Raw genomic sequence first — 109,233 nt, forward strand, 5'->3', positions numbered from 1 at the left:
TTGACGTTGAAATCAAGGGCCCAGGTCCTGGTCGTGAGTCTTCGGTGCGCGCATTGGGCGCACTGGGCATCCGTATCACATCGATCTCCGATGTGACACCGGTGCCACACAACGGCTGCCGCCCTCAAAAGCGCCGTCGTATCTAATCTCTCTAAGCCCACCGCCGCCTGTGAACGCGCAAGCGCCTCAGGCGGCTCCCGCAATGGTTTGCGGTAGATGACACAAAGGAAGCTCAAGTGGCACGTTACCTCGGCCCCAAGGCCAAACTCTCCCGCCGTGAAGGCACTGACCTGTTCCTGAAGAGCGCACGCCGCTCGATCGCTGACAAGTCCAAGTTCGACTCCAAGCCTGGTCAGCACGGCCGCACCTCGGGTGCCCGCACTTCTGACTACGGTCTGCAACTGCGTGAAAAGCAGAAGGTCAAGCGCATGTACGGCGTGCTGGAAAAGCAATTCCGCCGTTACTTCGAAGCCGCCGAAGGCAAGAAGGGCAACACTGGCGCCAATCTGCTGTTCCTGTTGGAATCTCGTCTCGACAACGTCGTGTACCGCATGGGTTTCGGCTCCACTCGCGCTGAAGCGCGTCAGCTGGTGTCGCACAAGGCGATCACCGTGAACGGCAAGTCCGTGAACATTGCTTCGTACCTCGTGAAGACGGGTGACGTGGTGGCTGTGCGTGAAAAGTCCAAGAAGCAAAATCGCGTGGTGGAAGCCCTGCAACTGGCAGCTCAAGTGGGCATGCCCGCATGGGTGGAAGTGAATGCCGAGAAGGCAGAAGGCATCTTCAAGAAGGTGCCAGACCGTGATGAGTTTGGCGCCGACATCAACGAATCGCTGATCGTTGAGTTGTACTCGCGCTAATCGGTCGAGTACGTAATTCAAGAAAACCGTCCCTGAACCGCGAGGCATCGCGGTTTAGGCGCTTCACCAGCCTTACCGGTGTAACGAGCTGGGGGTATTGAGAGGAAGTCTGAATGCAAACCAATTTGCTGAAACCCAAGGCGATCAATGTCGAGCAGCTTGGCCACAACCGTGCCAAGGTCGCACTGGAGCCGTTCGAGCGTGGGTACGGCCACACGCTGGGCAACGCCATTCGGCGCGTCCTGCTCTCGTCCATGGTGGGTTACGCAGCGACGGAAGTCACCATTGCAGGCGTTCTGCACGAGTATTCGTCTATTGACGGTGTTCAAGAGGATGTGGTCAATATCCTGCTGAACCTCAAGGGTGTGGTGTTCAAGCTCCATAACCGTGATGAAGTGACGTTGAGCCTGCGCAAAGATGGCGAAGGTGTGGTCACTGCCCGTGACATACAGACCCCTCACGACGTGGAAATCGTCAACCCTGATCACGTGATCGCCAACCTGTCTGCTGGCGGGAAGCTGGACATGCAGATCAAGGTAGAGAAGGGTCGCGGCTATGTGCCCGGCAATCTGCGCCGCTATGCCGACGAATCGACCAAGTCGATTGGCCGCATCGTGCTGGACGCGTCGTTCTCCCCCGTGAAGCGTGTGAGCTACACCGTGGAAAGCGCCCGTGTGGAGCAGCGTACCGACTTGGACAAGCTGGTGGTCGAGATCGAGACCAACGGCGCGATCACTGCCGAAGATGCCGTGCGGGCATCTGCCAAGATCCTGGTGGAACAGCTGGCGGTATTCGCGCAGCTGGAAGGCGGCGAGCTGGCTGCGTTCGACGCACCCGCAGGCCCACGTGGCAATGCGACGTTCGATCCGATCCTGCTGCGGCCTGTGGACGAGCTGGAACTGACCGTGCGTTCTGCCAACTGCCTGAAGGCCGAGAACATCTATTACATCGGTGATCTGATTCAGCGCACCGAGAATGAGCTGCTCAAGACGCCTAACCTCGGCCGCAAGTCGCTGAACGAAATCAAGGAAGTGCTGGCATCGCGTGGCCTCACCTTGGGCATGAAGCTTGAGAACTGGCCGCCAGCAGGTCTGGACAAGCGTTAAGCCAAAGCTATAATCGAAGGCTGCCCAAATTTTGGGCGCCCGGTTTGATGTCCCCCGCAAGGGGGACTTTTCGTTCCCTCCGGGGAACAGTGCCTCGGACAGTACCTGATACGGCTGCCTGATTTAATTACATAGACAGTAGAAAGAAAGCACCATGCGCCACGGACACGGCCTTCGCAAACTCAACCGCACCAGCTCGCACCGCCTCGCGATGCTGCAGAACATGATGAACTCGCTCATCGAGCACGAAGTCATCAAGACCACCGTCCCCAAGGCCAAGGAACTGCGCCGCGTGATCGAGCCCATGATCACCTTGGCCAAGGAAGATTCTGTCGCCAACCGCCGCCTGGCATTCAACCGTCTGCGTGACCGTGACAGCGTGACCAAGCTGTTCAACGACCTGGGCCCGCGTTTCAAGGTGCGTCCTGGCGGTTACACCCGCATTCTGAAGATGGGCTTCCGCGTGGGCGACAATGCGCCTATGGCCCTGGTCGAATTGGTCGATCGTGCTGCAGAAACCGAAAATAATTCGGCAGCAGCTGAATAATAGGGTATAATTTATTTCTTACCGCGCGATGGAGCAGTCTGGTAGCTCGTTGGGCTCATAACCCAAAGGTCGGAGGTTCAAATCCTTCTCGCGCAACCAAAACATAGCAAGCATTGCTAAAACAAAACGCCCACTCCACAGTGGGCGTTTTTGTTTGTGCTCTCACTCGTTGCTTGTGCTCCTCCATGAGGGCGCGAGTTGGCGTGTTGATGACAACTTGTTCCTCCTGCGCAGAGCGCCATCGCGCTCCTACCGGCTCAGTGAGCGAACAGATCTGCCTTGGCGGCCTTGGTGATGGCCACCACACAGGGGTGCGTAATGCGCCTTTCAATGGAGATCGCAAAGAATTCCTCCACCAAGTCTGAGGAGCGGCCGATAACCTCCACGCCAAACTGAGCAGTGGTCTCCTCTTCCAGCACGGAGGGGGATGTGAAGATGCCTCGGCCTTCCCGCCCAAACGCATTCATCAACGCGCTGTCGTCAAACTCGCCGACGAGACGGGGTTGCAGGTGGTTCTTGTTCAGCCAGTGGTCGAGTTGCTGGCGAACGGACGACATAGGGCCTTGGATGAGCATGGGCGCGCCATGCAGGCACTGGGGGAACGGCCCCTCCAACTGCGCCCGCAGGGCGGGAGCGCACAGAAAACTCATGCTGCTGGTGCCCAGTGGGTGGTTGAAGGCTTTGACGCCGATCTTGTTGGAAACAGGCTCGTCTGCCAGCACCAGGTCCAGCCGGTGCAGGCTCAACTGCGCAATCAATTCGGGGAACTTGCCCTCATGGCAGGTCATGTGCACGCGCTGGGGCATGCCCAGTGCGGGCTCCAGCAGGTGGTAGGCCACCGACTTGGCTATCGAGTCGGCCACCCCCACGCGGAATTCCAGCGGCTTCTCTTGTCCACGCGCCAGCCGGATGGATTTTTCCAGCTCGTCGCCCAGCGCGAAGATCTGTTCGGCATACCCCAGGGCCACACGCCCCTCACTGGTCAGCTCCAGTCCCCGTCCCCTTTTCCGGAACAGGTCGTGGCCCAGCCATTCTTCCAGCTGCTTGATCTGGCCGGACAGTGTTTGCGGAGTGGTGTTGAGCTGCTCACCGGCCCGCATCACACCGCCAGCCTTGGCAACCGTCCAGAAGTAGCGCAGGTGCTTGAAGTTCATACTGCCCAAATGCTTCGCATAAATCGAAGAATAAAACTTAATAAAACGAATATACGCGAAGTATGAAATTCTCTACATTGACGTTTGGCAGCTTCCGTGGCGATCTGCGCTGCGGCCTGGAGCTGCCTGTGTTCACAAGGAGTAGCAACGATGCGTATCACGACCCGAGGACAGCTGGCGGTGTCCGCCATGACCGACCTGGCCCTGCGCCAGAAGATGCGGCCCGTGCCTTTGTCCACCATCAGCGCACGGCAGGGGATTTCTCTGTCTTACCTTGAACAGCTGTTCAGCGCACTGCGCCGCGCCGGCTTGGTAGACAGTACCCGAGGGCCCGGTGGCGGCTATACCCTGGCGCGGCAAGCGGAGCAGGTATCGGTGGCTGAAATCATCCTGGCGGTAGAAAACCTCAAGACCGACGAACTGCAGAACCTGGGGCCCAGTCAGGCCGCCCAGGTCAAATCCATGACGGGAGAACTGTGGACCAGCTTCAACTCCCGGGTGATGGAGTACCTGCAGTCGGTGACGCTTCAGGACCTCGTCACCCAGGCGCTGGAGCAGGGCACAGTCGTGGAGGAGAAGGCTCCTGCTGCGCGGGCCAAGCTGCCGCTGGCACCTAAGCCCCGCCCTTTGATGGCGCGGGTCAACGTGCCCAACTCGGTGTTTGCCCTGGGGACCATGCCGATCCTGCAGCGTCGCTGAAGCGGCCGCCATATGGCGCTGCGGGGCGCTGTGAACGGCGCCACGCACGCGAGGGCCATGGCCAGCGGCTCCTGGCGCGGGCTACAGCTGGTGCGCCAGCTGCTTGATTCCCCGGATCAGCATCTCCACCGAGATCGCGACCAGGATCAGGCCCATCAGGCGTTCAAACGCCATCACCACGCGTTCGCCCACCAGGCGCTGGATGCGTTCGGCCAGCAGCAACACCACGGCACACACGGCCATGGTGACGCACAGTGCGCCCACCCATTCCCATCGCCGCTCCGGGGCCTGGGCCACCAGCAGCATCACCGTGGCCAGCGCCGAAGGGCCTGCCAGCGCGGGGATGGCCAGCGGCACGATCAGCGGCTCGCCCGGTAGATCCGCCTGTGGTCCGTCCGCCGACGGAAAGATCATGCGCAGTGCGATCAGAAACAACACCACGGCACCGGCAATCTGCAGCGACAAGTCGCTCAAATTCATGACCCGCAGGAACTCCGCTCCGAAGAACAGGAACACCAGCAGCAGTGCAAACGCAATCAGCACCTCCCGCAGAATCACACGCGCCCGGCGCTCGGGCGCCACGCCCCGCAGGGCATTGGCAAAGATGGGGATGTTGCCCAGCGGATCGGTGATCAGCAGGAGCAGGATGGTGGCCGACGCGAAGGTGTAGCTCACGTTGCGTACACCGCGTCCAGCGAGCGAAAGCCCTTGATCTCAATCGGGTTGCCGCTGGGGTCGTGGAAGAACATCGTCCACTGCTCGCCGGGTTGGCCTTCAAAACGCACCTGCGGCTCCAGCACGAAGGCGGTGCCAGCGGCCTTCAACCGCGCGGCCAGTGCATGCCAGTCGGGCAACTCCAGGATGGCGCCGAAGTGCGGCATGGGCACCAGATGGTCTCCCACGTGCCCGGTGCGGGCGCTGGCAAACGGCGTGCCCAGATGCAACGAGATCTGGTGACCGAAGAAGTCGAAGTCCACCCAGGTGTCGGTGCTTCGACCCTCCAGGCAGCCCAGCACGCCGCCGTAAAAGCGCCGGGCGGCATCCAGGTCGGTGACGTGAAAGGCGAGGTGAAAGAGGCTGCGCATCCCGCAGAGGATAGCAGCCAGTGCCACGCCTTGGCGTGGCCTGCAGGCTGGTCAGGCGACCGACGGATCGGCGGCCATGTTGTCAAACTTCTTGAAGTACTGGCGCGCCATGGCCACCAGCTGGGCGTCTGTCGGGTGGTCTGCGGCCACCGAGTCCACCACCACGCCGGCCACGGCCGCATGGTGTTTGGCGGCCCAGTCGCGGAACTGGTTGCGCACCAGGCCCGGGCCGGCCAGCAGCACCTCGCGGGTGTGGGTCAGTGTCTGGGCGATATCGGCAAAAAACGGCGCGAGGTCGTCGGCCTTGCCCTGGTGCTTGTGGTGGCTGCGGGACTTGATGCGCTGGGCTTCCGCGTGTTCGCGATCGAACATCACCACATGGGCTTCGGATTGGTCCATCCAGACAACGGCGTGAAAAGTGCTCATGAATCGGCTTTCTTAAAGGAGTGACAAAAAACGGGAAAGAAGTAGCCTAAGTGCGTGCGTTCGCTCATGCCGCCCGCCGGTGTTGCTCGGCCTTTTCCTGGCAATGCACACAGCGTGCGGCCTCGGGCGTGGCGTGCAGGCGGGCGGCGGTGATGTGGGTGCCGCAATCCGTGCACTCGCCGTAGGTGCCGGCTTCGATGCGGGCCAGGGCGGCCTCGACAGCCGCCAGGTGTGCGGTTTCGCGTTCGTCCAGGGCAAATTCCAGCTCGCGTTCGGTGGCAACCTGGGCACGCGGGTCTTCCGGTTGTCCGAAGTGGTCGGCGGCGGCCTCGGCGCGGCCGATGACACCACCGCGCTGCGCGGCCAGCTGGGCCAGCAACTCGGATTGCTGGGCCAGTAACTGCTGGCGGAAAGGTGCGGCTTGGGTCTTGTCCATGCGGGGTCTCCTCGGGGTGATCGGATACCTGCATGGTGCGCCTGTGCGCGGCGCGCTGGGTTGACCAAGGTCAAGGGATGGCGTGCGGTGTCCCCACCCTGGTGACACCGCTGCGTGGCGGGCTCAGCGCTTGGGCGGGCGCGCCAGCATCTCGGCGGTGTTGGTCTTGCGGTCCGCGTTCACGCGCTGCACATGGGGGCGTTCGGCCATGCGGGCGAGGTAGTCGCGCACAGGCAGGTCGGCCAGGTAGTCCTTGCCGTAGATGATCTTGGTGGCGGAGCTGACCAGCGGCAGGTGAACCACGGCCGCGCAGTCGGCCATCGTGAAGGTGTCGCCGCCCACGTAGGGGCTGAACTTTGCCAACTGGCCGAAGGCGGCAATGTTCTTCTGCAGCTGTGTGCCCACCTTTTCCTTGGCGGTGTCGCTCACGGTGCCGCCAAAGAACGCCTGCGGATACAGGTTGCGTGCCACCAGCTCCAGGTGCAACTCCAGAAAGGTGATCAGCTCGCGCACCTTGGCGGCCTGGAAGGGGTCGGCCGGGATCAGCGGGTGATCGGGGTGGGCGGCTTCGATGTAGTCGGCGATCACCGCCGACTCACACAGCGCTCCCTGCGGCGTGCGCAGGTAGGGCACCTTGCCCAGCGGGCTGGCGCTGCGATCGGTCTCGCCCACCCAGGCCAGTTCTTCGGTGAACGGCAGGCCCTTTTCGAGCAGCGCAAGCTTGACCTTGTTGTAGTAGTTGCTGGCCGAAAAGCCGCAGAGTGTGAGCATGGTGTGTCTCCGATGTGTTGTAGGGGCAAACGCACATCCTAGGCCCGCACCTGGTGCGGGGCGGTCACGCAGATGACCCGTGCACTGGCTGGCGTGGACTGCGCACCTACAATGGCGCTTCCATGTCGTTGCCGTCCCTCCAAACCATCCGCAGCCTTCGCTGGCTCGCCCGCTGTGTGCTGGCGTGGTTTGTGTTGTCGATCGGCGTGGCCGTGGCGTCGCCGCTGGTGCACCCGCAGGCCATGGAGCTGATCTGCTCGGGCTCGGGCGCGATCAAGGTGCTGGTCAAGACCGACGACGGCGCCAAGGAACTGTCCAGCCACACGCTGGACTGCCCGTTGTGTGCGCACGTGGGTGCTCCACCTCCCGCGTCCCAGGCCCAGCTGCCTGTGGTTCACCCCCTGGCGCATGCCCTGCGCCCCATCCCTGCCGCGCACATTGCAGCGCGCACTGCCGCGCCGCTGCCGCCGCGCGGGCCCCCATCACTCTCCTGAAATTGCTATTGATTCGATAGCTGCTCGCGCATGATTCACATGCGCTTGCGGCCTATTTGGTTTGATTTTCAGGAGTTTCCATGCGCAAAAGCCGCATGGCGCTGGCCGTGGCCAGTGCCTTTCCCGTCGTCCTTGGCATCGCGTCCGCCGGGGCTTCATCCGCATTCGCCCAGACCGCTGACAGCACCAGCACCACCAGCCATGCCCCGGTCAAGGAACTGGGCGTGGTCACCATCACCGGCGGCCAGCCCACCTCGCTGCCCACGCAGATCCCCACCACCATCGAGGGCGTGACGCGTGAGCAGATCGAGCATGCGATCAACGCCACCGACAGCGAAGACGCCCTCAAGTACCTGCCTAGTCTGCTGGTGCGCAAGCGCTATATCGGCGACTACAACCACGCAGTGCTGTCCACCCGCGCCTCGGGCACGGGCAACCCGGCGCGGTCCATGGTGTTTGCCGATGGCATTTTGCTGAGCAACTACCTGGGCAACGGCCCCACCAACGCGCCGCGCTGGATGCTGGTCACGCCGGAAGAAATTGAGCGCGTGGACGTGCTTTACGGCCCGTTTTCGGCCGCCTACGCAGGCAACTCGGTGGGCGCGGTGGTGGACTACGTCACGCGCATGCCGACAAAGTTCGAGGCGCACGGGCAGGTCAGCTATCAGCACCAGCCCTTTGACCTGTACAGCACCAACGGCACCTATGGGGGCAAGCAGGTGAGCGCCTCGGTGGGCAACAGAAATGGCGACTGGTCGTGGTTCCTGAACTTCAACAAGACCGACAGCGAAGGCCAGCCGCTCACCTTCCCCACGCGCCTCGTGTCTGCGGGGACCGTGGGCAATGCGGGCACGCCGGTGACGGGCGCAGTGCTGGGCAACAACCGCAGCAACCAGCCCTGGTACCTGCTGGGCACGGCCACCCAGTACCACACGCAGCAAGACCACATCAAGGCCAAGATCGCCTATGACTTTTCGCCCACCGTGCGCGCCGCCTACACCTTCGGCTGGTGGCACAACGCATCCGAGGGGCGCCCCACCAGCTACCTGCGCGACGCCAACGGCAATGCGGTCTACAGCGGCACGGTCAACATCAATGGCCGCTCGTTTGCGCTCGCGCCTACGGACTTCAATGTGTCCAACGAAGACCTCACCCATTTCATGCACGGCCTGTCGGTCAAGAGCCGCACGCAGGGCGTGTTTGACTGGGAGGTGGCCGCCAGCCTCTACGACTACCAGACCGACACCCTGCGCGCGGCCACCGTGGCGCTGCCTGCCGCGCTGAACGGCGGGGCTGGGCGCATCGTCAACAGCAAGGGCACGGGCTGGAACACGCTGGCCGCCAAGGGCACCTGGCGGCCCGATGGGCTGCAGGGCACGCACATCGTGGACTTTGGCCTGCAGCGCGACAGCTACCAACTGCGCACTATCGAAAACGCTACGACGAACTGGATCAGCGGTGATGCCGGCGCCCGCAGCCAGGCCTTCAACGGCGACACGCAGCTCATTGGCCTGTGGGCGCAAGACACCTGGAAGATCGCGCCACGGTGGAAGGCCGTGCTGGGCGCCCGCGCCGAGCGCTGGAGCGCCAGCAATGGCCAGACCGGCAACGCCACCACCACGCTGAGCCACCCCGAGCGCAACGAGACCTATGTGTCGCCCAAGGCTGCCGTGGCCTGGCAGGCCAGCGACCTGTGGGTGCTCAAGGCCTCCACTGGCCGCGCCGTGCGCATGCCCACCGTGGCCGAGCTGTACCAGGGCGGCGTCAGCGGCAGTGGCACGCTCATCAACAACGACCCCCACCTGAAACCCGAGAAGAGCTGGACCACCGAGCTGACCGCCGAGCGGGACATGGGCAATGGCCTGCTGCGCCTGACAGCCTTTTTTGAGCGCACGAAGGACGCGCTGTACTCGCAAACCAATGTGCTCGTCACACCCAACGTGACCAACGTGCAGAACGTGGATGCCATCCGTACCAAGGGCATTGAGCTGTCGTACCAGGCCGCCAACGTCTTTGTGCGCGGGCTGGAGCTGGGCAGCAGCCTGACCTGGACGGATTCCAAGATCACGCGCAACGACAAGTTCCCGGCCAGCGTCGGCCAATGGCAGCCCCGCATCCCCGAGTGGCGCGCCACTGCCGTGGCCACCTACCGGCCCGATGACAAGTGGTCGTACACCCTGGGCGCGCGCTACAGCGGCAAGCAGTACAGCACGCTTGACAACAGTGACCCCAACGGCTTTGCCTACCAGGGCGCGAGCCGCTACTTCACCACCGATGTGCGCGTGCGCTACCAGATCACCAAAGCGGTCAGCGCCGCCGTGGGCATCGACAACCTCAACAACTACCAGTTCTGGAACTTCCACCCCTACCCGCAGCGCAGCTACATGGCCGAGCTGAAGGTAAGCCTCTGAAAGGACAATATCCCATGTCTCTGAATACTATGAAAAAGATAGCTGCTGCCGCATGTTTGACTAGCGCTACAGCCCTGTTTGGCACTGCATCTGCCCATGTGGTGCTCGAATACCAGGTGGCCCCGGCCGGCGCCAGCTACAAGGCCGCGTTCAAGGTCGGCCACGGCTGCGGCGCGTCGCCCACGCGGCAGGTCGTGGTGGACATCCCCGCAGGCATGCGCGGTGCACGCCCCATGCCCAAGCCGGGCTGGACGCTGGAGGTGCAGCGCGACAAGCTGGCCCAGCCCTACACCAGCCACGGCCGCAGCATCACAGAAGACGTGGTGCGCATCACCTGGACGGCCAAGACGCCGGACGACATGTTGCAGAGCGCGCACTACGACGAGTTTGTGCTGGTGGCCCAGGCGCCGGAGCAGGCGGGCACCGTGTACTGGCCGGTGCGCCAGGTCTGCACCGAGGGCCGCAACGATTGGACCGAGGTGCCCAAGGCAGGCCAGCAGCTGTCGGACCTGAAGTCCCCTGCCGCAGCGCTGGAGATTCTGCCCACCGGTGGCGCCGCTGCCCACAATCATTGACAGTCGGGCCCAGAGCCTGTTGCCGCTTCCCTTTTTCCTCTCGCAAACCGAAAGACATTCACCATGAAAAAACTGCTTCACACCGCTGCCGTCTTTGCCGCACTGCTGAGTGCCCCTGCATGGGCCCAGACCGCCGCCGTCAAGGTCGAAGGCGCCTGGGCGCGTGCCAGCGTGCAGGGCCAGAAGGCCACGGGCGCATTCATGCGCCTGACCGCCAAGGACGGTGCTCGCCTGGTACGTGCCGAGTCGCCCGCTGCCGGCCTTGCCGAGGTTCACGAGATGAAGATGGAAGGCGACATCATGAAGATGCGTGCGGTGCCTACGCTGGATCTGCCCGCAGGCAAGACGGTGGAACTCAAGCCCGGGGGCTACCACATCATGCTGCTGGACCTGAAGGCACCCCTGGCCAAGGACAGCGCGGTGCCCATCACCCTGGTGTTCCAGGACGCCAAGGGCGTGGAAAGCAAGCTCAACCTCACGCTGCCCGTGGGCACGGCTGCACCCGGTGGCGCCACGGCGGGCAGCATGATGGATGGGCATAAACACTGAGGTGAGAGCCGCCGCAGCGCCTTCGCGGGCGCAACGCATTGGAGTAAGCTGTGACTCCTCAGAACCTTCAGCAGGTTCTCACGACCCACCTCTTGCGGAGCGGCCATGAGCGACACATCCAACTTCGGTTTCGGCAAATTCGTCCCCGGTTTTGACTTTCTGCAAAGCCTTGCCAAGGGGGCGTCCAGCAGCATTCCGCAGTTGCCCAACCTCAGCAATTGGGTGGCGCCCACCATCAGCGTCGAAGAGCTGGAAAAGCGCATCGACGAGCTCAAGGCCGTGCAGTTCTGGCTGGAGCAGAACTCGCGCGCGCTGGCCGCCACCATTCAGGCGCTGGAGGTGCAGAAGATGACCCTGGCCACGCTCAAGGGCATGAACTTCAGCATGGGCGACGTGGCCAACGCCTTCAAGCTCAAGACCGCCGACACGGTGATGAGCGGCGTGCAAAAAGCCGCTGACACGGTGACCGGCGCTGCCGAGGCCGTGGCGGGAGCTGCCGCCCGCGTGACAGGTCGCGCCAGCGCTGCCGACGAGCCCGAGGAGGAGCCCGCTGACACCGAGCCCGCCCCCCAACCCGCCAAAGGCAAAGCCAAGGGCAAGACAGCGGCGGCCGCCGAGCCTGCCGTGGTGGACCCGATGCAGTGGTGGGGCGCGCTCACGAGCCAGTTCCAGCAGATTGCCACCAACGCCATGAAGGACGCGGCCAAGCAGACTGCCATCGACACCACCAAAAACATGGCCACCGGCCTGGCCAAGGAAGCCCTCAAGACGGCGACCGGCATGGCCAGCCAGTTTGCCGCCAAGGGCATGCAGACCATGCAGGGCGGCGCCAAGCGCGCCGCCGCGTCATCAGCGGGCACTGCCAAGAAGGCCGCTGCCGCCAAGAAACCCGCAGCCCGCAAAACCACCACGAAACCCGCCGCTAAAAAGGCCGGCAGCACCCGCAGCCCTGCGGCACGCAAGCGAGCGGGCTGACGCCAAAGCGGGCCGGTGTGGCAGCCCGCAGATGGCGCGGCACTGCCCCACCCCCGCCCAGGCCTGGAGACCATCACCATGAAACTCTTCCCCACCGGCCATGCCACCCACCCGCAGTGGCGCATGGCCGCTGCGCTGGTACTGGCGCAGTTGCGCGCCCAGATGGCATTGCCTGACTACGCGTCGGCGCCCACCCTGGGCCTGCTGTACATCACCGACCACTATGCCAACGAGGCCCAGGCGCTGCTCGACTACCTGAGCAGCGAACTGCCCGAGGTGACCGACTGGAGCGGTACCGTGGGCGTGGGCGTGTCGGCCAACAATGCCGAGTACTTTGACGAGCCCGCTCTGTCGGTCATGCTGCTCGATGTGCCGGCCGACCAGTACCGCGTGTTTTCTGGCGTGGCGCCGCTGCCCGCCCACGCGCCGCATGCCGGCGCAGGCTTTGTGGCCCACACAGCGCTGGTGCATGCCGACGGCCACACGCCGGAATTGGCCGAACTGCTGACCGAGATGGCCGCGCGCACTGACACCGGCTACCTGTTTGGCGGCCTCAGCGCCAGCCGCACGGCCAGCGTGCAGTTTGCCGTGGGCGGCGACGGCAACATGGCCGGGCAGGGCGGTGCCAGCGGCGTGTTTGACGGGGGCCTCTCGGGCGTGGCGTTTGGCGCGGGCGTGTCGCTGGTGTCGCGCGTCACGCAGGGCTGCCAGCCCGTGGGCGCGCTGCACACCATCACGGCCGCGCAGGAGAACGTGGTGCTTGCGCTGGATGGCGAGCCGGCGCTGGATGTGCTGCTCGATACGCTGCAGGTGTCGCTCGACGGTGGTGACCCGCAGCCTGCCCTGCGCAAGGTGCGCGCCACGCTGGCCGGACTGGTCAGTGCGGGTGAGCAGCCACAGGGCCAGCGCCGCACGGGCCACTTTGGCACCGACACGCGCGTGCGCCACATCCTGGGGTTGGACGGCTCCCGCCGGGGTGTGGCCCTGGCCGACCACGTGGAGCCCGGCATGCACCTGGCGTTCTGCCAGCGCAACGTGGCGGCCGCACGGGCGGACCTCATGCGCATCTGCGCCGAGATCCGCGAGGAACTATCGCCAGAGGAGCTGGAGCCCGCGCCCATGGTGGCGTCCGGCGCGCCAGGGGAACTGGCCGCTGCGCCGGGCGTTGACGGACATGCTGGAGCGCAACCCGAGACGGGGCGGCGCATTTGCGGCGCGATCTATGTGAGCTGCTCGGGCCGGGGCGGGCCGCATTTTGGCGGGCCCAGCGCCGAGCTGCAGATCGTGCGCCATGCGCTGGGCGATGTGCCACTGGCTGGCTTTTTTGCAGGCGGCGAGATCGCCCACCACCATCTGTACGGCTACACCGGTGTGTTGACCGTGTTTGTGGACGGCGAGCCCTTGCCGTCCTGAGGTAGACGAGGGGAGGGGGCTGGCTGGCACAGCAGCCCCCGCCATCGTCAACGCCGGTCAGCCCGCGCCGTTCTCGTCGGACTCGGCTTTTTCCTCGGGCGTCAGCCGCGTGGCCAGGATCTTGTCGATGGTCTTGCCATCCATGTCCACCACTTCCAGCTTCCAGTCCTCCCACTGCACCGTGTCGGTCACCTTGGGCAGGCGGCCGGTCAGCAGCATGATCATGCCGCTGAGTGTGTGGTAGCGGCCGCGCTCTTCCTCGGGCACGGCGTCCAGGTTCAGGCGGTCCTTCAGCTCGGGCACGGGAATGTGGCCGTCCAGCAGCCAGCTGCCGTCCTCGCGCTGCAGCGCCCATGAGGTCTCGGGGTCCCGCGGCTGGAACTCGCCGGTGATGGCCTCGATGAGGTCCTGCAGCGTCACGATGCCCTGCACCTCGCCGTATTCGTCGATGACAAAGGCCATGTGCACGTCCGACAGGCGGAAGTTGTCCAGCAGCTCCATACCCGTGATGGTTTCGGGCACATACAGCGCCGTTTGCAGCGGCTGGTCGGCCAGGCCACCACGCGCCTTGTCGCGCAGGGTGCGGGACAGCCACTGGCGCGCGTTGATCACCCCCAGGATGTTGTCCATGCCGCCGCGCACCACCGGGAAGCGCGCATGGTCGGACTCTTCAATGCACTGGAGGTTGTCTTCAAACGGCGCATCAATGTCCAGACACACCACATCCCCGCGCGGCACCATCAGCGAGCCGATCTGGCGGTCGTCCAGGCGGAACACGTTGCGCACCATGGTGTGCTCGTGCGACTCGATCACGCCGGCGGTGGTGCCTTCGACCAGCATGGCGTGGATCTCTTCTTCGGTCACCGGGCTGCCACTGGTTTCCTTCACACCCAACAGGCGCAGCAGCGTGCGTGTGGATGTGGACAGCAGCAGCACAAACGGCTTGGTGGCCAGCGCCAGAAAGTTGATGGGCCGTGCCACCAGACGGGCAAAGGTCTCGGGGTACGACTGGCCGATGCGCTTGGGCACCAGTTCGCCCACCACGATGGAGAAGTACGTGATCAGCACCACCACCAGGCCCGTGGCCGCGTAGCCGCCGTAGGGCAGTGGCACCCCCAGACGCTCCAGCCACGAGGCCAGCGGCGCGGCCAGCGCGGCTTCCCCCACGATACCGTTGAGCACGCCGATCGACGTGATGCCGATCTGGATGGTGGAGAGGAAGCGCGTGGGGTCTTCGCCCAGCTTCACGGCCGCGGCGGCACCGCTATCGCCCTCATCAATCAGCTTTTGCAACCGGACTTTGCGGGCCGTGACCAGAGCGATCTCTGACATGGCAAACAGGCCGTTGAGACAGATGAGGGCGAACAGTATTGCTATTTCCATACAAAGGGCGCCTTGCGCGCCCTTGGGAGTTGAGAAGCGACCAATTGTAAGGACAGGGGCCAGAGGCCTTGCGCAGACTCCTAGCCACCTTCGGTTGGCAGGCCGGTTTCGTCCCATTCGGGCAACCCGCCGCGCAGCCAGTACACCGACTGGAAGCCCTTGGCGGAGGCTACCTTGGCGGCCTTGTAGGACTTCCAGCATTCGGCGCCATTGCACGCAAAAATCACCGGCTTGGCTCTGTCCAGGCCCTGAAGCTTGTCCAGCGCCTGAAAGTCATCCTGCGCGGCATTGAAGGCCACGTCCTTGAGGCTCTTTTCCACATACGCTGCGAATACGGCCCCGCGGATGCGCTTGGTCTTGAATTCCTTTTCGGTGCGGGTGTCCACCAGCGTGGCGCCCTGCGCCAGCAGGGTCTGGGCCTCGCGCGCGGTGACACGGTTGACCCCAGGCAGGCTGGTGGGCGTGAACAGCCCCAGCTCGGCCACGCGACGGTATTCCACCACCTCCGGGCGCACGGAGATTGGCGGCAGGCCGCTGGCGGAGGACGACGCGTTGAACCACTGGGCCAGCTTGTTGCGCGCATCCGCCGGCAGGTCTTTTTTCACCACGATGGAGAACCCGCCCGGAACGGGCTGCGACGTGGCCAGCACCCGCGCGGTGCCGGGGTGCGCCGCAGACCATTCGGCCCAGTCGTCCTCGCGCACCACGGTGGCATCGGCCGTGCCCAGGGTCAGGGCGGTGAGGCCCGCCTGGGGAAATTTTTCGTACTGCACGGCGCGCAGGTCCTGGAACGACAGTCCTGCCTCGTTCAGCATGCCGCGCGCCATGTAGGTATAGACCGAGTCCTGCTGGGGCAGGTAGAGCCTGCGGCCCTTCATCGCAGGCACTGCCGCCAACTGCTGCAGCCCGACCAGCAGGTATCTGTCTGATTTTTGCGTTGCGCCCACCAGTTCGTAGCCGCGTTGCAACGCAGACGCCGCCACCTGGGCAGGGCCAATGAAGATGTCATAGCCCGCGCTGCGGGTGGCGCGCATCACGTCGGCCATATCGTCGCTGGTCGTCAGTGCCACCGACTGGCCCGCGGCTTTCGACAGGCCCGTTTCGGCAGCGGTGCGCAGGATGGAATGCGCCGCCTTGCGGGCGGTGGGTTCCACGGCCACGATGGCCGTCAGCTGGGCCTGGGCTGCGCTGCAACCCAGCCATAGGACAAGTAGCAGTCCCAGCGGGCCTCGGTTCGGTTTTCTGGTGGTGTTCATTGCGCTGCTCCTCTCCACAAAACAAAGCGCGAATATGCCCATGCCCCCCGCACCTGCGTACGAATGTTTCCGATCTTTTGTTCTTGTTACTTCTGCTAACGACGCCGCGCGTGCGGCAGGAGGAGCTGCCCTACAGAATGCGGGCTGACCCGATCCCCCGTCACCGCCCAATGGCGAGGGGCTACAAGGTTTTGTCCACCCCACTATTTGGAGACGTTTCCATGAAAGATTCGATGACCCTGCCGCGCCGCCACATGCTGGCTGGAAGTGCTGCCGCCCTGAGCGCGCTGGGCCTGGCCGGATGGACGGGCAGTGCGCGGGCCCAGCAGGCCGCAGCCTCTGCGGCCAAGCCGCTGCCCGCCTATGCGGGGTGGAAGTCGCCGGATGCGTTGATCGTGCACAGCAGCAGCACCCTGGAGACGCGCCGCTCCGCGTTCGGCACCAGCGTCATCACGCCGTCCAACCAGCTGTACGTGCGCAACAACCTGCCTGCGCCTGACGCGGCCATCCTGGACAACCGCGACGCGTGGACGGTGTCCGTCGAAGGGGTCAAGAGCCCGCGCAGCCTCACCTTGGCTGAGCTCAAGACGCTGGGCGTGGAAACCGTGGCCACCGTGCTGCAGTGCTCGGGCAATGGCCGGGGCTTTTTCCCCAGCAAGCCCAGCGGCACCCCCTGGTCGGTGGGCGCTGCCGGTTGTGTGGTCTGGAGCGGTGTGCCGCTGCGCAACGTGGTGGCCGCCCTGGGCGGGCTGGCCGATGGTGCCGCCTACCTGACCGGCACGGGGGGCGAGAAGCTGCCCGAAGGTGTGGACCCGCTGTCGGTACTGGTGGAGCGCTCGGTGCCCGTGAAGGCGATGGACGATGCCCTGCTGGCCTGGGAGATGAACGGCGAGCCACTGTCGCTGGCGCATGGCGGCCCGCTGCGGCTGGTGGTGCCCGGCTACCAGGGCGTGAACAACATCAAGTACGTCAAGCGCGTTGCGTTTACCAGCGCACAGTCGCAGGCGCGCATCATGTCGCACGGCTACCGCATGTCGCCGCCCGGCAGCAAGGCCAGCCCCGACCAGCCTTCGGTGTGGGAGATGGGCGTAAAGTCGTGGATCAACGGCCCCTTGCCCGACAAGGGGGCACTCAAGCCCGGACAGGTGCAGGTGCATGGCGTGGCCTTTGGCGGCACGCGCGGCATCAAGGGCGTGGAGGTGTCGGCCGATGGCGGCAAGACCTGGTTGGCGGCCAAGCTCATCGGCCCCGACCTGGGCCCCTTTGCCTGGCGGCAGTTTGCGCTGCCCGTGCGCCTGGAGGCGGGCACCCATGTGCTGGCCAGCCGCGCCACCGACACGGCAGGCAATGTGCAGGCCGAGCAGCGCGAGGAAAACCTGGGCGGCTACAACAACGCCAGCTGGCGCGACCACGCCGTCACCGTGACCGTGGCCTGACATGGGTGGATTGAACCGAGCGCGCCGCCTCGCCGTGGCTGTGTGGTCGGCTGGCGCCTGTGCGTCGGCCTGGGCCGCCGACCCTGCCGAACTGGCGCGGGGCAAGGAGCTGTTCACCAAGATCCAGCCCGCCTGCGCCGTGTGCCACACACTGCAGGCCGCCGGTGCCGAGGGCCAGGTGGGCCCGGTACTGGATGAGCTGAAACCCGACGCCGGCCGTGTACTGCGTGCGCTCAAGGCAGGCATCGGCGTGATGCCGTCCTATGCCGAGCGCATGAGCGAGAAGGACATGCTGGCCGTGGCGCAGTTTGTGGCGCACGCCACGGGCGCGGCCAAGTAGGCGCGGGCTTTCGTGGCGGTTGCAGCGCTGCCTCGCTGCAACCGCGCGCTGCTTCAGGCCGCCGTGCGCGACGGCACCAGCGCCGCTCCTCCTGCGCGCCCCTGCAACCCCTGGAACGCAAAGTCCACCTCGGGCACGCGGCCGCTCACGATGTCGGCCAACGCCTTGCCCGAGCCGCAGGCATGCGTCCAGCCCAGCGTGCCGTGGCCGGTGTTGAGGAACAGGTTGCCCACCTTCGTCTTGCCGATCAGCGGCACGTTGCTGGGCGTGGCGGGGCGCAGACCGCTCCAGAACTGGGCCTGGCTCGCGTCGCCCGCGCCAGGGAAGAGTTGCTCCACGCGCCGCACGATGGCCTCACAGCGCACCTGGTTCAGGTGGCGGTCGTAGCCGTTCAGCTCGGCCGTGCCGGCAATGCGCAGGCGGTCACCGCCGCGTTCGCTGGTGTAGCGCGAAAACACGAGCTTGAACTCGTCGTCCGTCAGGCTCACCTGGTGTGCCTTGCTGGCGTCCTTGACCGGCATGGTCACCGAGTAGCCCTTGGCCGGGTAGATGGGCAGCTGGATGCCCAGCGGCTGCGCCAGCAGCGGGCTGAACGAGCCCATGGCCAGCACAAACGCATCGCCGCGCACGCGCTCGAAGCGGCCTTCGGCATTGGTCACTTCCACATGGTCGATGCGGCCGCCTGCCTCGCGCAGCGCGGTGATGTGGTGGCCCATGCGGAACTGCACGCCCGCCGCTTCACACAGCTTGGCCAGTTCGCGTGTGAACTGGTTGGCGTCGCCGGATTCGTCCTCGGCCGTGTAGGTGGCGCCCGCCAGCTGTGGGCGGATGTGGGCCAGGGCGGGCTCGATGCGCACGGCTTCGTCGGCGCTGATGACCTGCCGCTGGCAGCCCAGCGCGCGCATTTGCTCGGCAGGGGCCAGGGCGCCGTCGAATTCTTTTTGGTTGGTATAGAAGTGCAGGATGCCCTGCGTGCGCTGGTCGTACTGGAGGCCGGTGGCCGCGCGCAGCTGCTGCAGCGTGTCGCGGCTGTAGGTGCCCAGGCGCACGATCTGCTCGATGTTGTGGCGCGTGCGCGCGGGCGTGCAGTTGCGCAGGAAGGACAGGCCCCACAGCCACTGCCGCATGTCGGCGCGCAGGCGGAACAGCAGGGGTGCATCCTCTTTGCCCAGCCACTGCAGCACCTTGAGCGGCGCGCTGGGGTTGGCCCAGGGCTCGGCATGGCTCACCGAGATCTGGCCGCCGTTGGCAAAGCTGGTCTCGGCACCGGGCGCACCCTGGCGGTCGATGACGGTCACCTCGTGGCCGAGTTGCGAAAGGAAATAAGCCGAAGTCACGCCGAGTAAGCCGGCGCCCAAAACGATCACGCGCATGATTTTCAAAGCCTTTCTGGGCTCTGGCGCTAGAACAACATGCGCTGGCAGCTATGAATTCAATAGCGAACAGCTGGCGCACGAATGCCCTAGCTGCCGCTCCCCCTGTCCTTGGTACCTGAGAGATTCACCGCCACCCACCCGGGCTGCGGCTTGCTCCTTCGGTGCGCTTCGCGTTGCGCGAAGCGGCTCTCCAGACGGCTTTGATGAATGGTGCAGTACGGGACCTGAGCGTGTATGGGAGTTTGCGCCTTCGGTGCAGCGGCGGCCTGTGGCTGCCGTGCTCTCCTGCGAGACCGATTCTAGGGGCCAAGCCTGCGCGCAAGATCAACTCCGGCTGCTAATGGGGCGCAATTGTTGCTGATGCAGCGGCGCGGGGCCGCTGGTGAAGGTGCCGATAATCCGCCGACCCCTTGTCCCACAGAGAGTTTTGCCATGCACCCCACCGCTTTGGACCCTGTCGCAAGCGCCGCCGTCATCACCCAGGCCCGGGAGGGGCGCACCCCCCGCCCGCTGGACTTTCCCGCAGGGCTTCGCCCACGCGATGCCGCCGAGGCCTACGCGGTGCAGGACGCCGTGGTGCGTGCGCGCGGTGACATCGCAGGCTGGAAGGTCGGCGCCGCGTCGCCCCAGGCGCAACCCGCGCGGGCCGCTCTCACGCGCGATTCGGTGTGGGCGGCCGCAGCGGGTGAGGCGGTTGCTCTGTCCGCAACGGGTTTTGCCGTGATGGGCGTGGAGGCGGAGCTGGTGTACGAACTGGGGGCAGACCTGCCCGCCCGCGCCACCCCCTACAGCGCCGCCGAGGTGCTGGCGGCGGTGGTGTCGGTGCGCGCCGCCATTGAGGTGTGCGACACGCGCTTTGCTGCCTGGGCGCAACAGGGCGAGTGGAGCCGCCTGGCCGACCAGGCCTGCCACGGGGCGCTGATTGTGGGGACTGGCACCAACGATGTGGCCGCCGTGCAGCCCTTGGCGCAAGCGGTGACCTTGTCGGTGAACGGGGCCGTGGCCGTGCAGCATGCCACCTGGGGCAATCCGGCGGGCGACCCGCTGCGGCTGCTGGTGTGGCTGGCCAACGAAGGCGCGCGCAGCCTGGGNCGCGGGGCAGTGGGTCACCACGGGGTCGTGCACTGGCACCGTTCTGGTGGCGCCAGGTACCGAAGTGGTGGCGGACTTTCCGGGGCTCGGTCAGGCTGTGTTGTTGCTGCGGTAGCAGTGTCTGCCGCTACCGCGGGGACGGAGCCTGCTCAGCGCCCTGGTCGCGGCGGGAGTTGCTCCCTCAATTGCGGCGCGGATTGTCCGGCTGGCTGTCGCGGCGGTTGGGCACACCGTCGCCATCGCGGTCCCGGTCGTTGCGGTTGGAGATGCCGTCACCGTCGCGGTCCCAGCCACCGCGTTGCATCTCCCACCGGCCTTCGCGTTCGATCCACTGGGGCTGGCGATATTGGTAGCCGTTGCGCGCCTGCACCCAGTGGCCGCGCACCCAGTGGTGGCGGTTGCCGCGCCATTCCCAGTGGCCTTCTTCCCATACCTGGCCTCGGCGAGGGCGGGGCATCGCTTCATTGCGCGGAGGTGGCGGCGCAGGAATCACCTGGTAGGTGGGCGCAGTCTGGTAGCCGCGCTCGGGTTGGCCGGACTGAATGATGACGGTGCCCTGGGTGGCGGCCTGCGCAGGAGCGAAGGCCAAAAACGCCATAAGCGCGAGGGATGCTGCGGTGAGCGGGTGGCGGGCCATGAGTGTCTCCTGTGGTTGGTTCGATGCGGAACCGGGTGTGTCGATGGTGCACGGGTACCCGGCGCCGCGCTGTAGGCGCGATGCCGCCCCTGGCGTAGGCGCAGGGGGGCGCTCTGGGGCTGGCCTGCGCGCTACCGCAGGCGGCTGCCCCTCGGCTTAACGGCGGTATGGGTTGTCCGGGCGATGGTCGTAGCGGTTGGGCACGCCATCACCATCACGGTCCCGGTCATGGCGGTTGGGCACACCATCGCCATCACGGTCCCAGCCCCCGGGCTGCATGTTCCACCGGCCGCCGTGTTCGACCCAGCGGGGCTCGCGGTAGTGGTAGCCGGGGCGGGCCTTCACCCAGTAGCCCTGCATCCACACATGGCGGTGGCCGCGCCACTCCCAGTGGCCGGGCACCCACACCATGCCGCGGCGCGGGTGGGGTGCCACCTCGTAGCGGGGTGGGGGAGGTGCCTGGTACTGCACAAGTACCGGGGCGGGTTGCCGGTAGACGGGTGTACCAGCCTGGATGACAACGGTGGCGCTGGTCTGCGCCTGCGCCGCGCTCGCGGCGCCCAGCGACAGCAGGGCGATGGACACAGCGGCAAGTGCTTTGCGGGCCATAAGGTTCTCCTCAGATGTGATTCCTTGCGGAACCGGAGACTTCATGGTGCGCACACTGCGTCAAGCCGGTGTAGTCCCATTGCGAAGCTTTGTGAAGTTGTGTTGCCGACTTCGGAGGCAAACGGTTGCAGCGTGATGTTTGTCACGACTGTCCAGGCATCCGGCGTCGGCCTCCTCCATTCACCCGCCCGCGATGGCTTGCTTCAGCGCCACCACACCAGAGCCGCAATCACCAGCAACGCACACCATGCCGGGTGTCTGCCATGCGTGGCAAAGAACACCAGCACGCCACTGGCCAGGGTGGCAAGGCCCACCACATCGGCGGCCCAGGCGCCCAGGGCAGCGTCCCAAGGCGCTGTGCCCAGGCGCCAGAGCAGGACGCTCAACGCCCAGCACAGCACCGAGGCCACATGCCAGGTGCCCCACAGGATGCGCAGGTGCGGGGTGTGCAGCACCTGCCGCGCAGTGCCGGGCTCCACGCGCCCCGCCGTTGGGTGCCCCTGCGTGCGCAGGCTGCGAAACAGCAGAAGCTCCCCCAGCACCGAATGGGCCACACCCACCAGGGCCAGCCCGGCTGCCGCCAGGGTCAGCGCCGTGTTGGTCATGGGTGAATGGCCAGCGCCTCGTGGGCCTGGGTGTGCACGCGGGCACCCAGCTGCGTCAGCAGGTGCATCAGCCCCATCCACATGCGCTCGAATGCGGGCATCTCGCCAGGGACCTGGGCCAGGTGCTGGCCCAGCACGCGCTGGTGCTGGCCGGGGGTGATGGGCGGCGGTGTCTTGGTGCCAAAGTCAAACACCGGCTGGGTAAAGGGCTCCATCTGCCAGGCCTGCATCTCGGCCAGTGCGGGGGCGAGTTCGCTGGTGTAGGCCTGCACGGTCAGGTCCTTGCGCAAGAGCCCCAGCGCCTGGTAGGCCTGCAGCACCTGCGCGGTGCGCGCGGGGTCGGCGGGAGCGCGCAGCAGGGCTGACCACGCCTGCACCACCTGCGCTCGGAATGCGCTGGGCAGGGCACGCGTGCAGCCAAAGTCGAGCACGCCCACCGTGCCATCGGGCGCGAACAGAAAGTTGCCCGGATGCGGGTCGGCATGCACCCGCCCCAGCACAAAAATGCAGTGCATGAACCACTCCCACAGGTGCTGTCCAGCCTGGTCACGCAGCGCCTGCGATGGCTGTGTGGCCAGCCAGGCCTGCAGCGGCTGGCCGGGCAGAAATTGCTGCGTGAGCACCTGGGCCCGCGTGTGCGAGAGCAGGGGCTGCGCCATCACCACTCCCGGCCGGGCCGCATGCTGGGCGAACCACTGCATTTGTTCGGCCTCCTGCAGGTAGTCCACCTCGCGCAGCAGCGTGGCCTCGATCTCGGTCATCACGCTGTCCAGTACGGCATCCGCAGGCAAAGGCATGTCGGTGTGGGCCAGCGCGCGCAGCGCGGCGCGCATCAGTTGCATGTCGCTCGCAATGGTCGCGGCAATACCGGGGTACTGCACCTTGACAGCCACCGTGCCGTGGCCTGCCAGCTGTGCGCGGTGCACCTGGCCCAGGCTGGCGGCGGCAAACGCAGTGGGTTCAAAGTGGTCGAACAGCGCCTCTGGCTCCTGCCCGAAGGCCTGGCGGAACACGCGGCCCACCAGGGCTCGGTTGAGCGGCAGGGCCTGGTGGTGGGCGCGAGCCAGTTCGCTGCGCACGCCGTCGGGCAGCAGGCCCGGGTGCATGCTGAGCAGCTGTGACACCTTGAGCGCCGAGCCGCGCAGCTGCCCCAGCGCGCCAAACAGGATGCGGCCCAGTGCTGCCTCGTGCTCGGTCTGCGCCTGGGCCGAGCGCTTGCGCGTGCGGTGCGAGAGCTCGGCCATGCCGATGCGCGCTGCCGCGAGCCCCGTGATGGCACTGCGGGCCAGCTTGCCGGTGCGGGGTGCTTCCGCCTCAGTTTTGGCCATGGTCTGCCAGGCGCTGCGCCGTGCCGCGCGCTATGACACGGTGGATGGGCGTGATCACCGCCATGTAGGCATGGCCGAGTGTGTTGTGGATGTGCACCACCGTGCTCAGCACCACGCGGGGCGTGGCGCCAGGGGCGGCGGGCTGTTTGCAGATGGACACCTGCACGTCCAGGTGTTTGTCGTCCTGGCCCATCACCACCTCGGTGTCGCTCAGATGCCGGATGCGGAAGATGCCGACGCGGTCGCCCACGCGGTAACTGCGCGCGTCGCGCAGAGGCCGGCCACTGGCGGGTGGATGGTCATCGTGCAGCTGGCCCAGGTCCTTCAGGCCCACCAGGCGCACGGCCTTGTTGCGCACGAACATGAGGGCGCGGGTCCATGCCGGGGTGCGGGCCGCCACGTCCAGCCACGACTGCAGGGCGGAGCGTGTGGGGTGCCGGTCGGCCACCTCGTAGGCGTCAAAAAAATCTGCCCCCGGCAGTGTGGCGTGGATGGCGGTGCCGGGCGGCACTTGTGTGGCGCGCGCGGTGATGGGCGCGGCGAGGGCAGGGGTCGCATTCATGGAGCGCTCTTTTTCTTGCGGGGCGTGGCTTTGGGCTGGGCGGCCGGTGCCTCGGTGGGGGGCGTAGCAGCGCGGGGCTTGCGCTGCGTGCGAGGGGGCTGCGAAGGCGTGGTGGCCGGGCTTGTGGCGGCGGCTGCCATGGGAGCGGGTGCCCGGGCTGTGGGGGCGCTGGCCATGGCCTGTTGGGCCATGTGCAGCATGCCCATCAGGCCGCTGCCGTGTTGCACCATGCGGGCCATCTGGCTGCGCAGCACAAAGCCGCCCAGTTGCAGCACGCGGTTGACCAGCCCGCCGCGCAGCGCCTGCACCAGCACGCCCAGCGATAGGTCCACCAGCTGCGTGGTGTCGGCAAATTCGTCGGAGGTGTCCGCCAGCCAGTAGCTCACCACACCCGCCAGGTAGTCGGTGTAGAGGCTGCCCGCCAGGCCCTTGAAGTCGCAGGGCTCGATCTCGCCGCTGGCCTCGGCGGCTTCCAGAAAGCCCGCCACCGCATCGCGCAGGCTTTGGCGCGCTGCCAGCGGCTCGGCCAGCATCGACAGCGGCGAGCGCCGCGCCAGGCCGCGCACCTGGGCCACGAACTCGCGGTCGGCCAGCAGGCGCTCCAGCACGGCATCGGTCAGGCGCTGCAGCTTTTCTTGCAGGCCGTAGCCCGCAAAGCCCGGCGTCTGCAGCGTGTCGGCCAGCGCCTGGTGGGCCACGTCGTCCAGGTAACCGAGCACGATGCGGTCCTTGGTCGGAAAGTACTTGTAGATCGTGGCGTCGCCGATACCGGCGGCCCGCGCGATGTCTTTCATCGTCGTGCCGTCAAAGCCCTGGCGGGTCATGAGGTCCACCGCGCTGGCTACGATCTGGCGGCGCGTGGCGTCTTGCTGCTGGCGGGTGGTTTTCATTCGACTATTCTTAAATTGATTGAATTTTCAATTTAAAGAATAGTTATTTCTGTTTGTGGCGTCAAGCCACCTCTTGCCGGGCGCAAGGAGGTTTTTTGAGCATTTTTAGCCCCAAGCGCATGTATTTTATGTGCTGATAGCTATCAAAAAGATAGTGATTGGAGGCTGGTTCATGGCACTGCGGCCAGTCCCCGCACCTGTGAGGCGGCCGCTGCGCTCAACCAAGGGCAGAAGTTGGCGGGCAGCGACGGCTGCCGCTTGCAGGGTCCGCGAAATCGGCGGGAGGCTTACCGCCGCATGCTGGCAAACGCCTCGAATTCCCAGCTGCGCATCGCCAGCAGCAGGGTGTAGCCCTCGCGCTCGCGGTCGGGCAGCTTCTGGTCGGCCAGATGCTGCTGGGCAAAGTCCTGCGCCACGCGCTGCATGCGCTCCATGAAGGCGGGCGCCAGACTGCGGCTGATGTTGCCGTGCACCAGCAGCACGCCTTCGCCCAGTCCGTCAAAGCCGCCTGCAAAGTAGTCCAGCAACGCGTGGTCGCGGAAGTAGTTCATCACCGGGCCATGTGGGCGCCAGCGGAAGGTCTTGGCCAGCTTGAGGCGGTAGCGGTTGAGCGGCCGCAGCTCGATGATGCCGATGCGGTCCAGCTGTGCCAGGTACTTGATGCCTTCGGCCTCGGTCAGGCGGTAGTAGCCCGTCACCTGCTCCAGCGTCCACTGGCTCAGTACACAAATTGCCATCAGCAGCAGCTTCTTGTCCGCCACCACGGCTTTTTCCTGCTCGTGGGTCAGCTCTTTCAGCAAGGGCTGCTCGTCGGCCACGCGCCGCGCCAGGTCGGCAAAGTCCAGCGCCAGCGCGCGGCAGATGGCGTCGATGCGCGACAGCGGCATGTCGCCCTTGGCCAGCATGCGCTTGACGCTGGACTCGGCCATGCCCAGCGCCTGCGCCAGATCGGCGTAGGTCATCTGCGCGGTCTTGAGTTCCTTTTTCAGGGCGGTGACGAGGTCGGCGGTGGTGCTCATGGTGTGGGGGCTCCTGGGTATCGATTATCAATACCCGAAGGTGCGTGGGTAGCCCCTTGCGCGACTTTTTGAGGCGGCCGATGCGGCCGCTGCCCACACTGCGCGGCATCGTTCACTTTCTACGGTGTGTGTGATGCGTATTGCTTCTGTGATTCCTCTTCGTTTGCGCGGCCTGCCAACGCTGCCGCGCCTGTCCTGTGCCGAAACCGGCCTGCTGCTGGGCGTGGCCACGCTGCTCGCGCTGGCGCTGTTTGGCCCGGGGCTGCCCGCCAGTCAGCACCAGCATGGCTTTGCCGACCAGCGCACGCTGTGGGGCATTCCCTGCGCTCTGGATGTGTTGAGCAACCTGGCCTTTGCCTTGGCGGGTGCATGGGGTTGGTGGTTGCTGCGCCGTGTGCCGTCGGGCGCGCTGGACGCCGCTTCCCGTGCGCTGGCGGCTCTGTTCTTTGGCGGGCTGCTGTGCACCGCCGCAGGCTCTGCTCTGTACCACTGGCAGCCGCAGGACGCAGGCCTGCTGTGGGACCGTTTGGGCATGGTCCTGCCCTTTGCGGGGCTGCTGGGTCTGGCGGCTGCCAGTCGGGTGAGCGCGCGGGCGGGCGTGGCCGCCGCTGGCACCGTGCTGCTGGCCGGGCCGATGGCCGTGTGGGTCTGGGTGCACACCGGCAACTTGTTGCCCTGGGCCGTGGTGCAACTGGGCGGTCTGCTGGTGGTGCTGGGGCTGGCATGCCTTCCACGCCGGGTCGATGGCCTGGCGCTGCACCTGGGCGTGGTGGTGGTGCTGTACGCCCTGGCCAAGCTGCTGGAGGCGGCAGACCACTCGGTGTTCGAGGCCACGGGCGGATGGGTGTCAGGCCACAGCCTCAAGCATGTGCTGGCGGCGGGCGCGGCCTGGCCGGTGCTGACGGCACTGGGGGCGCTGGTGGCTTTGCGCCACAGTGACGCGGCGGTGATGCCGCTGGTCATGCCGTCCGGGCAGAATGGCGCCCACGCCGTGGGTGTCGCCCGCAGATCCGGCGCATGAAGCGCAGGTCCGGAAAATTCCAACAAGCCAACCCATCGGAAACGAGGAGAAACGCATGAGCCCCGACACCGCCTCCACCAGCGTGGCCCCCGCGCCCACGCACGAGGACCCGAACCAGTTTGCCTTGCTGCGCCAGCGGCGGTTTGCGCCATTCTTCTGGACCCAGTTCTCTGGGGCGGCCAACGACAACCTTTTCAAGTTCGCCTTCACGGTGATGGTGACCTACCAGCTCAGTGTGGACTGGCTGCCGCCGGCCATGGCGGGGCTGGTGATCGGCGCGCTGTTCATCCTGCCGTTCTTGCTGTTCTCGGCCACATCGGGCCAGCTGACCGACAAGTACGACAAGACGAAGATGATCCGCTTCGTGAAGAACCTGGAGATTGCCATCATGCTGGTGGCGGCCGTGGGTTTCATCGGGGGCAACATCCCCATCCTGCTGCTATGCACCTTCTTGATGGGCGTGCACTCCACGCTGTTCGGCCCCGTCAAGTTTGCGTACATGCCCCAGGTGCTCAACGAGCGGGAGCTGACGGGTGGCAACGGCATGGTCGAGATGGGCACGTTTGTGGCCATCTTGCTGGGCAATGTGGCTGGTGGTTTGCTGGTGGCATTGCCCGGCATCGGCCACACCACCGTGGCCGTGGCCTGTGTGGTGGCGGCCCTGGCGGGACGCGCGGTGGCGCAGTTCATTCCCTCGGTGCCTGCCACCGACCCGGGCCTCACCATCAACTGGAATCCCTTCACCGAAACCTGGCGCAACCTCCAACTGGCGCACGAGAACATCGTGGTGTTCCGCTCGCTGCTGGGCATCAGCTGGATGTGGTTCTTTGGCGCGGTGTTCCTGAGCCAGTTCCCCAGCCTGGCCAAGAACGTGCTGCATGGCAACGAGCAGGTGGCTTCGCTGCTGCTGGTGGTGTTCTCCATCGGCATCGGTATCGGCTCGCTGCTGTGCGAGGTGCTCTCGCGCCGTCATGTCGAGATCGGCCTAGTGCCACTGGGCGCCATCGGCATGAGCGTGTTCTCCATCGACCTGTACTTCGCGTCGCGCAGCCTGCCGGCGTCCGAGATCATGGGCCTGGCCGCCTTCATGGCCCAGGGCGCGCACTGGCGCGTGATGCTGGACCTGGCGCTGCTCAGCCTGTTTGCGGGCCTGTACAGCGTGCCCATGTACGCGCTGATCCAGATGCGCAGCCAGCCCACGCACCGTGCGCGCATCATCGCGGCCAACAACATCCTGAATGCACTGTTCATGATCGGCAGCTCGCTCATCGCCGGCGCCTTGCTGGGCGCGGGTTTCACGGTGCCGCAGATTTTCCTTTTCACCGGCCTGGCCAACGCCGTGGTGGCGTTCTATATCTTCATGCTGGTGCCCGAGTACCTGCTGCGCTTCGTCGCCTGGGTGTCTTCGCGGTTCGTGTACCGCTTCAAGGTGCAAGGCGACGAGAACCTGCCGTCCACCGGTGCGGCCATCCTGGCGTGCAACCACGTGAGCTTTGTGGATGCGGTGCTGCTCATGGCGGCCAGCCCGCGCCCCATCTACTTTGTCATGGACCACCGCATCTTCCGCGTGCCCGTGCTGGGCTGGCTGTTCCGCCTGGCCAAGGCGATCCCGATTGCGCCGTACAAGGAAGACCCGAAGACTTACGAAGCGGCCTTTGACCGAGCGGCCCAGGTGTTGCGCGAAGGCGATCTGCTGGCCATCTTCCCTGAGGGGGGCATCACCAAGGACGGGCAATTGCAGGAGTTCAAGGGCGGCATCATGAAGATCATCGAGCGTGCGCGTGCAGAGGGCGTGCAGGCTCCGGTGATCCCCATGGCGCTGACCAACCTGTGGGGCTCGTACTTCAGCCGCATTGAAAAGGGTGGCGCCATGGTGCGGCCGTTCCGCCGGGGGTTCTACAGCCGGGTGGGGCTGAATGTGGGCTCTGCCGTGGCATCGACCGAGGTGCAGCCCACACTGCTGCGCGAGCGGGTGCAGAAGCTGCTGGCGGCCTGACGGCCAAGAGTGCAAGCCGCCCGTGGCTGGGCGGGTTCAGTCCGCCCGAATTTGCGCGCGCTGGGCAATGGCGCGCATGCGTGGCAACTCGTCTTCGATCTGCGCCAGCACGGCATCGCCCGTGGCGTAAGACGGCTCCAGCCCTGCGGCGATGAGCTTGCTGCGGATTTCGGCGTCCGCCAGGGTCTCGGCCAGGGCCTTGTGCAATTTGGCCTTGGCCTCGGCGGGCAGGCCGCGCGGCGCGACCACGGCCAGCCAGGAATCGGCCGAGAACCCCGGGAAGCCACTTTCTGCCACCGTGGGCACGTCGGGCAGCTGCGTGGCCCGCGTGGCGCCCGTGACGGCAATGGCCTTGATCTTGCCCGCCTTGAGCTGTGGCAGTGCTGCCGCTACAGTGTCAATGGTGAAGGGAATCTGCCCGCCCATCAGGTCGGCCATGGCGGGGGCACTGCCCCGGTAAGGCACGTGCATCAGCTTGATGCCCGCGGCCGACCAGGTCAGCTCGGCTGCGAAATGCCCCGTGGTGCCGTTGCCAAACGAGCCGTAGGAGAATTTGTCGGGCGTGCGCTGAACGGCAGCGATCAGCTGCCGGAGGTTGTTGACCGGCACATCGCGGTGGGCCAGCAGAATCAGGGGCACACGGGCGACGAGGCCGACGGGCTCGTAGCTTTTGACGGGGTCGTAGGGCAGCTTGGCGTTCAGCGCGGGGTTTACGGTGAAGGTGGAGCCAGAACTGATCAGCAGCGTGTAGCCATCGGCAGGCGCATTGGCCACATACGCCGCACCGACCACGGTGCCCGCGCCCGCCTTGTTCTCAACCACGATGGGCTGGCCCAGGCGGTCGCCCAGCTTCTTGCTGATGGTGCGGCCCACGATGTCCACGGCGCCCCCCGGCGGAAAGGGCACGACCAACTGCACCGGCTTGGCGGGATAGCCGTCGGCATGGGCGAGCCGCCACGTGCCGAGTCCCAGCCCCGCCGCGGCTGCCGCCACGAGGATCACGCTACGCCGACTGACAAGCTGCAAGCACTTCATGGGGACTCCTTGGATCGGGGGTACGGGCGGGGCCCTTGCCTGGCGGTCAAGGGCCCTTTGAACAGGTGCTCAGATCAACGACAGCCCGGCCAGCTGCGCCAGCCGTTGCTGCTCTGTGGACGCATCAGCCGTTGCGAAAAAGAAAGCTGTAGGCGTTCAACGCCGGCACCCCTCCCAGGTGCGCGTACAGCACGCGGGAGCCTTCGGGGAATTCGCCCTTGCGCACCATATCGATCATTCCGTGCATGGACTTGCCTTCGTACACCGGGTCGGTCAGCATGCCCTCCTGGCGGGCGCACAGGCGGATGGCTTCGAGCGTGCCTTCGTTGGGCAGGCCGTACTCGGGGCCGCCGTAGCGGGTGTCCAGGATCACGTCCTCGGCCGTGATCTCCTGGCCCAGCTCCACCAGCTTGGCGGTGTTCTGCGCGATGCGCAGCACCTGGGCATGGGTTTTTTCGGGCTTGGCGGAGGCGTCGATACCGATCACCTTGCGCGCACGGCCATCGGCGGCAAAGCCCACCACCATGCCCGCCTGCGTACTGCCCGTGACCGAGCACACGACGATGTAGTCGAACTGGAAGCCCAGCTCTTTTTCTTGCTGGCGCACTTCTTCGGCAAAGCCCACGAAGCCCAGGCCACCGTACGGGTGCTCGGAGCAGCCTGCGGGGATGGGGAAGGGCTTGCCACCGGCCTTCTTCACGTCCTCCATGGCCTGCTCCCAGCTGGGGCGGATGCCGATGTCAAAGCCCGCTGCGTCAAGGCGCACGTCGGCGCCCATGATGCGGCTCATCTCGATGTTGCCCACGCGGTCGTACACCGCGTCGGAGTAGTTGACCCAGTTCTCTTGCACCAGCACGCACTTCATGCCCAGGTGTGCAGCCACGGCGGCCACCTGGCGCGTCTGGTTGGACTGGATGCCGCCGATGGAGACCAGCGTGTCGTAGCCGCCTGCGATGGCCTCGGGGATCAGGTATTCGAGCTTGCGCGTCTTATTGCCGCCGAAGGCGAGGCCCGAGTTGCAGTCCTCGCGCTTGGCGTACAGGTGCACCTTGCCGCCGAGGTGGGCCGACAGGCGCGGCAGCGCCGTGATGGGAGAGGGGCCGAAGGTGAGCGGGTGGCGGGCAAATTTCTGCAGGTTCATGGCGGTGTTCCGGTCGATGAAGAGGAGGCGCAAGCGGGGGGGGCTTGCAGTGCCTTCATCGTAGAAAAACACGCGCGTCAAGTGGTTGCAAAATTTTCCAAAATTTCAGTGTTTCAGGTTGATGGATCAGAATGTGAGGGAAAAATATTTCTCTGGAAGACCTATGTGCGCAACAAAAGTTCGTCCCAAGAATGCGCCGCAGGCCGATGTCTCGGCCGAGCTGGACCGCACCGACAAAGCCATCCTGCGGCAGCTGCAGCGTGATGCGTCGCTCTCCAACGTGGCACTGGCCGAGAAGGTGCATCTGAGCCCGCCCGCCTGCCTGCGCCGGGTGGAGCGCCTCAGGCGCCTGGGACTCATCGATAAGGTGGTGGCGCTGCTCAACCCTCAGGCGGTGGGTGCGGGAATGCTGGTGATGATTGGGGTGGTGCTGGACCGCTCCACGCCCGATTCATTTGCCGAGTTTGAAAAGGCGGCGGCCAAGGTATCCGGCTGCATGGAATGCCATGTGGTCACCGGCGAGTTCGACTACTTCATGCTGGTGCGCACGCGCGACAACGACAGTTTCAACCGCCTGCATGCCGAGCAGCTGCTCTACCTGCCGGGGGTGCGGCAGGTCCGCTCGTTCATGGTGCTGCGCAACGTGCTCTCGACCACCGAGTTGCCGCTGGCGATGTAGCGGCCTGCGTCCGACCGACCGCTTACTGGGCGCCGCGCAGCCGTCCCATCATGGCCGCCCAGGCCGGGCCGCCAAACACGTTGACCACCAAGCCCGCCATCAAGAGCCCGGCGCCTGCAAAGTGCACGGGCAGCAACTGCTCGCCAAACGCCACCCAGCCCGTGGTCAGGCCCACCACGGGCACCAGCAGCGTGAAGGGCGCCACGCGGTTCACGGGGTAGCGCGACATGAGGTAGGTCCACAGCCCGAAGCCCAGCAGCGTCGAAATCCACGCGATATAGGCCACGGCGGCCATCGATTGAAAGGACAGGTGCTGCACGGCCGCCCACACCGTGGCGGGCCCATCCAGCCACAGCGACAGCGCCACAAACGGCAGCGGCGCCACCACGCTGGACCAGACGATGAAGGCAAACTGGTTCATCGGCCCATACCGCCCCACGGCACGCGTGACGATATTGCCGCAGCCCCACATCGCCGCCGCCGCCACGGTCAGCGCAAAGCCTGCCAGGGGCATGGAGGCGCCATGCGCGCTGCCGATTAGCACCAGCCCGCAGCCTGCCAGCGCCAGGCCCGCCACCTGGTTGCCATGCCATTTTTCGCGCAGCCACCAAGCCGCCAGCAGCAGGGTGAAGAACGACTGTGACTGCAGCACCAGCGACGCCAGGCCCGAGGGCATGCCGATGTGGATGGCGGTGAACAGCAGCGCAAACTGGCCCACGGCCATGGTCATGCCGTACAGCAGGTACAGCCGTAGCGGCACCTTGGGCGGCTTGACGAATAGCAGTGCGGGGAAGGCTGCGAGCAGGTAGCGCAGCGCGCCCAGCAGCAGGGGCGGCACACCGGCCACGCCCACCTTGATGACGGCGAAATTGAGGCCCCAGACGATGATGACGAGCAGGGCCAGGGCGAGGTCGCGGGGGCGCAGGGAAGAGGTCATGGTGTTGCGGAAGTGGCCGTGGAAGGGTTCCGATTGTGGCTTGCGCACCTCGGCCATAGCGGCGGTGTTCGGCCGGGTTTCCGATCAAAACGGGACATTTTGCGCACCCCATCGCACCGCACTGCAGCGCAGCGGCATGGGTGGGCTAGATGCGCGCGGCCACGGCCATGGCCCGCTCGCGCAGCCACTCCAGCCCAGGGTCCTTGTCGCGGTGCCGGTGCCACTGCAGTTTCTGGCGCATGGGCGGAATCTCCAGGGGCGGCTCCCAGATGCGCACGGGCAGGCCAAGCTGAACGGCACGCAGGGCGATGCGTTTGTGCACCGTGGCCACACGGTGGGTGCCAATCACCAGGCTGGGCAGGGCGGCCATGGTGGGCGCCGAGATCTCGATGCGGCGCTTCACGCCAAAGCGTTCGAGAAACCAGCCGTCGAACGCCGGGATGTGCCGCGCGCCCGAATAGTCGGCCACCACATGGCCGGCGGCCAGGTAGTCGTCAAAGCTCAGCGCTTCGGAGATGTGGGGGTTTCCCTCCCAGGTGATGCACAGGTAGGTTTCCTCGAACAGCGTGACGCTCGGGTGCCTGGGCGAGGCGTATTGCTCGGGAATGATGAGGACGTCGGCCCCGTATTCCTCCAACTGCTCGACAGGCCGGTTGTTCTGCGCACGCAGGTGCAGTTGCACCCCGGGCGCTTCCTGAAACAGCTGCTCGATCAGCGGTTGCATGAGCACCGTGGTCGTGAAATCGGACACCAGCAGGGTGAAGCTGCGGGTGGAGGTGGCGGGGTCGAACCGGGGCTTTTCTGCGATGGTGCTGTCGATGCGCATCAGGACCTCGCGCACGGGGTCCAGCAGCCCCTCGGCACGCGGCGTCAGCACCATGGTGCGGCCTTGCTGCACCAGCAGCTCATCGTCGAAATAGGTGCGCAGGCGCGCCAGCGCGTTGCTGGTGGCGGGCTGGCTCAGGTGCAGGCGCTCCCCGGCGCGGCTGATGCTGCGTTCGGTGAGCAGGGCGTCCAGTGCCACGAGCAGGTTCAGGTCCAGTTTGTTAAAGCGCATGGGCGGCGTGCATCGATGAGGGCATGTGGTTTCTTCCGTGCACCCAGCCAGGTGCAACAGGGGGCCGCAAAGTCCTTGATCTATTCATGAGATCAATACTGCGAATGGAATCAATCCATTTGATCTAAGTTAAGGCCGATCTTAATCTCGCTCCCGTCCTGCCACCTGGCAGACCCGATGAGGGCCCCACCCGTGTGACAGAGGCCCTGTCGAGCAAAGCGAAAAAACGCCCAGCCTGGCTGGATGCGTAGAAAAAGGAGACAACGATGAAGACGGTACTTTCCCGCGCCGGGCAGGCGGCGGGCTGCATGTTGCTGAGCCTGCTGGGCGCACCCTTGGCCCAGGCTTTCGAAGGGGGCGTGTCGCCCTTCCCGGTCGGATCGACCGGCGAATACGTGGCCGGCCTGCCGCCCATTCCCGGGTTGTTTGTGCTGGAGCAGGTGCACCACACCACCTCCAGCGGTCTGTATGACAACCACGGCGACAAGCGACCCATCCCGTTCAAGCTGAGCGCAACCTCGGCCACCACGCGGCTGCTGGCGTCCTACGACATGACGGTGCTGGGCGCACGGCTGTATTCGCAGCTGGTGATTCCTGCCGTCTCCTTGCGCACCGACGTCGCCGGCCACAGCGAGCGGCACAGCGGGGTGGCCAACATCACCGTCTCGCCCGCCGTGCTGCGCTGGAGCCTGACAGACAAGACCTATGCCGTGGCGGGGCTGGACATCGCTCTGCCCAATGGCTCCTACGACCCGCACCGGCCCAGCGTGTCCACCGGCTACACCTCGGTCCAGCCGGTGCTCGGGATTCGCCACACCGATCCGAGCGGCCTGGATATTGGCCTCATCAACCGCCTGATGGTGAACCGTGAAAACAGCACCACCCATTACCGCTCGGGCAGCGGCTATGTGAGCGAATTCACCGCTGGCTGGAACGTCGGCCCCTGGAAGATGGGCATGGTGGGTTCGTACCTTCACCAGTTCACGGACGACAAGCAAGGCGGCGCCACCATCCAGGACAACCGCGCACGCAGCTTTGCGCTGGGGCCCTCGCTCAACTACAACGCCGGCCCCTTCAGCGTGAGCCTGAGCTACCAGCGGGGCATCTACGCCGCCAATACCACCAAGAACAACGTGCTGGGCATCGGGATCGCCATTCCGCTGTGGATCAAGCACTGACCTCGCACATTCGCATTGCACACCATGACCCACAAATCTCTGATGGCGTTACCCCTGCTTGCTGCCTGCGCGCTGGCCCGTGCCGCCGCGCCCGCTGAGCCGCAGGCGGTTTTCGACCGCTATGTGCAGGCCGTGCACGCGGCAGACATGGGTACGGTGCGTGCGCTGATCGCCCCGGATGTCGAGCGATCGGACTACCCGGCTTGCACTGCGCCGATGGACAACCCGACTTGCCTGGCGCTCTACATCGACCAGACCGTGGTGCAGCCGCGCGCACGGCTCACTGTGCTTTCGGTGGAGGTGCGCGCCAGTGAGTTGAGCGCCCGGCTGGAGGTGCGCAGCCCGCTGTACGAGAAGGCGGGCGTGGAGCGCATCGTCGGCAGCGATGTGCTGCGCATCGAGGGCGGCCAGATCCGGGCCTTCCGCTTTGTGCCGGACTTCGCAGACCCCGCCACGGCCCGCTTCTTCGCCAGCATCGGCATCACGCCGCGCCCCCGCAGTTCCCAACCCTGAGTTTGAAATAGATGTTCAAGTATTTCCCCACCAACTACGTCTGGAACCTGTCCGTCGATCTCGCCATTGAAATGGGCGCGCGCATCGGCGAGATCGAGGAGATGTGCGCCCCCCTGCAAGAGGCCGCCAAGGCCCCGGATGCGGCTGGCACGCAGGCCTTTCGCGAGACCTGGGTGCGCATGGCCGACAAGCTCTGCGGGCTGGCCGAAGAAGACGAAGCCCGGGGGCGCATGCTTTCGGCCGGTGAGAAGTACCGGCGCGCTGCGAGCTATCTGATCACCGCTGAGCGGCTGCAGGCTCACAACGCACCAGGCCGCCTGGCCATCTACCGCCGCGAACTGGAGCTGTTCCTCAAAGGCTCGGCCCTGATGGGCGATCCGGTGGAGCGCGTCGAAATTCCGTACGAGGGAGCCCACCTCTCTGCCCTCTACTACCCGGCCAAGGGGCTCCGGCCGGGCCAGCGGGCGCCGATTCTGGTGCAGCTCAACGGCCTGGACTCGACCAAGGAAATGAAGCACCTAGTCGGACTGCCTGCGTGGCTGGCCCACCGTGGCGTGTCCTCCCTGGTGGTGGATCAGCCAGGGACCGGCGAAGCCCTGCGCCTTCACGGACTGACCGCGCGGTACGACACCGAGCACTGGGCCAGCCGCGTGGTGGACTGGCTGGAGCAACACCCCGCCGTGGACCCGAAGCGCATCGGCTGCGAAGGTGTGTCCCTGGGGGGCTACTACTGCCCGCGCAGTGTGGCGATGGAGCCGCGCTTCGCCTGCGGCGTGGCCTGGGGCGCGAACCACGACTGGCGGGACGTGCAAGAACGCCGCTTGCAGAAAGAAGGCGACTTCCCGGTGCCGCACTACTGGGCCCACGTGTGCTGGGTATGGGGTGCCAAGGACATCGACGACTTCATGCGGATCGCGCAGAACGTGCACCTGGACGGTGTGGTCGAGAAGATCCGCGTGCCTTTCCTGGTCACGCACGGCGAGCGTGATTCGCAAATCCCGCTGAAGTGGGCGCACCGCACCTACGAGCAGCTGGTCAACAGCCCCCGGCGAGAACTCAAGGTGTTCACCGACCGCGAAGGCGGCTCGCAGCACGCGAGCTTTGACAACAGCATCAATGCGGGCCACTACATCGCGGATTGGGTGGCAGAAGTCCTGGGCGGACACACCGCCTGCAGGGCTTGAAGCCCCACCGCACCACTGACACCACAAAGGATCAAGAGATGAACATCATTGGACCAGACGCGCTGGTTTTTGGCGTGGACGACATCGCCGCCTGCGCGCAGTACCTGACGGACTACGGGCTGACCCCGGTCGGGGTGACGGCACAGGGCGGGCGCTTCGAGGCGCTGGACGGGACAGCCGTGGAAATACGCGCTCATGACGACCCGGCGTTGCCGCCTTCGCTGGGCACAGCCAGCCTGCTGCGCGAAACCGTCTACGGCGTAGCCGACGCGGCCACGCTCGATACCATCGAGGCCGAACTGACCCGCGACCGCGTGGTGGTGCGCCAGGGCGGCGTGCTGCGCACCACGGACGACCTGGGCTTTGCCCTCGCGTTCCAGGTCACCGTGCGCAAGCCGCTGTCGATGCCTGCCGAATCCGTCAACGCCCCCGGGGCCGCGCCGCAGCGGACTCCCAACGCGCTGGGTCTGCCGCCAGACCTGGTGGCGCGACCCCGCTCGCTGTCGCATGTCGTGTACTTCGTTCCGGACGCGGCCAAGGCCGAGGCGTTTTATGCCCGCCTGGGTTTTGTCTGCACAGACCGGTTCACGGGCGTCGGCCCCTTCCTGCGCCCTGCGGGCACGCAAGACCACCACACGCTGTTCATGATCCAGACGCCCCCGTTCATGAAAGGCTGCGAGCACTTCACCTTCCACATGGGCGGCCCCACAGAGTTGTTGCTGGCCGGCACCCGCTTTGTGGAGAAGGGCTACCAGAGCTTCTGGGGCCCCGGGCGCCACCGGTTCGGCAGCAACTGGTTCTGGTACTTCAACTCGCCCCTGGGCTGCCATGTCGAATACGACGCAGACATGGACCAGCACGACAACACCTGGGCGCCGCGGGAGGTGCCGATGAGCGCCGATGCCTCGCAGCTGTTCCTGTTTCAGCACCGCGAGAAGTGGGCGCCCTCGGGCCCGCCGCCAGCGCAGGCGCACCATTGAGCTGGCACCATGAAGCTGTGCCACTGGAGCGACCTGCCCGACGGCGCATCGCGGGGCTTTGACCCCGCAGGCCACGGCCAGGACACGGTCATCGTCGTGCGGCAGGGCCTGCGTTTGCATGCCTATGCCAACGTCTGCCCCCACGATGGCGTCCCGATGGCATGGCGCAAGGACCGGTATCTGAACGCGGCCGGTGACCGCATCGTCTGTGCGGCCCATGGCGCACTGTTTGACATCGCCACCGGGGTGTGCACTCTGGGGCCGTGCCTGGGCGATGCGCTCACCCCCGTACCCCTGGTCCAGCAAGCCAATGGCGACGTCCATCTGGCGAACCCTAAAAAATGAACAAGGAGACAAACCCATGAGCCTATCTTCCCAACGCATCCTGGTTATTGGCGGCGGATTTTCCGGCATGGCAGCGGCCATTGAGCTGCGCAAGCAGGGCGCCCAGGTGGATCTGGTCGAGATCGACCCCGGCTGGCGCAGCTATGGCGCCGGCATCAGCCTGGGGGGCGCGACGCTGCGGGCGCTGCGGCGCCTGGGTGTTCTGGAGGCCTTTCTGGCCCAGGGCAACGCCTCGGACGGCGTGAACCTGCACCTCCCCCATGGCCCCCTGGTGGCCACGCTGCCCACGCCCCGCATTGCGGGCGACGATGTGCCGGGTGGCGGCGCCATCCTGCGCCCGGTGCTGGCCCGCATCCTGGCCGAGGCCACCCGCGCAGCGGGCGCCAATGTCCGTCTGGGCTGCACCTTCGCTGCCATCGACCAGCAGGCCGACGGGGTGCTGGTGACTTTCACCGACGGCCAGCGCCAGCGCTATGACCTGGTGATCGGCGCGGACGGGCTCTACTCCAAGGTGCGCGAAGCCGTGTTTGAAAACGCCCCCCGGCCGCGCTACAGCGGCCAGGCGGTGTGGCGCGCCGTGCTGCCCCGGCCGCCAGAGATCGAGACGGCCACCATGTGGATGGGGCCCCAGATCAAACCCGGCGTGAACCCGGTCTCCAAGACCGAGATGTACCTCTTCGTCACCGAGCCGCGCCCCACCAACGACCATGTCGATCCAGCGACGTTTGTGGACGCCCTGCGCGCGCTGCTGGAGGGCTTTACTGCCCCCACGCTGCAGGCTATCCGCAGCCAGATGGGCCCGGACTCGCAGATCGTGTACCGCCCGCTGGAAGGGCTGCTCATGCCCCGACCCTGGTCCCGTGGGCGCGTGGTGCTGATCGGCGACACGGTGCACGCCACCACGCCCCACCTTGCATCGGGCGCCTGCATCGGCATCGAGGACGCGCTGGTACTGGCCGATGAACTGGCGCAGTCAGCGGGCGACGTGCCGGCTGCGTTGGCGGCCTTTGAAAGCCGCCGCTGGGAGCGCTGCCGCATGGTGGTGGAGAACTCGGCACGCCTGGGCGAGATCGAGATCGACGGGGGCGACAAGGAAGAGCACTCACGCATCATGCGGGAGTCCCTCATGGCGTTGGCCCAGCCCATCTGAAGCGAGGTCGCCATGATCACAACCAATTCGTTGCGGGGCCGCGTGGCCCTGATGGTGGGCCATTGCGCGGGCATGGTCGATCTGGTCGCGTTGCCGGTGTGGGTGGGCACGCTGATCTCGGTGTACCGCTTTGACCCGCAGCAGGCGGGCCTGCTGGCTACCTTGTTTCTGGCCGGGGCGGTCGCGGCCAGCCTGCTGCTGGCGCCGTTCTTCCAGCTGCTGCGTGGGCGCAGCGTGGCTACCACAGGGTTTGCTGGCGCTGCCGTGGCATTTGCCGCAGCCTCCACCACGCAACAGTTTGCCTTGCTGGCCCTGTTGCACGGCGTTGCCGGGGTGGCTGCGGGCGCGGCCCTGAGCGTTACGCATGGCACCATCGCCCGCAGCCAGAACCCCCACCGCCTGTTCGCGCTGGTGGGCATGGCGCTGGGGGTGTTTGCCATCGTGTTCCTTGGCGGCACGCCGGTGCTGGTGGCGCAGCAGGGCGGGCCGGTGCTGTTCCAGGTGTTTGCCGGTGTCATGGCGGTGGGGGCGATGACTGCGGCAGTGGCGTTTCCCGCGCCTGACATAGCGGGTGGTGCGGAGCGTTCACGGACGCCTGCCACGCCTTTGCCTGCCGCCGTCTGGTGGGGCGTGACAGGCATCGCGGCCCTGGGATTGGTGCAGTCCATGACCTTCAGCTTTCTGGAGCGCGTGGGCAGCGACCGTGGTTATGGCCTGCAGGCGGTCACCGGGGTGCTCATTGCCCTGGGGGTGGTCAACCTCTTCCCTGCGGCCCTGGCGGCGGTGCTGGAAAAGCGCTGGGCAGCCCGCAACGTGCTGCTGGCGGGACCTGCGCTGCAGGCTTTGCTGGTGGTGGTGATCATGAACTTGCCCATGTTTGCACCCTATGCGGCGGCCGCCGCCGTGTTTGCGGCCGTGATGATCTTCACGCACACCTTTGCCTTTGGCGTGCTGGCGCGGCTGGACCCCAGTGGCCGTGCGCTGGCCGCGACTCCTGCCATGCTGATGTTTGGTGCGGCCATTGGGCCCATCCTCGGTGGCACGCTGGTCAAGGCCTGGGGCTATGGCAGCTTGGGGGTGGCCGCCTTGGTGATCGATGCAGTGGCGGTCTATGCATTTGCACGCATTCATCGTGCTCCGGGTACTGCAGTCGCAGTGAAAGGCATGGCATGAGCACGCCTTTTGCCTCAGTGCAGACCCAGCAGGCTCGGCTCAGCCGCCGCGCCTGTCTGGTGGCGGCGGCAGCAGGCATGGCTGCGCCGTGGGGCCGCGCGCAGTCGGGGCGGCACGTCACCTTCATCGTGCCCCAGCCTGCGGGCAACCCCAGCGACGTGTTCGCCCGCAAGCTGCAGACAGTGATGCAGCGCGAACTGGGTCAGACCATCGTCATCGAGAACCTGCCGGGCGCTGGGGGCTCCATCGGTGTGCAGCGAATGCTGAACGCGCCAGCCGATGGTGCAACGCTGGTCGTTGCGTCGCAGACCGAGCCCATCCTCACGCCCTTGTCTCTGGCCAGCGCGCGGTACAAGCCCGAGCAGATGCGTGCCATCGGCACGCTGGGGCGGACCAGCTACGTGCTGGCAGGCCGGACCGACATGCCCGCCACCACCCATGCACAGTTGCTGGATATTGCGCGGCAAGCGGCGGCCGCTGGCAAGCCGCTGACCTTTGGGCACATCGGTCAAGGTTCGATGATCCACCTGATGGGGACACAGTGGGCGCGCCTGTGTGGCGTGCCGCTGGTGCATGTGCCGTACCGCGGTGTGCCACCGGTCGTGCAAGACCTCATGGGCAATCAGATCGATCTGTCCTTTGTGCCGCTGGGCGGCGCGTCGCTGAACATGCTGGAGACGGGCAAGCTGCGCGCCTTCGGCAGCACCGCCGCCAATGCGCCTGCGCTGCTGCCGCACGTCGCGCCATTGAGCCAGCAGTCTGCGGCGCTCAAGGGCTTTGAATACACCGCCTGGGGCGCGCTGCTGGTGGCGCGCAATACCCCCGACGCGGCGGTGCGTCGCCTGCACCAGGCCTTTGGTGTGGCCCTGCGCGACACCGAGGTCCAGAGCTTTCTGCGCGCCAATGGCACCGAGCCCCAGGAGCCTCTGTCACTGGCCGCCCTGGACCACTTCTACCAATCCGAAATCCAGATCCACCAGGCCCTCGCCCGAACCGTTGGCGTGGTGCCTGAGTGAGCTTTGTACCCCTGCCATGACCAAACCCCAACGCCGCTTTGTGGACCTTTCCATCTACCTGGAAAACGATGTCCTCTCCGACCCGCCCCCCCTGGCGCCCAAGATCACGTACCAGAAGCACGCCGACACGCTGCCCGAGTTCATGGCCATGATCCCGGGCACCCGGCCTGAGGACTACCCGGATGGCGAAGCAGCTGCCGCCGAATGGGTGACGCTGACCACGCACAACGGCACGCACCTCGATGCGCCGTGGCACTTCCACTCCACGCAGGACGCGAAGAACGGCGGAGCCCGCCCCTCCATCACGATTGACGAAGTGCCGCTGGAATGGTGCTTTCAGCCGGGTGTGAAGCTGGACTTCCGCCACCTGCCCGATGGCTATGTGGCCACCGCTGCCGATGTGCAGGCCGAGCTGGCCCGCATTGGCCACACACTGCAGCCGCTCGACATCGTGGTGGTCAACACCCGCGCGGGCTCGCGCTACGGGCACAAGGACTACCTGGGCGCTGGTTGCGGCATGGGCTACGAGGCCACCATGTACCTGCTGGAACGCGGTGTGCGCCTCACGGGCACCGACGCCTGGAGCTGGGACGCACCGTTTTCATACACCGCCCAGCGCGTGGCGGAAACCGGCAACAAGGCCCTGATCTGGGAGGGCCACAAGGCGGGCCGCGACATCGGCTACTGCCACCTGGAAAAGCTGCACAACCTGGAGGCGCTGCCACCGACGGGTTTCACCATCAGCTGCTTCCCCCACAAGATCCGCGGCGCCTCAGCAGGCTGGACGCGCGCGGTCGCCATTTTTGAAGATTGAGTCAGGAGTTCGTTCATGGGTTTTCCATCCATCCACCGCGTGGTTACCGGTCACAACGCGCAAGGTCGGGCCATCATTGCCAGCGATGGGCCGTTGCCCACGGTGGTCGAGATCGCCGCCATCCCAGGCACCGTGTTCCACGAAGTGTGGAGCACCTCCGAATCGCCCGCGGTCGTGGACAACGGCCCGGACCCGACGCTCGGCCCGCTGGTGCTGCCGCCCCCGCAGGGTGGAACGCGCTTCCGGTTTGTGGACATCCCGCCGGACACGCCGGAGTTTCTGGCCTACGGTGCCGAACGCATGCACGACGCCTTCCGCCAGGTGGGCGACGCTGCGGCGTCTACGGTGAAGGCCGACTCCCCCCACCCGCTGATGCACCGCACCGAATCGGTGGACTACGGTGTGGTGATCGAAGGCGAACTGACGCTGATCCTGGATGAGGGCGAAGTGCAGCTGTGCCCTGGCAGTGTGGTGGTGCAGCGGGGCACCAACCACGCCTGGGCCAACCGCTCGGGTGCGCCGTGCCGCATGCTGTTTGTGCTTGTCGATGGGCGCTTTGATGCGTCGGTGGCCGCACCTGCCAAGGAGCAGCCATGAGCACGCGCCGTCAATGGCTGGGCGCTGCAGCGTCCGCAGCGCTGACGCCCTGGGCGTTGGCACAAACCCCGTATCCCGCGCGCCCATTGAGCTGGGTGGTGCCCTACCCGGCCGGGGGCTTTGGCGACGCGATGTCGCGCCTGCTGGTGCAGAAGCTGGGAGAGCGCATGCAGCAAGCCGTGGTCGTGGAAAACAAGCCCGGAGGTGCCGCGCAACTGGCGGCCCAATACGTCAAGCAGCAACCCGCCGACGGCCACACCTTGCTGTACGCAGACATCGGCCCGCTGGCCATGTACCCGGCGCTGTATGCCAAACTGAGCTTCAGCCCCCTCAAGGACTTTGCGCCCCTGACGCGATTGTTCAAGTCGCCACTGGTCGTGGTCGTGCCAGCGGGCAGCCCGTTCCAGTCCCTGGCCGACTTGCTGCGCGCGGCGGCTGCAGGCGATGGCCTCAACTACGGCTCATATGGGCAGGGCAGTCAGCCGCATGTGTGGACCGAACAACTGCGCATCAAGACACGCTCGCGCATGACCCATGTGCCCTACCAGGGCGCAGCGCCCGCGCTGCAGGACCTGATGGCCGGGCGCCTGGACTTCATGTGCGATGTGGTGGCATCGAGCCTGCCGCTGGTGCGCGAAGGCAAGCTGCGGGCGCTGGTCAGCGTGGGCAGCGAACAGCGCCTGCAGGTGCTGCCCCAGGTGCCCACGCTGACCGAAGCCGGGCATGCGGACCTCGACACTCCGGGCTGGAACGGTGTGATGGTGCGCGCGGGCACGCCAGCGCCGGTGGTCGAAGTGCTGCACAAGGCGGTGGTGGCCGCGCTGGAGTCGCCCGAGGTGCTGGGCCGTTATCGCCCGCTGGGCCTGGAGCCTGCACCGCTGGCGCCCGCTGCATTTGGCGAGTTCATCCAGAGCGAATCGCAGCGGTGGGGCTTGGCCATTCGCCAAGCCGGGATCAAGGTCGAATGAGTCTCTTTGATCTGCAGGGTCGCACCGCCCTGGTTACGGGGGCCACCCAGGGCCTGGGTCTGGCGATTGCGCGCACCCTGGCCGAGCAGGGCGCCCGGGTGGTGGTCTCTGACCGCGATGCGCTGGCCTGTGAGCAGGTCGCTGCGTCGTTGCCCAACGCCATCGGTATCGCTGCCGACATGGCGGTGCCTGCGGCCATCGCTGCGCTGGTGGAGCGCGCCGGGCCGCTGGACATCCTTGTCTGCAATGCCGGTATCCAGGGGCCTGCGGGGCCTTTGGCCAATGCCAGCGATGCCGACTGGCAGCAGGTGTTTGACATCAACCTGTGCGCCGCAGCGCGGCTGTGTGCCTTGGTGCTGCCTGGCATGGCAGCGCGGGGCGGCGGCAGCGCGGTGCTCATCTCCAGCATCGCGGGCCTGCGCGGCAACCGGTCGATGGGCCTGTACGGGCTGACCAAGGCGGCGCTGGCCCAGTTGGCGCGCAACCTGGCTGTGGAATGGGGACCCATGGGCGTACGGGTCAACGCCGTATCGCCCGGCCTCATCTGCACGCCGTTGGCTGAGCGGCTCATGGCCGACGACGCCTTCATGGCGCGGCGCATCCAGGCCACGCCGCTGCGGCGCGCCGGAGAACCCGAGGAAGTGGCTGGCGTGGTCGCCATGCTGGCCAGCCCCGCCGGGGCCTTTGTGACCGGACACAACCTGGTGGTCGACGGCGGCACCACCATCAGCGATGGGAGTTGAAACCATGCACGGCATGCTGAACCGAAGAACCCTGCTGGCCAGTGCCTTGGCGCTGCCCATGAGCACCTGGGCAGCCACCTGGCCCTCACGGCCGTTGCGCATCGTCCTGCCGTTCGCGGCCGGAGGCAGTTCGGACCTGGTGGCCCGCCTGCTGGCCGACAAGCTGGGCCTGGCCCTGGGCAGCCCGGTGGTGGTGGAGTCGCGCGCGGGTGCCAACGGCATCATTGCCTCGGAGTCCGTAGCCCGCAGCACCGACGGGCATTCGCTGCTGTGGGTCAGCGCCGCTCACGCCATCAACGGCAGCCTTTACCCCCGGCTGCCGTATGACACGCAGCGCGACTTTGCCCCCGTAGCCCTGGTGGCCAGCCCCGGGCCCATGGTGATTGCGGTGCCTGCAGCCCTGCCGGTGCGCAGTCTGTCCGACCTCATGGACCTTGCCCGGCGAAAGCCTGGGCAGGTCAGCTACGCATCGGCCGGGGGCGGCAATGTGCTGCACTTGGCGGGCGAGATGCTGGCGCAGCAGGCCGGAGTGCAGTTGCTGCACGTGCCCTACAAAGGCGCTGCGCCCGCCCTCAATGATCTGGCGGCCGGGCAGGTGAACCTCATGTTCAACAGCGCCCTGGCCGTGGCCCCCATGGTCAAGGACGGGCGCATTCGCCTGCTGGCGCAGACCGGCGCTCAGCGCTCGCCTGCCTTGCCCTCCGATCTGCCCACTGTGGCCGAAACACCGGGACTGGCAGGCTTTCAGGTCACCGGCTGGTTTGGCCTGCTGGCTCCTGCTGCCCTGCCCACCGAGGCCATCGCGCGGCTCAATGCCGAATGCGTTCGCATCCTGGCCCAGCCCGAGCTGCGCGAAAAGCTGGCCCTGCTGGGCAGTGCCGACGCCCCCACCCAGAGTGCGCGTGAGTTTGGCGCATTTCTGACTGCAGAGACCGACCGCTATGCCCGCGTGATCCGGGCGGCGGGGCTGCGACTGGAAACACCTTCTTCCTGATAGGACTGGCGATGCGATTTGCAACTCTGAAAGACGGCCGCCTGGACGGCCGCCTGGTACTGGTTTCTTCCACCGGCTTGCAGGCCGTCGAAACCGCCCCGATAGCGACCAGCTTGCTGGCAGCCTTGCAGAACTGGGATGCTGTAGAGCCCGCCCTGCGCGAGCGCGCTGCTGCGCTGGAGGCGGGCACGGCAACCGGCAGCTTTGCGTTCGATCCCGCCGCATGCAGCGCCCCCTTGCCGCGCAGCCCGCAGTGGCTGGATGCGTCGGCGTTCCTCAACCATGGACGCTTGATGGAGCGCGCCTTCACCACGCCGCCCATCCCGCATTTCGACACGATCCCGGTCATGTACCAGGGCGCGAGTGACGACTTTCTGGGCCCGCACGATGACGTACCGATGCCCAGCGAGGCCGACGGCATCGATTTCGAAGGCGAGTTCGGCGTCGTCTGTGGCCCGGTGCCCATGGGCGTGACGCCTGAAGCAGCATTGAATTGCGTCCGCCTGGTGGTGCAGATCAACGACTGGAGCCTGCGCGCGCTGGGCCCGCACGAAATGAAGACGGGCTTTGGATTCTTGCAGGCCAAGCCTTCCACCAGCTTTGCCCCGCTGGCCGTGACGCCGGATGAACTGGGCGATGCCTGGCAGGACGGGCGGGTGCATCTGCGGCTGCATGTGGATTCCAACGGCCAATGGTTTGGCCACCCCCATGGCGGCGAAATGAATTTCAGCTTTGGCCAGCTCATTGCCCACGCCGCCCGCACACGGCGGCTCACGGCAGGCACCATCATCGGTTCGGGCACGGTGTCCAACCAGTCGCGCGATGCGGGCTCTGCCTGCTTGGCCGAGCGGCGTGTGATCGAGATCCTGGACGAGGGCGCCGCCAAGACGCTCTTCATGCGCTATGGTGACAGCGTGCGCATGCAGGCGCGTTGGCCCGATGGCCGTGAGGGGCCTTTTGGCGTGGTGCACCAGCGCGTGGTGGCTGCAGGCACGGGGGCACGCTGATGCATGTGCTCGTCACCGGCGCTGGCGGGTTCATTGGTGCCGCCCTGGCCGAGCGGTTGCAGTCCGCCCCACTCGTGCCCGGTACGCCCTTGCGATTGACGCTGGTGGACCGCGTTGGGCCTGTTGCATCTCGCGCACCGGGCGTGCAATGGCATGTCGGTAGTTTTGCCGACCGCGCACTGTTCGAAGCCTTGGAGGACCATCCGCCCGACTGCGTGTTCCACCTTGCCAGTGTCCCGGGATCGCTGGCCGAGCGTGAACCTGCGCTGGGTGTGCAGGCCAATTTGCTGGACACCGTGGACTTGTGCGAAGGGCTTGCGCGCCCAGTGCGCGCAGGGCGGGCACCCGTCCCGCGGCTGGTGTTTGCCAGCTCGGTGGCGGTGTATGGCGCGCTGGGCGCCCAGGCGGTCGATGAGCGCCAGTGGCCGCAGCCCACGCTCAGCTACGGGGTGCACAAGTGGATGGCGGAATTGCTGGTGGCGGACTACAGCCGGCGTGGCGATATCGATGGCCGCAGCCTGCGGCTGCCCGGCATCGTGGCGCGGCCCCCGGCAGAAACGGGCCATGGCTCTGCATTCATGAGCCAGATCTTCCATGCCCTGCGGGCGCGGCAGGCTTACATGTGCCCCGTGTCGGCGCAAGCCACGGCATGGTGGATGTCGCTGGGGTGCTGCCTGGATAACCTGGTGCATGCCGCACGCTTGCCCGCAGAGGGCATGCCGGCCGAACGGTGTTGGCAACCCCCGGTGCTGCGCGCGTCGGTGGAAGAGGTCGTGCAGGCCATTGCTCGCGCGGTGGATGCCGATCCGGCCGAGTGGATCGGGTATGCGCCCGACGCCCACATCGAAGCGCTGTTCGGCCGCCTGCCCGCCTTGCACACGCCCCGTGCGGAGGCTGCCGGTTTTCAGAGCGACGGCTCGCTGCAGTCCCTGGTCACACGCGTGTTGGGCGGGCTGCAGGGCGACTGTGGAGTGAAGTAGGGGGCGGCAAAAAGAGCGCGCCACGGGACGCGCTGCGGGGCAGGCGCCGGACTGGTGGGCGGCGCCGTGTGCCGCAGCGCTCCCGTGACGCGCCGGGCCCTCAGCCGATGCGGGCGTCGGCCTGGGGTGCGTTCAAGGCGTCTCGACCGCGAAGTCCAGGCCCGCATTCGCCTGCAGCCGCGCGATGAGCCGGTCGCCCATCGCCGGGGCGGTGGTCCAGATGCCGCCTGGGGTTTCAGTGGCTTCCTGCAGCAGGCACACCGCCGCTTCGGTGATCATCTTGGAGGTGGATCCGTAGCCGGGGTCGCGGTCGCCCTTCACGCCCACGCGCAGGGTGTTGCCAGCAGCGTCGGTGCCCAGGAACAGCACGTCGTAAAAGCCGTTTTCGCGTTCCTCGCGCGAAGGGCCTTCGCCCGGCTTGGGGCCTTGGTCCGAACCCAGCGACTTGTCGCCCGCCACCGCGTTGGCGATGGCCTCGCCCTTTTCGCCGGGGCCGGTGATGAGCATTTCGTCGTAGACAAGGTCGGTGCCGTAGGCGTGCTGCAGCAGGAAGTTGGAGCGGTGCACGTTGCGCGTGTTGATAGCCGCCATCACGAACGGCGCGACCCAGACGCCATCGCCGAGGGCCTCGTCCACCATGGGCTTGTTGCCCGAGGGCTGGCGCGGGCCTTCAAACCCGGGGGTGAGCGAGAAGGGGTTTTTCAACAGGTCCAACACACCGGGCTGGCTGGCGGCGGCCGCCATGGTGGCCTTGAGGCTCGCGGCGGTGCCGCCCGAGAAGGTGCCCTTCATCTTGCGCACCCGGCCGCGCACGCGCGGGGCGGGGTGGCCGAAACGGTGGCGGAATTCCTTTTGCAGCAGGAACACGCCCAGGTCGAACGGAATGGAGTCGAACCCGCAGGAGAACACGATGCGCGCGCCGCTGGCTTTGGCGGCGGCTTCATGCGCGTCGATCATCTGGCGCATCCAGGCGGGCTCGCCACACAGGTCCACATAGTCCACCCCGGCCTTGGCGCAGGCGGCCACCAGTTCGTTGCCATACAGCTGGTAGGGGCCGACGGTGGTCAGCACCAGGCGCGTGGCGTCCATCAGCGCCTGCAGGCTGGCGGGGTCGCTGGTGTCGGTCACGACCAGTGGGGTGTCGGCGGGGGCGCCCACTTCGTCGCGCACGGCGGCGAGTTTGTCGGCATTGCGGCCCCCCATGGCCCAGCGCAGGCCGCTGCCGGCGGGGTAGCGTTGCAGCAGATATTCGACCACCAGGCGGCCGGTGAAGCCGGTGGCGCCGTGGACGACGAGGTCAAAAGGTTTGGTCATGGTGGGGGCTCCGTCCGTCAGAAGTACAAGGTCCGGGGGCAGGCAGAAGTTGCCTTGCCCGGAGAGGCCGCCATTCTCTGTGGCCGTGCCTGCCGCCTCTGTCGCGCAGGTGCGTGGCGAGGGCCGCGTAGGGCCTGAACAACGGCTTGCACCGAATTTTCTGAGAAAAAGTACCGTAAAACGATACCGGATAGCCTGCGGGTGGCCACTGTTACGGTTCAATGCAGACACGCAAGTTACGTCTGGGCACCATTCGTTCCGTGTTCAACCAACGCCCTTCAGGGCACCACAGCAATGTCTTCTTCTCCCATCGTTGTTCAACGTGACACCAAGGCCTGGCAGCTGCAGGTGTGGGTCTCGTTCGGCATCGCGGTTTTTCTGTGCGCCGTGGGTCTGGCGTGGCTGCCGGGCGAGCAGCTGGAGCAGGCGTTCATGGTGATGGGCTATGTGTTCTGCCTCTCGGCCGCGTTTGTGCTGGCCAAGTTTGTGCGGGACAACGAAAGCGCCTCGCGCCGTGGCGGTGGTGACACCCCCATGTGGAAGCTGGTGGTGTGGGGTGGCTTTGCGGTGGCCATGGGCCTCACGGGCTGGGGCCTGCTGAGCATGGACATCAACGTGACCTACAAGGCGTTCCTGGGCGTGAGCTGGCTGTACCTGATCACCACCGCCTTCACGCTGGCCAAGATGCTGCGCGACCGCCATGAGGCCGACCTGCTCGACGCCCGCCTGCAAGGCCGCCGCGAAGCCGCCCAGGCCGCTGCCCAGAACAGCAGCGTGAACTGAGCGCACCCGGTGTGCACAGGCGGCAAGCAGCCGCCCTTCTGGACGAATTTCTTTCTGGTTCTTTCTGGTCTTTCGACCCGGTCTGCTCCGCATCTTGGGTGTGGGCGGGCCGTACCCTGAGGAGTGAATGATGATGAATGCCATGTTTTCTTCGTGGGGCTCTGCCGCTCGCCTGCCCCGCGCTCTGCTGGCCGCTGGTGTGGTGTGTGCGGCCCTGGTGGCTGCTGCGCCGGCCCGGGCCCAGAGCGAGGCTTCTGCCGCGCTGTCGCTTTTGCCCGTGGCCTCGGTGGTGGGCACGGCGTCGGTGGCCTCCGCGGCCGCCGGTGCGGTGGTGACGGTGCCGGCGGCGTTGTCGGTGGGCGGCGCGGTGCTGACGGTGCGGGCGGTGGAGGCCTCGGCCGTGGGTACGGTGTACCTGCTGGAGCGTGCCTCGGATGGTGCCCAGGTGAGTGTGGAGGTGGTCGGCCGCGGTGTGGCGGGATCGGCCTACGCGGTGGGCACCGTGGTCACCTGCAGCGTGATCGGCACAGGCGTGATCCTGTCGGCGGCGGGCGAGGCCATTGCCTTTGTGCCTAACGCCATCGGCCGCGCCTTGCTGCACAACGAACGTCTTTGAGGAGCGGCACGATGGTGAAAACCCTGAACCTTGGTCGCGACCCCGCGCAGCGCATCCCAGCCGTGGTGGGCATGGTGTTCTTCGCAGGGGCCGTGCTGCTGGCCGCCACGCCGGCCCACGCGGGCCGCTCGTGCGAGTCGCGCAAGCCCTTGCCCCCGCAGGTGATCGAGCGCGGCATGAAGCTGGCCGAGCAGACCTCGGTAGCGCTGGATGCAGAGCACGATAAGTTGGGCGCACAGGTGGTGGCGCTGGCCCGTGCGGGGCAGGACCTCTCCAAATACGGTCTGCGCTATTCGCACTTTGGCTGGGCCTACAAGACGGCCGAAGGCCCGTGGCGCGTGGCGCACAAGCTCAACGAATGTGGCACGGCGGTGGGCCACCTGTACCGCCAGGGCCTGGGTGAATTCTTTCTGGACGACCTGTGGCGCTACGAGGCCGTGTACGCCGTGCCCACGCCCGAGGTGCAGCAGCGCCTGCTGGCCGTGTTGCAGGACAAGGGCCGCACCAAGGCGCTGCAGCACCCGCCCTACAGCATGGTCAGCTACGCGTGGGGCCGCAAATACCAGCAGTCCAACCAGTGGGCGCTGGAGACCCTGGCGATGGCCATGGAGCCCAGCACCGTGCGCTCGCGCGACCAGGCGCAGGCCTGGCTGCAGTTCAAGGGCTACGAGCCCACCACGCTCAGGCTGGGCCCGCTCACGCGCATGGGCGGACGGGTGGGGTCGGCCAACATTGCGTTTGACGACCATCCCAACGAAAAACGGTTCTCGGACCGCATCGAGACCGTGACCGTCGATTCAGTCCTGGCCTGGATGCAGCGCACCCAGCTGGCGGCCGCACCGGTGGTGCTGACCATCAAAAATTGAATCAAAATGCCAGCAAGCGCAATCAACATAAGTGCTGGTAGCTATAAAAAAAAGAGCATTTTCCGGTGCGCTGCAGGGTGCACCCAACCCCGGCGCCCGGCGCCACCGAGGAGAAGAACATGAGCAAGTCCCTGAGACTGTCCGAAAAATGGTTCCGCCGTGGCCTGTGGCTGGTGGCGCTGGTGTTTGCCAGTTTCCTCATCGGGCTGGGTGGCACCATCGTGGGCGATCTGCCCAAGGTCGAGACACCGCTGCGGGTGGACGACTTTCTGGACAAAGCCGCAGCCGACAAGCTGCGTGCCGAGGTCAAAACGGCGCGCCAGGCCGAACAGGACGCGCAGACCGCGCTGGAGCAGGCCCAGCTGCAGCGCAGCAAGGTGCGCAGCGAGGTGCAGGCCGAGCGAGAGAGCTTCAACAACTGGCTGTCCACGCGCAGCGCCACGCAGCGGGCCGACCAGGACCCCGAGGTGATCGCACGCACCCAGGCGCTCGACGCCCTCAAGCTGGTGGAGCGCAAGGCCCAGCAGGCGGTGGAGACGCAGCAGCAGGCCGCCCTTGATGCCCGCCAGGCGGCAGCCGCCCGGCAGGAGCAGCTCAACCAGATGGAGTCCGACGGCTACGTGAAGCTCGGGGCCGAGCGCCGCAAGGTCGAGCTGCGCGTGTTCCTGTACCGCCTGGCCCTCACGCTGCCGCTGCTGGCCGCAGCCGGCTGGCTGTTCGTCAAGAAGCGCAAGAGCACCTACTGGCCGTTTGTGTGGGGCTTCATCTTCTTTGCGCTGTTTGCTTTCTTTGTGGAGCTGGTGCCCTACCTGCCGAGCTACGGCGGTTACGTGCGCTACGTGGTGGGCATTGCCGTGACGGCTGTGGTGGGGCGCTATGCGATCCAGGCGCTCAACCGCTATCTGGAGCGCCAGAAGCTGGCCGAGGCCTTGCCCGACCAGGAGCGCCGCAAGGAGCTGAGCTACGACGTGGCCCTGGCCCGCCTGGCCAAGAGCGTCTGCCCCGGCTGCGAGCGGCCCGTGGACCTGAAAAACGAGAAGATCGATTTTTGTCCGCACTGCGGCATCGGCCTGTTCGACCACTGCGGCCACTGCAGCACCCGCAAGAGCGCGTTTGCACGGTTCTGCCATGCCTGCGGCACCGGGGCGGGCGTGAAACTGGCGCAGGAGTGAGGCGGGCCGCAGAGCGGCGCCGACAACGCTGACCTAGCCCACCATCACCCGGTTGCGCCCCTCGGCCTTTGCGCGGTACAGGGCCGTGTCGGCGGCCAGCAGCAAGGTGTCCATGTCGGCATCCGCGCCCAGGGTGGCGCTGTGCACCAGGCCGATGCTGACGGTGGCCCGCTGGGGGCCGCCCTGCGTCGCATCCAGCGCCTGCCGTTCCACGGCGCTGCGCACCCGCTCGGCAATGGCTTGGGCCTCGGTGGGGGACACGCCGGGCAGCACGGCGGCAAACTCTTCGCCCCCCATGCGGCCCAGCACGTCGTCGGCGCGCAGCGCGCGCGCCATGGTCTGCGCAATGCTGACCAGCAGTCGGTCTCCCGCGCCGTGTCCGTGCTGGTCGTTGACCTGCTTGAAGTGGTCCACGTCCACCATCATCACCGCCAGCCCGGTGGATTCACGCTGGTAGCGCTCCAGCAGGCGATCGCCCTGTTTGAGCAGCGCACGGCGGGCCAGCACGCCCGTCAGATCGTCGTGGCGCACGGCATGGTGCAGGCGGCGCAGGGCCTCGGCGCGTGCCGCGCTGGCGCAGGCCACGGCCAGAGGCCCCAGGGCCAGCAGCGTGACGCCCACGCGCAGAGAGAACACGTCGCCCGCATGGGCCGGCGTGAAGTTGAGCACGCCGGTGGCCACGCCCGCCATGGTCCACAGGCACACCACCAGCGACAGCAGGCTGGAGGTGAAGGCGCTGTAGCTCAACGCACACCACAGCAACCCGGGCACGACAAAAGCCAGCATGCCGGGCCCGCCGATGAGCGTGCGGATGCCCTCGGCCAGCACCAGAGAACTGACGGGTGCGACGCGCCAGAACAGGGGGGTGTCCTGGGTGTGCGAGGGCGGGTCTGCCGCGCGCGGAGCGGCCAGCACCACGGGCACGATGAGCATGTAGTTCATCAGCTCGGTGCTGAACCACAGGGACAGCAGGTCCGTCCACGGGGAGTCGAAATACACCGGTGCCGCGCCGCAGCCTGCCAGCGCACCCACTGCGCTGGCAACCAGCGCTGCCAGCAGCAGGTACAGCGCCGCCACCGTGCGCTGCAGCCGCAGGATGGGCTCGTCCAGCCCCCGCAGCACCAGCCAGCCGGCGGTGGCGCCCAGCAGGTTGGCGGCGTTGAGCCACAGGGCCATGCCCCAGGCACTGCCGGTCACCAGGTCGGCCGCTACATAGCCCACTGCGGCCGCTAACCAGGCGGGTGGCCGTGCCAGGTGGGGGTAGCGCACCAGCAGCCCCAGCAGCAGTGCATTGGCAGGCCAGAACGCCGACAGAAAGCCGATGGGACGCGCAAAGATGCCCACCAGGCAGGCGGTGAAGATCAGCAGCGCCAGGGCGGCCCAGGCCACGGGCGGGGGAACGGTCCGGGCGGGGGCAAAGAGGCGGGGCAGGGTGGGCGGCATGTCGGCAGCGAAGGCGTGCGGGCCCCGATTGTCCCCGGTGTCAGGGCATGCCCAACAGCAGGGCCACCAATTCGCCCGTGCTGGTGGCCCCCAGCTTGCGCATGATCCGCCCCCGGTGGGCCTCCACCGTGCGGTGGCTGATGTGGAGGTGGCGGGCAATCTGCTTGCTGGTGGCACCGGTGACGATGTGCTGCGCCACCTCGCGCTCGCGCACCGTGAGCGGGGTGCTGACCACCCGGCGGTGCGAGATGTCTTCAAACATCCACACCGCGCGTGCAAACGGTTGGGCGCGGTCCAGCGCGCGGCCCACCACATGGCACCAGAACAGCGTGCCGTCCCGGCGGCGCATCACTCGCTCGTCGCTGTAGCTGCCGGTGTCCATCATGGCGGGCAAGCCCAGGTTGCCGGTGTGGGTGAATTCGTCCAGCGACGGATACAGCGGCGCCAGCGGCTGGTCCAGCAGCTCGGCCTGTTCGTAGCCAAACATGCGGGCAAAGGCGTCGTTGCAGATCTCGATGCAGCGCTCGCGCGTCACGCACATGCCGACGGGGGCCAGGTTGAAGGCCAGTTCCAGCGCTTCATTCAAGGGGGCTTGGAGGGCGGTAGGCATGGGGCGGGATTGTGCGGCAGGCCGGGATCAGGCCCGGCGCCCTGCGGCCACCACCACGCGGTTGCGGCCTGCGTGTTTGGCGTCGTACAGCGCCTGGTCGGCGGCGCCCAGCCATTCGGCCCAGTTGCCGCCGCCAGAGGTCACGCAGACCATGCCGATGCTCACGGTCACGGGGATGCCCTCCCCCGCTTCTGTGAGGCGGATGTTCTGCACCGCGCTGCACAGGCGCTGGGCCACGGCCGCCGCATGCTCTGCCGTTGCGTCGGGCAGGTACACCAGAAACTCTTCACCGCCCCAGCGGGCTAGCAGGTCCGACCCCCGCAACTCGCCGCCCAGGGCCTCGGCCGCTGCCCGCAGCACGCGGTCGCCCGCCGCATGGCCAAAGCGGTCGTTGATGTGCTTGAAGTGGTCCAGGTCCAGCTGAGCGATGGCGCTACCCACTGGCAGCTGCGCCGGCAGCATGGACATGAGCCAGCGGCGGTTGCCGATGCCTGTGAGCGTGTCCGTCTGGGCCACCTTTTGCAGCCGCACCTCGGCCCGCTCGTTGGACAGGGACGACACCATGAGCGCTACGCCGAAGTGGCAGAACATCTGCGCGTAGAACGCCCGGGCAAACCCCAGCGGGCTGGTGGCGTGCGTCGCGATGAGAAACAGCTGCAGTGCAAACAGGCTGGCACTGATTAGCAAAAGCCCGGCCAGCAACCCGCGCGAGGGCAGGGGCTCGGTGTGGCGGTCGCGCCAGACCTCGTGGGCCGCCGCCGCCAGTGCCAGCGCGGCCGTCAGGTGGAAGGCGCCCGCGCGCAGCAGGTTGTCGAGCGGAAATTGCGTGGCGATGCCCAGCGCCAGCCAGCCGCCCGGCACTGCCGCCAGCAGAGGCAACGAAACCCGCCGGCGCCCGCTCAGGGTCCGCACGCTGGCCCAGAACAGCGTGTAGCCCAGCGTGCCCAGCAGCAGGCTGGTGTGCGTCCACAGCCACTGGGGCAGCACCTGGTACTCGCCCTGGCCCGCCAGCTCGGCGCCGACGGCCAGAAGCAGATAGGCCGCCGACAGCGGCCGGAGCCCTTGCGGACGGCAGGAATGCCGGCTGACATGGAAGATGCTCAGCGCGCCGGCGACCAAGGCGGTCTTGTAGAGCAGGAGGACGGTAGGGAGGTCAAGCTGTAAACCCATGGCGCTGCGTGGCGGTCGTGTGATGGCAGTTGTTGGAGCGGATCAGATCGGGTGGTCTCCGTCCCCCCGTATGGTGGCCGAAAGAAGTGACAGGTGACAGATGCCAGCGCGGCGCAGGGTGGATTCCGGGGGGGCTCCTCAGCGCTGGCGCCTCCGCTTCTTCCACTGCCGCTGGATCACCCGCGCCACGCGCCAGGCCCACGAGGCGCGGGCACGTTCCAGCACGGCATGCTTGAGCTGCATCCAGTGCGCGTGGGTCCAGGCAAACCAGCGCAATTGCATGAGCGCAGGCTGCGTGAGGGTGAACAGCCGCGCCACCACCGCCGTGCCCACCACCTTGGCCAGCACGATGACGAGCATGCCCAGCACCACATGCCCGCGCCCGATGGCCCAGAGCGCCAGCAGCTTGATCGGCAGCAGCAAGGCCGTAGGCAACGCAAACAAGGCCACCGCAGCCCAGGGCGGCAGGGAGCGCACCCAGCCTTCGATCCAGCGCAGCCCCGGCCAGCGGCCGATGCGCGCCAGCAGGCGCTGCAGAGGCTCCCAGCCCCATTCCTCGAACAGGATCAGCAGCGCCAGCAGGCCGCTGCCCAGGCCCGTGAGGGCCCGCAGAGGCCAGTGCAGCAGGTGACGCAGGAGTTTTGGAATGATTTGGGCCCGATGCGCTAGTGGATCATGCCTGATGTGCTATGTAAAACATAGCAATCTGGCGGGATGCATATCCCCAGCTCACACGCCGCGCGCCCGGTCGGCCTTGAACTGTGCGCGGAACTGGGCGAAGGTGCCGGCCTCCAGCGACTCGCGCACCTCGCGCATCAGGTTCAGGTAGTAGTGCAGGTTGTGCACGGTGGTGAGCATGGGGCCCAGCATTTCGCCGCAGCGGTCCAGGTGGTGCAGGTATGCACGTGAGAAGCCTTCGCGCCCGCCGTCGTCCCACGACACGCCCGAGCTGCCCGCGCAGGCGTAGCAGGTGCAGCTGGTGTCCATGGGCTTGTGGTCGGCCTTGTGGCGGGCGTTGCGGATTTTGAGGTCGCCAAAGCGCGTGAACATCGTGCCGTTGCGCGCGTTGCGCGTGGGCATCACGCAGTCGAACATGTCCACACCGTCGGCCACGCCCTGCACCAGGTCTTCGGGCGTGCCCACGCCCATCAGGTAGCGGGGCTTGTGTGCGGGCAGGCGGTGGGGCGTGTGGGCCATGATGTCCAGCATCTCGTCCTTGGGCTCGCCCACGCTCACGCCGCCCACGGCATAGCCGGGGAAGTCCATCTCGACCAGGCGCTCCAGAGACTCCTGGCGCAGGTTCTTGAACATGCCGCCCTGCACGATGCCAAAGAGGGCGTTCGGATTGTTCAGGCGGTGGAATTCGTCCTGGCTGCGTTTTGCCCAGCGCAGGCTCATTTCCATGCTCTTGCGCGCCTCGGCCTCGGTGGTCTTGTGGCCCTTGGTCTCGTACGGCGTGCACTCGTCGAGCTGCATCACGATGTCGGAGTTGAGCGTGGTCTGGATCTGCATGCTCACCTCGGGCGACATGAAGAGCTTGTCGCCGTTGACGGGGCTGGCAAAGGTCACGCCTTCTTCGGTGATCTTGCGCATGGCGCCCAGGCTCCAGACCTGGAAACCGCCCGAGTCGGTGAGGATGGGCTTGTCCCACTTTTCAAAGCTGTGCAGGCCGCCAAAGCTCTGCATCACATCGAGGCCCGGGCGCATCCACAGGTGGAAGGTGTTGCCCAGGATGATCTGTGCGCCCATGTCGTGCAGGCTGCGCGGCATCACGCCCTTGACGGTGCCATAGGTGCCCACGGGCATGAAGATGGGGGTTTGCACCACGCCATGGTTGAGCGTGAGCTGGCCACGGCGTGCGTGGCTGGAGGGGTCGGTTTTGAGGAGGTCGAACTGCAGCATGATGGGGCGCATTGTCCCAGACGGGCCGGGCTGACCTGCCGCAAGGGATTGGACTGGCGCTGGCCGATGGCGTCGCTACACTGGTCTGTACTCACTCAAGGAGAACCCCATGCTCAAGATACTCATCGCCGTGGACGGCTCCGAACTCTCCCTGGATGGCGTGCACCACGCGCTGGCGCTGGTGCGCCAGGGGCTTCAGGCCACGATGGTGCTGGCCAACGTGCAGGAGCCCGCCACGCTGTACGAACTGGTGACCACCCGCGACCCCGACCTGATCGCCGCCGCCAGCCTGGAGGCAGGCCAGCATTTGATGGCGCCAGCGCGCGCGCTGCTCGATGCCGCCGGGGTGGCCTACGAAACCGATGTGGGGGTGGGCGATGTGGCGCACACGTTGGTGGACATGATCGAGCGCTCGGGCTGCGACATGGTCATCATCGGTGCCAAGGGGCAGGGCGCCATCACCAGCGCGCTGCTCGGGTCGGTGTCGCAGGAGGTGGCCCATGCCAGTCCGGTGCCGGTGACCATCGTCAAGCATGCCGAGGTGCTGGAGGGGGTGGATAGCGACGCGGTCGAGGACGCCGAAGCCTGACCCCTTTGGCGCCCGCCCCGATAGAAAAAGACAGGACAAAGGAAAAGGGCCGCTGTGCGCGGCCCTGATCGGAATGTGTGGGAGAGGTTGTCCGGATCAGGCCGCCTTGCGAAACGGCTCCGCGGGCCGCTGCAGCTTGCCATGGGGCAGGGTGGCCAGGCGCGAGAACATGCGGCGCACATAGCCCCGCACCCACAGGCATTTGTTGAGCTCGTCCACGGGCAGCGGGCCTGACACCACCACGATGTCGTTGGCCACGTCCTGTGCACCAGCAGCGCGCAGGCGGCGGCGCGTGTTGTTGGCCCAGGACTGGATGCGCGTGGGGCTGCCGTGCTGGTGCACCTCGCCCGTGTGCACATCGAACGCAATGGCCACCGTGTCGGTCTTGAGCTTGAAGCGGCGTTCACCCGTGACGGCGCTGGGCGCCTCGCGCATGTCATACAGGTAATAGCTGCCTGCCTTGAGCTGGTATTGCATGTCCATGGGTGTGTTCCTCTTTGTCGGCATTGTCGAGGGGCACGCGGCAGGCAATGGCAAGTAAAACGGTGGGAAAGGGGCTCTTATTGAGCGCCTCTCACAGGGGGCCACGCCGGTTTCTGTGCGCGTGCCATTGTGGCCGCGCGTCGGCGTCATCCGGAGAAACTTGAGGACGATGTCGTAACGAGTTGTGAGGGCCTTCGCCCCGCCTTGGGCTACTGCTGGCTGGAGCTGGCTGGTGCTTCGTCCAAGGCGTATGCAACTGGCGCGGCCCCAGGCGCGGGCAGCCAAGCAAGGGCCGCCCCGCAGCGAGGGCTGCGTCCCCCTGCCCACATCGCGTAGCGATGTGAGAGCGGGGGGAAGGCGCGCAGCGCCTCAGGGGGGTGTCTCTGCTAGAAATCCACCAGACTCAACCCCACACTGAACACAGTGCGCTTGCGGTTGTAGTCGATCATGCTGTCGCCGTAGCCGCTGAACAGCGAGGTGTGCAGGCGCAGGTTGCTCTTGCTGCCGAACAGGCCGGTGCCCAGGGCCTGCAGCCATTCCACACGCACCGAGCCCCGGTCGCTGCTGGCCAGCGTGTGGCGCACCGTGGCGCCCAGGGTGTTGTCCTTGTTCACGTTCCACAGCAGCGACAACTCGCCCCGGCCGATGTAGTCGCTGATGCCCGGGTTGTCGTCGCTTCCCGCGCTTTCGGGGATGCGCTTCCAGATGCGGGCGTTCACGCTGAAGCGGTTGTCCAGTTCGATGCCGGTCATCAGGTAGGCGCGGTTCCAGCTGCGCGACAGCGGCTTGCTCTGGCCGTTGGACTGGTGCACCAGGCCGATGCCGCTGTAGCGCCACTTCCAGCCAAACGGCAGTTGTGCCGTGGTGGGGTACACGTACATCAGCTCGGGCTCGTGGTCGGTGGCGCGGAAGGGGCGCGAGATCTCGGGGGTGAACAGTTGCCAGTACGACTGCTGCGTGTAGCCAAACCAGAGCGAGTCCTTGAGCGTGGGGTGGCCCTGGGTCAGCAGGCCCTGCGCAATCTTGGTACGCACGGACAGCTGGATGCGGTTTTCGGTGCGGCGGTACGGGGTCGAGTCGGTGGCCGAGTTGCCGTCGGCATCCGACGCGGGCTGGCGGTTCACGCTGCTCGACGCCACCACCGACACCGTGATCGGGCGGTAGCCGCGGAAGCTGAATGTGCCGCAGTCCGTGCCCGTTTCCAGCTCCCAGAAGCGGGAGAGATCACTGTACTGCGGGTCGCGGCAGCCTTCGGTGCGCGCCACGTCGATGATGCGGGTGGCAGGCAGCGTGGCGTCCACCGGCGGGGGCACGACCGACGAAGAGCTTGCGCCGCTGGCACTGGCCGACGCCGAAGCAGCAGGGGCTTGCCAGGACTGCGCTCCTGCAGGAGCGGTCTGGGCCTGTTCGGCCGCCCAGGCGTCAAAGCAGGCCAGGCGCGCCTGGTTGTCACTGGACAGGGCGGTGCAGCGGCGCAGGGCCGCGTCGGTCCCGGCGGTTGCGGCAGGTGCTGCTTGCGCAAAGGCCGCGCCGGCCGGGGCCAGGGCTGCGAGCAGCAAGGCCAGCGGGCGGTGCAGACGGGACGCGGGGGCGCCCTGCGCAACGGCGCTCATTGCCAGGCCGCCTGTTTGCGCAGCACAAACGGTGCTGACGGCGTGGTGGAGGTGGGGTGGGCGTTGTTCCATGTTCCGCGTATTTCCTTGCCGCAACTTCCATCGACCACCTGGCCTGTCCAGGTGGCACTGATGTTGGTGCCGTTGATCGATTCTTCCAGGGTCAGGTCGCCGCCGTCGACGTCACCACTGACCTGGGCCGTGGTGCCGCTGCGCGCCACGGTGCCACGCACGCTCTGTGCCAGCTCGGGGTGCGGGCCCAGTTGCAGCGTGGCCGTGGTGGGCTTGTCTCCCGGCGCAGGGGCCTGCAGCTCGGCGCGCCACTGGCCCTGCAGGTGTTGGTGGTCCATCTCTGCCGCCGCTGGGCATGCCGCCGTGGATTGTGGTGCTTTTTGGCCGATGGCGCTTGTAGGACAAGCGCTGATAGCTATCAAAAGCGCAGCAATGCCCCAGGCGCTGCGGCCACGGGGCAGGGCGGGGCGTGGGGTGGTATCGGTGGCGGGGTGTTGTGCCATGTGCGTACGCCCTCTCAAGCAGTGGGCGCCGGGTTGGCGGCCGCAGCCGCGTTGGCCGCAGTGGTGGCCTGGGCCTTGGCAGCAAATTCGGCGCGCAGGGCCTTGAGCTTTTCGCGCGGGTCTTCGCGGGCGGTGGTCTTGTCCAGGCCCATTTCGGCGATGAAGCGGCTCGGTTGTGCGGCCACCATTTCGCGCCCTTTTTTGCGGCGCTTGGTCCAGCTCACGGCCAGGGTGCGCTGGGCGCGGGTGATGCCCACGTACATCAGGCGGCGCTCCTCCTGCAGGCGCTGCAGCACGTCGTCGGTCACCTTCTGCTGGCGGCCTTCGTCGTCATCGAGCTTGAAGGGCAGCATGCCCTCGGTCACGCCCACCAGCACCACATGCGGCCACTCCAGCCCCTTGCTGGCGTGCAGGGTGGAGAGCGTGACCATGTCCTGCTCCTGCTCGCGCTCGCTGATGGTGGACAGCAGCGCAATGGTCTGCGACACCTCCAGCAGGCTCTTGGTCTCCTTGGCCACCACGGCACCGGCCGTATCGTCGATCTGCCCGCCCGCGCGCTGGGCCATCCAGTCGCAGAACTCCATCACGTTGCTCCAGCGGGCGGCCGCCACTTTTTCGCTGTCTTCGTTGTCGTACAGGTGCTGCTCGTAGCCAATTTCCTTGAGCCATTCGTTCAAAAAGGCGCGGGCCTCTTCGGCGCCATGGGTGCGGCGGGCGCTGTACTCCAGGTAATTGATGTAGCGGCCAAACTCGTGCAGGCCGTCCATGGCGCGCTTGGGCACAGCGGCAGGCAGCATGCCGTTGAACAGCGCGCCGAACATGCTTTGCTTGTGCTGGGTGGCAAAGGCCCCCAGCGATGCCAGCGTGGTGTGGCCGATGCCACGCTTGGGCGTGGTGATGGCGCGCAAAAACGCCGGGTCATCGTCGTTGTTGATCCACAGCCGGAACCAGGCGCACAGGTCCTTGATTTCGGCGCGGTCAAAAAAGCTGGTGCCGCCCGAGACCTTGTAGGGAATGTTGGCCTTGCGCAGTGCCTTCTCGAACGGCTTGGCCTGGTGGTTGGCGCGGTACAGGATGGCGAAGCTCTTCCAGTCCGGCGGCGGGTTGCTGGCCGCGCGCAGGCTCTGGATGCGGGCCACGGCGCGCTCGGCTTCGTGCTCCTCGTTGTCGGCATCGACCACACGCACCGGTTCGCCCTCGCCCAGTTCGCTGAACAGGGTTTTGGGGAACAGCTTGGGGTTGGGCCCGATCACGTTGTTGGCCGCGCGCAGGATGGCGCTGGTGGAGCGGTAGTTCTGCTCCAGCTTGATGACCTTGAGGTGGGGGTAGTCCACCGGCAACTTCTTGAGGTTGTCCAGCGTGGCGCCGCGCCAGCCGTAGATGGACTGGTCGTCGTCGCCCACAGCGGTGAAATGTCCCTTTTCGCCCACCAGCAGCTTGAGCAGCTCGTACTGCGTGGCGTTGGTGTCCTGGTACTCGTCCACCAGCACATGGCCCAGGGCCGCCTGCCACTTGGCCCGCACTTCGGGGAAGTCGCGCAGCAGCCGCAGCGGCATGCCAATCAGGTCGTCAAAGTCCACGCTCTGGTAGGCCGCCAGGCGCTCTTCATAGCGCGCCATGAGCGTGGCGATGATGCGTTCGTTGTCGTCCGCCGCCTGGGCCAGGGCCTGTTCGGAGGTCAGACCCATGTTCTTCCACTTGCTGATCACCCACTGCCACTGGCGCGCCGTGGCCATGTCGGTGGTGCCACCCGAGGCTTCTTTCAGGATGCCCGTCACGTCATCAGCGTCGAGGATGCTGAACTGGGGCTTGAGGCCCAGCACATGGCCGTCTTCGCGCACCATGCGCACGCCAAGCGCGTGGAAGGTGCACACCAGCACATCCTTGGCGCGCCGGCCGATGAGGCCCTTGGCGCGCTCGCGCATCTCGGCGGCGGCTTTGTTGGTGAAAGTGATGGCCGCGATGCGTTTTGGGTCCATGCCCTTTTCGATCATGTGGGCGATCTTCATCGTGATCACCCGTGTCTTGCCCGAGCCCGCGCCTGCCAGCACGAGGCAGGCCCCGTCGGTGTAGTGGACAGCCTGGAGCTGGGCGAGATTGAGACCGGCAGACATGGAGAGGAGGAAACGTGCAGAAAGAGGCGAAGGGGGGAACCGGACAGGCGCGGGGCGGTGGGCGCCACGGGCGTGGGGTGCACGCCGAGGGGACGTGCAGCGCAAGGGCGCAATGATACCGGCGTACCCCCCGGCATGCCCTAGTCGCCCACGCGCGACCGGTGCCTGACGGTCGGCTGACTGGGGCGCACCGCAGCCCACGGGGCAGGCCCTTTGCTCCGGGAAACCCCGCTAGGGGCTTTGTTTTCACAATTTGATACTGGTTGGTGAGTCCCTCCCCCACCGGGAGGGGAGTGTTGTGAACCGAGCACCGCCATGAACCCTGTGACCCCGCCATCCATCGCTCTGACCGCCGCCGCGCCCCGGGCGGGCCGCCGTCGGTTGCCACTGCCTGCATGGACCGCCTGGTCCGCCCTGGCGGCTGCCGGTGTGCTGGCGGGTGCGGCGTTGCTGCCACGGGTGGCGCATGCGCAGGTGGGGGGCAACGCCCCCGCGCGCATCGGCGTGGTGGGGCCGTTCACGGGGCCGTCGGCCGACTTTGGCGTGCCCATGCTCAATGGCATCAAGCTGGCGGTGGACGAGATCAATGCCGTGGGTGGCTACCTGGGCCGCCCGCTGGAGCTGGTCATCAAGGACGACAGGGCCGACCCCGATCAAGGCCGCAAGGTGTCGCAAGAACTGCTCAATGAGAAAGTGGTCGCCACCATCGGCTTTTGCAACACCGGCGTGGCGCTCAAGGCCATCGACCTGTTCCAGGACGCCAAAAGCCCGCTCATCGTGCCCTGCGCCACGGGCACAGCCGTGACGGCCAAATATCCCGCGCCCGACAGCTACATCTTCCGCGTGCAGGCGCGCGACGCGATCCAGGCGCCTTTCCTGGTGGACGACATCGTCAAACGCGGCTGGGACAAGGTCGCCATCTTTGCCGACAAGACCGGCTATGGCGAAGGCGGCTACAACGATGTGGTGGCCGCACTGGCCGCCAAGAACCTCAAGCCCGTGCATGTGGCGCGCTTTGACCTGGGGGTGAAGGACCTGACGACCGAGCTGACTGCGGCACGCAACGCGGGTGCCAACGTGGTCTACAGCTACACCGTGGGGCCGGAGAACGCCACCATTGCCAACGGCAAGAAGGCGCTGGGCTGGAAGGTGCCGCAGGTGGGGCCGTGGCCGCTGTCCTTCCCCTTCTTCCTCGAAGGCGCCAAAGATGCGGCCGAGGGCGCGCTGATGGTGCAGACCTTCATCGCCGAGCCCAGCAATGAGCGCCGTGCATCGTTCCTGTCGAGCTACACCCGCAAGTACCAAGGCAAGGTGGCTATGCCCATGGCGGCAGCCAACGCCTACGACGCCACCTATCTGCTGATGTATTCCTTCCTCGGCATCCGCGACGGCAACCTGAACGGCAAGGCCATCAAGGAATCGCTGGAGGGCAAGATGAAGACCTACTACGGCGTGGTCACCACCTACGACAAGCCCTTTAGCGCGCAGGACAAGGACGCGATCACGCGCAACATGCTGGTCATGGGAATGGTCAAGAACGGCGCCATCACCTTTGCCTACCCGGAGGATGCCAAGCGCAACCTCATCATCCAGCGCAAGCAATAACAAAAAGCGGATGCCTGCGCTCGCCACCCGCGAGCCCACCCACCTGACTTTGCGCTGACCACCTCGGGCGCCGTAGACCCTGGCTGCTGGCGCAACAAGGACAATCGGGCTGTGCTGTCCGTCCTGCTTGTCACCTTCCCCTTCTTTGCGCTCGTGCTCTGTGGCTACCTCGCCGCACGGCGCGGCGTGCTGCCGCAACCTGCCATCCCGGGGCTCAACGCCTTCGTGCTGTACTTTGCGCTGCCATGCATGTTGTACCGTTTTGGTGCCAGCACACCCATCCACCAACTGCTGGACCCGGCCGTGGCAGGCGTGTATGTGCTGTGTGCGCTGGTCATGGTGGGCGCCACGGTGGCGCTTACGCGCAACGCGCGCATCGGCTGGAACGACGCGGCCTTTGGTGCGCTCGTCGCAGCCTTCCCGAACACGGGCTTCATGGGTGTGCCGCTGCTGGTGGCACTGCTGGGTGCCCAGAGCGCAGGGCCCGCCATCGTCACCATCGTGGTGGACATGGTCATCACCAGTTCACTGTGTATTGCGCTCTCACGCCTGGATGGGGCGGGCACCCATGGCGTGGGCGTGGCGCTGAAAAGCGCTTTCAGGGGCATGGCCACCAACCCCATGCCCTGGTCGATTGCGCTGGGCGCGCTCGCATCGGCGCTGCAGTTCAAGTTGCCGGGTCCGGTGGACAAGACCATCGCCATGCTGGCCGACGCGGCCTCGCCCGTCGCGCTGTTCACCATCGGCGCAGTGCTGGCCCGCTCGCAGATGAACCAGCACGAGCAGGTCCCTGCACGGGACTACGTGCCGGTGGCGCTGGCCAAGCTGCTGGTACACCCGCTGCTGGTGTGGGGTGCAGGCACGGCGGCCATGGCGCTAGGGGTGCCGCTCACGCCCTTTGCGCTCACGGTGATGGTGCTGCTGGCGGCGCTGCCCAGCGCCAGCAACGTGTCGCTGCTGGCCGAGAAATTCGGCGCCAACAACGGGCGGGTGGCCCGCATCATTCTGGTGTCCACTGCGCTGGCGTTCCTGAGCTTCTCCGCCGCCGTCGCGCTGCTGACCTGAACCGCCAGGCTGCTGCGGTGAGGTGGTGTCAGGCCGCCGGGGGTGTCTTGCGCCCTACCAGATACTGCACTCCCAGCATGCCGTAGAACTCCGAGTGCGGCTCTTCGGCCGCCAGGTGAAAGACATCGCCCGCCTGGTACACGCGTTCTGACGCAGCCGTGGCGATGCGGATATCGCCCGACAGGATCAGTGCCTTGGCCTCGAACGGGTGGGTGTGGTCACCTAGCACGCCCCCGGCTTCGCGGGTCACAGTGACGGCGGGCTCAAAGCCTTCGCGGGCCAGTTCGTCTGCAAATTGTTCGGGGGTCATGGGGTCTCCTGCTGCGGTGCGAGTCCAGTGTAGGCGCGGGCTCAAAGTCAGGGCGGGGGCTCGGGCTTTCAAAAATGATAGCTGCTAGCGCTTGATGCACTAGCGCTACCGCCGGATTTGCTTCGATTTTTCATGCGGGGCTCGCGCGCAGGCGTCGTCCAGACAATGTGGCCGTGCCGCTGTCGTGCCGCCGCCTTGGCCTGCCTGTCGTTGCCTTCCTGAGATGGCTGCCTTGAGAAAACGATACGAAAAAACATTCGACAGGGCATGCTTTTTGCGCCGACGATGCCACGTGGTCAATCCATGCCCACGAACGGACAACAACAGGAGATTCACTATGAGGAAGAGGAATATTGTGCTGTGGGCACTCACGCCCGTGGCCGTTGCGCTGGTGCTTTCGGGCTGCGGCAGCGGCTCGGACAACGACCTGGCCGTGGACAACAATGCCCAGAGCTGCTCGGTGGTGTCCAGCTCCGGCTCGGCCGTGGTGGTGGGGTCCGGCGTGGCGGGCGACCCGGCTGCGCCCGAGGCGGCATCGGGCTACCGCCTGGGCTACAAGGCCAAGCAATCGAGCAAGTACATGGTGGTGGCCAACACCCCGCTGGCCACCAAGGCCGGGTGCGACGTGCTCAAGGCCGGCGGCACTGCCGTGGACGCCGCCGTGGCCGTGCAGGCTGTGCTGGGCCTGGTGGAGCCGCAGTCCAGCACGCTGGCGGGCAGCGCCTTCATGATGTATTACGACGCAAACACCAAGAAGGTCGTGGCGTACGACGGCCGCGAGACCGCGCCTGCCGCAGCCAACGGCTACTACCTGGTGCGCCAGGACCAGGGTGATGCCTCGTCCGCTGCGCCCGTGCCCAGCGCCCGGCGCAGTGGCCGCTCCATCGGTGTACCTGGCGTGATGCGCATGCTGGACATGGCCCACAAGGAGCATGGCAAGCTGGGCTGGGAAAAGCTGTTTGACGAAGGTATCCAGCTGGCCACCAACGGCTACCGCATTCCCGGCCGCATGGGCGACGCGATCAAGGGCAACGCCGCCAGCCTGGCGCTGGACGCGAATGCGGTGTCCGCGTTCTTCAACGCCGACGGCACCCCCAAGGCCACCGGCACGGTGACGACCAACCTACCCTACGCCCAGACACTGCGCACGCTGGCGAGCGGCGGTGCCAACGCGATGTACTCCGGCCCGCTGGCCGAGGCCATCGTGGCCAAGGCAGCCCAGGCGGTGGGTGACGATGCGGCCAAGACGCCCATCACCCCCAGCCTGATGACGGTGAACGACCTCAAGAACTACCAGGCCAAAAAGCGCGAGCCGGTGTGCACCACCTACCGCGCGAGCTACTACGTCTGCACCATGTCGCCGCCGTCGTCGGGCGGTATCGCCATTGCGCAGGCGCTGGGCATTCTGGAGAACTTCGACCTTTCCAAATACGGCCCCACCAATCCCACCAATGAAGGCGGCGTGCCGAGCGTGATGGGTGTGCATCTGGTGTCCGAGGCAGAGCGCCTGGCCTATGCCGACCGTGACAAGTACGTGGCCGACACCGATTTCATCCCGCTGCCTGGCAAGGGCGTGTCCACCATGCTGGACAAGGCTTACCTGAAGCAGCGCGCGGCGCTGATCCAGCCGGATGGCAAGTCGCTGGGAACGGCGTCTGCGGGGGCACTGGGCGATGTGCCTTTGGGTGTGGACAAGACGGTGGAGCGGGGCACGACGCACTTCTCCATCGTGGATGCCTATGGCAACGTGGTCTCGATGACCTCCACGGTCGAATCCAGCATGGGCTCGTTCCACATGGTGGGCGGCTTTCTGCTGACCAACCAGCTCACCGACTTCTCGGCCCAGCCCGCTGACGGCGCCGGTGTGCCCATTGCCAATCGCGTGGCCCCCGGCAAGCGCCCCCGCAGCACCATGGCGCCCACGCTGGTGTTCAAGGGCACCGAGCCCGGCGACTTCGTGATGGCCACGGGCTCGCCCGGCGGCGGCACGATCATCCAGTACGTGCTCAAGACGGTGGTGGGTGCGGTGGACTGGAACCTGGACGCCCAGCAGGCCACCTCGCTCGTGAACTTTGGCGCCACTAACAGCGTGACCACCAATGTGGACGGCGCCAACACCTCGCTCGACCTCACGGGGCTGATCGATGGCCTCAAGGCCAAGGGCCACACGGTGAACAACGCCGCGCAGTCGAGCGGCGTATCCACCATCATGCGGGTCAACCGCAACGGCCAGACCAAGCTGGAAGGCGGCGTGGACCCGCGACGTGAAGGCATCGTGCTGGGTGACGGCGCGCTGTAAACGGCGAACCACGCTCTGACGAGGCGGGGGCTGCGTTGAAGAGCGCAGCCCCCTTTGTTTTTGGCCGCTGCGACAGACTGCGGGTGCGCCTCAGATCGCCAGCGGGTCCACATCCACCAGCCAGCGGATCAGCCCCTTGTGCTCCGGCTGGCTGCGCGTGGCTTGCAATATCGGCTGCCATGCGGCCAGAAAGCGCTGCAGGGTGGTGCGGCTGCTGCTTTCCATCAGCATCTGGGCGCGCTCCACATTGGCGACGCGCTGGATCGTGAGCGGCACGGGCGGGAACAGGATCACCGTGCCGTCGGGCAAGCCTGGCAACTGCGCGGCGTGGGCGGCGGCGGTGGCCGCAGTCAGAAAGCCCTGCGCCACCTCCTGCGTGCGCGCATCGGCACGCACCAGTGCCTGGTATGAGAACGGCGGCATGGCGGCCTCTTCGCGCTCCTTGAGCTGCTGGGCGGCAAAAGCTTCGTAGTCGTGCTTGCGCAGCGCCTCGAACACAGCGTGCTGGGGGTGAAAACTCTGCACCCACATCTCGGGCTGCGTGCCATGCACCGCTTGTGCGGCCATGTAGGCGGCGTCGCGCCCGGCGCGGCCCGCTGCCTGCATCAGCAGTGCAAACAGCCGCTCGGCGGCGCGGAAGTCGCTGCTGAACAGCGCGCCGTCGGGCTGCACCGCAGCCACCAGCGTGATGCGCCGAAAGTCGTGCCCCTTGGCAATCATCTGCGTGCCCACCAGCACATCCACCTCGCCAGAATGCACCTGCGCCAGCTGGGCCTCCAGCGCGCCCTTGGCCTTGGTAGTGTCGGCGTCGATGCGGGCGATGCGGGCGGGCGTGCGGTCGGGCCGCAGCACCTCCCGCAGCAGCGTGCCGAGCTGCTCCTCCAGCTGCTCGGTGCCCTTGCCCATGGGGTGGATGTCGGGGCTGCCGCAGGCCGGGCAATGAAATGGCACGCGCACCGTGTGGCCGCAGTGGTGGCAGCGCAGGGTGCGGTCGGTCTTGTGGAACACCTGGTGCGCGCTGCAGTGCGGGCAGTCGCTCTTCCAGCCGCAGTCCACGCAGTGCAGCACGGGCGCGTAGCCCCGGCGGTTCAGCAAGATCATGCTCTGCTCGCCACGCGCCACGCGTTCGGTAATGGCCTGCAGCAGCGGCGCGCTGAACACGGTGCGGCGGGGCTGCTGGTTCATGTCCACCCGGCGCACACGGGCCAGGGCACCGGCGCCAATGCGGCTGGGCATGTGCAGCCGCACGTAGCGGCCACCTTCTGGGTCTTCGGCCGTGGCCGGGCGGCTGGCGTACCAGCTCTCCAGCGACGGCGTGGCGGAGCCCAGGATCACCTTAGCGCCCTGCTCGCGCCCGCGCCAGATGGCCAGGTCGCGGGCCGAATAGCGCGCGCCCTCCTGCTGCTTGTAGCTGGGGTCGTGCTCTTCATCCACCACGATGAGCTTTAGGCCGGGCAGGCTGGCGAACACCGCCATGCGTGTGCCCAGCACGATGCGCGCGCTGCCGCTGTGCGCGGCCAGCCAGCTGGCCAGGCGTTGCGGGTTGGTCATGCCGCTGTGCAGCGACGCCACGGCACCGGGGCCGAAGCGCGGAGCGAAGCGGCCTGCAAAGCGCTCTTCCAGCTGGGGCGTGAGGTTGATCTCGGGCACCATGACCAGCGCCTGGGCGGTGGGGTCGGCCTCCAGCATCTCTTGCACGCAACGCAGATAGACCTCGGTCTTGCCACTGCCGGTGCTGCCAAACAGCAGGAAAGGCCCATTTTCTGAGGAAATTCGGGCCCTGGCGCTTTCTTGTTCTGCGCTGAGTGCTATGTTTTCAATAGTGCGTGAGGTATCTCCTGCGCCCTTGGCCGGGCGCCGCAGCCGCCGTGCCAACTGCTCGGGGCGCAGGTCGCGCAGTTGCGGGGGCAGGGCCGCCAGGGCCACCTCGCCCAAGGCGCGCTGGTAGTAGCGTGCTGCAAACCCCACCAGACGGCGCCAGGACGCATCCAGGGGCGCCACGCCCTCCAGCACACCTGCAATGGGACGCAGCGTGGCGCCATCGGGCAGCTCACCGGGGGCTTCGTCGGCGTCCCACACCACGCCCAGCACCTCGCGCGTGCCCAAGGGCACCCGCACCAGCGTACCCGGTGAGAGCGGGCGCTCACTGGCGTAGCTCAGAAGGTCGCCGACTCCGCTGTGCGATGGCGTCTGCAGGGCAACGTGGACGAGGGAGAGGGACATAGACACGAGCTATGGAGGAGAAATAGGCTTAGTGCGCGTTGTGGATGTGATCTGGAGCTTTGGCGGCTAAGTGCTTGATTTGCCGTGGGTGTGTGAGTAATCCCGGATTTCTGTGGATAACTTTGTTGACATCCTGTCCCGACCCCCGCCCAAGCCGCATGAATGCTGGCTGCGAACAGATTGCCCGGAAATACAGCAATCCAAAAAAATCGTTATGAATCAATCATCTGAAGAAATTTGCCCCGGATTTTTGTGCTAAGCCGATTCAGCGTCTCCATGTTGCGCTGCATCACGTTTTGTGTGCATAAGTCGGACAGCAGGACTTCGTCAAGAGGACAGGTTGCCCCCTTTTTGTGCTAGCGGCGTGAGCCTATGTTCATGCATTTCTTCGATATGGCCTGCAAGTACTTGATTTGACAGGGGATTTGTAAGAAATTCAGAATTTCTGTGGATAACTTTGTTGATATCCCTTGGGTTTGGTCCGCAAGTCCTTGTCAATTCGTGCTTTGGCTGGATTGCCTGTCAAAAAAGCAGGGGATTTAACGCCATATAAATCAAGCACTTAGCGTCGTGATGAGGTTTGTTTGCAAGTTGCCGTACGAAGTCGCGCCGGGTGCGAGGATGCTCCAATTTTGTGCATAAGTGCGCTGGCGGGGACGCCGGATCTGCTGCGAAATGCCCGGGGATTGTCGCAGGGCCCGGAGTGTCTGGCGTTCTTGGTGTCACAGCGGTCCATGTCGCTTTGCTTCAAGACGGCGTGGCGACTTGTGGCGACGATGCCGCCATGGCTACTTACTCTTCTTCCCCCATGGCAGATGCGCCCACCATGGAGCGCGACGGTTTTGTGCTGGCCCGGCTGGATGAGGTGGTGCAGGCGGCACGCACCGACAGCCTGTGGTTCATGACCTTCGGGCTGGCGTGCTGCGCGGTCGAGATGATGCATGCCGCCATGGCGCGCTACGACCTGGACCGGTTTGGCATCATCCCGCGCTCCAGCCCCCGCCATAGCGACCTGATGATCGTCGCCGGCACCCTGACCAACAAGATGGCGCCCGCCATCCGCAAGGTCTACGACCAGATGCCCGAGCCGCGCTACGTGATCTCCATGGGCTCATGCGCCAACGGCGGTGGCTACTACCACTACAGCTACTCGGTGGTGCGGGGTTGTGACCGCATCGTGCCCGTGGATGTGTATGTGCCCGGCTGCCCGCCCACGGCCGAGGCGCTGCTCTACGGCATCCTGCAGCTGCAGGCCAAGATCAAGCGGCCCCAGGTGATCCAGCGGTAATCGGCAGTCTCCAGCGGGCGGCGGCTTCAACTGCGCCGCAGCAGCCAGTCCGCATCGTCGCCCGGCCGCCGGGTGTGGGCCTTCAGCGCTGCGGGGGGCTTTTCGAACAGGGCGCGCGCCTCGCGGCTGAAATGCGCCTGGTCGGCGTAGCCATGGCGCAGCGCGGCATCGAGGGCACCGGCGTTGCCGTCGCGCATGGCCAGCAGGGCATGTTCGGCGCGCAGCATGCGTTCGATCTCGCCAGGCCGCAGGCCCGCCAGCTGCCGGGTGCGTCGCTGCAGGTGCCGGGGCGTCCAGTCCAGCGCAGAGGCCAGGGCCTGGCGTGCGCCGCGCTGCCAAGCCTGGTGCAACACCTGCAACCAGGCAGCATGCCGGTCGGCCACGACCGCCCAGCGTGGGGTGAGGAAGTCCACGCACAGCGCCTGACGCACCCCATGGTCGGGCGCCGCGTGGACGGCCGCGAGGAAAGGGTGCCAGGCCCCGGGCAGCCAGGTCGTTGCGTCCGTGACCCGGTCGGTCAGCGGCGCAAGGTCCTGCCCAGTGAGCAGCCCCAGCGCGCCGGGCTGGAACGCCAGGCAGAACGAATCACCATCAAGGGAGGAGACCGAGTGGTAAGGATGTCGGTGGGCGCCCGACAGCGTGATGGCCGGCATAGCCGCTGCCGTGGCGGCGCCCGCACATTCCACGAGCTGGGCCGTGCCCCGCGTGAGCCAGATGATGCCGGGGTAGGGGCTGGGCGGCACGCGCGTGTCCGCCGGGGTGTGGGGCGGCTGGCGGCCCAGGTCGCGCCAGAAAAAGGCGCGCACGCAGTCTGCGAGCGCGCCGGGTGGGGATTGCAGGGCCGAGGCGGGCAGTGCCTGCGGGCCAGTGGGGGACTCCGCTGGCGGCGGTACGGGCTGTTCCGTTGCCATCACCTGGTCCCTGCGCGGCGTGCCGGGCGGTCTGGATGCCTCGCCCGGGGTGTCAGCCCTGGCGCTGCGCGCGCGAGTGGCTGTGCACAGCCTCCACCAATGCCGCCACATGCTCGGGCGGGGTGAACTGGCTGATGCCGTGGCCCAGGTTGAAGATGTGCGTAGGGCCGGTGGTGTTGCGGTCGGTGTGGGGCTTGCCAAAGCTGTCGAGCACGGCATGCACCTGGGTGACGATCTGCGCAGGCGGCGCAAACAGCACGTTGGGGTCGATGTTGCCCTGCAGCGCCTTGCCGGGGCCGCTCACCTGGCCGCCGACGATGGTGCGCGCCTTGCCCAGGTTGGCCGTCCAGTCCAGGCCCAGCACCTCGCAGTCGATGTCTTTCATGTCCTCCAGCCAGATGCCACCGCCTTTGGTGAAGACGATGCGCGGCACATCGGTGCCATCCACGCCGGTGCGCTTGAGCTGTGCCAGTACGCGCTTGGTGTAAGCCAGGCTGAACTCCTGGAAGGCACCGTCGGCCAGCACGCCGCCCCAGCTGTCAAAAATCATTACGGCCTGTGCGCCCGCGTCGATCTGGGCGTTGAGGTATGCGGCCACGCTGTCGGCATTGATGGCCAGGATGCGGTGCATCAGGTCGGGGCGCGCGTACATCAGGCTCTTGACCAGGCGGTAGTCGTCCGATCCCTTGCCCTCGACCATGTAGCAGGCCAGTGTCCAGGGGCTGCCCGAGAAGCCGATCAAAGGAACACGCCCATTGAGGGCCTTGCGGATGCTGGTGACGGCGTCGAACACGTAGCGCAGCTTGTCCATATCGGGCACGGCCAGCTCGGCCACGGCCGCTTCGTCGCGCATCACTTTGGCAAAGCGCGGGCCTTCGCCCTCGGCAAAGGACAGGCCCAGGCCCATGGCGTCGGGCACGGTCAGGATGTCACTGAACAGGATGGCGGCGTCGAGTGGGAAACGCTCCAGCGGCTGCAAGGTCACTTCGGTGGCGTACTGGACATTGGTAGCCAGGCCCATGAAGCTGCCCGCCTGGGCGCGCGTGGCCTTGTACTCCGGCAGATAGCGCCCCGCCTGGCGCATGAGCCACAGGGGCGTGTAGTCGGTGGCCTGGCGGCGGCAGGCACGCAGGAAGGTGTCGTTGGCAAGGGGGGCGAAGGTCATGGTGCGATTGTCGCAGGCCGACCGCCGGCCTCGGCACCCGATCCGGCTGCGGAAATTGACGCGCATCAAGCCGAAACCACGACGGGTCGGCTCAAGGGCATCTATCGCTCTGCAATGTAGTGCGACATCCGCACGACTTCGCCCGGCGCCAAAAACGCACGCACTTCGGTCTCCAGGGCTTGGTCGGCCATGGTGGCGCGGGCGCGCTGGTGCAAGTAGTCGGCCCAGGACTCGACGATGAAGCGCTCCACATAGCGCGATGGCTCGCCCAGGTCTTTGTAGATGCGCCAGAAGGTGGCGCCGTCGCGGCGGCGCGGGGCCTTCATGCGGCTGATGGTGTCGAGGAAGGCAGCATCGGTGCCGGGGGCGATGCGGTAGCCCACTTCCACGGCCACGGGCCCCGCTTCGGGCAGGGGCTCGGCCTCGATGAAAAGTTCGTCCCAGGGCGTGGCCTGGGTCACCTCGTGCAGCGCGCCCATGCGCAGCGGCATGGGGCGGGCCAGCAGCAGGCCCGCGCCCATCAGCGCTGCGGCCACACACAGGGTGGGCATGAGTCCGATCAGGTCCGAGGACGCGCCCCAGAAGGCCGAGCCCATCGCAAACGCGCCCAGCGCCGCCACCATGTGCATGGCCACGGCGCGCGAGCGCACCCACTGCGGGGCGCTGGCCTGGGTGGCGGTGTTGAAGGTAGACATGGCCGACATCCAGGCAGCGCCCGCGAACAGCATGGCGATGTACACCACCCAGGCGATGTGCGTCAGCGCCGCCACCAGCATGGCCACCGCAAACACCACACCACCGGCGCCGACGATGGCCTCCAGCCCAAAACGCGCGCGCAGCCGCCCCAGCACCAGGCCGACCGCCACGGCGCCCGTGCCCAAGCAGCCCATGAGCAGACCAAAACCCTGTGCACCCGTGCCGAGCTGGCGCTGCGCAATCACCGGCAGCAGCGCCCACAGGGCCGAGCCCGCTGCGCTGAAGGCCATCACGCGCACCAGTTGCGCGAGGATCATGCGCGAGTGCCAGGCAAAGCGCAGGCCGCTCAGAGTGCCGCCCCACAGGCGTTCGGCGGGCAGCTTGGAGGGCGGGTGCGCCTTGGGCGGCCAGCGGCGGATGGACTCCCACATCACCAGCGTGGTGGTCACCGTGACGGCAAAGACCCAGCCCGCGCCCAGCTGCGCAAACACCAGGCCCGCCATCGTGGGCCCCACAGCGCGCGCGGCGTTGTAGGCAATGCTCACGGCGGTGATGGCCTGGGGCCATTCGTCGCGCGGCACGGGGTCGATGACCGACGAGTTCCACGCGGGTGTGAGCACTGCCGTGCAGCACCCGCAGATGAACACCAGAAACAGCACCGACGCCGGGCCACTCCAGCCCCCCAGCGTCAGCAGCGTGAGCAAGGCGCACGCCCCGGCCTGCGCCAGCAGTGCGCCCGATATCAACCGGCGCCGGTCGGTCGTGTCTGCCAGCACGCCGGCAGGGAGGGCCAGCAAAAACATGGGCATGAACACCGCCGTCTGCACCAGAGCAGCCAGGAATGACGAACCCGTGAGTTCCACCATGAGCCAGGCCGCCGCCATGCTCTGCATGCCGCTGCCCACAAAAAAGATGCCGCCGCAAATCCACAGGCCCCTGAACGCGGGTTGGCGCAAGGGGCTCCACAAAGAGGTCGAGTGCTGGGACATGGAGGGTGGGCGTTGGGTGTGCGTGGGCCGTTGTGGGACGTGGGGAGCGCGGGTGCGCCGTGGGCGGGTGGCTCAGGGCGGGTTTGAGGATATCGCCGGTTCCCCGTTTTGGGGCAACTCCATTCTGCAAACCCCCTCAATCCACATGCCGCCCGCCCCGCAGCCGATAGGTGCGCGGCACGTCGGTGCGGGTGGCGACCAGCGTCTCGGCACGCTGCTGCATGTCGGCCAGGGTCTGGTCCAGCCCAGCCACCGCCTCGGCACTGAGGCCCGCCAGCAGCTCCTGGTTGAGCGCCTTGACCTGCGGAAACATCTCGTCGTGCACGGTCTGGCCCGCCGCTGTGAGCGACAGCCGGGCCTGGCGCCGGTCGCCGGGCATGGCGTCGCGGGTGATGAGCTTCTTGGCTAGCAGCGAGGTGATGGCGCGCGAGGTGCGCGCCCGGTCCAACCCGAGGCGTTGGGCCAGCTCGGCCGGGGGCATGCCGGGGTGCTGCGCCAGCATCATCATCAGCCCCCACTCGCGGCGGGTGATGCCGTAGCCGCCTTCGCACAGCCGCACCACCAGACTGCCCGCCACCGCGATCAGGCGGTTGAGGCGGTACATCAGCAGGTCGTTGGCGGCCTGCGGGTGGGCCAGCCGGTGGCCGGGTGCGGCGGGTGGGTTCGGGGCCGGGGCAGGCATCAAAGTATTTACGGGCAATGATTGATTAGATCAATTGATTGTGTGCCCAATACATTGCGCCCATCAACCCGGGCAGCCCTGCTGCCGGGCCCGTCTGCCCACGCTGGAGAAACCGATCATGTGGAAACCCCTTGCCACCTCTGCCCTGACCGCCGTGCTGGCCCTGTGCGCCACCCTGGCGCATGCCCAGGACACCCCGCTGCGCATCGTGGTGGGCTATGCCCCCGGCGGCGCGACCGACCGCGTGGCCCGCATCGTGGCCGACAAGCTGGGCAGCAAGCTCGGTACGCCCGTCATCGTGGAGAACAAGACCGGCGCGGGCGGCCGCCTGTCGGCCCAGGCTGTCAAAGCCGCGCCCGCTAACCAGCCCACGCTGCTGCTGGCCAACCCCGCCGTGATGCTGGTGGCACCCCTGGTGTTCCCCGATGCGGGCTACGACCCGGAGCGCGACTTCCGCCCTGTGAGCCATGTCAACAGCTATGAATTTGGCGTGGCCGTGGGCAGTGCCGTGCCGGTCAAGGAACTGCCGCACCTCATGGCGTGGCTGCGCGCCAACCCCGACAAGGCCAACTTCGGCGTGCCTGCCACGGGCAGCCTGCCGCACTTTTTTGGCCTGATGGTGGGCGACGCCGCCAAGGTGCGCGCCGAGGTGGTGGGCTACCGGGGCTCGGCGCCGCTGCTCAACGACCTGCTGGGCGGCCAGGTGCCCGTGGCGTTCGACACGTTTGACAGCCTGCTGCCCCAGCACGAGGCCGGCAAGATCCGCATCCTGGCCGTGTCGAGCGCCAAGCGCAGCCCGCTCGATGCAAAGATTCCCACCTTCAAGGAAAGCGGCATGGACCTGGCCGCCACTGGCTGGAACACCTTCTTTGCCCCGATGAGCATGCCCAAGGCCCAGGCCGAACGTTTGTCCGGTTTGATCGTGGAGGTGATGAAAGACCCGGACACGCAGCGCAAGTTCGAGACCGCCAAGATGGAGCCCGTGGTGGCGACCATGGCGCAAACCGAGGCCATGCTCAAGGCCTACCGCGCGCAATGGGCGCCGGTCGTGCAGCGCTCGGGCTTCAAACCATAGCAAGGAAGCCCCCCTGAGCGGCTGCGCCGCTTCCCCCGGAGGGGGACGGCGGCCTCGCTGCGGGGCGGCCCTTGCTTGCCGCCCCCGCCTCGGCCGCGCCTGTCGCGAAGACTGCGCGCCATGTTGAGTGAAACTGGATTTCGAGATGACCCTACCACCCCGCCCCAACATCATCTTCATCGTCGCCGACGACCTCGGCTATGCAGACCTGGGCTGCTACGGTGGGCGCGACGCGGCGTTCGGCCCCGTGTCGCCGGTGCTTGACCAGCTGGCGGCCAATGGCCTCAAGCTCACGCAGGGCTACTCCAATTCCCCCGTGTGCTCGCCCACGCGCTTTGCGCTGATGACGGCGCGCTACCAGTACCGCCTGCGCGGCGCTGCCGAGGAACCCATCAACAGCAAGAGCCGGGGCAGCACCACGCTGGGCCTGCCGCCCGAGCACCCCACACTGCCCTCGCTGCTGCGCGCAGCGGGCTACCGCACGGCGCTGATGGGCAAATGGCACCTGGGCTACCCGCCCGCGTTCGGGCCGCTGCGCTCGGGCTACGAAGAGTTCTTCGGTCCCATGTCGGGCGGGGTGGACTACTTCACCCACTGCAGCTCCAACGGCACGCACGACCTGTACCTGGGCGACGAGGAAAAGCAGCAGGATGGCTACCTCACCGACCTCATCACCGACCACGCGCTCGACTACGTGCAGCGCATGGCGCCGGGCGCGCAGGCGGGCACGCCGTTCTTCTTGAGCCTACACTACACCGCGCCCCACTGGCCGTGGGAGACGCGTGATGACGAGGCGCTGGCGCAGGAGGTCAAGGGCAACCTGTTTCATCTGCACGGCGGCAACATCGAGACCTACCGCCGCATGATCCACCACATGGACGAGGGCATCGGCCGCATCATGGCGCTGCTGGAGGCCAAGGGCCTGGCGCGCGACACGCTGGTGGTGTTCACCAGCGACAACGGTGGCGAGCGCTTCTCGGACAACTGGCCGCTGGTCGGCGGCAAGATGGACCTGACCGAAGGCGGCATCCGCGTGCCCTGGATTGCCCACTGGCCTGCGGTGATAGCCCCCGGCGGCGTGAGCGCGCAGACCTGTATGACCATGGACTGGTCGGCCACCATGCTCGACGCCGCAGAGGCCTGCGCGCATGTGGCCTACCCGCTGGACGGCCGCACGCTGATGCCGCTGCTGCGCGATGCCAACGTGATCGACGAGCCCTCGCTGTTCTGGCGCATGAACCACCGGGGCCAGCGCGCCATGCGCCAGGGCGTGTGGAAGTACCTGCGGGTGGATGGCAACGACTACCTGTTCAATCTGGCCGACGATGAACGTGAGCGCGCCAACCGCGCGCCCGTGGAGCCAGAACGCCTGCAGACCATGCGCGCCGCGTGGGAGGCGTGGAATGTGTCCATGCCCGCCATTCCTGACGATGCCACGGTGAGCCTGGGGTACTCGGTGAAGGACATGCCGCAGCGCTGAGCCTGGCGGGCAAGCCGTCAGGGGAGTGGTTGGGCGTGCTTGCCCTGTTGCCTGCCCGGCCCGCTTGCCGGTAGATTGGGCGCCATGCCCGCCGCTCCCGCGCCTTCGTCCCCCGCTGCTCTGCGCCAGTGGACCACCGACGTGGTGGCGCCGCCCGCGCGCCTGGACTACTGGGTGGGCGCGATCTGCGAGGCGTTTCTGGAGATGGACTGCAGCTCCCGCGAGGCGCCGCTGTTTGGCGGGGAACTGCAAAGCCTGCCGGTGGAGACGCTGTCCATCAACCGCGTGCGGGCCTCCACCCAGGATGTGTTTCGCACACCCGCCGGCATTGCGCGCAGCCGCCAGCTGCCTTTCTACCTGATCGGCCAGGCCGAGACCGCGTGGCATGTGCGCCAGGATGGCCATGTGGCCCATCTGCGCCCGGGCGATGTGGTGCTGCTGGATTCGGCACGGCCTTACGAACTGCACTTTCCCGAAGGTGTGCACTGCGTGTCGCTGCAGCTGCCGCGCGCCTGGGTGGGGCAGTGGCTGCAGCAGGCCGAGGCGCCCGGGCCGCGCGTGGCCTGGCGCGACCGGGGCTGGGGCCAGAGCCTGGGCGCGCTGGCCGTGCAGCTGGCACGTGACCCGGCCTCGGCGCAGGCCCTTCCCCCAGCATTGCTGTCCGACCACCTGGGCGCGTTGTTGTGCGCTGCGCTGGAGCCGCCTCTTTCACCGGCCCCCACGGCGGCGCGCAGCCTGCACGCCCATCTGTGTGCGCTGCTGCGTGCGCGCATTGACCAGCCGGGCCTCTCGGCCCCGGCGCTGGCGCAGGAGGCGGGTGTGTCGCTGCGCACCCTGCACCGGGCGTTTGCGGCACAGGGCCACACCTTTGCGGGCGCGTTGCGCCAACTGCGCCTGGCGCGGGCGGGCGAGCTGCTGCGCCGCCCCCAGCTGGCCCATGTGGCCGTGGGCGAGATCGGGCGGCGCTGCGGCTTTGCCGACGCTTCGCATTTCGCACGCGCCTTCCAGCGGGCCATGGGGGTATCGCCCGCGCAGTGGCGGCGCGGCGGCTGATTCCGTCTCCCCATCCTCCGTGTCGTTGGGGCTTCGTCCTGCCGCGCTACACGGCGGTGAAGCTTTTGGCACATCCAGCACAGCCGGCTGGCACGCGCAGGCCATTCCGTGCCACCGGGTGTTTCTAAGGTAGCGGCAGGGCGGATTGCCCGGTCCTGCAACACAACCCCAAGGAGACACACATGCCGGATACCTATGTCCTGGTCCATGGCGCATGGCACACCGGTGCCGAGATGGAAGCCACCGCCACGCACCTGCGGGCGCGCGGCCACACCGTGCACTGCCCCACGCTCGCGGGCAACAACCCCGGCGACAACCGCGCGGCCACGGGCCTGGCCGATGCGGTGGATTCGCTGGCGGCCTTCATCGACAGCCAGGGCCTGACCGACGTGCGGCTGGTGGGCCACAGCTATGGCGGCATGGTCATCAGCCACGTGCCCGCGCGCCTGCCCGGGCGCATCCGCCGCCTGGTGTACTGGAACGCCTTCGTGCCGCAGCCGGGCGAGTGCCTGAACGACCTGGTGCCACCCCACTACCGCGCGCTGTTCGACCAGGTGGCAGCCAGCAACGGCAATGCCGTGATGCTGCCGTACCCCATCTGGCGCGAGGCCTTCATCAACGATGCCGACGAGGCCCTGGCGCAAAGCACCTATGCGCTGCTCAATCCCCACCCCTATCGCACCTTCACCGAACCGGCGCAGCTGCCCGTGCCGATGGCCGCGCTGGAGGTGGGCAAGAGCTACCTCAACGCGCAGCAGGACACCGCGCTGCCCCACAGCCTGCCCTGGCACCCGCGCCTGTCGGAGCGGCTGGGTTTGTTCCGCCTGGTGGAGTGCCCGGGCAGCCACGAACTGTGCTTTTCCGACCCGGCGTCGGCGGCGCTGCACATCGAGCGGGCAGGGCGCGACTGACGGGCCTGCGAGGGCATTGCGCCAGCTTTTTGCGTCTTTTAGGCCCCAAGCGCTAGATCGGTATGTGCTGGTAGCTATTAATTCAATAGCATTCCGCCCTGGCCTGCCTCCAGCAGCCGCGTGAGCAGCGGGTGCATCACCTTGCGGGCGCTGTAGATCAGGTGGAACTGCTCCTGCACGTCGGGTGCGGTACCCACCTGCACCAGCCCGTGGGTCTGGGCCAGGTGCTCGCCCAGCGAGACCGGCGCGGGCATCACGCCCATGCCGGTGGCGGCAAAGGTGCTCAAGAGGGCGCTGTCTTCAAACTCCCCGGCAATGCGCGGGCGGATGCGCTCGCGCTCCAGCCAGTGGTCGATGCGTGCGCGCATCGCGGCGTGGTCGGTGGGCAGCAGCACGGGCACCGCAGCCAGGCTGTGCGGGAAGTTGTTGGCCGCCGCCTCGGCCCACAGCGGGGGCGCATACCAGGCAATGGCGCTCGTGCCCAGCAGCTGGCTGGTGGTGCGCAGGGCCGGGTTGGGCGGCGCGGCGCGGTCGGCCAGCACCGCGTCGAGCTTGTGCAGCGCCAGCTCGCCCAATAGGGGCTGGAACTCGCCCTCATGGCACAGCAGGCGCAGGTGCGGCTCGTCCAGCACGGGCGTCAGCAGCCGGTGCACGGCCAGCTTGGCGATTCCGTCGGAGATGCCCAGGTTCAGCCGCAGCGTCTGGCCGCTGGCGGCCTCGCGCACGCGCACCGGCAGCAATTCGCCCAGCGCAAAAATGTGGTCGGCCTCGTGCAGCGCGGCCACGCCCGCGTCGGTCAGTACCAGGTTGCGGCCCTCGGTGCGCAGCAGGCTCACGCCCAGCGATTTTTCCAGCTCGCGCACCTGGGCGCTGATGGTCTGCACGGCCATGTCCAGCCGCTCTGCGGCGCGGGCGATGCCGCCCTCCTTGGCCACCACCCAGAAGTAGAAAAGATGGCGGTAGTTGAAGCTCTGGCTCATGATCTCTTTGCGGTGGGGCCGTTAAAAAAGTGTTTGGTTCGTAAAAACCGAACCAATACTACTGTGATCACAGGTTTTAAAGAAGTACCCCAGCCCCTACAGTCCGGGGCTTGGGCGTCCGGCGTGCCTGGGCGTGTGAGGGCATCTTTGGAGAAACTCGATGGAAACAATCGGAACGTGGTGGATGTGGGCGGGATTTGCCGTCTTCGTGGTCATCGCCATAGGCGTGGACCTGCTGGTCATGGAGCGCCAGGGCGCGCACAAGGTCACCATGGGCGAGGCCGCGCGCTGGAGCCTGTTGTGGTTCTCGCTCGCCTTTGTGTTCGTGGCCATCCTGTGGTGGTACCTGGACAGCAGCCAGGGCCGCGAGATCGCCAACACGGTGTCCATGCAGTTCATCACCGGCTACCTGGTGGAGAAGAGCCTGTCGGTGGACAACATCTTCGTCTTCCTGATGCTGTTCAGTTACTTTGCCGTGCCGCCGCAATACCAAAAGCGCGCGCTCATCATCGGCATCATCGGCGCCATCGTGCTGCGCACGCTGCTCATCCTGGCAGGCGCCTGGCTGCTGGCCACCTTCCACTGGCTGTTGTATGTGTTCGGTGCGTTCCTGGTCGTCACGGGCGTGAAGATGTGGTTTGCCGCCGGGCAGGAGCCTGACATCGCCACCAACCCGGTGCTCAGGTTCCTTAAAAAGCGCATCCGCATCACCGACCAGTTCGACGGCGAAAAGCTCTCGACCCTGATCAACGGCGTCAAGCACTACACCCCGCTGTTCGTGGTGCTGATCCTGATCGGCACGACCGACATCATCTTTGCGGTGGACAGCATCCCGGCCATCTTCGCGATCACGAGCGACCCGTTCATCGTGCTCACGGCCAACATCTTTGCCATCCTGGGTCTGCGTGCGCTGTACTTCCTGCTGGCAGACCTGGCCGACCGTTTCCACCTGCTGGCCTACGGCCTCGCGCTGGTCCTGGTCTTCATCGGCGGCAAGATGTTGCTCATCGACTTTGTGAAGATTCCGATTGGCTATGCGTTGCTGGTCACGGCCACGCTGATCGCCGGGTCTATCTTCCTGTCGCTGCGCAATTCGGGCGAGGCCGCCAAGGGTGCCCCACCCGCACTGCCCCCCAAGGCCTGATCGCTGCCAAACCCGGAGACTTGAGTCATGGATCTGATCGAATCGGTGATGCTGTGCATGTTGTTGGGCCTGGTGGGAGCCACTGCGATGGCCTACCGCGCTGAGAACGAGCCGCGCGACGTGAACCTGCTGGTGGGCCTCACCGCCTTGTGGGGCGCCGGCACCGCAGTCGCCTTCGTCGCATGATGCAGCCGCTGTGTCGCCTGCGCCGCTGGCTGCGGGCCCTGGAACCCCGGGCCCGGCAGCTGCTGGACCGCAGCTGGCTCGCGCAGTTCCAGCCCTGGCTGGAGCAGCGCGCGCTGTTCCGCTTTCAGCGCCAGCCGCTGGCGCGCGGGGTGGCGGCTGGCATGTTCTGCGGCCTGATCCCCGGGCCGCTGCAGATCCCGGGCACGCTGCTGGTGTGCGCCTGGCTGCGCGGCAACGTGGTGGCCGGAGGCGTGGCCACCTTCTATACCAACCCGCTCACCACGGTGCCGCTGTATGTGATGGCCTTCTACCTCGGGGCGCTGGTGATGCCCGGCGCGCAGACGCTGCCCGCCTGGAGCAGCGTGGCGCCTGGGGGTGAGTTCACGGTGCAGGCCCTGGGCACCTGGATGCAGGCGCTGGGCACGCCACTGCTGATCGGCCTGCCCACGCTGGGCCTGCTGCTGGCGGTGCTGGGCTATGTGACGGTGCAGCTGCTGTGGCTCGCACCCGCCTTGCACCGCAAGCGGAGGCTGGCGCGCAGCCGCTGAGCCCCGTATTCGGCCCACAACGTGGGCTCCCCCGCTTGGGGGGTCAGTCGAGTTTTACGCCCACCTTGGTGATGACGCGCCCCCACTTCTCCCGCTCGGCGCGCGCAAAGCTGCCCATCTGGGCGGCGGTGCCGGGCATGGGCTCCACACCCAGTGCCTGCAGGCGCGCCTTGGTGCGCGTGTCGGCCAGGGCGGTCTGCAGTGCCTTGCTGAAGTTCGCCACCACATCGGCCGGCGCGCCGGTGGGTACGACCAGGCCTTGCCACGCAAAACCTTCAAACCCCTGCAGGCCCTGCTCGGAAATCGTGGGCACATCGGGCATGGTGGTCACCCGCTGCGGGCTGGCCACACCAATGGCGCGCACCTTGTTGCCCGCGAGGAACGGGTATACCGTGGCGCTGTCGATCCACATCGCAGGCACCTGGCCTCCGATCACGTCCTGGATGGCCGGGGCTGCGCCGCGATAGGGCACATGCGTGAGCTTGAGACCGCTCTGCTCGCGGAACAGCTCGCCCACCAAGTGGTGCGGGCTGCCCGGCCCCGCCGACGCCCAGTTCACGCCATCGGCCTGGCCCTTGGCCCAGGCCATGAACTCCTTGAGGTTCTTGGCCGGCACGCTGTTGGACACTACCAGGAACATCGGGAAGCGCACCAGCAGGCCCACGGGCTGGAAGTCCTTTTCGGCGTTGTAGGCCAGCTTGCTGAACAGGAACGGGTTGGCCGCCAGCGTGGCGAAGTCGGCCGAGAACATCAGGTTGCCGTAGTCCTTGTTGCGCGCTGCGTACTCTGCGGCGATGTTGGTGCCCGCGCCGGGCTTGTTGTTGATGATGATGGGGCGGCCCAGCGTGGCCGACATGGATTCGGCAATGGTGCGCGCCACGATGTCCGAGCCGCCGCCCGCCGCATAGCCCACCACCCATTCGAGTGGCTTGGAATCCTGGGCGTGGGCCAGGGGCAGTGTGGTGGCCAGTGCCAGGCCCGCAAGGGTTGCGAGGAAATGTTTGCGCTGCATGGTGGTGTTGTCTCCGTAGTGGTCAAAGTTCAAGGCGGGTCGGACCCCGCACCGTCTGCGCGGTGCTGAAGTGCCAGGTGAAAAGGTGCGGGCTAGGCCGCCACCGCGTGGGTGGGCACCACGGGCGTGATGGCCGGGGTGGTGCGCCGGTCGGCCGTGGGCACGGCACTGCCGCGCGCCAGTTGCAGCGCGTGCTGCAGCGTGGCCTGGTCGCCGATGTGATTGGCCAGCAGCAGCACCAGGCGTGCGTTCAAGGCGTGGCTCTCGGGCGTGGGCAGGCCCTGGTGCGCGGCAATCAGCGCTTCATAGAAATCGTCGCAGGCCTGCAGGTTCGGTTGGGTGTTCAGCATGGGCATGTTCCTTATCGTCTTCCTGGTCAGACGGCTGCGGCCGTGGCACGGGCCAGTGCGCTGCGCACAGCCGCTTCGGTGGGCGTGCGCCAGCGTGCGCACACATGCTGGTCGGGCCGCACGAGGTACACGGTGCGCGGCAGCGCATCCAGCCGCTGGGCGGCCAGCGCCTGGTGGTCGATCACGTCGATGCCGATCTGCAGCACCTTCACACCGGGCAGGTCATGGGCCCATGCCGGGGCCGGGCCAAACACCAGCAGCGTGAAGTCCGGCCCCAGCTCGCGCAGCAGCCAGGTGGGCTGGCCCTGTTTCGTCAACGGTGCGTCCAGCAGCACGGCACCGGGCACCTGGGTGCCTGCGAAGTGATCGGTATCCGGCGTGTTCAGGGGCGACTGGTGCAGCGTGGCGGGCACCGACAGGCGCCCGCTGTTGACGATGCGCCTTGCAAACGCATGTTCGCGCGCCAGGTGCAGTGCCGCGTCGCGGAACAGGCGGCTCACCTCGCTCTTGGGCGTGATGAAGTCGGTGGCGCGGGTGGAGTTGCACAGGTTCTCGTCCGCCGCGTATTCACGCTCGGGGCCATAGGTGCCCACCAGTGCGGGGCTGGCGCGGCCCTGGAGCAACCAATCGAGCTTCCAGGCCAGGTTCTCCGCGTCCTGCACGCCGCTGTTGGCGCCCCGTGCGCCAAAGGGCGAAACGCCGTGGGCGCTGTCGCCCGCGAAGACGACGCGGCCGTGCACGAACTGGTCCATGCGCAGGCAGGCAAAGGTGTAGACGCTGGCCCAGTCCAGCTCAAACTGCGCATCCGCACCCAGCAGCGCCTTCACGCGCGGGATGATGTTCTCGGGCTTCTTTTCTTCTTCGGGGTCGGCGTCCCAGCCCAGCTGGAAGTCGATGCGCCAGACGTTGTCGGGCTGGCGGTGCAGCAGCACGCTCTGGTTGGGATGAAAGGGTGGGTCGAACCAGAACCAGCGCTCGGTCGGGAAGTTCGCCTCATCCGCCAACTTCACGTCTGCGATCAGGAAGCGGTCCTGAAAGATGCGCCCCTTGCTCTCCAGTCCCAGCATCTGCCGCGTGGGCGAGCGTGCGCCGTCGCAGGCCACCAGCCATTGCGCATCCATCTGGTAGGCGCCCTCGGGCGTGTCGATGCTCAGCAGCGCGCCGTCCGCGCGGCTTTGCACCGCAGTGACCTTGTTGTGCCAGCGGATGTCGATGCCCGGCAGCTGCAGCGCGCGCTCCACCAGGTAGGCCTCGGCGTAGTACTGCTGCAGGTTGATGAAGGCGGGGCGCTCGTGGCCTTCTTCTGGCAGCAGATTGAATTCATACAGCTGCTCGTCTTTGAGGAACACCTTGCCCAGGTTCCACGACACGCCCTTGTCCACCATGCGCTGGCCCACGCCCAGGCGGTCCCAGATCTCCAGCGTGCGCTTGGCAAAGCAGATGGCGCGCGAGCCGATGGAGAGCTTGTGGTCGTTGTCCAGCACCACCACACGCTGCCCGCGCTGGGCCAGGTCGATGGCGAGCGACAGGCCCACAGGGCCCGCGCCGATGACCACGATGGGGTGCTGTGCGGGCGTGGCGCGGTCTTGGTCGGGCGAGCGCACGTAGCCGAAGTCGATGGCCTGCACTTCGGCGCCACTGGCGTGGAAGGCTTCGGTGGGAATGTCTCTGGGGTTCATATCTTTTGTCTCCTCCAGCCTCGGCGGATCAGCCTTCCAGGGCTTTCCACATCTGGACATCACGCTCGGCGGTCCAGATGCGTGGGTCGGGGTATTGCGTGGCCTCGTCGTACGCACGGGTCACGTCAAACGGCATGCAGTGGTTGAAGATGACCCAGTGCCCGTACTTGGGCTGCAGTTGGGCAAACGTGGCCTCGTAGACCTTGCGCAGGTCCTCGCCCTTGGCCGCACTGGCCTTCACGCTCTCGTACAGGTCGCTGATGAAGGCGCGTGTGCCCGCCAGGCCCGCCTGCACCTGCTCGGGCGTCTGCAGCGCGGCGCCACGGCCGGGCACCAGCTTCTCGGGCTTCAGCGCCGCGATGTTGTCCAGGGTCTGCGGCCAGTCCTGGAAATACGCGTCGCCCGCATACGGCGTGGCGTCGAACTCCACCAGGTCGCCGCTGAACAGGATCTTTTCCTGCGGCAGCCAGGCCACCGTGTCGCCCTTGGTGTGGCCCCGGCCCAGTTGCAGGATCTGCACCTCCAGCTTGCCCAGCCACAGGGTCATCTTCTTGTTGAAGGTCATGGTCGGCCAGGTCAGGCCGTCCGGCACGCTCTCCACGTTCTGGAACAGGCGCGGAAAGCGGCCGATCTCGCTGTCCTTGTCGAACTGGCCGCGCTCCACGATCAGGTCGCGCGTGTCCTCGCTGGCAATGATGTGCTCGGCGCCGTAGGCGCTTGCGCCCAGCACGCGCACCGCGTGGTAGTGGGAGAGCAGGACGTACTTGATGGGCTTGTCCGTCACCTCGCGGATGCGGCGGATCACGTCCTGCGCCATCACGGGCGTGGCCTGGGTGTCGATGACCATCACTGCGTCGTCGCCAATGATGATGCCGGTGTTGGGGTCGCCCTCGGCCGTGTAGGCATAGGCGTGGTCGGAGAGCTTGTCGAAGCTCACCTTCTTCACTTCGAGGTCGGCGGCGGAGGCAAAGGTTTTGACGGTGCTCATGGTGGTGATTTGTTAATAGTGAATGCGTTTATCTAAACGGAATGCGTTGATGTTAGGCAAGAAATTCGTTCATGTCTAACGCATTTGTTTAGGTGTAAACCCGAAGGGCGTGTGGATGCTGTGCTGCGTGGACAATCGCCCCATGCCCATGACGACCCCCGACCTGCCCCCCGCCGACGACGAAGACACGCCCCGCAGCCCGCGCGGCATCCAGAGCGTGGAGGTGGGCGGCCAGCTGCTGAAGGTGCTGGCGCGCACCGGCCGGCGCATGGCGCTCAAGGACCTGGCCCGCGCGGCGGACATGACGGCCGCCAAGGCCCACCCCTACCTGGTGAGCTTTGGCAAGCTGGGCCTGATCGAGCAGGACGCCGTGAGCGGCCACTACGGCCTGGGCCCCTTGGCCATGCAGCTGGGCCTGATCAGCCTGCAGCAGGTGGACCCGGTGCGCCTGGCCATTGCCGAGCTGCCCGCGCTGGCCCAGCGCATCGGCTACACCGTGTCGGCCTCGGTCTGGGGCGACAACGGCCCCACCATCATTCGTGTGGAAGAGGGCCCCACCGCCGTGTATGTGGCCATGCGCCACGGCACCACGGCCTCGGTGCGGCACACGGCCACGGGCAAGGTGTTTGCGGCCTTCGGCCCGCGAGAGCGGGCAGCGGCTGCGCTGGCGGCCGAAGGGTTTGCGGGCGCTTTGGACGAGACCGCCTTTGCGGCCGAACTGGAGGCTGTGCGCCAGCACCAGATCAGCGAGGTGACCGACCAGCTCCTGCCCGGCATCAGCGCGCTGGCCACGCCGGTGTTTGATGGCTTCGGGCAGCTGGTGCTGTGCATCGCCGTGATCGGTCCCAGCGCCACGCTGCAGACCGGGCCCGCCAGCCCGGCGGCGCAGCATCTGCGCGAGGCGGCCCGGAGTTTGTCGCAGCGGTTGGGCGCGCCGGTCAGCCCCGTGTAGTCCGCAGGGCGATCAGCCCGCTGCGCGCCCCAGCGCCTGGTCCACGTCCCACAGGATGTCGTCCAGGTCTTCAATCCCCACCGACAGCCGCACCATATCCGCGCTCACACCCGCGCGGGCCAGTTCTTCTTCGTTCAGCTGGCGGTGCGTGGTCGATGCAGGGTGGATCACCAGCGTCTTCGCGTCGCCGATGTTGGCGAGGTGGCTTAAGAATTCACATGCGTCGATAAACTTCTCGCCCGCCGCCGCGCCGCCCTTCACGCCAAACGTGAGGATGCCCGAGGCGCCCGGCGCGCCATCCACCGCGCGGAACTGCTTTTGCGCCAGGTCGTAGTACGGCGAATCCGCCAGGCCCGGGTAGTTGACCCACGCCACCTGCGGATGGCTCTGCAGAAACTTCGCCACGGCCAGCGCATTGCGGCAGTGCTCGCGCATGCGCAGGTGCAGCGTTTCGGCGCCCTGCAGCAGCTGCCACGCGTTCATGGGCGAGAGCACGCCGCCAAAGGTGCGGTTGACCTCCATGCGCGCCTTCATCGTGTAGCCGAAGTCGCCAAAGGTCTCGTAGAACTTCACGCCGTGGTAGGCGCGGCTGGGCTCGACCATCTCGGGGAATTTGCCGTTGTCCCATGGGAACTTGCCGCCTTCCACCACAACACCACCCATGGTCGTGCCGTGGCCGCCGATGTACTTGGTGGCGCTGTGCACCACGATGTCGGCGCCCAGCTGCAAGGGGTTGCACAGGTAGGGACTGGCCACCGTGTTGTCGATGACCAGGGGCACGCCGTGCGCATGCGCCACTGCGGCCACGGCCGCGATGTCGAGCACGTTGACCAGCGGGTTGCCAATGGTCTCGCCATACACGGCGCGGGTGTTGGGGCGCATGGCGCGCGCAAAGTTCTCGGGGTCGGCCGGGTCCACAAACGTGGTCTCGATGCCCAGACGCGAAAAGCCCACGCCCAGCTGCCCCACGGTGCCGCCGTAGAGCGTGCTGGCTGCCACGATGTGGTCCCCGGTTTTGAGGATGGCCAGCAGCGCCGCCATCTGCGCGGCCATGCCGCTGGCGCAGGCCAGGGCCGCGCGGCCGTTTTCGAGGCTGGCGATGCGCTCCTCGAACACCGCCACCGTGGGGTTGCTGATGCGGCTGTAGACATTGCCAAAGGTCTGCAGGTTGAACAGGCTGCTCGCGTGCTCGGCGTTGTCGAACACAAAGCTGGTCGTCTGGTGGATGGGCGTGGCGCGCGCGCCGGTCACCGGGTCGGGCTGTGCCCCGGCGTGAATGGCGCGGGTGCCAAAGCCGAAGTGTCGGTCGGCACCGTTGGATGTGGGCTCGGTCATGGCGGTGGCGCAGCCTGCAGTGCTGCGCAGGGGGTTGGGTGAAGGAATTTGAATGAAATTAGCCGCAAGCGCTAGTGCAATATGCGCTGGAGGCTATCAATTTGCTAGTAAGGCAGCTGCCGCAAGCGCTTGGCGCTGATCACGCGCGTGTTCACGCCCATCCAGCCCAGGCCGCCAAACAGACGCGCGTGTTCGATCTTCACGCAGCGGTTTTGAATGACTTGCAGGCCCGCCGCCTCGGCGCGCAGGCCGGCGGCCTCGTTGAACACGCCCAGCTGCAGCCACAGGCACTGTGCGCCGATGGCGACGGCTTCGTCGGCCAGTGGCGGGATGTCCTCACTCTTGCGAAAGCAGTCCACCATGTCGATCTTCTGGCCTTGCGCTGCCAGCGCTGCGGCCGCCTCGGTCACGCTGGTGTAGGCCGCCTCGCCCAGAATCTGCGCGCCCTCACGCGCCACCAGCGGGTTGACCGGAACGATGCGGTAGCCATGCGCCTGCATGTACTTGGCGGCAAAGTAGCTGGGGCGGTGCCACTGCGGCGAAAGGCCCACCACCGCAATGGTGCGGCAGGCGGTGAGCAGGTGGCGCAGGGTGCTGATGGTGTCAGGGGTGTGGAGCATGCAAACAGTGTACGCATGCCCCGGGACCGTGGACCAGCGTCACCGCAGCCGGTCAGGCCGGCGACTTGTACTTGATGCTGCACCCGTACGGCGCCGTCGTCGCCGCCGAGATCGGCTTGCCCGCCAGCGCCTCCGCCAGCCCCACCTTCACATAGTTGGTGGCCTTTTCGATGTCGGCAGGGCGGGCCGAGGGGATGCTGTCGATGCCGCCCGCGTAGACCAGCATGCCCTGCGGGTTGACGATGTACAGGTGCGGCGTGGTGCGGGCACCGTAGCTCTTGCCCACAGTGCCCTCCTCGTCCATGAGCACGGCGGTGGGGGCGGCCTTGCGCTCCTGCTTCCAGGCCATCAGCTTGGCGGGTTCCAGGTAGTCGCTGCTGGCTTTTTCGGTGGAGTTGATGGACAGCCACACCACGCCTTGGCCGGTGGCGTCCTTCTGTGTGGCGGGAATGTTGCCGCTGTCGTAGTGTTTGCGCACAAAGGGGCAACCGGGGTTGGTCCACTCCAGCACCACGTGTTTGCCCTTGAAGTCCGACAGGCGAACGGTTTTTCCGTTGGTGTCCTTGAGCATGAAGTCGGGCGCGGGCTGGCCCACGGTGGCGGCGGCCTGGGCGCCCAGGGTAACCAGGGCGGCGGTGGCAATCAACGTACGGCGAAGCAGCTTCATGGCGGGGTCTCCTGAAGGGTTGGCGGGTTGTCGAAAGCGGGGAGGGCTACAGCTGGGCGATGGTGGCGCGCACCTCGTCCACGCTGAGCACCTCGGTCAGCACCACCGGCGGCTTGCCGGGGCGGTAGAACACGTACACCGGCACGCCGCTGCGGCCCAGCGACGCCAGGGCGGCGGTGATGGCAGGGTCGCGGCGCGTCCAGTCGGCGCGCAGCAGGGCCACGTTCTTGGTTTGCAGGTCTGCGACCACGTTGGCATCCGCCAACGTGGTCTTCTTGTTGTATTGGCAGGTCACGCACCAGGCGGCGGTGAAGTCCACAAACACGGGGCGGCCACCGGCCACGATCTGCTCGGCCGCGCCGGGTGCCCAGGGCTGCCAGCCGGTGGTGGAGACCTGCGGGGACGACGTGGCCGCCTGCGCGGCAGGCATGTTGGTGACGTGCGGCGCAAAGGCCCAGACCAGCAAGGCCATGGCCGCGATGGACACTGTGGCCATCCACACCCGCGCCCGCCCGGCCAGCGACAGGGCCCACACCACCAGCGACAGGCCCACCAGCAGGATCAGCAGCGCACCCGCGCCGTCGATGCCGCTTTGCTGGCCCAGCACCCACACCAGCCAGACCACGGTGGCCAGCATGGGGAAGGCCATGAGCTTGCGGAAGGTGTCCATCCAAGCGCCGGGGCGGGGCAGGGCGCGCGCCACGGCGGGCACAAAGCTGGCCGCCAGGTACGGCAGCGCCAGCCCCAGGCCCAGTGCTGCAAACACGGCCAGCGCCTGAGGCGCAGGCAGCGTGGCGGTCAGGCCCAGGGATGCGCCCATGAATGGCGCCGTGCACGGCGAGGCCACGGCCACGGCCAGCACGCCGGTGAGAAAACTGTCGGCCACCGGGTGGCGCGCCTGCAGGCTGGCCACCGAGGACGGCAGGAAATGCCCGAACTCGAACACGCCCGCCAGGTTCAGCGCGATCAGGGTGAACAGCGCCGCCAGAGATGCCACCACGGCGGGCGACTGCAGCTGAAAGCCCCAGCCCACCGCCTCGCCCGCCGCGCGCAGGCCCAGCATGAGCGCGCCCAGGGCGATGAACGACAGCACCACGCCCGCTGTGTAGGCGATGCCGCTGACGCGGTGCGCACGCCGGTCTTGCGCGTGCTGGGTAAAGCCCACCACCTTGATCGCCAGCACCGGGAACACGCAGGGCATGAGGTTGAGGATGAGGCCCCCGAGCAAGGCGCCCAGCAGCGCGGCCGTCAGGGTGAGGGACGAGGCGCCGGAGGCTGCGGCGGGCGTTGCTGCGCCGCCTGCCTGCGCCGCATTGGCTTTGAGCGCGGCCTCCAGCGCGGGCGACACGCTGGCCACCGATGCGCCCTGCGGCCAGGTGCCCAGCACCTTCAGTTCGGCGCGGTAGCCGGTGCGGGTGTCGGGGCCGGTGCCGTGGCCCGGGGCCGCCTGCTCGGCCAGCACCACGGGCATCAGGCTGGGGCTGGCGCTGCGCTGGGCCGACAGGGGGATCTGCGCGGTCCAGACGCTGCCGTTCCAGCTCTGCTTCCAGCTCGCCGCGTTGTCGATGACCTCGGCGGTTTCGGGGAACAGGTCCAGTGTCTTGCCACGCAGCGCCACGGGCAGGCCCTGCACGCTGACGTTCAGCAGGTTGCCGTCCGCAATCTGCGCCTGGCTGTCGGGCACGATGCCGTTGGTGCCTGCCACCACGGCGCGGGGATGGGCCTTGGCGGCCGCCTCAAAGGCAGCACTGCTCAGTGCCGTGGTGCTCTGGATGGGCAGCTGCAGCGTGAATTCACCTTCTTCGGGAATGCACTCCTTGCGGCACACCAGCCACGAGGCGCGCAGCTTGATGGTCGCGTCCTTGGCCAGCGGGCTGGGGGCATAGGTGCTGGCCACGGTGACGGGCACGGGCAGCAGCACCGTGCCTTCATAGCCATAGTTGGCCAGCGTGCCGATGGGGATCTTCTTGGGCAGGGGCCAGGCAATCTCGCCCGCGTCCAGACCGGCGGGCAGCGTCCAGGCCAGGTCGGTGGGCAGGCCGGAGTCGCCAGGGTTCTTCCAGTAGGTGTGCCACTCGGGCTGGTGGGTGATCGAAAGGCCCAGCCAAAGCGGCTGGCCGGGCGCCACGCCCTGGGGCGCATGGGCCAGCAGCTCGGCACGCACATAGGGCGTGGTGACCACGCTGGTGCCCTGTCCGCTGGTTTTGGTGCCCAATTGGGCGCTAGCGCTAGTCCATAAAGCGCTGGCAGCTATAAAAAAGAGAGTGGCTGCAAGGCGGTGGAACAGGCGTGAAGGCATGGTGCAGTGTGGGAGCGGGCGGGGCGGGATTGGTTCCGGCGCAGCCGCCGTTTCGATTCTCGATCCACCATTGTGCTTGGAGCCGTCCATGTCCGTGGAAACGGGCGCGGCCAGTACCAGGGCCCCCGCGCAAGGGCCGCCCCGCCGCGAAAGCGGCGTATCCAGCCTTTTGCGCAGGGGGCGTCCCCCTACCGCGTAGCGAGAGAGGGGGAAGGCGCAGTAGGAGACTCAGGGAGTGTTGCTCACTGTGTCGCCAGGCTCAATTCCGCACGCGGTGTCCACTTTTCTGCCTGTTTGCCCGCTTTTGATGCCGCGACAAACAGTCGCTCCACCGGCAGCTTTTGCGACACCAGGTACGCGCGGATCGCCTGGCCGCGCTGCGTGGCCAGTTCGGCGGCCATGGCCTCGGTGGCGGGCTGGTTGGCCAGCAGCAGGGCTTCCATCTCGGGCACCGTGAGCTCCTTGGTCAGGCCGACCAGGTTGCGCGGCTTGGGGATGTCGGCGCGGCGGTACACCTCCTTGAGCAGGGCGGGGTATTCGGCGGCCGATACGGGGGCGGTATCGCCCGGATTGGCGCGGCGTTTTTCGGCCAGCACCCGTTGTTGCAGGCTCTCGCGCCGCAGGCCTTCGCGCTCGTCCTGCAGGCTGGCCGTGCCGGTCACAGTGATCTTGAGCGCGGGGCGGTCGGCCAGGGCCTTGGCCACCTTGTCCAGGTTCTGCTGCGCCTCGGGTGTGAGGGTGGCGCTGCCAGGGGCAAAGGGCACGTGGCTCATCTCGTCGCCACCGCCGAAGGCGCTGGCCAGCAGGCTGAAGGGCGAGGTCAGCGCCTTGCCGATGAGGTTGACGATGATCTTGAAGATCACGGGGCCGATGCGGAACTGCGGGTCGTTGAGCGAGCCGCTGATGGGTAGGTCCAGGTCGATCACGCCCTGGCGGTCGGCCAGCAGGGCCACGGCCAGCTTCACGGGCAGGCTGTTGGGGGCGCCTTCCACGGGCTCGCCAAAGGTCAGCTGGTTGAGCACCAGCCGGTTGCTGGCGGTGAGCTGGCCGTTGGGCAGCACCTTGTAGTTCACGTCCACGCTGAGCTTGCCGCGCTCGATGCCGTGGCCCGCGTATTTGACGGAATAGGGCGTGAGCGGGGGAAGCTCCAGGTCGCGCACCTTACCTACGATGTCGAGGGCCAGCGGTTTGGCCAGCGGGTTGAGCTTGCCGGTGACTTCGAGCGATGCCGAGCCCTCGGCGCGGCCGCGCAGCTCCAGGTCGGCCAGCAGGGGCTCGCCACCCGAGGCTTCGGACGAGAACGCGCTGAGCTTGCCGGTCAGCTCCGACAGGTCGGCCGAGTAGTTGGGCTTGATGAAAAAGTCCGAAAACAGCACCTTGCCGTTGACCAGGCTCACGGGGCCAAAGACCACCACAGGGGCCAGTGGGTCGGCCTGGGCCACCGCCGCAGGAGCAGGAGCGGTGGGAGTTGCCGATGCGGCTGATGCGGGGGCTGATGCCGTGGGGGCGGCCGTGCTGGCTGCGGCGCTGGCCGCATTGGCCGCCCGTGCCTCGGCCGGGGTCTTGGCAATGTCGCTCAGGTTGATGCGGCCGGCCTCGTTGATGGTGACCCGGGCAAAAAAGTCCACCAGGCTGGTTTCCTTGACCTCCACGCGCGGCGCGGTGCCGGGGGCGGTGGCCACGGCCAGGCCGCGCAGGTTCAGGCTTTTCCAGGCCAGCAGTTCCTCACCCACCTGGGCCTCGGTCTTGGGGGTGAAGGCGGCGGTGCTGTTGGCCTGCAGGTCTTCCACCACGGCATCACCGCTCAGACGCAGGCTGACTCCTTTGTCGGTCTGCGCCAGGGCCACCTGGCCCCGGTAGCCCACGTCGGCGCGCAGCAGCTCTACCGACAGCTGGCTGGCCAGGTAGCCGTCCAGTGCGTGCAGCGGCAGGCGGGTGGCGTCGAGCTTGCCCTGGGTGGTCAGCGGCTGCAGGGCCAGCGTGCCCTGGTAGTCGAGCTTGCCCGGCGCGGCCTTGCTGCCCTTGCCCGGTGCGGCGGCGCGGGCGGTGAGCGTGAAGGCTTCGGGCTTGCTGCCGTCGCTGGCCAGGTTGCGGGCGGTGATGCCCAGGGCCGTCACGTCCAGCGCCACGGGGCGCGGCTGGGCGTTGTCGGCCAGCGAGACGGTGCCGCCCTGCAGCGAGAAGTCGGCCACGCGCAGCTTCCAGGGTGTGCTGGTGCTGGCGGGTGCTGCGTCAGCCGTTGCCGCCGGGGCCGTGGTGCTGCCGGGCGCTGCCTTCAGCCAGCGCTCGAACATCCAGCGCCCGTCGGCGCCCCGTTCCACCGCCAGTTGCGGCTGGCTGATGGCCAGGCGCTCCAGCGTGGCAGTGCGCGCATCCAGGGGCACCTCGGCGCCCGCAATGTCGAGCTTGCCCAGGCTGGCCAAGGTGGTCTTGCCCTGCTTGACGGCCAGTTGCTCCAGCGCCAGGGGGCCTGCCTTGAGGGTGACGCCGGTGGCGCCCGCCTGTGCGGCCTGTGGCGCGGGCGCTTGCCAGGCCACAGCCACATCGCCGCTGAGCTGGCCGGTCACCATGGGCTCCAGCGTCTGGGCCAGGTAGGGCGCGGCCAATTGCAGGGGCAGGGCGTTCAGGGTGGCGTTGACCTGGGCCTTCTGGTCGGTGGCTTCGCCGTTGAAGCTGAGCGTGCTGCCTTGCAGGTTGAGCCCGCCTTTGAAGCTGAAGGGCTTGGCGTTGTCCTTGGCAAAGGGCAGGGCGACGTCGGCCGCATCCAGCGTGATGTCGGTGGCCTGCAGGGCGGCAGCGGGGCGTGTGGTGGCGTCGGCCCAGCGCAGGGTGCCCCCACGCACGGCGGCGGTGGCGACTTCCACCGCCCAGGCGGGGGCGGCTGTCTTGGCCTTGGCTTTGCCTGTGGAGGCGGGGGACGCTGGGGCGGATGCTGCGCTGGCCGGTGGCGAAGCGGCAGTGTCAACTGAGGCGGATGCCGCAGGTGTGGCGGGCTTGCCCTTGGCGGGCGTGGAAGGCTGCGCTGGCGGGGTGGGCGTTGCCAGTTGCGCCAGGTTGATCTGACCGCTGGCGTCGCGGGTGGCGGTCACCACGGGCGCCGTCAGCTCCACATGCTGCAGGCGCACCACCTGGTCCAGCGGGCGCACATCGGCCATGTCGATCTTCAGGCGCTCGTAGCTCAGCAGGTCGGCGCCCTGGCGGTCGGCCATGCGCACACCGCTGGCCTGCACGGTGCCGGTCAGCTTCACGGCCATGCGCGGGTGCTGTTCAAAGGCCACCTTCACATCCGCATCCAGCGTGGCTCCCAACACCTTGACGGGCAGGTTGGCCGGCAGGTAGCCCAGGTAGGGTGCGAGGTTCAGGCCATCCAGCCGGATCTGCGCGTCGGCTTTGCCGGTCTGTGCAAACGGCGTGCCCTCGGCGGAGGAGTCAAACCGGCTGCCGTCCAGTGTGAACGCCAGGTGGGGCTCCACCTTCACCTCGCGCTGCGAGGGCAGGGTGCTGATGAACGGCACTTTCAGCGCCAGCGCACGCACCTCGTGGGTCTCGCTGACGGTGTTGTCGATGAAGTCGATGCTGCCGCCGGTGAGCGCCAGGTTGTACAGCGCCAAGCGCGCGGGGCCGGTGTCTGGCTCGGGCTCGCTCTTGGGCGCGGTGACCTTGGCAATGATGTCGTCCACGTCGTAGCGGCCGTCGCCCAGGTGGGTGATGCGCAGGACCGGGTTTTCGATGGTGAAGGCGTCCACCACCGGCGCCAGGCGCAGCAGGGATTGCAGCTCGCCATCGGCATAGATGCGGCCAATGGTCAGCTGTGGGGGCGCACCGTTGGCGCCCGCCACGGTCACGTCACGCAGGGCGAATTCCAGGCTCCAGGGCTCAAAGTCGATGCCGCCCACCGTCACGGTGCGCCCCAGTTGCTCGGACGCGATGCGCTCCAGCGGGCCCTTGACCAGTGGCGGAATGGCGAGCCAGGTGACCAGCCACAGGGCGATCAAACCCGCCAGCGCGCGGACGGCGGGGCGGAACCAGCGGTGCTGGCGCAAAGAGGCAAAAGAGACGGAGCGCAGGGAGATCGGCATGGCGGCAGGCTAGGGTGGGCGCTGCGGCCCCGGGGGCTGGCGAAAAACCAGAGGGGTCGCGCGCGAGCCGCTATTGTCCCTGCAGTGCGTCAGCCGAGGTAAGCCATTGCAACAGGTGGGGGTGGGTGGTTCAAGATTGTTGACAGTGGGGTGCTGCGCTCTGCGCCTCGCTCCCTGGGCAAAGCCCAGCACCACCCGGCGGGTGGTGGCTCAGGACCGTGTCTTTTGGTGCGCGCTCACTTGCGCTGCGCACAAGTGAGTGCACCCCAAAGAAAAGCGCTCTTCGCTTCGCTCACTGGGCGAAGCCCAGCACCACCCTGCGGGTGGTGGCGCTTTTCTTTTCAATCTTGGTCACCACGATGACGCCGATCTCCGACGTGTTGGCCACATGCGTGCCGCCACAGGGCTGCAGGTCGATCAGTGGCGCGTCGGCTTCGCCGCCGATGCGGATGGTGCGGATGCGCCCGGTGCCGCGGGGGGGCTGCACGCTCATGCTTTTGACCAGCGCGGGGTTCGCGTCCAGTTCTTCATCGCTGATCGAGGCCACGGTGAGTGGGTGCGCGGCAGCCACCAGGGTGGCGATGGCGGCAGTCAGCTGCTCCTTGTCCAGCGGGTCGGTCATCGCAAAGTCCAGCCGCGCGTAGTCGGGTGTGATGGAGCAGCCGTTGACCAGCTGCGGCACCACATGGCACAGCAGGTGGCTGGTGGTGTGCAGCCGCATCATGCGGTGGCGGCGCTCCCAGTCGATGCGGGCCGTGACGGTGGTGCCGGGCGTGAGCTGCGCCACGCGGTCTTCCTGCCCGGGGGCGGGGATGTGAACGATGTCGCTGGTGGGATTGCCGTCGGCGTCCTTGCCCTTGCGGGTGTCGGCAATGGTGATCTGCGTGCCGTCTGCCAGCACCACCACGCCGCTGTCACCGGCCTGGCCGCCGCCCAGGGGGTAGAACACGGTCTGGTCCAGCACGATGCCGGCATCGGTGATAGCGGTGATGTGGGCGCTGCATTCGCGCAGGTAGGCGTCTTGGCGGAAGAGGTCTTGGGTCATGGTGGCATGTTAGCCGCGCCACTGGCCGTTTCCCAGAGGCCGGCGGCGCCGCTACCATGCACGCATGACTTCTGCTGCCTTGACCCCCTTGCCCTCCCGCTTCTGGGCCGACTTGTCCACCCGTGATTTCGCGGCGCTAAAGGCCAGCGGGCGGGCTGAACAGGTGGTGGCCGTGCTGCCTGTGGCGGCTGTCGAGCAGCATGGGCCGCACCTGCCCCTGTCGGTCGATGCGACGCTGCTGCAGGGCGTGATCGATGCCGCGCTGCCGCACCTGCCCGCCGAGTTGCCCGTGCTGTTCCTGCCGCCACAGAACGTGGGTCTGAGCCCGGAGCACATCCGCTTTCCCGGCACGCTCACGCTGTCGCCCGCCACGGTGATTGCGCTGTGGACCGAGATCGGCGAGTGCGTGGCCCGCGCGGGCATCCAAAAGCTGCTGCTGTTCAACGGTCACGGCGGACAGGTGAGCGTGATGGACATCGTGGCGCGCGAGCTGCGCACGCGCTGCGACCTCATCGTCTACAGCGCCAGCTGGTTCAGCCTGCCGCTGCCCGATGCGGTGGCGGGCCAGTTCAGTGCCGAGGAGCACCGCTTTGGCATCCATGCGGGCGAGATTGAGACATCGATGATGCTGCACCTCGCGCCCGCCACCGTGCAGATGGCGCACGCGCAAAACTTCCGCTCCACCTCGCAGGACCGGTCGGAGCGCTACGCCATCCTGGGCAACGGCAAAAGCGCCAAGCTGGGCTGGCAGATGCAGGACTACCACCCGGCGGGTGCCGTGGGTAACGCGGCCGCAGCCACGGCCGACAAGGGACAAGCGGTGGTGGACGCAGCAGCGCAACAACTGGTGGCGCTGCTGCAGGAACTGCAGGCGCTGCCGCTGTCTACCCTGGCGGATGGTCCCCACTTGCGCTGAACCGGCTTGCTATATTTTTAATAGCTTCCGACGCATGATCTACTAGCGCAAGCGGCCTGAAAGACTCAGAAATCCGAAATATCGGTGCTCAGGCGTGCGTCACCCACTGCGCGTGCTCCAGCTCGTTCAGGTGCGGCAGCGTGTTGAAGGTCTGCAACATCAACCGCTTGGGCGAGATGGAGAACTCCGTCACCGCGCTGTTGCGGATGCGCATGTTCAGCGCAATGGTCACCTCGGGCGCCGTGCCCAGCACCTCGCCCACGGCGGTCGAGATGGGGCCGCCGCTGCTCACCAGCAGCACGTTCTGGCCCGCATGGTGGTGGCGCACATGGTCCAGCGCGCTGCGCACACCGGCCGAAAACTCGTTCCAGCTGGGCATGCCCTGGGGGCTGATGACGCCTGCCATCCACTGCGCCAGCGCGTCGCACAGGATGCGAAAGTGCGCGCGGTATCGCTCTGGCGTGTCGGCCGGGCCCAGGGGCTGGGGGTGGATGGCGGCGATCAGCGCATGGCTGTCGTATTCATTGAGGCCCGGCAACTGCAGCACCTCGGGGGTGGTCTGCAGGCCCTCGGCAATGCCTTCCAGCGTTTGCGTGTGGCGGCGCAGCGTGCCGGTGATGACGGCATCAAACCCCAAGCCGCGTGCGCGCCAGTATTCGCCCAGGCGCACTGCCTGCTGGCGGCCCAGAGCGCTGAGCTGGTCGTAATCTTCCGCGCCAAACGAGGCCTGGCCGTGGCGCACGAGGTAGAGGGTTCCCATGCGGCGGATTGTGATCAGAACCCGCCGCAGGCGTTTGTCGCAAAAGCGACCGATGCTATTAAATGTGTAGCTTTTTCGGTTGAAGCTGCAAGGGCTTCAGCCCGCCAGAACGCTGCCGAACATGGGCGCATCCACGTTGCCGCCCGTCAACGCCAGGCCCACGTGCAAACCCTGTAGCTGGTCGCGTTCCTGCAGCGCCGCCGCCAGCGCTGCCGCACCTGCGCCTTCGGCCACGTTGTGGGTGTCGGTGAACAGGGCGCGCATGGCGGCGGCCACCTCGGCGTCGCTCACCTGCACGATGTGGTCGATGTGTGGCGCCATCACGGCCAAGGCCTCGGCGTCGGCCACGCGGCAGGCCATGCCGTCGGCGAGCTGGGTGGTCACCGGTGCTTCGACCACGTGGCCAGCGGCCAGCGAATCGGCATAGGTGGTGGCGTGGCTGCTGACCACGCCGACCACGCGCACGGGGTGCTGCAGCGCCAGCTTGGCGGCGATGGCCGAGCACGCGCCCGAGCCCTGGCCGATGGGCACGTACACCACATCGAGCTGCGGCACGGCGCGCAAAAATTCCCACCAGTAGGTGCTCACGCCCCGCAGCAGGTCGGGGTGGAAGCTGGGCACCATGTGGGCGCCGCGCTGGGCCGCGAGCTGGATGGCGTGTTCGCGCGCTTCCTGAAAGTCGTCGCCGTGTTCGATGAGCGTGACGCCCAGCGCGCGCATGGCGGCGTTCTTCTCCAACGAGTTGCCACGCGGCACGACGATGGTGCAGGCCACGCCGTGGCGGCGCGCGGCCCAGCCCATGCTCTGGCCGTGGTTGCCGCGTGTGGCGCTGATGACTTCAGAAGGCAGCGCGCCGCGCTGGGCGAGCTGGTCGAAGTAGGTCAGGCCGCCCCGGATCTTGAAGGCGCCCACGGGCGTGTGGTTCTCGTGCTTGAGCCAGCAGTCGGTGCCCAGGCGCTGGCTGAGCAGGCCCCAGCGGTACTGGGGCGTGGCGGCGAAGTCGCGGTACACCACCTGGGCGGCGGCTTCGATGTCGGCCAGGGTGGGCAGCAGGGCGGTGGGGTCGAGGCGGGTGTTCATGCGGCGGCTTTCTTTTCGGTGAGGAGGCGCAGGGCGAGCAGACCGAGGACGGTGCCCATGAAGTAGCGCTGCGCGCGCATCCATGCGGCGTTGCGGTTGAGGAACAGCGCCACGCGGGCGGCGCCCAGCACCAGCAGGGCGTTGACGGCGGCGCTGGTGCTGATCTGCACCGCGCCCAGCGTGAGGCTTTGTTGCAGCAATTGGCCGCGCTCGGGGTGCAGAAACTGGGGGAAGAACGACAGGTAGAACATGGCCACCTTGGGGTTCAAGAGGTTGGTCATGAAGCCCATGAGGAACAGTGTGCGCGGGCTGTCGTGCGGCAGGTTGCGCGCTTCAAACGGCGCAGCGCCACCGGGTTTGACGGCCTGCCAGGCCATCCACAGCAGGTAGGCGGCACCGGCGTAGCGGATGGCGTCGAACGCCAGCGGCACGGCCGCCAGCAGCGCGGTGAGGCCCAGCGCCGCCGCCAGCAGGTGCACGACAAAACCCAGCACCACACCGGTCAGCGAGATGAGCCCGGCGCGTGGCCCCTGGGTAAGGCTGCGCGAGACGCAGTACACCATGTTGGGTCCCGGCGTGAGCACCAGCACGAGCGCGGCGAGCGCGAAGAGCAGCAATTCCTGCAACGAAAACAGCATGGCGGTTTACTCCTGAGAGGTGACTGAGGTGAGGGTGACGGCGCCCCGTGGCGTGCGGAGCAGGGCGGAGAGGCGCGGCGCGGTGCCCGGCGTGACGAGGACGGAGGCGGCGACACCCACGGCGGTGCACGCGGCCTGCAATGTGGCGGCTTGCGGGTGCTGCAGTGCAAGCTGCTCCAGTTGCACGCCGCTGGCGGGCAGGCTGTCGCAGGGGTGCGCCGCGCCCCACTGGATGAGCGTGGGCAGGCAGCCGTCCATCAGGCGCAGGCCGTCGTCCCGCACGGTGATCTGCCATTGCAGCAGGCCATGGGGCGTGGGGCGGCTGGCGGTGATGACGGCGCCACGATCCATGTCCAGCGCTGACAACGCGGTGCACGCGGCCGCCACGTCGGGCACGCTGGCCACCCAGTGAATGAGCTGGGGACCGTGTTGCGCCACCTGGCCCTGCAAATTGGCGTCATCCATGTCAAACCAGCGCCTTGCGTTAGTGGATATTGCCTTGGATGCTCCTGGGTTGATAGCAATTATCTCCAGGTAAGCGCGCGGATGCGTGGGGCTTGCGACGTTGAAGATGCGGTTGTGCGTGCCCATCAGCGGGTGTTCGCCGCCTGCCGTGGGGGTGATGCCCAGCGTGCGTTCGCACCAGGCCACACCGCTGGCCAGGTCGGCCGCCAGCACGACCAGGTGGTCCACGCAGGCGGGTTGCTGGGTGGTGGTGGCGGTCACAGCAGCACCTCACCGGCCATGCAGGTGACCGAGCTGCCGCCCACCCAGATCGTGTCGCCGTCCTGCTGCACGTACACCCGCCCGGCGCGCCCCAGGCAGGTGCCTTGGGCGGCCACATATTGGGCGGGGGCCAGCCCGGCGCCGATGAGCCATTGCGCCAGCGCTGCGTTGAGGCTGCCGGTCACGGGGTCTTCGGCCAGGCCGTTGTTGCCGGGGAAGAAGGCGCGCACTTCAAAGGCGATGCCTTCGGCGTCGGTGCTGCCAATGACGCCCACCTTGCCACGCGGGCCGACCACGCCCACGTCCAGCTGGCCAAGGATGCTGGCGTCAGGCTTCAGCGCCAGCACCTGCTCGCTGCTGCGCAGCAGCACACCCCGCCAGTTGGGGCCGTTGTCGCACCAGGCGTGGTGCAGGATGTCGCTGCGCGCCACGCCCAGGCCCCGGGCAATCAGCGCCACGTCGTCTTCGGCCAGCGGGCCGCTTTGGATGAGGGGCGGCGCGGCAAAGGCCAGGCGCTCGCCGTCCTGGCGCAGCGTGACCAGGCCCACGCCACATTCCTGCACCACTTTGCCCGCGACCTGGGGCCGTCCGCCGGCTTGGAGCCAAGCGTGGCAGCTGCCCAGCGTGGGGTGGCCTGCAAAAGGCAGTTCGCGCCCGGGGCAGAAGATGCGCACGCGGTAGTCGGCACCGGCGGCGCGCCCTTCCGGGGTGGGGGGCAGCAGGAAGGTGGCTTCGGACAGGTTGGTCCAGTTGGTGAAGTCCTGCATGGCTTCGGTGCCGAGGCCGGAGCCGTCCAGCACCACGGCCAGAGGGTTGCCACGATAGGGCGTGGCGGTGAATACATCGACTTGCTGGAACGGGCGTTGGTGCATGGTGGTCAGGTCCTTGGTCAATCAAACGGGCAGTGAAGCGGGGTGGGCCGGGCACGCCGGGGGCTCACCGGGGTGTGGCCCGGTGTGCAAACAGGTGGTTGTGGCTCCGCGCCCTGGCGAGGCCGAGGGGGAAATCAGCCGCTGGGGCGTGGGGCAGGGCGGCGCGGGTTCATAGCAGCACCGTGCCTTCGATGCAGGTGACGGCTCGGCCGCCCACCCACAGCTGGTGGTCATCGTCCTGGCGGATGTGCACGCGGCCTGCGCGGCCCAGGCATTCGCCCTGGGCCACCAGGTAGCTGCGGGGGGCCAGGCCATCGGCAATCAGCCATTCGGCCAGGCTCGCGTTGAGGGTGCCCGTCACCGGGTCTTCGGGGTTGCCCATGGGGGCGGCAAAGGCGCGCACCACCACGCCGGGCTGGGCGGTGTTGCTGGCGGCAGGGCCCACATGGATCACGCCCACGTCCTGGCCCAGGTCTTTCAGGCGGGCGTGGTCGGGGTGCAAGCCCAGCACCGTGTCAGCGCTGTCGAGCAGCAGGCCCAGCCACACGGGGCCGTTGTCCAGCATCTGCGCGCCCAGAATCTGCTGCGGGCGCAGGCCCAGGGCGCTTGCAATCAGCGGCACCAGCGCTGGGCTGGGGGCGCTGCGCTTGAGCGGAGGGGCGGCAAATGCCAGGGTGTGGCCGCTCAGTGCGATGCGGACCAGGCCCAGCGCGCATTCCTGGATCACCATGCCGTCTTGCTGCGGGCGGTGGCCTGCCTGCAGCCAGGCGTGGCAGGTGCCTAGCGTGGGGTGGCCCGCAAAAGGCAGCTCGCCATTGGGGCTGAAGATGCGCAGGCGGTAGTCGGCCCCGGCCGCGCGCCCGGCGTCGGTGGGCGGCATCAGAAAGGTGGTTTCCGACAGGTTGGTCCAGGCCGCAAAGCGGCGCATGTCACTGTCGCTCAGGCCGTCGGCATCCAGCACCACGGCCACAGGGTTGCCGTAGCCGGGGCGGTCGCTGAAGACGTCGATCTGCTTGAAGGGGCGCTGGTGCATGGTGAGGCGCGGTCAGGAAAGGGGTTGGTCCAGTACCCCGCGGGCGCCGGGGCGGGTGCTGACCGTGTTGTACCACCGCTCCAGGTGGGGGCGTGCGGCGCGTTCTTGCGGCAAGCCCCACCAGCGGTGGATCTCACAACCCACCGGGATATCGGCCATCGTGAACCGCTCACCCGCCATGAAGGGCTGGCGGGCAAGGTGGGCGTCCAGCAGGGCCAGCAGGGGCTCCGTGGCCGCCACCGACGCGGCGATCAGCGCATCGTTGCGCTGGGCCGCAGGCGTGCGGATCCACTGGATGAAGGCGTCGCGCCCGGCCGGGTTCAGCGTGGTCTGCTGCCAGTCCATCCACTGCTCGGCCACAAAACGCGAGGGAAGGTCTTCGGGGTACAGGTTGCCCAGCGAATGCCGGGCGCACAGGTAGCGCACGATGGCGTTGGACTCCCACAGGGTCACGCCCGTGTCCTCGTCCTCGATCAGCGGCACCAGGCCATTGGGGTTGAGGCCCAGGTAGCGCGCCTCGCGCACGATGCCGTACTGGCCGCCCGCGTCGGTGCGCTGCACTGAGGGCAGGCCCAGCTCCTGCACGGCCCAAACGACCTTGCGCACGTTGATGGACGACAGGCGACCCCAGAGTCTCAGCATGGTGACTCAGCCCTTGCTCTCGCGGATGGCTGCCGCCAGCGCCGCGATGCCGGTGGCGATCTGCTCGACGGTGGAGGTCACGAACGACAGCCGCAGGGTGCGGTGGTCGGCGTTGTCGGCGTAGAAGGCTGCACCGGGCACAAAGGCCACATTGCGCTCCACGGCCTTGGGCAGCAGCTCGATGGCGCTCATGCCTTCCGGCAGGCGCACCCACAGGAACATGCCGCCGTCGGGGCGGTTCCAGTGCACGCCCAGGCCCTGCATTTCCTTGTCGAGTGCGGCCAGCATGGCCTCGCACTGCTGCTTGTAGAGCGCGCGGATGGTGGGCACGTGGCGGTCCAGGAAGCCGTCCTTCATCACTTCGGCCACCAGCCGCTGGTTGTAGCCGGGGGTGTGCAGGTCGGCCGCCTGCTTGGCCTGCAGCAGCTTGGGGTACACGGCCTTGGGCGCCACGATGTAGCCCAGGCGCAGGCCGGGGGCCAGCACCTTGGAGAACGAACCCATGTAGATGCAGCCGTCGGGGTTGCGGGCCGTGAGCGGGGCCGGCGGCGGTGCGTCGAACCACAGGTCGCCGTAGGGGTTGTCTTCCACCAGGGGCAGGTTCAGCTCGGCGGCGGCGGCCACCAGCTCTGCGCGGCGCGCGTCGCTCATGGTGCGGCCCGTGGGGTTCTGGAAGTTGGGCAGCACGTACAGGAAACGCGCCTTGTTCGCGCCGGTGCCCACCTTGGCGCGCAGGTCGTCGATCAGCACGCCCTGGTCGTCGCTGGCAACCGACACCACGTTGGGCTCCATGGGGGTGAAGGCCTGCAGCGCGCCCAGGTAGGTGGGCGTTTCCACCAGCACGCGGCTGTCGGTGTCGATGAGGATCTTGGCGATCAGGTCCAGCGCCTGCTGCGAGCCGGTGGTGATGAGGATCTGGTCAGCGTCCACGTCCCAGGGCAGGAAGTCGGCAATCGCCTGGCGCAGCGGGCCATAGCCTTCGCTGGCGGCGTACTGCAGGGCGCCGGGGCCGTCGTTGGCCAGCACGGCGGCAGAAGCGGCGGCAAACGCGGAGACCGGGAAGGTCTTGGGCGATGGCAGGCCGCCTGCCAGGCTGATGATGCCGGGCTTTTCGGTGACCTTCAGGATTTCGCGGATGACCGAGGGGTTCATGCGCTCGGCACGGCGTGCCAGGGTCCACGTGCTGTTGGTGGGAAGGTCGTTCAGTTTCACTCTCGTCTCCTGCGGGTGGCCGCCTGGGCCGCTTCGGTTGCAAAGTTGTCGTCAAAAAATGGGTGTGCAGCAGCCCTGGCGGGTGCGTTCACACCTTCTCAGTCCACGATGAACAGGGTGGCGCCCTGCGGGGAGGTGGACCGATGGGGTTCTGCATTGTCCGCCACCTGGTAACTCATGCCGGGTGTCAAGGTGTACTGGCGGCCGTCGGCCAGCTCGGTGTGCAGCTCGCCGCTCAGGCACAAGAGCACATGGCCCTTGGTGCACCAGTGGTCGGACACATAGCCTGGCGTGTACTCCACCATGCGCACGCGCGCCTCGCCAAATGTCTGGGTGCGCCAGAAGGCCTGGCCCGCTGCGGCGCTTTTTTCTTCGCGCGGAATGCTGGCCCAGTCGGTGGTGGCAAAGGGAATGTTCTGCAAATGCATGGTTTTCAGTCCTTGATTGACACCACGGCCTCGATCTCCACCGCAAAGCCACGCGGCAAGGAGCCGACACCGACGGCCGAGCGTGCGTGCCGTCCGGCATCACCAAACACTTCCACCAGCAGGTCGGAGCAGCCGTTGATGACCTCGGTGTGCTGCATGAAGTCGGGTACCGCATTCACCATGCCCAGCAGCTTGACCACACGGCGCACGCGCGAGAGGTCTCCGAGTGCTGCCTGCATGGTGGCGATCAGCTGCAGGCCCACTTCGCGGGCGTGCTGACGTGCCTCCTCGGCACTGATCTCGCGGCCCACCTTGGGGACCACCGCCATGTCGTTGCGCAGTGGTGAGCCCTTGCCCGACAGGTACAGCGTGTTGCCGTCCAGCACATAGGCGTCAAAGTTGCCGCGCGGGGCGGACACGGTGGGCAGCACCAGGCCCAGCCGTTGCAGTCGCTGCTCTGGGGTCATGGCACTCATGCGGGGGCTCCTTGTTGTTGAACGGGCATCCGTTTGCCCACGAAGACGGTGGCGATCACGGCCGCTGCAAACACCAGGGTGACGGCATCCAGGTGTTCGCCCAGCAGGGGCACTGCAAACAGCAGGCTCAAAAAGGGCTGGATGAGCTGGATCTGGCTGACCCGCACGGCACCCAGCGCCAGGGCGCGGTACCACGCAAAGAAGCCGATCCACATCGAGAACAGGGCCACATACAGGAAGCCTGCCCAGCTCATCGCGCCAATGCGGGAGGGCACGGCGGGAGCGAACCACCAGGCCACGGGCAGGGTGAGTGGCAGGCAACACACCAGCACCCAGCAGATGACCTGCTCGGCCCCCAGGCGGGGCGTGAGGCGGGCGCCGCCGATGTAGCCCAGGGCGCCTGTGGTCATGGCGATCAGCAGGTAGATGTTGGCTGCGCCCAGGTACAGGCCGCCCGCACGCCACACCATGAAGCCCAGTACCAGCCCGCTGCCCAGCACTGCACAGGCCCAGAAGCCTGCCGAGGGCCGCTGCCGGTACCACAGTGCACCCAGCAGGGCGGTGGACAGCGGCAGCAGGGCTGTGACCACCGCACCATGGGTGCTGGGCACATGGCGCAGTGCCAGCGCCAGGAACAGCGGGAAGCCGACAATCACGCCAAACGCTGTGATGCCCAGCAGTGGCCACTCGGCCCGCACCGGCAGGTTCAGGCGCCCTTGCGTGCGCTGCCACAGCAGATAGCCAATCGACAGCAAGCCCGCCACGGCGGCACGCCCGAACGTGACGAACCAGGGAGACAGCTGGGGTGCGTCGGTAGAGCCCACGGCCAGCCGCGTCATGGGCAGCGTGGCCGCAAACAGCGTGACGCCGACCAGGCCCCAGAGCAGGGCTTCTTTTTCCTGTGCGCGGTTCATAGGGTGAGCATCCAGTACGCAGTGAGCACCAGCACGAGTGCCAGCGCGCGGTTGAACCACAGCAGCCGCGCGCCCTGCGCCAGCCACTGGCGCAGCAGCGAGCCCACCAGCGCATAGACAAAGTTGCTGGTGAAGGCGAACACCATCATCACGCCGCAAATGATGGCCAGGCGCTCACCCGGGTTGGCGGCGGGCTGCCCTGCGGCATTGACCACCCAGCCTGCGCTGAGCGTGAGGGCCAGCATCCAGGCCTTGATGTTGACAAACTGCAGGCCTACGCCTTGCCAGAACGTCACGTTCAGGCGCGATGTGTCGATGGCGGTCATCTGGCCTGCGCGGCTGAGTTTGAAAGCCAGCCAGAGCATGTAGGCCACGCCCAGCAAAGTCACCGCCCAGCGCAGGGCGGGCACGCCGGTGATGAGGGCACCCAGGCCCAGCCCGCTGCCCAGCATGAGCAGCGTCCAGCCCGCAGGCACCGCAAAGCAAAAGCGCAGCGCGCGCTTGAGCCCGAGGTTGGCGGCCAGCGCGGTGGACAAGGTGGTGTTGGGCCCCGGCGAAAAGCTCATGGCGGTGCAAAACAGCAGCAGGGCGGTGAGTTCAGCGACGCTCATGGTGGGTGCGGGAAGGGGTGGGGGACTTGTCGGGGATCTGCCTTCAATGTAATCTTGCTACCAATACACAACCAGTACAGACAGTCGGCGCAGTTGCAAATCTGTATTGCCCGGCAAAACAATACACACCGGCGCCTGGCGGCGCAGCGAGCGGAATGCCACCATGCTGATGAAATCGTCCACCCAGTCGCTGACCGAACAACTGTCCGCCCGGTTTGCCGAGCGCATCCGCAACCGCCTGATGGCACCGGGTGCTCGCCTGCCGTCCGTGCGCCAGTGCGCGCAGCAGCATGGGGTGAGTCCGTCCACCGTGGTGGCGGCCTATGACCAGCTGCTGGCGCAGGGCCTGGTGGAGGCGCGCAAGAACCGGGGGTTTTTTGTCCGCGAAAGTGGCCGAGCGGTGGATGCAGCCGACGGCGACCTTGACACGCGCGCGCGCCCCGACGACCTGGCTCTGGAAAGTGCTGCCGCCAACTGGAGCACGGCGCACTGGTTTGCGGCGCGTGCCGCTGGCCGCGCGGGTCCAGGGGTGTCGCCCGTCAACGCCACGGCGCTGA

109 protein-coding genes, 1 tRNA gene and 1 riboswitch (2 of these 111 only partly in view) are annotated in these 109,233 nt (G+C 67.0%); of the genes, 51 read left to right on the plus strand and 59 right to left on the minus strand.

Annotated elements, in window-relative coordinates; genetic code table 11:
* From rpsK to ACTJKQ_RS08515, 5 genes are all read left to right on the plus strand, one after another.
* A protein-coding gene (rpsK, locus tag ACTJKQ_RS08495; RefSeq protein WP_005793662.1) for a 30S ribosomal protein S11 crosses the window boundary here: on the plus strand, positions 1 to 146 show its final stretch. 259 nt of this gene lie to the left of the window's left edge; the window shows 146 of its 405 coding nt (coding positions 260-405); the start codon falls outside the window, past its left edge; the stop codon is at positions 144 to 146.
* Between the two features lie 90 nt (positions 147 to 236).
* Positions 237 to 860, plus strand: a complete 624-nt coding sequence (gene rpsD / locus ACTJKQ_RS08500) for a 30S ribosomal protein S4 (protein WP_008906515.1) — start codon at positions 237 to 239, stop codon at positions 858 to 860.
* 113 nt (positions 861 to 973) lie between these two features.
* On the plus strand, positions 974 to 1,966 hold the full coding sequence (locus ACTJKQ_RS08505; protein ID WP_005793666.1) for a DNA-directed RNA polymerase subunit alpha: 993 nt from the start codon (positions 974 to 976) through the stop codon (positions 1,964 to 1,966).
* A 154-nt stretch (positions 1,967 to 2,120) separates the two neighbouring features.
* Positions 2,121 to 2,513 carry a 50S ribosomal protein L17 gene (rplQ, locus tag ACTJKQ_RS08510; RefSeq protein ID WP_008906513.1) on the plus strand — a complete coding sequence of 131 codons (393 nt, stop codon included), beginning with the start codon at positions 2,121 to 2,123 and terminating at the stop codon, positions 2,511 to 2,513.
* Between the two features lie 22 nt (positions 2,514 to 2,535).
* Positions 2,536 to 2,612, plus strand: a tRNA-Met gene (locus ACTJKQ_RS08515).
* Between the two features lie 158 nt (positions 2,613 to 2,770).
* On the opposite strand, the gene nhaR is transcribed toward ACTJKQ_RS08515, so the two are convergent.
* Positions 2,771 to 3,667: a transcriptional activator NhaR gene (gene nhaR / locus ACTJKQ_RS08520; protein WP_440596579.1), complete on the minus strand. Its 897-nt coding sequence runs from the start codon at positions 3,665 to 3,667 to the stop codon at positions 2,771 to 2,773.
* 150 nt (positions 3,668 to 3,817) lie between these two features.
* On the opposite strand from nhaR, the gene ACTJKQ_RS08525 reads away from it, so the two are divergent.
* On the plus strand, positions 3,818 to 4,366 hold the full coding sequence (locus ACTJKQ_RS08525) for an Rrf2 family transcriptional regulator (RefSeq protein ID WP_056065396.1): 549 nt from the start codon (positions 3,818 to 3,820) through the stop codon (positions 4,364 to 4,366).
* 81 nt (positions 4,367 to 4,447) lie between these two features.
* On the opposite strand, the gene ACTJKQ_RS08530 is transcribed toward ACTJKQ_RS08525, so the two are convergent.
* From ACTJKQ_RS08530 to ACTJKQ_RS08550, 5 genes are all read right to left on the minus strand, one after another.
* Complete coding sequence (locus ACTJKQ_RS08530; RefSeq protein ID WP_440596580.1) at positions 4,448 to 5,041, minus strand: MarC family protein; 594 nt, start codon at positions 5,039 to 5,041, stop codon at positions 4,448 to 4,450.
* On the minus strand, positions 5,038 to 5,451 hold the full coding sequence (locus ACTJKQ_RS08535) for a VOC family protein (RefSeq protein ID WP_288853436.1): 414 nt from the start codon (positions 5,449 to 5,451) through the stop codon (positions 5,038 to 5,040). Before ACTJKQ_RS08535 ends, ACTJKQ_RS08530 begins: the two co-directional genes overlap by 4 nt.
* A 51-nt stretch (positions 5,452 to 5,502) precedes the next feature.
* A complete protein-coding gene (locus ACTJKQ_RS08540) occupies positions 5,503 to 5,877 on the minus strand; it encodes a hypothetical protein (protein WP_099729098.1) in 375 nt (124 codons plus the stop codon).
* Between the two features lie 64 nt (positions 5,878 to 5,941).
* Complete coding sequence (locus ACTJKQ_RS08545; protein WP_056747886.1) at positions 5,942 to 6,313, minus strand: TraR/DksA family transcriptional regulator; 372 nt, start codon at positions 6,311 to 6,313, stop codon at positions 5,942 to 5,944.
* A 123-nt stretch (positions 6,314 to 6,436) separates the two neighbouring features.
* A complete protein-coding gene (locus ACTJKQ_RS08550) occupies positions 6,437 to 7,084 on the minus strand; it encodes a glutathione S-transferase (protein ID WP_260668736.1) in 648 nt (215 codons plus the stop codon).
* 122 nt (positions 7,085 to 7,206) lie between these two features.
* Between ACTJKQ_RS08550 and ACTJKQ_RS08555 the strand changes: the two genes are divergently transcribed.
* The 6 genes from ACTJKQ_RS08555 to ACTJKQ_RS08580 all read left to right on the plus strand — a co-directional run bounded on the left by ACTJKQ_RS08555 (position 7,207) and on the right by ACTJKQ_RS08580 (position 13,501).
* Positions 7,207 to 7,578 carry a DUF2946 family protein gene (locus tag ACTJKQ_RS08555; RefSeq protein WP_199170767.1) on the plus strand — a complete coding sequence of 124 codons (372 nt, stop codon included), beginning with the start codon at positions 7,207 to 7,209 and terminating at the stop codon, positions 7,576 to 7,578.
* An 80-nt stretch (positions 7,579 to 7,658) separates the two neighbouring features.
* Positions 7,659 to 9,989 carry a TonB-dependent receptor gene (locus ACTJKQ_RS08560; RefSeq protein ID WP_440596581.1) on the plus strand — a complete coding sequence of 777 codons (2,331 nt, stop codon included), beginning with the start codon at positions 7,659 to 7,661 and terminating at the stop codon, positions 9,987 to 9,989.
* Positions 9,990 to 10,003: 14 nt separating this feature from the next.
* Entirely contained in the window at positions 10,004 to 10,564 is a 561-nt protein-coding gene (locus ACTJKQ_RS08565; protein WP_056065414.1) for a YcnI family copper-binding membrane protein, read from the plus strand.
* Between the two features lie 63 nt (positions 10,565 to 10,627).
* Positions 10,628 to 11,113, plus strand: a complete 486-nt coding sequence (locus ACTJKQ_RS08570) for a copper chaperone PCu(A)C (protein ID WP_056065416.1) — start codon at positions 10,628 to 10,630, stop codon at positions 11,111 to 11,113.
* A 105-nt stretch (positions 11,114 to 11,218) separates the two neighbouring features.
* The gene (locus tag ACTJKQ_RS08575) at positions 11,219 to 12,088 is read left to right on the plus strand and encodes a PhaM family polyhydroxyalkanoate granule multifunctional regulatory protein (RefSeq protein ID WP_440596582.1); all 870 of its coding nucleotides are present in this window, start codon (positions 11,219 to 11,221) and stop codon (positions 12,086 to 12,088) included.
* 78 nt (positions 12,089 to 12,166) lie between these two features.
* Positions 12,167 to 13,501 (plus strand): FIST signal transduction protein, encoded by a 1,335-nt coding sequence (locus ACTJKQ_RS08580; RefSeq protein ID WP_440596583.1) that lies wholly within the window; start codon positions 12,167 to 12,169, stop codon positions 13,499 to 13,501.
* Positions 13,502 to 13,558: 57 nt separating this feature from the next.
* On the opposite strand, the gene ACTJKQ_RS08585 is transcribed toward ACTJKQ_RS08580, so the two are convergent.
* Together ACTJKQ_RS08585 and ACTJKQ_RS08590 are read right to left on the minus strand one after the other, a co-directional pair.
* Positions 13,559 to 14,884: a hemolysin family protein gene (locus ACTJKQ_RS08585; RefSeq protein ID WP_056065422.1), complete on the minus strand. Its 1,326-nt coding sequence runs from the start codon at positions 14,882 to 14,884 to the stop codon at positions 13,559 to 13,561.
* 80 nt (positions 14,885 to 14,964) lie between these two features.
* A complete protein-coding gene (locus tag ACTJKQ_RS08590; RefSeq protein WP_440596584.1) occupies positions 14,965 to 16,140 on the minus strand; it encodes a rhodanese-like domain-containing protein in 1,176 nt (391 codons plus the stop codon).
* 221 nt (positions 16,141 to 16,361) lie between these two features.
* On the opposite strand from ACTJKQ_RS08590, the gene sorT reads away from it, so the two are divergent.
* Positions 16,362 to 17,576 (plus strand): SorT family sulfite dehydrogenase catalytic subunit, encoded by a 1,215-nt coding sequence (gene sorT / locus ACTJKQ_RS08595; RefSeq protein ID WP_056747901.1) that lies wholly within the window; start codon positions 16,362 to 16,364, stop codon positions 17,574 to 17,576.
* 1 nt (position 17,577) lies between these two features.
* Entirely contained in the window at positions 17,578 to 17,916 is a 339-nt protein-coding gene (gene sorU, locus ACTJKQ_RS08600; RefSeq protein WP_056065430.1) for a SorU family sulfite dehydrogenase c-type cytochrome subunit, read from the plus strand.
* 53 nt (positions 17,917 to 17,969) lie between these two features.
* Here sorU and ACTJKQ_RS08605 read toward each other — a convergent pair whose 3' ends face one another.
* From ACTJKQ_RS08605 to ACTJKQ_RS08640, 8 genes are all read right to left on the minus strand, one after another.
* Positions 17,970 to 19,289 (minus strand): D-amino acid dehydrogenase, encoded by a 1,320-nt coding sequence (locus ACTJKQ_RS08605; protein WP_440596585.1) that lies wholly within the window; start codon positions 19,287 to 19,289, stop codon positions 17,970 to 17,972.
* A 95-nt stretch (positions 19,290 to 19,384) separates the two neighbouring features.
* Positions 19,385 to 19,496: riboswitch (glycine riboswitch) on the minus strand.
* Positions 19,497 to 20,565: 1,069 nt separating this feature from the next.
* Complete coding sequence (locus ACTJKQ_RS08610) at positions 20,566 to 21,021, minus strand: YXWGXW repeat-containing protein (protein ID WP_056065438.1); 456 nt, start codon at positions 21,019 to 21,021, stop codon at positions 20,566 to 20,568.
* A 156-nt stretch (positions 21,022 to 21,177) separates the two neighbouring features.
* Positions 21,178 to 21,630, minus strand: coding sequence for a YXWGXW repeat-containing protein (locus ACTJKQ_RS08615; protein ID WP_056065441.1), 453 nt, complete (start codon positions 21,628 to 21,630; stop codon positions 21,178 to 21,180).
* 203 nt (positions 21,631 to 21,833) lie between these two features.
* Positions 21,834 to 22,235, minus strand: a complete 402-nt coding sequence (locus tag ACTJKQ_RS08620; RefSeq protein WP_440596586.1) for a hypothetical protein — start codon at positions 22,233 to 22,235, stop codon at positions 21,834 to 21,836.
* Complete coding sequence (locus ACTJKQ_RS08625; protein WP_440596587.1) at positions 22,232 to 23,563, minus strand: ABC1 kinase family protein; 1,332 nt, start codon at positions 23,561 to 23,563, stop codon at positions 22,232 to 22,234. Before ACTJKQ_RS08625 ends, ACTJKQ_RS08620 begins: the two co-directional genes overlap by 4 nt.
* Complete coding sequence (locus tag ACTJKQ_RS08630; RefSeq protein WP_440596588.1) at positions 23,550 to 24,125, minus strand: DUF2867 domain-containing protein; 576 nt, start codon at positions 24,123 to 24,125, stop codon at positions 23,550 to 23,552. The genes ACTJKQ_RS08625 and ACTJKQ_RS08630 overlap by 14 nt, the downstream gene beginning before the upstream one ends.
* Positions 24,122 to 25,015 (minus strand): TetR/AcrR family transcriptional regulator, encoded by an 894-nt coding sequence (locus ACTJKQ_RS08635; protein ID WP_440596589.1) that lies wholly within the window; start codon positions 25,013 to 25,015, stop codon positions 24,122 to 24,124. Before ACTJKQ_RS08635 ends, ACTJKQ_RS08630 begins: the two co-directional genes overlap by 4 nt.
* Before the next feature lie 287 nt (positions 25,016 to 25,302).
* Positions 25,303 to 26,034, minus strand: coding sequence for a helix-turn-helix domain-containing protein (locus ACTJKQ_RS08640; RefSeq protein ID WP_099729114.1), 732 nt, complete (start codon positions 26,032 to 26,034; stop codon positions 25,303 to 25,305).
* Positions 26,035 to 26,167: 133 nt separating this feature from the next.
* Between ACTJKQ_RS08640 and ACTJKQ_RS08645 the strand changes: the two genes are divergently transcribed.
* Both ACTJKQ_RS08645 and ACTJKQ_RS08650 read left to right on the plus strand, forming a co-directional pair.
* A complete protein-coding gene (locus tag ACTJKQ_RS08645; RefSeq protein WP_440596590.1) occupies positions 26,168 to 27,055 on the plus strand; it encodes a hypothetical protein in 888 nt (295 codons plus the stop codon).
* Between the two features lie 55 nt (positions 27,056 to 27,110).
* On the plus strand, positions 27,111 to 29,051 hold the full coding sequence (locus ACTJKQ_RS08650) for an MFS transporter (protein WP_440596591.1): 1,941 nt from the start codon (positions 27,111 to 27,113) through the stop codon (positions 29,049 to 29,051).
* Between the two features lie 36 nt (positions 29,052 to 29,087).
* Here the strand turns inward: ACTJKQ_RS08650 and ACTJKQ_RS08655 are convergent, their stop codons facing one another.
* Together ACTJKQ_RS08655 and ACTJKQ_RS08660 are read right to left on the minus strand one after the other, a co-directional pair.
* Positions 29,088 to 30,086 (minus strand): Bug family tripartite tricarboxylate transporter substrate binding protein, encoded by a 999-nt coding sequence (locus tag ACTJKQ_RS08655; protein WP_440596592.1) that lies wholly within the window; start codon positions 30,084 to 30,086, stop codon positions 29,088 to 29,090.
* Between the two features lie 124 nt (positions 30,087 to 30,210).
* A complete protein-coding gene (locus tag ACTJKQ_RS08660) occupies positions 30,211 to 31,227 on the minus strand; it encodes a 1-aminocyclopropane-1-carboxylate deaminase (protein WP_116750176.1) in 1,017 nt (338 codons plus the stop codon).
* 163 nt (positions 31,228 to 31,390) lie between these two features.
* Between ACTJKQ_RS08660 and ACTJKQ_RS08665 the strand changes: the two genes are divergently transcribed.
* Complete coding sequence (locus ACTJKQ_RS08665; protein WP_440596593.1) at positions 31,391 to 31,906, plus strand: Lrp/AsnC family transcriptional regulator; 516 nt, start codon at positions 31,391 to 31,393, stop codon at positions 31,904 to 31,906.
* 22 nt (positions 31,907 to 31,928) lie between these two features.
* Here the strand turns inward: ACTJKQ_RS08665 and ACTJKQ_RS08670 are convergent, their stop codons facing one another.
* The gene (locus ACTJKQ_RS08670) at positions 31,929 to 32,831 is read right to left on the minus strand and encodes an EamA family transporter (RefSeq protein ID WP_440596665.1); all 903 of its coding nucleotides are present in this window, start codon (positions 32,829 to 32,831) and stop codon (positions 31,929 to 31,931) included.
* 157 nt (positions 32,832 to 32,988) lie between these two features.
* Positions 32,989 to 33,900, minus strand: a complete 912-nt coding sequence (locus tag ACTJKQ_RS08675; protein WP_056065468.1) for a LysR family transcriptional regulator — start codon at positions 33,898 to 33,900, stop codon at positions 32,989 to 32,991.
* A 266-nt stretch (positions 33,901 to 34,166) separates the two neighbouring features.
* On the opposite strand from ACTJKQ_RS08675, the gene ACTJKQ_RS08680 reads away from it, so the two are divergent.
* The 15 genes from ACTJKQ_RS08680 to ACTJKQ_RS08750 are packed head-to-tail and all read left to right on the plus strand — an operon-like array spanning position 34,167 to position 47,542.
* The gene (locus tag ACTJKQ_RS08680) at positions 34,167 to 35,078 is read left to right on the plus strand and encodes a SphA family protein (protein WP_440596594.1); all 912 of its coding nucleotides are present in this window, start codon (positions 34,167 to 34,169) and stop codon (positions 35,076 to 35,078) included.
* A 24-nt stretch (positions 35,079 to 35,102) separates the two neighbouring features.
* Positions 35,103 to 35,591 (plus strand): hypothetical protein, encoded by a 489-nt coding sequence (locus ACTJKQ_RS08685; RefSeq protein WP_440596595.1) that lies wholly within the window; start codon positions 35,103 to 35,105, stop codon positions 35,589 to 35,591.
* Between the two features lie 11 nt (positions 35,592 to 35,602).
* A complete protein-coding gene (locus ACTJKQ_RS08690; protein ID WP_440596596.1) occupies positions 35,603 to 36,775 on the plus strand; it encodes an alpha/beta hydrolase family protein in 1,173 nt (390 codons plus the stop codon).
* A 38-nt stretch (positions 36,776 to 36,813) separates the two neighbouring features.
* Positions 36,814 to 37,755, plus strand: a complete 942-nt coding sequence (locus tag ACTJKQ_RS08695; protein ID WP_440596597.1) for a VOC family protein — start codon at positions 36,814 to 36,816, stop codon at positions 37,753 to 37,755.
* Between the two features lie 9 nt (positions 37,756 to 37,764).
* Entirely contained in the window at positions 37,765 to 38,100 is a 336-nt protein-coding gene (locus tag ACTJKQ_RS08700; RefSeq protein WP_099729121.1) for a Rieske (2Fe-2S) protein, read from the plus strand.
* A gap of 16 nt (positions 38,101 to 38,116) precedes the next feature.
* Entirely contained in the window at positions 38,117 to 39,250 is a 1,134-nt protein-coding gene (locus ACTJKQ_RS08705) for an FAD-dependent oxidoreductase (RefSeq protein WP_099729122.1), read from the plus strand.
* Between the two features lie 12 nt (positions 39,251 to 39,262).
* Positions 39,263 to 40,423 (plus strand): MFS transporter, encoded by a 1,161-nt coding sequence (locus tag ACTJKQ_RS08710; RefSeq protein WP_440596598.1) that lies wholly within the window; start codon positions 39,263 to 39,265, stop codon positions 40,421 to 40,423.
* Complete coding sequence (locus tag ACTJKQ_RS08715) at positions 40,420 to 41,439, plus strand: tripartite tricarboxylate transporter substrate binding protein (protein ID WP_099729124.1); 1,020 nt, start codon at positions 40,420 to 40,422, stop codon at positions 41,437 to 41,439. Before ACTJKQ_RS08710 ends, ACTJKQ_RS08715 begins: the two co-directional genes overlap by 4 nt.
* Before the next feature lie 16 nt (positions 41,440 to 41,455).
* A complete protein-coding gene (locus tag ACTJKQ_RS08720) occupies positions 41,456 to 42,253 on the plus strand; it encodes a cyclase family protein (protein WP_056065486.1) in 798 nt (265 codons plus the stop codon).
* A gap of 15 nt (positions 42,254 to 42,268) precedes the next feature.
* A complete protein-coding gene (locus ACTJKQ_RS08725) occupies positions 42,269 to 42,850 on the plus strand; it encodes a cupin domain-containing protein (RefSeq protein WP_146872075.1) in 582 nt (193 codons plus the stop codon).
* On the plus strand, positions 42,847 to 43,818 hold the full coding sequence (locus ACTJKQ_RS08730) for a Bug family tripartite tricarboxylate transporter substrate binding protein (protein ID WP_440596599.1): 972 nt from the start codon (positions 42,847 to 42,849) through the stop codon (positions 43,816 to 43,818). Before ACTJKQ_RS08725 ends, ACTJKQ_RS08730 begins: the two co-directional genes overlap by 4 nt.
* Positions 43,815 to 44,561 (plus strand): SDR family NAD(P)-dependent oxidoreductase, encoded by a 747-nt coding sequence (locus ACTJKQ_RS08735; RefSeq protein ID WP_056065496.1) that lies wholly within the window; start codon positions 43,815 to 43,817, stop codon positions 44,559 to 44,561. Before ACTJKQ_RS08730 ends, ACTJKQ_RS08735 begins: the two co-directional genes overlap by 4 nt.
* Positions 44,562 to 44,574: 13 nt before the next feature.
* Positions 44,575 to 45,555, plus strand: a complete 981-nt coding sequence (locus tag ACTJKQ_RS08740; protein WP_440596600.1) for a tripartite tricarboxylate transporter substrate binding protein — start codon at positions 44,575 to 44,577, stop codon at positions 45,553 to 45,555.
* Between the two features lie 11 nt (positions 45,556 to 45,566).
* Complete coding sequence (locus ACTJKQ_RS08745; RefSeq protein WP_440596601.1) at positions 45,567 to 46,562, plus strand: fumarylacetoacetate hydrolase family protein; 996 nt, start codon at positions 45,567 to 45,569, stop codon at positions 46,560 to 46,562.
* Positions 46,562 to 47,542, plus strand: coding sequence for an NAD-dependent epimerase/dehydratase family protein (locus ACTJKQ_RS08750; RefSeq protein WP_440596602.1), 981 nt, complete (start codon positions 46,562 to 46,564; stop codon positions 47,540 to 47,542). Before ACTJKQ_RS08745 ends, ACTJKQ_RS08750 begins: the two co-directional genes overlap by 1 nt.
* 132 nt (positions 47,543 to 47,674) lie before the next feature.
* On the opposite strand, the gene ACTJKQ_RS08755 is transcribed toward ACTJKQ_RS08750, so the two are convergent.
* Positions 47,675 to 48,856: a saccharopine dehydrogenase family protein gene (locus tag ACTJKQ_RS08755; RefSeq protein WP_440596603.1), complete on the minus strand. Its 1,182-nt coding sequence runs from the start codon at positions 48,854 to 48,856 to the stop codon at positions 47,675 to 47,677.
* Positions 48,857 to 49,150: 294 nt separating this feature from the next.
* Between ACTJKQ_RS08755 and ACTJKQ_RS08760 the strand changes: the two genes are divergently transcribed.
* From ACTJKQ_RS08760 to ACTJKQ_RS08775, 4 genes are all read left to right on the plus strand, one after another.
* A complete protein-coding gene (locus tag ACTJKQ_RS08760) occupies positions 49,151 to 49,639 on the plus strand; it encodes a YiaA/YiaB family inner membrane protein (RefSeq protein ID WP_056065512.1) in 489 nt (162 codons plus the stop codon).
* A gap of 130 nt (positions 49,640 to 49,769) precedes the next feature.
* On the plus strand, positions 49,770 to 50,255 hold the full coding sequence (locus ACTJKQ_RS08765; RefSeq protein ID WP_440596604.1) for a hypothetical protein: 486 nt from the start codon (positions 49,770 to 49,772) through the stop codon (positions 50,253 to 50,255).
* 71 nt (positions 50,256 to 50,326) lie between these two features.
* Complete coding sequence (locus ACTJKQ_RS08770; protein ID WP_440596666.1) at positions 50,327 to 51,121, plus strand: DUF2145 domain-containing protein; 795 nt, start codon at positions 50,327 to 50,329, stop codon at positions 51,119 to 51,121.
* Positions 51,122 to 51,240: 119 nt separating this feature from the next.
* Entirely contained in the window at positions 51,241 to 52,293 is a 1,053-nt protein-coding gene (locus ACTJKQ_RS08775; RefSeq protein ID WP_056747930.1) for a zinc ribbon domain-containing protein, read from the plus strand.
* A 33-nt stretch (positions 52,294 to 52,326) separates the two neighbouring features.
* Here the strand turns inward: ACTJKQ_RS08775 and ACTJKQ_RS08780 are convergent, their stop codons facing one another.
* The 5 genes from ACTJKQ_RS08780 to tgt form a co-directional block, all read right to left on the minus strand.
* Complete coding sequence (locus tag ACTJKQ_RS08780) at positions 52,327 to 53,736, minus strand: diguanylate cyclase (protein WP_440596605.1); 1,410 nt, start codon at positions 53,734 to 53,736, stop codon at positions 52,327 to 52,329.
* A 40-nt stretch (positions 53,737 to 53,776) separates the two neighbouring features.
* Positions 53,777 to 54,346 (minus strand): PAS and helix-turn-helix domain-containing protein, encoded by a 570-nt coding sequence (locus ACTJKQ_RS08785; RefSeq protein ID WP_192422043.1) that lies wholly within the window; start codon positions 54,344 to 54,346, stop codon positions 53,777 to 53,779.
* A gap of 27 nt (positions 54,347 to 54,373) precedes the next feature.
* Positions 54,374 to 55,516: a diguanylate cyclase gene (locus ACTJKQ_RS08790; protein WP_440596606.1), complete on the minus strand. Its 1,143-nt coding sequence runs from the start codon at positions 55,514 to 55,516 to the stop codon at positions 54,374 to 54,376.
* Between the two features lie 138 nt (positions 55,517 to 55,654).
* Positions 55,655 to 55,993, minus strand: a complete 339-nt coding sequence (locus ACTJKQ_RS08795) for a hypothetical protein (RefSeq protein WP_440596607.1) — start codon at positions 55,991 to 55,993, stop codon at positions 55,655 to 55,657.
* A gap of 252 nt (positions 55,994 to 56,245) precedes the next feature.
* Positions 56,246 to 57,418, minus strand: a complete 1,173-nt coding sequence (gene tgt / locus ACTJKQ_RS08800; RefSeq protein ID WP_440596608.1) for a tRNA guanosine(34) transglycosylase Tgt — start codon at positions 57,416 to 57,418, stop codon at positions 56,246 to 56,248.
* A 109-nt stretch (positions 57,419 to 57,527) separates the two neighbouring features.
* On the opposite strand from tgt, the gene ACTJKQ_RS08805 reads away from it, so the two are divergent.
* Positions 57,528 to 58,007 carry a universal stress protein gene (locus tag ACTJKQ_RS08805; protein WP_015015969.1) on the plus strand — a complete coding sequence of 160 codons (480 nt, stop codon included), beginning with the start codon at positions 57,528 to 57,530 and terminating at the stop codon, positions 58,005 to 58,007.
* A 96-nt stretch (positions 58,008 to 58,103) separates the two neighbouring features.
* On the opposite strand, the gene ACTJKQ_RS08810 is transcribed toward ACTJKQ_RS08805, so the two are convergent.
* The 4 genes from ACTJKQ_RS08810 to ACTJKQ_RS08825 form a co-directional block, all read right to left on the minus strand.
* Complete coding sequence (locus ACTJKQ_RS08810; protein WP_440596609.1) at positions 58,104 to 58,490, minus strand: hypothetical protein; 387 nt, start codon at positions 58,488 to 58,490, stop codon at positions 58,104 to 58,106.
* Between the two features lie 386 nt (positions 58,491 to 58,876).
* Positions 58,877 to 60,103, minus strand: coding sequence for a phospholipase A (locus ACTJKQ_RS08815; protein ID WP_440596610.1), 1,227 nt, complete (start codon positions 60,101 to 60,103; stop codon positions 58,877 to 58,879).
* The gene (locus ACTJKQ_RS08820) at positions 60,100 to 60,618 is read right to left on the minus strand and encodes a hypothetical protein (protein WP_440596611.1); all 519 of its coding nucleotides are present in this window, start codon (positions 60,616 to 60,618) and stop codon (positions 60,100 to 60,102) included. Before ACTJKQ_RS08820 ends, ACTJKQ_RS08815 begins: the two co-directional genes overlap by 4 nt.
* 14 nt (positions 60,619 to 60,632) lie before the next feature.
* Entirely contained in the window at positions 60,633 to 62,732 is a 2,100-nt protein-coding gene (locus tag ACTJKQ_RS08825; protein ID WP_056747936.1) for an ATP-dependent helicase, read from the minus strand.
* A 315-nt stretch (positions 62,733 to 63,047) separates the two neighbouring features.
* Here ACTJKQ_RS08825 and ACTJKQ_RS08830 point away from each other — a divergent pair, with 315 nt between their 5' ends.
* Together ACTJKQ_RS08830 and ACTJKQ_RS08835 are read left to right on the plus strand one after the other, a co-directional pair.
* Positions 63,048 to 64,337 (plus strand): ABC transporter substrate-binding protein, encoded by a 1,290-nt coding sequence (locus ACTJKQ_RS08830; RefSeq protein WP_440596612.1) that lies wholly within the window; start codon positions 63,048 to 63,050, stop codon positions 64,335 to 64,337.
* A gap of 111 nt (positions 64,338 to 64,448) precedes the next feature.
* Positions 64,449 to 65,402 carry an AEC family transporter gene (locus tag ACTJKQ_RS08835; protein ID WP_056065542.1) on the plus strand — a complete coding sequence of 318 codons (954 nt, stop codon included), beginning with the start codon at positions 64,449 to 64,451 and terminating at the stop codon, positions 65,400 to 65,402.
* A 28-nt stretch (positions 65,403 to 65,430) separates the two neighbouring features.
* Here the strand turns inward: ACTJKQ_RS08835 and ACTJKQ_RS08840 are convergent, their stop codons facing one another.
* A complete protein-coding gene (locus ACTJKQ_RS08840) occupies positions 65,431 to 65,712 on the minus strand; it encodes a cupin domain-containing protein (protein ID WP_440596613.1) in 282 nt (93 codons plus the stop codon).
* Positions 65,713 to 66,049: 337 nt separating this feature from the next.
* Here ACTJKQ_RS08840 and ACTJKQ_RS08845 point away from each other — a divergent pair, with 337 nt between their 5' ends.
* Positions 66,050 to 68,011, plus strand: coding sequence for a gamma-glutamyltransferase family protein (locus ACTJKQ_RS08845; RefSeq protein WP_440596614.1), 1,962 nt, complete (start codon positions 66,050 to 66,052; stop codon positions 68,009 to 68,011).
* Positions 68,012 to 68,101: 90 nt separating this feature from the next.
* Here ACTJKQ_RS08845 and priA read toward each other — a convergent pair whose 3' ends face one another.
* On the minus strand, positions 68,102 to 70,234 hold the full coding sequence (gene priA / locus ACTJKQ_RS08850; RefSeq protein WP_440596615.1) for a replication restart helicase PriA: 2,133 nt from the start codon (positions 70,232 to 70,234) through the stop codon (positions 68,102 to 68,104).
* Positions 70,235 to 71,060: 826 nt separating this feature from the next.
* On the opposite strand from priA, the gene ACTJKQ_RS08855 reads away from it, so the two are divergent.
* A complete protein-coding gene (locus tag ACTJKQ_RS08855; RefSeq protein WP_369817519.1) occupies positions 71,061 to 71,522 on the plus strand; it encodes a NuoB/complex I 20 kDa subunit family protein in 462 nt (153 codons plus the stop codon).
* Positions 71,523 to 71,548: 26 nt separating this feature from the next.
* Here ACTJKQ_RS08855 and ACTJKQ_RS08860 read toward each other — a convergent pair whose 3' ends face one another.
* The 4 genes from ACTJKQ_RS08860 to ACTJKQ_RS08875 form a co-directional block, all read right to left on the minus strand.
* Positions 71,549 to 72,433, minus strand: a complete 885-nt coding sequence (locus ACTJKQ_RS08860; protein ID WP_440596616.1) for a helix-turn-helix domain-containing protein — start codon at positions 72,431 to 72,433, stop codon at positions 71,549 to 71,551.
* A gap of 52 nt (positions 72,434 to 72,485) precedes the next feature.
* Positions 72,486 to 73,598, minus strand: coding sequence for a uroporphyrinogen decarboxylase (gene hemE / locus ACTJKQ_RS08865; RefSeq protein WP_440596617.1), 1,113 nt, complete (start codon positions 73,596 to 73,598; stop codon positions 72,486 to 72,488).
* Positions 73,599 to 73,699: 101 nt separating this feature from the next.
* Entirely contained in the window at positions 73,700 to 75,283 is a 1,584-nt protein-coding gene (locus tag ACTJKQ_RS08870; protein WP_099729143.1) for an MFS transporter, read from the minus strand.
* Between the two features lie 136 nt (positions 75,284 to 75,419).
* Positions 75,420 to 75,965, minus strand: coding sequence for a MarR family winged helix-turn-helix transcriptional regulator (locus ACTJKQ_RS08875; RefSeq protein ID WP_440596618.1), 546 nt, complete (start codon positions 75,963 to 75,965; stop codon positions 75,420 to 75,422).
* Positions 75,966 to 76,083: 118 nt separating this feature from the next.
* Between ACTJKQ_RS08875 and ACTJKQ_RS08880 the strand changes: the two genes are divergently transcribed.
* The 4 genes from ACTJKQ_RS08880 to ACTJKQ_RS08895 all read left to right on the plus strand — a co-directional run bounded on the left by ACTJKQ_RS08880 (position 76,084) and on the right by ACTJKQ_RS08895 (position 80,484).
* Positions 76,084 to 77,040: a tripartite tricarboxylate transporter substrate-binding protein gene (locus ACTJKQ_RS08880; RefSeq protein ID WP_440596619.1), complete on the plus strand. Its 957-nt coding sequence runs from the start codon at positions 76,084 to 76,086 to the stop codon at positions 77,038 to 77,040.
* Positions 77,041 to 77,185: 145 nt separating this feature from the next.
* Positions 77,186 to 78,520, plus strand: coding sequence for a sulfatase family protein (locus tag ACTJKQ_RS08885; protein WP_440596620.1), 1,335 nt, complete (start codon positions 77,186 to 77,188; stop codon positions 78,518 to 78,520).
* A gap of 84 nt (positions 78,521 to 78,604) precedes the next feature.
* Positions 78,605 to 79,573, plus strand: a complete 969-nt coding sequence (locus tag ACTJKQ_RS08890; protein ID WP_440596621.1) for a helix-turn-helix domain-containing protein — start codon at positions 78,605 to 78,607, stop codon at positions 79,571 to 79,573.
* A 182-nt stretch (positions 79,574 to 79,755) separates the two neighbouring features.
* Positions 79,756 to 80,484 (plus strand): alpha/beta fold hydrolase, encoded by a 729-nt coding sequence (locus tag ACTJKQ_RS08895; protein WP_440596622.1) that lies wholly within the window; start codon positions 79,756 to 79,758, stop codon positions 80,482 to 80,484.
* 77 nt (positions 80,485 to 80,561) lie between these two features.
* Here ACTJKQ_RS08895 and ACTJKQ_RS08900 read toward each other — a convergent pair whose 3' ends face one another.
* On the minus strand, positions 80,562 to 81,464 hold the full coding sequence (locus tag ACTJKQ_RS08900) for a LysR family transcriptional regulator (RefSeq protein WP_440596623.1): 903 nt from the start codon (positions 81,462 to 81,464) through the stop codon (positions 80,562 to 80,564).
* A gap of 160 nt (positions 81,465 to 81,624) precedes the next feature.
* Here ACTJKQ_RS08900 and ACTJKQ_RS08905 point away from each other — a divergent pair, with 160 nt between their 5' ends.
* The 3 genes from ACTJKQ_RS08905 to ACTJKQ_RS08915 are packed head-to-tail and all read left to right on the plus strand — an operon-like array spanning position 81,625 to position 83,342.
* Entirely contained in the window at positions 81,625 to 82,608 is a 984-nt protein-coding gene (locus ACTJKQ_RS08905; protein WP_056065578.1) for a TerC family protein, read from the plus strand.
* Between the two features lie 27 nt (positions 82,609 to 82,635).
* Positions 82,636 to 82,794, plus strand: a complete 159-nt coding sequence (locus tag ACTJKQ_RS08910; RefSeq protein WP_200938976.1) for a hypothetical protein — start codon at positions 82,636 to 82,638, stop codon at positions 82,792 to 82,794.
* Positions 82,791 to 83,342 (plus strand): DUF2062 domain-containing protein, encoded by a 552-nt coding sequence (locus ACTJKQ_RS08915; RefSeq protein WP_015015949.1) that lies wholly within the window; start codon positions 82,791 to 82,793, stop codon positions 83,340 to 83,342. The genes ACTJKQ_RS08910 and ACTJKQ_RS08915 overlap by 4 nt, the downstream gene beginning before the upstream one ends.
* A gap of 43 nt (positions 83,343 to 83,385) precedes the next feature.
* Here ACTJKQ_RS08915 and ACTJKQ_RS08920 read toward each other — a convergent pair whose 3' ends face one another.
* The 4 genes from ACTJKQ_RS08920 to ACTJKQ_RS08935 form a co-directional block, all read right to left on the minus strand.
* Positions 83,386 to 84,354, minus strand: a complete 969-nt coding sequence (locus tag ACTJKQ_RS08920) for a Bug family tripartite tricarboxylate transporter substrate binding protein (protein WP_440596624.1) — start codon at positions 84,352 to 84,354, stop codon at positions 83,386 to 83,388.
* A 92-nt stretch (positions 84,355 to 84,446) separates the two neighbouring features.
* The gene (locus ACTJKQ_RS08925) at positions 84,447 to 84,704 is read right to left on the minus strand and encodes a DUF2783 domain-containing protein (protein ID WP_440596625.1); all 258 of its coding nucleotides are present in this window, start codon (positions 84,702 to 84,704) and stop codon (positions 84,447 to 84,449) included.
* Positions 84,705 to 84,730: 26 nt separating this feature from the next.
* Positions 84,731 to 86,383 carry an FAD-dependent oxidoreductase gene (locus ACTJKQ_RS08930; protein WP_440596626.1) on the minus strand — a complete coding sequence of 551 codons (1,653 nt, stop codon included), beginning with the start codon at positions 86,381 to 86,383 and terminating at the stop codon, positions 84,731 to 84,733.
* 28 nt (positions 86,384 to 86,411) lie between these two features.
* Positions 86,412 to 87,371, minus strand: a complete 960-nt coding sequence (locus tag ACTJKQ_RS08935; RefSeq protein ID WP_288852809.1) for an MBL fold metallo-hydrolase — start codon at positions 87,369 to 87,371, stop codon at positions 86,412 to 86,414.
* 142 nt (positions 87,372 to 87,513) lie between these two features.
* Here ACTJKQ_RS08935 and ACTJKQ_RS08940 point away from each other — a divergent pair, with 142 nt between their 5' ends.
* Positions 87,514 to 88,323, plus strand: coding sequence for an IclR family transcriptional regulator (locus ACTJKQ_RS08940; RefSeq protein ID WP_192422084.1), 810 nt, complete (start codon positions 87,514 to 87,516; stop codon positions 88,321 to 88,323).
* Positions 88,324 to 88,335: 12 nt separating this feature from the next.
* Here the strand turns inward: ACTJKQ_RS08940 and ACTJKQ_RS08945 are convergent, their stop codons facing one another.
* From ACTJKQ_RS08945 to ACTJKQ_RS08970, 6 genes are all read right to left on the minus strand, one after another.
* Positions 88,336 to 89,658: an O-acetylhomoserine aminocarboxypropyltransferase/cysteine synthase family protein gene (locus tag ACTJKQ_RS08945; protein WP_440596627.1), complete on the minus strand. Its 1,323-nt coding sequence runs from the start codon at positions 89,656 to 89,658 to the stop codon at positions 88,336 to 88,338.
* A 104-nt stretch (positions 89,659 to 89,762) separates the two neighbouring features.
* A complete protein-coding gene (locus tag ACTJKQ_RS08950) occupies positions 89,763 to 90,278 on the minus strand; it encodes a CoA-binding protein (RefSeq protein ID WP_288852812.1) in 516 nt (171 codons plus the stop codon).
* Between the two features lie 52 nt (positions 90,279 to 90,330).
* Entirely contained in the window at positions 90,331 to 90,945 is a 615-nt protein-coding gene (locus ACTJKQ_RS08955) for a thioredoxin family protein (RefSeq protein ID WP_440596628.1), read from the minus strand.
* 46 nt (positions 90,946 to 90,991) lie between these two features.
* The gene (locus ACTJKQ_RS08960; protein ID WP_440596629.1) at positions 90,992 to 93,244 is read right to left on the minus strand and encodes a protein-disulfide reductase DsbD family protein; all 2,253 of its coding nucleotides are present in this window, start codon (positions 93,242 to 93,244) and stop codon (positions 90,992 to 90,994) included.
* A 242-nt stretch (positions 93,245 to 93,486) separates the two neighbouring features.
* Complete coding sequence (locus tag ACTJKQ_RS08965; RefSeq protein WP_440596630.1) at positions 93,487 to 97,323, minus strand: DUF748 domain-containing protein; 3,837 nt, start codon at positions 97,321 to 97,323, stop codon at positions 93,487 to 93,489.
* A gap of 292 nt (positions 97,324 to 97,615) precedes the next feature.
* Positions 97,616 to 98,368 (minus strand): alanyl-tRNA editing protein, encoded by a 753-nt coding sequence (locus ACTJKQ_RS08970; RefSeq protein ID WP_440596631.1) that lies wholly within the window; start codon positions 98,366 to 98,368, stop codon positions 97,616 to 97,618.
* A gap of 64 nt (positions 98,369 to 98,432) precedes the next feature.
* Between ACTJKQ_RS08970 and ACTJKQ_RS08975 the strand changes: the two genes are divergently transcribed.
* Positions 98,433 to 99,284: a creatininase family protein gene (locus ACTJKQ_RS08975; protein ID WP_440596632.1), complete on the plus strand. Its 852-nt coding sequence runs from the start codon at positions 98,433 to 98,435 to the stop codon at positions 99,282 to 99,284.
* A gap of 88 nt (positions 99,285 to 99,372) precedes the next feature.
* Here the strand turns inward: ACTJKQ_RS08975 and ACTJKQ_RS08980 are convergent, their stop codons facing one another.
* The 12 genes from ACTJKQ_RS08980 to ACTJKQ_RS09035 form a co-directional block, all read right to left on the minus strand.
* Positions 99,373 to 100,044, minus strand: coding sequence for a histidine phosphatase family protein (locus ACTJKQ_RS08980; protein ID WP_440596633.1), 672 nt, complete (start codon positions 100,042 to 100,044; stop codon positions 99,373 to 99,375).
* 96 nt (positions 100,045 to 100,140) lie between these two features.
* Positions 100,141 to 101,124, minus strand: a complete 984-nt coding sequence (locus ACTJKQ_RS08985) for a threonine dehydratase (protein ID WP_440596634.1) — start codon at positions 101,122 to 101,124, stop codon at positions 100,141 to 100,143.
* Positions 101,121 to 101,762, minus strand: coding sequence for a LysE family translocator (locus ACTJKQ_RS08990; RefSeq protein WP_056065617.1), 642 nt, complete (start codon positions 101,760 to 101,762; stop codon positions 101,121 to 101,123). The genes ACTJKQ_RS08985 and ACTJKQ_RS08990 overlap by 4 nt, the downstream gene beginning before the upstream one ends.
* A gap of 6 nt (positions 101,763 to 101,768) precedes the next feature.
* Positions 101,769 to 102,488, minus strand: a complete 720-nt coding sequence (locus tag ACTJKQ_RS08995) for a VOC family protein (RefSeq protein ID WP_440596635.1) — start codon at positions 102,486 to 102,488, stop codon at positions 101,769 to 101,771.
* Positions 102,485 to 103,360, minus strand: coding sequence for a PhzF family phenazine biosynthesis protein (locus tag ACTJKQ_RS09000; RefSeq protein WP_440596636.1), 876 nt, complete (start codon positions 103,358 to 103,360; stop codon positions 102,485 to 102,487). The genes ACTJKQ_RS08995 and ACTJKQ_RS09000 overlap by 4 nt, the downstream gene beginning before the upstream one ends.
* Positions 103,361 to 103,529: 169 nt before the next feature.
* Entirely contained in the window at positions 103,530 to 104,393 is an 864-nt protein-coding gene (locus ACTJKQ_RS09005) for a PhzF family phenazine biosynthesis protein (RefSeq protein WP_440596637.1), read from the minus strand.
* A 12-nt stretch (positions 104,394 to 104,405) separates the two neighbouring features.
* Complete coding sequence (locus ACTJKQ_RS09010) at positions 104,406 to 105,035, minus strand: glutathione S-transferase (protein WP_440596638.1); 630 nt, start codon at positions 105,033 to 105,035, stop codon at positions 104,406 to 104,408.
* 6 nt (positions 105,036 to 105,041) lie between these two features.
* Positions 105,042 to 106,247 carry an aminotransferase-like domain-containing protein gene (locus ACTJKQ_RS09015; protein ID WP_200938977.1) on the minus strand — a complete coding sequence of 402 codons (1,206 nt, stop codon included), beginning with the start codon at positions 106,245 to 106,247 and terminating at the stop codon, positions 105,042 to 105,044.
* 98 nt (positions 106,248 to 106,345) lie between these two features.
* Positions 106,346 to 106,675 (minus strand): DHCW motif cupin fold protein, encoded by a 330-nt coding sequence (locus ACTJKQ_RS09020; RefSeq protein WP_056065628.1) that lies wholly within the window; start codon positions 106,673 to 106,675, stop codon positions 106,346 to 106,348.
* Positions 106,676 to 106,680: 5 nt separating this feature from the next.
* Complete coding sequence (locus ACTJKQ_RS09025) at positions 106,681 to 107,151, minus strand: RidA family protein (RefSeq protein ID WP_440596639.1); 471 nt, start codon at positions 107,149 to 107,151, stop codon at positions 106,681 to 106,683.
* A complete protein-coding gene (locus ACTJKQ_RS09030; protein WP_440596640.1) occupies positions 107,148 to 108,065 on the minus strand; it encodes a DMT family transporter in 918 nt (305 codons plus the stop codon). Before ACTJKQ_RS09030 ends, ACTJKQ_RS09025 begins: the two co-directional genes overlap by 4 nt.
* The gene (locus ACTJKQ_RS09035; RefSeq protein WP_056747996.1) at positions 108,062 to 108,676 is read right to left on the minus strand and encodes a LysE family translocator; all 615 of its coding nucleotides are present in this window, start codon (positions 108,674 to 108,676) and stop codon (positions 108,062 to 108,064) included. Before ACTJKQ_RS09035 ends, ACTJKQ_RS09030 begins: the two co-directional genes overlap by 4 nt.
* Positions 108,677 to 108,839: 163 nt before the next feature.
* Between ACTJKQ_RS09035 and ACTJKQ_RS09040 the strand changes: the two genes are divergently transcribed.
* Positions 108,840 to 109,233, plus strand: partial view of an aminotransferase-like domain-containing protein gene (locus tag ACTJKQ_RS09040; protein WP_192422099.1) — the beginning only. 1,103 nt of this gene lie beyond the right edge of the window; only the first 394 of its 1,497 coding nucleotides appear in the window; its start codon is at positions 108,840 to 108,842; the stop codon falls past the right edge of the window.

Origin of the sequence: Acidovorax sp. 22279 (genome assembly GCF_052045435.1) — a bacterium.
In the GTDB taxonomy this organism is placed as follows: domain Bacteria; phylum Pseudomonadota; class Gammaproteobacteria; order Burkholderiales; family Burkholderiaceae_C; genus Acidovorax; species Acidovorax delafieldii.

Excerpts from the sequence above, each read along its gene's own strand:
- ACTJKQ_RS08575 (WP_440596582.1), top strand. The coding sequence starts at position 11,219 with ATGAGCGACACATCCAACTTCGGTTTCGGCAAATTCGTCCCCGGTTTT.
- ACTJKQ_RS08980 (WP_440596633.1), bottom strand. The coding sequence starts at position 100,044 with ATGGGAACCCTCTACCTCGTGCGCCACGGCCAGGCCTCGTTTGGCGCG.
- ACTJKQ_RS08680 (WP_440596594.1), top strand. The coding sequence starts at position 34,167 with ATGAAGACGGTACTTTCCCGCGCCGGGCAGGCGGCGGGCTGCATGTTG.
- ACTJKQ_RS08645 (WP_440596590.1), top strand. The coding sequence starts at position 26,168 with ATGCGTATTGCTTCTGTGATTCCTCTTCGTTTGCGCGGCCTGCCAACG.
- ACTJKQ_RS08755 (WP_440596603.1), bottom strand. The coding sequence starts at position 48,856 with ATGACCAAACCTTTTGACCTCGTCGTCCACGGCGCCACCGGCTTCACC.
- rplQ (WP_008906513.1), top strand. The coding sequence starts at position 2,121 with ATGCGCCACGGACACGGCCTTCGCAAACTCAACCGCACCAGCTCGCAC.
- ACTJKQ_RS08950 (WP_288852812.1), bottom strand. The coding sequence starts at position 90,278 with ATGCTCCACACCCCTGACACCATCAGCACCCTGCGCCACCTGCTCACC.
- ACTJKQ_RS08675 (WP_056065468.1), bottom strand. The coding sequence starts at position 33,900 with ATGCGCTTTAACAAACTGGACCTGAACCTGCTCGTGGCACTGGACGCC.
- ACTJKQ_RS08505 (WP_005793666.1), top strand. The coding sequence starts at position 974 with ATGCAAACCAATTTGCTGAAACCCAAGGCGATCAATGTCGAGCAGCTT.
- ACTJKQ_RS08895 (WP_440596622.1), top strand. The coding sequence starts at position 79,756 with ATGCCGGATACCTATGTCCTGGTCCATGGCGCATGGCACACCGGTGCC.
- ACTJKQ_RS08620 (WP_440596586.1), bottom strand. The coding sequence starts at position 22,235 with ATGACCAACACGGCGCTGACCCTGGCGGCAGCCGGGCTGGCCCTGGTG.
- ACTJKQ_RS08625 (WP_440596587.1), bottom strand. The coding sequence starts at position 23,563 with ATGGCCAAAACTGAGGCGGAAGCACCCCGCACCGGCAAGCTGGCCCGC.
- ACTJKQ_RS08570 (WP_056065416.1), top strand. The coding sequence starts at position 10,628 with ATGAAAAAACTGCTTCACACCGCTGCCGTCTTTGCCGCACTGCTGAGT.
- ACTJKQ_RS08780 (WP_440596605.1), bottom strand. The coding sequence starts at position 53,736 with ATGCCGCCCACCCTGCCCCGCCTCTTTGCCCCCGCCCGGACCGTTCCC.
- ACTJKQ_RS08970 (WP_440596631.1), bottom strand. The coding sequence starts at position 98,368 with ATGACCCAAGACCTCTTCCGCCAAGACGCCTACCTGCGCGAATGCAGC.
- ACTJKQ_RS08550 (WP_260668736.1), bottom strand. The coding sequence starts at position 7,084 with ATGCTCACACTCTGCGGCTTTTCGGCCAGCAACTACTACAACAAGGTC.
- ACTJKQ_RS08540 (WP_099729098.1), bottom strand. The coding sequence starts at position 5,877 with ATGAGCACTTTTCACGCCGTTGTCTGGATGGACCAATCCGAAGCCCAT.
- ACTJKQ_RS08740 (WP_440596600.1), top strand. The coding sequence starts at position 44,575 with ATGCTGAACCGAAGAACCCTGCTGGCCAGTGCCTTGGCGCTGCCCATG.
- ACTJKQ_RS08545 (WP_056747886.1), bottom strand. The coding sequence starts at position 6,313 with ATGGACAAGACCCAAGCCGCACCTTTCCGCCAGCAGTTACTGGCCCAG.
- ACTJKQ_RS08935 (WP_288852809.1), bottom strand. The coding sequence starts at position 87,371 with ATGAGCACCGTCAAAACCTTTGCCTCCGCCGCCGACCTCGAAGTGAAG.
- ACTJKQ_RS08860 (WP_440596616.1), bottom strand. The coding sequence starts at position 72,433 with ATGGCAACGGAACAGCCCGTACCGCCGCCAGCGGAGTCCCCCACTGGC.
- ACTJKQ_RS09000 (WP_440596636.1), bottom strand. The coding sequence starts at position 103,360 with ATGCACCAACGCCCGTTCCAGCAAGTCGATGTATTCACCGCCACGCCC.
- ACTJKQ_RS08985 (WP_440596634.1), bottom strand. The coding sequence starts at position 101,124 with ATGAACACCCGCCTCGACCCCACCGCCCTGCTGCCCACCCTGGCCGAC.
- tgt (WP_440596608.1), bottom strand. The coding sequence starts at position 57,418 with ATGCTGCAGTTCGACCTCCTCAAAACCGACCCCTCCAGCCACGCACGC.
- ACTJKQ_RS08705 (WP_099729122.1), top strand. The coding sequence starts at position 38,117 with ATGAGCCTATCTTCCCAACGCATCCTGGTTATTGGCGGCGGATTTTCC.
- ACTJKQ_RS08940 (WP_192422084.1), top strand. The coding sequence starts at position 87,514 with ATGCCCATGACGACCCCCGACCTGCCCCCCGCCGACGACGAAGACACG.
- ACTJKQ_RS08930 (WP_440596626.1), bottom strand. The coding sequence starts at position 86,383 with ATGAACCCCAGAGACATTCCCACCGAAGCCTTCCACGCCAGTGGCGCC.
- ACTJKQ_RS08735 (WP_056065496.1), top strand. The coding sequence starts at position 43,815 with ATGAGTCTCTTTGATCTGCAGGGTCGCACCGCCCTGGTTACGGGGGCC.
- ACTJKQ_RS08590 (WP_440596584.1), bottom strand. The coding sequence starts at position 16,140 with ATGAACACCACCAGAAAACCGAACCGAGGCCCGCTGGGACTGCTACTT.
- ACTJKQ_RS08730 (WP_440596599.1), top strand. The coding sequence starts at position 42,847 with ATGAGCACGCGCCGTCAATGGCTGGGCGCTGCAGCGTCCGCAGCGCTG.
- ACTJKQ_RS08885 (WP_440596620.1), top strand. The coding sequence starts at position 77,186 with ATGACCCTACCACCCCGCCCCAACATCATCTTCATCGTCGCCGACGAC.
- sorU (WP_056065430.1), top strand. The coding sequence starts at position 17,578 with ATGGGTGGATTGAACCGAGCGCGCCGCCTCGCCGTGGCTGTGTGGTCG.
- ACTJKQ_RS08765 (WP_440596604.1), top strand. The coding sequence starts at position 49,770 with ATGATGAATGCCATGTTTTCTTCGTGGGGCTCTGCCGCTCGCCTGCCC.
- ACTJKQ_RS09035 (WP_056747996.1), bottom strand. The coding sequence starts at position 108,676 with ATGAGCGTCGCTGAACTCACCGCCCTGCTGCTGTTTTGCACCGCCATG.
- ACTJKQ_RS08560 (WP_440596581.1), top strand. The coding sequence starts at position 7,659 with ATGCGCAAAAGCCGCATGGCGCTGGCCGTGGCCAGTGCCTTTCCCGTC.
- ACTJKQ_RS08725 (WP_146872075.1), top strand. The coding sequence starts at position 42,269 with ATGGGTTTTCCATCCATCCACCGCGTGGTTACCGGTCACAACGCGCAA.
- ACTJKQ_RS09030 (WP_440596640.1), bottom strand. The coding sequence starts at position 108,065 with ATGAACCGCGCACAGGAAAAAGAAGCCCTGCTCTGGGGCCTGGTCGGC.
- ACTJKQ_RS08975 (WP_440596632.1), top strand. The coding sequence starts at position 98,433 with ATGACTTCTGCTGCCTTGACCCCCTTGCCCTCCCGCTTCTGGGCCGAC.
- ACTJKQ_RS08745 (WP_440596601.1), top strand. The coding sequence starts at position 45,567 with ATGCGATTTGCAACTCTGAAAGACGGCCGCCTGGACGGCCGCCTGGTA.
- ACTJKQ_RS09005 (WP_440596637.1), bottom strand. The coding sequence starts at position 104,393 with ATGCACCAGCGCCCCTTCAAGCAGATCGACGTCTTCAGCGACCGCCCC.
- ACTJKQ_RS08585 (WP_056065422.1), bottom strand. The coding sequence starts at position 14,884 with ATGGAAATAGCAATACTGTTCGCCCTCATCTGTCTCAACGGCCTGTTT.
- ACTJKQ_RS08890 (WP_440596621.1), top strand. The coding sequence starts at position 78,605 with ATGCCCGCCGCTCCCGCGCCTTCGTCCCCCGCTGCTCTGCGCCAGTGG.
- ACTJKQ_RS08775 (WP_056747930.1), top strand. The coding sequence starts at position 51,241 with ATGAGCAAGTCCCTGAGACTGTCCGAAAAATGGTTCCGCCGTGGCCTG.
- ACTJKQ_RS08965 (WP_440596630.1), bottom strand. The coding sequence starts at position 97,323 with ATGCCGATCTCCCTGCGCTCCGTCTCTTTTGCCTCTTTGCGCCAGCAC.
- ACTJKQ_RS08750 (WP_440596602.1), top strand. The coding sequence starts at position 46,562 with ATGCATGTGCTCGTCACCGGCGCTGGCGGGTTCATTGGTGCCGCCCTG.
- ACTJKQ_RS08580 (WP_440596583.1), top strand. The coding sequence starts at position 12,167 with ATGAAACTCTTCCCCACCGGCCATGCCACCCACCCGCAGTGGCGCATG.
- ACTJKQ_RS08955 (WP_440596628.1), bottom strand. The coding sequence starts at position 90,945 with ATGAAGCTGCTTCGCCGTACGTTGATTGCCACCGCCGCCCTGGTTACC.
- ACTJKQ_RS09010 (WP_440596638.1), bottom strand. The coding sequence starts at position 105,035 with ATGCTGAGACTCTGGGGTCGCCTGTCGTCCATCAACGTGCGCAAGGTC.
- ACTJKQ_RS08830 (WP_440596612.1), top strand. The coding sequence starts at position 63,048 with ATGAACCCTGTGACCCCGCCATCCATCGCTCTGACCGCCGCCGCGCCC.
- ACTJKQ_RS08990 (WP_056065617.1), bottom strand. The coding sequence starts at position 101,762 with ATGCTGTTTTCGTTGCAGGAATTGCTGCTCTTCGCGCTCGCCGCGCTC.
- ACTJKQ_RS08855 (WP_369817519.1), top strand. The coding sequence starts at position 71,061 with ATGGAGCGCGACGGTTTTGTGCTGGCCCGGCTGGATGAGGTGGTGCAG.
- ACTJKQ_RS08920 (WP_440596624.1), bottom strand. The coding sequence starts at position 84,354 with ATGCAGCGCAAACATTTCCTCGCAACCCTTGCGGGCCTGGCACTGGCC.
- ACTJKQ_RS08535 (WP_288853436.1), bottom strand. The coding sequence starts at position 5,451 with ATGCGCAGCCTCTTTCACCTCGCCTTTCACGTCACCGACCTGGATGCC.
- ACTJKQ_RS08710 (WP_440596598.1), top strand. The coding sequence starts at position 39,263 with ATGATCACAACCAATTCGTTGCGGGGCCGCGTGGCCCTGATGGTGGGC.
- ACTJKQ_RS08690 (WP_440596596.1), top strand. The coding sequence starts at position 35,603 with ATGTTCAAGTATTTCCCCACCAACTACGTCTGGAACCTGTCCGTCGAT.
- ACTJKQ_RS08790 (WP_440596606.1), bottom strand. The coding sequence starts at position 55,516 with ATGGGTTTACAGCTTGACCTCCCTACCGTCCTCCTGCTCTACAAGACC.
- priA (WP_440596615.1), bottom strand. The coding sequence starts at position 70,234 with ATGTCCCTCTCCCTCGTCCACGTTGCCCTGCAGACGCCATCGCACAGC.
- ACTJKQ_RS08770 (WP_440596666.1), top strand. The coding sequence starts at position 50,327 with ATGGTGTTCTTCGCAGGGGCCGTGCTGCTGGCCGCCACGCCGGCCCAC.
- ACTJKQ_RS08925 (WP_440596625.1), bottom strand. The coding sequence starts at position 84,704 with ATGCTGAACACCCAACCGAACCTGCAGGCCTGCGACGATTTCTATGAA.
- ACTJKQ_RS08810 (WP_440596609.1), bottom strand. The coding sequence starts at position 58,490 with ATGGACATGCAATACCAGCTCAAGGCAGGCAGCTATTACCTGTATGAC.
- ACTJKQ_RS08815 (WP_440596610.1), bottom strand. The coding sequence starts at position 60,103 with ATGAGCGCCGTTGCGCAGGGCGCCCCCGCGTCCCGTCTGCACCGCCCG.
- ACTJKQ_RS09025 (WP_440596639.1), bottom strand. The coding sequence starts at position 107,151 with ATGAGTGCCATGACCCCAGAGCAGCGACTGCAACGGCTGGGCCTGGTG.
- ACTJKQ_RS08840 (WP_440596613.1), bottom strand. The coding sequence starts at position 65,712 with ATGACCCCCGAACAATTTGCAGACGAACTGGCCCGCGAAGGCTTTGAG.
- ACTJKQ_RS08700 (WP_099729121.1), top strand. The coding sequence starts at position 37,765 with ATGAAGCTGTGCCACTGGAGCGACCTGCCCGACGGCGCATCGCGGGGC.
- ACTJKQ_RS09020 (WP_056065628.1), bottom strand. The coding sequence starts at position 106,675 with ATGCATTTGCAGAACATTCCCTTTGCCACCACCGACTGGGCCAGCATT.
- ACTJKQ_RS08915 (WP_015015949.1), top strand. The coding sequence starts at position 82,791 with ATGATGCAGCCGCTGTGTCGCCTGCGCCGCTGGCTGCGGGCCCTGGAA.
- ACTJKQ_RS08910 (WP_200938976.1), top strand. The coding sequence starts at position 82,636 with ATGGATCTGATCGAATCGGTGATGCTGTGCATGTTGTTGGGCCTGGTG.
- ACTJKQ_RS08610 (WP_056065438.1), bottom strand. The coding sequence starts at position 21,021 with ATGGCCCGCCACCCGCTCACCGCAGCATCCCTCGCGCTTATGGCGTTT.
- ACTJKQ_RS08945 (WP_440596627.1), bottom strand. The coding sequence starts at position 89,658 with ATGACCGAGCCCACATCCAACGGTGCCGACCGACACTTCGGCTTTGGC.
- ACTJKQ_RS08555 (WP_199170767.1), top strand. The coding sequence starts at position 7,207 with ATGTCGTTGCCGTCCCTCCAAACCATCCGCAGCCTTCGCTGGCTCGCC.
- ACTJKQ_RS08650 (WP_440596591.1), top strand. The coding sequence starts at position 27,111 with ATGAGCCCCGACACCGCCTCCACCAGCGTGGCCCCCGCGCCCACGCAC.
- ACTJKQ_RS08605 (WP_440596585.1), bottom strand. The coding sequence starts at position 19,289 with ATGCGCGTGATCGTTTTGGGCGCCGGCTTACTCGGCGTGACTTCGGCT.
- ACTJKQ_RS08760 (WP_056065512.1), top strand. The coding sequence starts at position 49,151 with ATGTCTTCTTCTCCCATCGTTGTTCAACGTGACACCAAGGCCTGGCAG.
- ACTJKQ_RS08825 (WP_056747936.1), bottom strand. The coding sequence starts at position 62,732 with ATGTCTGCCGGTCTCAATCTCGCCCAGCTCCAGGCTGTCCACTACACC.
- ACTJKQ_RS08785 (WP_192422043.1), bottom strand. The coding sequence starts at position 54,346 with ATGCCTACCGCCCTCCAAGCCCCCTTGAATGAAGCGCTGGAACTGGCC.
- nhaR (WP_440596579.1), bottom strand. The coding sequence starts at position 3,667 with ATGAACTTCAAGCACCTGCGCTACTTCTGGACGGTTGCCAAGGCTGGC.
- ACTJKQ_RS08655 (WP_440596592.1), bottom strand. The coding sequence starts at position 30,086 with ATGAAGTGCTTGCAGCTTGTCAGTCGGCGTAGCGTGATCCTCGTGGCG.
- ACTJKQ_RS08695 (WP_440596597.1), top strand. The coding sequence starts at position 36,814 with ATGAACATCATTGGACCAGACGCGCTGGTTTTTGGCGTGGACGACATC.
- ACTJKQ_RS08640 (WP_099729114.1), bottom strand. The coding sequence starts at position 26,034 with ATGAGCACCACCGCCGACCTCGTCACCGCCCTGAAAAAGGAACTCAAG.
- ACTJKQ_RS08880 (WP_440596619.1), top strand. The coding sequence starts at position 76,084 with ATGTGGAAACCCCTTGCCACCTCTGCCCTGACCGCCGTGCTGGCCCTG.
- ACTJKQ_RS08720 (WP_056065486.1), top strand. The coding sequence starts at position 41,456 with ATGACCAAACCCCAACGCCGCTTTGTGGACCTTTCCATCTACCTGGAA.
- ACTJKQ_RS08805 (WP_015015969.1), top strand. The coding sequence starts at position 57,528 with ATGCTCAAGATACTCATCGCCGTGGACGGCTCCGAACTCTCCCTGGAT.
- ACTJKQ_RS08960 (WP_440596629.1), bottom strand. The coding sequence starts at position 93,244 with ATGCCTTCACGCCTGTTCCACCGCCTTGCAGCCACTCTCTTTTTTATA.
- ACTJKQ_RS08665 (WP_440596593.1), top strand. The coding sequence starts at position 31,391 with ATGTGCGCAACAAAAGTTCGTCCCAAGAATGCGCCGCAGGCCGATGTC.
- ACTJKQ_RS08525 (WP_056065396.1), top strand. The coding sequence starts at position 3,818 with ATGCGTATCACGACCCGAGGACAGCTGGCGGTGTCCGCCATGACCGAC.
- ACTJKQ_RS08565 (WP_056065414.1), top strand. The coding sequence starts at position 10,004 with ATGTCTCTGAATACTATGAAAAAGATAGCTGCTGCCGCATGTTTGACT.
- ACTJKQ_RS08635 (WP_440596589.1), bottom strand. The coding sequence starts at position 25,015 with ATGAAAACCACCCGCCAGCAGCAAGACGCCACGCGCCGCCAGATCGTA.
- ACTJKQ_RS08715 (WP_099729124.1), top strand. The coding sequence starts at position 40,420 with ATGAGCACGCCTTTTGCCTCAGTGCAGACCCAGCAGGCTCGGCTCAGC.
- ACTJKQ_RS08875 (WP_440596618.1), bottom strand. The coding sequence starts at position 75,965 with ATGCCTGCCCCGGCCCCGAACCCACCCGCCGCACCCGGCCACCGGCTG.
- ACTJKQ_RS08905 (WP_056065578.1), top strand. The coding sequence starts at position 81,625 with ATGGAAACAATCGGAACGTGGTGGATGTGGGCGGGATTTGCCGTCTTC.
- ACTJKQ_RS08820 (WP_440596611.1), bottom strand. The coding sequence starts at position 60,618 with ATGGCACAACACCCCGCCACCGATACCACCCCACGCCCCGCCCTGCCC.
- ACTJKQ_RS08845 (WP_440596614.1), top strand. The coding sequence starts at position 66,050 with ATGAGGAAGAGGAATATTGTGCTGTGGGCACTCACGCCCGTGGCCGTT.
- ACTJKQ_RS08685 (WP_440596595.1), top strand. The coding sequence starts at position 35,103 with ATGACCCACAAATCTCTGATGGCGTTACCCCTGCTTGCTGCCTGCGCG.
- ACTJKQ_RS08630 (WP_440596588.1), bottom strand. The coding sequence starts at position 24,125 with ATGAATGCGACCCCTGCCCTCGCCGCGCCCATCACCGCGCGCGCCACA.
- hemE (WP_440596617.1), bottom strand. The coding sequence starts at position 73,598 with ATGACCTTCGCCCCCCTTGCCAACGACACCTTCCTGCGTGCCTGCCGC.
- sorT (WP_056747901.1), top strand. The coding sequence starts at position 16,362 with ATGAAAGATTCGATGACCCTGCCGCGCCGCCACATGCTGGCTGGAAGT.
- ACTJKQ_RS08615 (WP_056065441.1), bottom strand. The coding sequence starts at position 21,630 with ATGGCCCGCAAAGCACTTGCCGCTGTGTCCATCGCCCTGCTGTCGCTG.
- ACTJKQ_RS08870 (WP_099729143.1), bottom strand. The coding sequence starts at position 75,283 with ATGTCCCAGCACTCGACCTCTTTGTGGAGCCCCTTGCGCCAACCCGCG.
- ACTJKQ_RS08660 (WP_116750176.1), bottom strand. The coding sequence starts at position 31,227 with ATGAACCTGCAGAAATTTGCCCGCCACCCGCTCACCTTCGGCCCCTCT.
- ACTJKQ_RS08900 (WP_440596623.1), bottom strand. The coding sequence starts at position 81,464 with ATGAGCCAGAGCTTCAACTACCGCCATCTTTTCTACTTCTGGGTGGTG.